The sequence below is a fragment of the Bradyrhizobium sp. Pha-3 genome (genome assembly GCF_042258325.1).
GTDB classification, from domain to species: domain Bacteria; phylum Pseudomonadota; class Alphaproteobacteria; order Rhizobiales; family Xanthobacteraceae; genus Bradyrhizobium; species Bradyrhizobium elkanii.
Map to the genome: position 1 here is coordinate 8,142,651 of NZ_CP170151.1, position 115,343 is coordinate 8,257,993.

The 115,343-nt window shown below is 60.8% G+C and carries 94 protein-coding genes and 14 pseudogenes; 41 read left to right on the forward strand and 67 right to left on the reverse strand.

The window, feature by feature from the left end:
* Positions 1–93 precede the first annotated feature (93 nt).
* Positions 94–360, reverse strand: a complete 267-nt coding sequence (locus tag ACE10X_RS38945; protein WP_075969178.1) for a DUF3892 domain-containing protein — start codon at positions 358–360, stop codon at positions 94–96.
* Between the two features lie 1,027 nt (positions 361–1,387).
* Between ACE10X_RS38945 and ACE10X_RS38950 the strand changes: the two genes are divergently transcribed.
* Positions 1,388–1,600 (forward strand): hypothetical protein, encoded by a 213-nt coding sequence (locus ACE10X_RS38950; RefSeq protein WP_125459376.1) that lies wholly within the window; start codon positions 1,388–1,390, stop codon positions 1,598–1,600.
* A gap of 488 nt (positions 1,601–2,088) precedes the next feature.
* Here ACE10X_RS38950 and ACE10X_RS38955 read toward each other — a convergent pair.
* A pseudogene (locus ACE10X_RS38955) lies at positions 2,089–2,279 on the reverse strand (IS6 family transposase); the annotation flags it as partial.
* 78 nt (positions 2,280–2,357) lie between these two features.
* Here ACE10X_RS38955 and ACE10X_RS38960 point away from each other — a divergent pair.
* From ACE10X_RS38960 to ACE10X_RS38970, 3 genes are read left to right on the forward strand one after another with little or no spacing between them, the layout of a single operon-like run.
* Entirely contained in the window at positions 2,358–2,759 is a 402-nt protein-coding gene (locus ACE10X_RS38960; RefSeq protein WP_038380667.1) for a transposase, read from the forward strand.
* Positions 2,756–3,103, forward strand: coding sequence for an IS66 family insertion sequence element accessory protein TnpB (gene tnpB, locus ACE10X_RS38965; protein ID WP_018272694.1), 348 nt, complete (start codon positions 2,756–2,758; stop codon positions 3,101–3,103). The genes ACE10X_RS38960 and tnpB overlap by 4 nt, the downstream gene beginning before the upstream one ends.
* A 46-nt stretch (positions 3,104–3,149) precedes the next feature.
* Positions 3,150–4,802 carry an IS66 family transposase gene (locus ACE10X_RS38970; RefSeq protein ID WP_038380666.1) on the forward strand — a complete coding sequence of 551 codons (1,653 nt, stop codon included), beginning with the start codon at positions 3,150–3,152 and terminating at the stop codon, positions 4,800–4,802.
* Between the two features lie 79 nt (positions 4,803–4,881).
* Here ACE10X_RS38970 and ACE10X_RS38975 read toward each other — a convergent pair.
* Positions 4,882–5,336 (reverse strand): annotated as a pseudogene (locus ACE10X_RS38975) (IS6 family transposase); the annotation flags it as partial.
* Between the two features lie 247 nt (positions 5,337–5,583).
* Here ACE10X_RS38975 and ACE10X_RS38980 point away from each other — a divergent pair.
* The 5 genes and pseudogenes from ACE10X_RS38980 (at position 5,584) to ACE10X_RS39000 (ending at position 10,284) form a co-directional block, all read left to right on the forward strand.
* Positions 5,584–5,988, forward strand: a complete 405-nt coding sequence (locus ACE10X_RS38980) for a VOC family protein (protein ID WP_075969173.1) — start codon at positions 5,584–5,586, stop codon at positions 5,986–5,988.
* A 657-nt stretch (positions 5,989–6,645) separates the two neighbouring features.
* Positions 6,646–8,336, forward strand: a pseudogene (locus ACE10X_RS38985) (di-heme-cytochrome C peroxidase).
* A gap of 441 nt (positions 8,337–8,777) precedes the next feature.
* Entirely contained in the window at positions 8,778–9,197 is a 420-nt protein-coding gene (locus ACE10X_RS38990) for a globin domain-containing protein (protein WP_016845800.1), read from the forward strand.
* Between the two features lie 340 nt (positions 9,198–9,537).
* A complete protein-coding gene (locus ACE10X_RS38995; protein WP_016845801.1) occupies positions 9,538–9,837 on the forward strand; it encodes a thioesterase II family protein in 300 nt (99 codons plus the stop codon).
* 12 nt (positions 9,838–9,849) lie between these two features.
* Positions 9,850–10,284 carry a 4'-phosphopantetheinyl transferase superfamily protein gene (locus ACE10X_RS39000; protein ID WP_026191840.1) on the forward strand — a complete coding sequence of 145 codons (435 nt, stop codon included), beginning with the start codon at positions 9,850–9,852 and terminating at the stop codon, positions 10,282–10,284.
* A 689-nt stretch (positions 10,285–10,973) separates the two neighbouring features.
* Here the strand turns inward: ACE10X_RS39000 and istB (ACE10X_RS39005) are convergent.
* The 3 genes and pseudogenes from istB (ACE10X_RS39005) to ACE10X_RS39015 all read right to left on the reverse strand — a co-directional run.
* On the reverse strand, positions 10,974–11,741 hold the full coding sequence (gene istB / locus ACE10X_RS39005) for an IS21-like element IS1631 family helper ATPase IstB (protein WP_209946072.1): 768 nt from the start codon (positions 11,739–11,741) through the stop codon (positions 10,974–10,976).
* Positions 11,719–13,452 (reverse strand): IS21 family transposase, encoded by a 1,734-nt coding sequence (gene istA, locus ACE10X_RS39010; RefSeq protein ID WP_209946074.1) that lies wholly within the window; start codon positions 13,450–13,452, stop codon positions 11,719–11,721. Before istA (ACE10X_RS39010) ends, istB (ACE10X_RS39005) begins: the two co-directional genes overlap by 23 nt.
* A gap of 312 nt (positions 13,453–13,764) precedes the next feature.
* Positions 13,765–14,193 (reverse strand): annotated as a pseudogene (locus ACE10X_RS39015) (ISL3 family transposase); the annotation flags it as partial.
* Positions 14,194–15,075: 882 nt separating this feature from the next.
* Here ACE10X_RS39015 and ACE10X_RS39020 point away from each other — a divergent pair.
* Complete coding sequence (locus ACE10X_RS39020; RefSeq protein ID WP_026191841.1) at positions 15,076–16,341, forward strand: IS256 family transposase; 1,266 nt, start codon at positions 15,076–15,078, stop codon at positions 16,339–16,341.
* 108 nt (positions 16,342–16,449) lie between these two features.
* Here the strand turns inward: ACE10X_RS39020 and ACE10X_RS39025 are convergent, their stop codons facing one another.
* The 5 genes from ACE10X_RS39025 to ACE10X_RS39045 form a co-directional block, all read right to left on the reverse strand.
* On the reverse strand, positions 16,450–16,725 hold the full coding sequence (locus ACE10X_RS39025) for a hypothetical protein (RefSeq protein WP_125459452.1): 276 nt from the start codon (positions 16,723–16,725) through the stop codon (positions 16,450–16,452).
* Positions 16,726–17,357: 632 nt separating this feature from the next.
* Positions 17,358–17,609: a hypothetical protein gene (locus ACE10X_RS39030; RefSeq protein WP_210291285.1), complete on the reverse strand. Its 252-nt coding sequence runs from the start codon at positions 17,607–17,609 to the stop codon at positions 17,358–17,360.
* A 303-nt stretch (positions 17,610–17,912) separates the two neighbouring features.
* Positions 17,913–18,770, reverse strand: coding sequence for an IS21-like element helper ATPase IstB (gene istB, locus ACE10X_RS39035; RefSeq protein WP_016844265.1), 858 nt, complete (start codon positions 18,768–18,770; stop codon positions 17,913–17,915).
* Complete coding sequence (gene istA / locus ACE10X_RS39040; protein ID WP_016844266.1) at positions 18,767–20,029, reverse strand: IS21 family transposase; 1,263 nt, start codon at positions 20,027–20,029, stop codon at positions 18,767–18,769. Before istA (ACE10X_RS39040) ends, istB (ACE10X_RS39035) begins: the two co-directional genes overlap by 4 nt.
* A 267-nt stretch (positions 20,030–20,296) precedes the next feature.
* Complete coding sequence (locus tag ACE10X_RS39045; RefSeq protein WP_179077337.1) at positions 20,297–20,506, reverse strand: hypothetical protein; 210 nt, start codon at positions 20,504–20,506, stop codon at positions 20,297–20,299.
* A 124-nt stretch (positions 20,507–20,630) separates the two neighbouring features.
* On the opposite strand from ACE10X_RS39045, the pseudogene ACE10X_RS39050 reads away from it, so the two are divergent.
* Both ACE10X_RS39050 and ACE10X_RS39055 read left to right on the forward strand, forming a co-directional pair.
* A pseudogene (locus tag ACE10X_RS39050) lies at positions 20,631–21,630 on the forward strand (tyrosine-type recombinase/integrase).
* 112 nt (positions 21,631–21,742) lie between these two features.
* Positions 21,743–21,886 (forward strand): annotated as a pseudogene (locus ACE10X_RS39055) (transposase domain-containing protein); the annotation flags it as partial.
* 617 nt (positions 21,887–22,503) lie between these two features.
* On the opposite strand, the gene ACE10X_RS39060 reads toward ACE10X_RS39055, so the two are convergent.
* The 11 genes and pseudogenes from ACE10X_RS39060 to ACE10X_RS39110 all read right to left on the reverse strand — a co-directional run bounded on the left by ACE10X_RS39060 (position 22,504) and on the right by ACE10X_RS39110 (position 36,997).
* Entirely contained in the window at positions 22,504–23,589 is a 1,086-nt protein-coding gene (locus ACE10X_RS39060) for a cache domain-containing protein (protein WP_375763674.1), read from the reverse strand.
* Between the two features lie 10 nt (positions 23,590–23,599).
* On the reverse strand, positions 23,600–25,570 hold the full coding sequence (locus ACE10X_RS39065) for a glycosyltransferase (protein ID WP_018268869.1): 1,971 nt from the start codon (positions 25,568–25,570) through the stop codon (positions 23,600–23,602).
* Entirely contained in the window at positions 25,570–25,977 is a 408-nt protein-coding gene (locus ACE10X_RS39070) for an HlyD family efflux transporter periplasmic adaptor subunit (protein ID WP_077231163.1), read from the reverse strand. The genes ACE10X_RS39065 and ACE10X_RS39070 overlap by 1 nt, the downstream gene beginning before the upstream one ends.
* The gene (locus tag ACE10X_RS39075; protein WP_026191845.1) at positions 25,890–26,783 is read right to left on the reverse strand and encodes a hypothetical protein; all 894 of its coding nucleotides are present in this window, start codon (positions 26,781–26,783) and stop codon (positions 25,890–25,892) included. The genes ACE10X_RS39070 and ACE10X_RS39075 overlap by 88 nt, the downstream gene beginning before the upstream one ends.
* Before the next feature lie 1,136 nt (positions 26,784–27,919).
* Positions 27,920–29,512, reverse strand: a complete 1,593-nt coding sequence (locus ACE10X_RS39080) for a bifunctional diguanylate cyclase/phosphodiesterase (protein ID WP_016841552.1) — start codon at positions 29,510–29,512, stop codon at positions 27,920–27,922.
* 656 nt (positions 29,513–30,168) lie between these two features.
* Positions 30,169–31,572, reverse strand: a complete 1,404-nt coding sequence (locus ACE10X_RS39085; protein WP_018268870.1) for a GGDEF domain-containing protein — start codon at positions 31,570–31,572, stop codon at positions 30,169–30,171.
* Positions 31,573–31,866: 294 nt separating this feature from the next.
* Entirely contained in the window at positions 31,867–32,190 is a 324-nt protein-coding gene (locus ACE10X_RS39090) for a hypothetical protein (RefSeq protein ID WP_018268871.1), read from the reverse strand.
* A gap of 696 nt (positions 32,191–32,886) precedes the next feature.
* Complete coding sequence (locus ACE10X_RS39095) at positions 32,887–33,198, reverse strand: helix-turn-helix domain-containing protein (RefSeq protein WP_038374098.1); 312 nt, start codon at positions 33,196–33,198, stop codon at positions 32,887–32,889.
* Between the two features lie 21 nt (positions 33,199–33,219).
* A pseudogene (locus ACE10X_RS39100) lies at positions 33,220–34,579 on the reverse strand (IS701 family transposase); the annotation flags it as partial.
* 374 nt (positions 34,580–34,953) lie between these two features.
* Positions 34,954–36,130 (reverse strand): annotated as a pseudogene (locus ACE10X_RS39105) (IS91 family transposase).
* A gap of 6 nt (positions 36,131–36,136) precedes the next feature.
* Positions 36,137–36,997, reverse strand: a complete 861-nt coding sequence (locus tag ACE10X_RS39110) for a site-specific integrase (RefSeq protein WP_026191847.1) — start codon at positions 36,995–36,997, stop codon at positions 36,137–36,139.
* 1,080 nt (positions 36,998–38,077) lie between these two features.
* Between ACE10X_RS39110 and ACE10X_RS39115 the strand changes: the two genes are divergently transcribed.
* Positions 38,078–38,989, forward strand: a complete 912-nt coding sequence (locus tag ACE10X_RS39115) for a LysR family transcriptional regulator (protein ID WP_085970796.1) — start codon at positions 38,078–38,080, stop codon at positions 38,987–38,989.
* Here the strand turns inward: ACE10X_RS39115 and ACE10X_RS39120 are convergent.
* Genes ACE10X_RS39120 through trbB form a run of 11 tightly spaced genes read right to left on the reverse strand, consistent with a single transcriptional unit; the run spans position 38,953 to position 48,667 of the window.
* Complete coding sequence (locus ACE10X_RS39120) at positions 38,953–39,210, reverse strand: DUF2274 domain-containing protein (protein ID WP_016843881.1); 258 nt, start codon at positions 39,208–39,210, stop codon at positions 38,953–38,955. The genes ACE10X_RS39115 and ACE10X_RS39120 overlap by 37 nt on opposite strands.
* A complete protein-coding gene (locus tag ACE10X_RS39125) occupies positions 39,207–40,409 on the reverse strand; it encodes a TrbI/VirB10 family protein (protein WP_018268875.1) in 1,203 nt (400 codons plus the stop codon). Before ACE10X_RS39125 ends, ACE10X_RS39120 begins: the two co-directional genes overlap by 4 nt.
* Entirely contained in the window at positions 40,400–41,476 is a 1,077-nt protein-coding gene (gene trbG, locus ACE10X_RS39130; RefSeq protein WP_026191849.1) for a P-type conjugative transfer protein TrbG, read from the reverse strand. Before trbG ends, ACE10X_RS39125 begins: the two co-directional genes overlap by 10 nt.
* A complete protein-coding gene (gene trbF, locus ACE10X_RS39135) occupies positions 41,473–42,162 on the reverse strand; it encodes a conjugal transfer protein TrbF (RefSeq protein ID WP_026191850.1) in 690 nt (229 codons plus the stop codon). Before trbF ends, trbG begins: the two co-directional genes overlap by 4 nt.
* 3 nt (positions 42,163–42,165) lie before the next feature.
* Positions 42,166–43,527 carry a P-type conjugative transfer protein TrbL gene (gene trbL, locus ACE10X_RS39140; RefSeq protein ID WP_018268877.1) on the reverse strand — a complete coding sequence of 454 codons (1,362 nt, stop codon included), beginning with the start codon at positions 43,525–43,527 and terminating at the stop codon, positions 42,166–42,168.
* A complete protein-coding gene (trbK-alt, locus tag ACE10X_RS39145) occupies positions 43,524–43,844 on the reverse strand; it encodes a putative entry exclusion protein TrbK-alt (protein WP_018268878.1) in 321 nt (106 codons plus the stop codon). The genes trbL and trbK-alt overlap by 4 nt, the downstream gene beginning before the upstream one ends.
* Before the next feature lie 10 nt (positions 43,845–43,854).
* Entirely contained in the window at positions 43,855–44,613 is a 759-nt protein-coding gene (gene trbJ / locus ACE10X_RS39150) for a P-type conjugative transfer protein TrbJ (protein WP_016841933.1), read from the reverse strand.
* The gene (trbE, locus tag ACE10X_RS39155) at positions 44,610–47,048 is read right to left on the reverse strand and encodes a conjugal transfer protein TrbE (RefSeq protein WP_018268879.1); all 2,439 of its coding nucleotides are present in this window, start codon (positions 47,046–47,048) and stop codon (positions 44,610–44,612) included. Before trbE ends, trbJ begins: the two co-directional genes overlap by 4 nt.
* A gap of 7 nt (positions 47,049–47,055) precedes the next feature.
* The gene (locus tag ACE10X_RS39160; protein ID WP_018268880.1) at positions 47,056–47,331 is read right to left on the reverse strand and encodes a VirB3 family type IV secretion system protein; all 276 of its coding nucleotides are present in this window, start codon (positions 47,329–47,331) and stop codon (positions 47,056–47,058) included.
* A complete protein-coding gene (locus tag ACE10X_RS39165; protein ID WP_026191851.1) occupies positions 47,331–47,672 on the reverse strand; it encodes a TrbC/VirB2 family protein in 342 nt (113 codons plus the stop codon). Before ACE10X_RS39165 ends, ACE10X_RS39160 begins: the two co-directional genes overlap by 1 nt.
* A complete protein-coding gene (gene trbB, locus ACE10X_RS39170; protein WP_018268882.1) occupies positions 47,669–48,667 on the reverse strand; it encodes a P-type conjugative transfer ATPase TrbB in 999 nt (332 codons plus the stop codon). The genes ACE10X_RS39165 and trbB overlap by 4 nt, the downstream gene beginning before the upstream one ends.
* A 336-nt stretch (positions 48,668–49,003) precedes the next feature.
* Here trbB and ACE10X_RS39175 point away from each other — a divergent pair, with 336 nt between their 5' ends.
* From ACE10X_RS39175 to ACE10X_RS39190, 4 genes are all read left to right on the forward strand, one after another.
* Positions 49,004–49,954, forward strand: a complete 951-nt coding sequence (locus ACE10X_RS39175; protein ID WP_018268883.1) for a hypothetical protein — start codon at positions 49,004–49,006, stop codon at positions 49,952–49,954.
* 629 nt (positions 49,955–50,583) lie between these two features.
* Complete coding sequence (locus tag ACE10X_RS39180; protein ID WP_038387925.1) at positions 50,584–51,675, forward strand: IS5 family transposase; 1,092 nt, start codon at positions 50,584–50,586, stop codon at positions 51,673–51,675.
* Entirely contained in the window at positions 51,675–52,019 is a 345-nt protein-coding gene (locus tag ACE10X_RS39185; protein WP_018268887.1) for a hypothetical protein, read from the forward strand. The genes ACE10X_RS39180 and ACE10X_RS39185 overlap by 1 nt, the downstream gene beginning before the upstream one ends.
* Positions 51,982–55,134 (forward strand): DEAD/DEAH box helicase, encoded by a 3,153-nt coding sequence (locus tag ACE10X_RS39190; RefSeq protein WP_018268888.1) that lies wholly within the window; start codon positions 51,982–51,984, stop codon positions 55,132–55,134. Before ACE10X_RS39185 ends, ACE10X_RS39190 begins: the two co-directional genes overlap by 38 nt.
* A 50-nt stretch (positions 55,135–55,184) precedes the next feature.
* Here ACE10X_RS39190 and ACE10X_RS39195 read toward each other — a convergent pair whose 3' ends face one another.
* The 15 genes from ACE10X_RS39195 to ACE10X_RS39265 form a co-directional block, all read right to left on the reverse strand.
* Complete coding sequence (locus ACE10X_RS39195) at positions 55,185–55,649, reverse strand: hypothetical protein (protein WP_018268889.1); 465 nt, start codon at positions 55,647–55,649, stop codon at positions 55,185–55,187.
* Between the two features lie 7 nt (positions 55,650–55,656).
* Positions 55,657–57,639 carry a conjugal transfer protein TraG gene (locus tag ACE10X_RS39200; RefSeq protein WP_018268890.1) on the reverse strand — a complete coding sequence of 661 codons (1,983 nt, stop codon included), beginning with the start codon at positions 57,637–57,639 and terminating at the stop codon, positions 55,657–55,659.
* 41 nt (positions 57,640–57,680) lie between these two features.
* Positions 57,681–59,420 (reverse strand): VirD2 family relaxase/mobilization nuclease, encoded by a 1,740-nt coding sequence (locus tag ACE10X_RS39205; protein WP_018268891.1) that lies wholly within the window; start codon positions 59,418–59,420, stop codon positions 57,681–57,683.
* A 551-nt stretch (positions 59,421–59,971) separates the two neighbouring features.
* The gene (locus tag ACE10X_RS39210) at positions 59,972–61,060 is read right to left on the reverse strand and encodes an IS110 family transposase (RefSeq protein WP_018268892.1); all 1,089 of its coding nucleotides are present in this window, start codon (positions 61,058–61,060) and stop codon (positions 59,972–59,974) included.
* Positions 61,061–61,364: 304 nt separating this feature from the next.
* Positions 61,365–62,285 carry a lytic transglycosylase domain-containing protein gene (locus tag ACE10X_RS39215; protein ID WP_018268894.1) on the reverse strand — a complete coding sequence of 307 codons (921 nt, stop codon included), beginning with the start codon at positions 62,283–62,285 and terminating at the stop codon, positions 61,365–61,367.
* Positions 62,286–62,289: 4 nt separating this feature from the next.
* Entirely contained in the window at positions 62,290–62,625 is a 336-nt protein-coding gene (locus ACE10X_RS39220; protein WP_018268895.1) for a DUF736 domain-containing protein, read from the reverse strand.
* 34 nt (positions 62,626–62,659) lie between these two features.
* Positions 62,660–63,205, reverse strand: coding sequence for a S26 family signal peptidase (locus ACE10X_RS39225; protein ID WP_018268896.1), 546 nt, complete (start codon positions 63,203–63,205; stop codon positions 62,660–62,662).
* The gene (locus tag ACE10X_RS39230) at positions 63,202–63,720 is read right to left on the reverse strand and encodes a DUF2840 domain-containing protein (RefSeq protein WP_018268897.1); all 519 of its coding nucleotides are present in this window, start codon (positions 63,718–63,720) and stop codon (positions 63,202–63,204) included. Before ACE10X_RS39230 ends, ACE10X_RS39225 begins: the two co-directional genes overlap by 4 nt.
* Positions 63,717–63,974, reverse strand: coding sequence for a hypothetical protein (locus ACE10X_RS39235; protein WP_018268898.1), 258 nt, complete (start codon positions 63,972–63,974; stop codon positions 63,717–63,719). The genes ACE10X_RS39230 and ACE10X_RS39235 overlap by 4 nt, the downstream gene beginning before the upstream one ends.
* Entirely contained in the window at positions 63,971–64,609 is a 639-nt protein-coding gene (gene parA / locus ACE10X_RS39240) for a ParA family partition ATPase (protein WP_016841296.1), read from the reverse strand. The genes ACE10X_RS39235 and parA overlap by 4 nt, the downstream gene beginning before the upstream one ends.
* On the reverse strand, positions 64,606–65,721 hold the full coding sequence (locus ACE10X_RS39245) for a replication initiator protein A (RefSeq protein WP_026191855.1): 1,116 nt from the start codon (positions 65,719–65,721) through the stop codon (positions 64,606–64,608). Before ACE10X_RS39245 ends, parA begins: the two co-directional genes overlap by 4 nt.
* A gap of 12 nt (positions 65,722–65,733) precedes the next feature.
* A complete protein-coding gene (locus ACE10X_RS39250) occupies positions 65,734–65,985 on the reverse strand; it encodes an AlpA family transcriptional regulator (RefSeq protein ID WP_016841292.1) in 252 nt (83 codons plus the stop codon).
* Between the two features lie 204 nt (positions 65,986–66,189).
* Positions 66,190–66,705 carry a DUF2285 domain-containing protein gene (locus ACE10X_RS39255; RefSeq protein WP_018268900.1) on the reverse strand — a complete coding sequence of 172 codons (516 nt, stop codon included), beginning with the start codon at positions 66,703–66,705 and terminating at the stop codon, positions 66,190–66,192.
* A 61-nt stretch (positions 66,706–66,766) separates the two neighbouring features.
* Positions 66,767–66,976 carry a transcriptional regulator domain-containing protein gene (locus ACE10X_RS39260; protein ID WP_016841290.1) on the reverse strand — a complete coding sequence of 70 codons (210 nt, stop codon included), beginning with the start codon at positions 66,974–66,976 and terminating at the stop codon, positions 66,767–66,769.
* A 138-nt stretch (positions 66,977–67,114) separates the two neighbouring features.
* Positions 67,115–67,378 (reverse strand): DNA -binding domain-containing protein, encoded by a 264-nt coding sequence (locus ACE10X_RS39265; RefSeq protein ID WP_026191856.1) that lies wholly within the window; start codon positions 67,376–67,378, stop codon positions 67,115–67,117.
* A 240-nt stretch (positions 67,379–67,618) separates the two neighbouring features.
* Between ACE10X_RS39265 and ACE10X_RS39270 the strand changes: the two genes are divergently transcribed.
* On the forward strand, positions 67,619–67,852 hold the full coding sequence (locus ACE10X_RS39270) for a helix-turn-helix domain-containing protein (protein WP_016841288.1): 234 nt from the start codon (positions 67,619–67,621) through the stop codon (positions 67,850–67,852).
* A gap of 164 nt (positions 67,853–68,016) precedes the next feature.
* A complete protein-coding gene (locus ACE10X_RS39275; protein ID WP_016841287.1) occupies positions 68,017–68,433 on the forward strand; it encodes a hypothetical protein in 417 nt (138 codons plus the stop codon).
* A gap of 120 nt (positions 68,434–68,553) precedes the next feature.
* On the opposite strand, the gene ACE10X_RS39280 is transcribed toward ACE10X_RS39275, so the two are convergent.
* Positions 68,554–68,880, reverse strand: coding sequence for a DUF736 domain-containing protein (locus tag ACE10X_RS39280; RefSeq protein WP_018268901.1), 327 nt, complete (start codon positions 68,878–68,880; stop codon positions 68,554–68,556).
* Between the two features lie 594 nt (positions 68,881–69,474).
* A complete protein-coding gene (locus ACE10X_RS39285; protein ID WP_162136685.1) occupies positions 69,475–69,612 on the reverse strand; it encodes a hypothetical protein in 138 nt (45 codons plus the stop codon).
* A 594-nt stretch (positions 69,613–70,206) separates the two neighbouring features.
* Here ACE10X_RS39285 and ACE10X_RS39290 point away from each other — a divergent pair.
* Positions 70,207–70,485, forward strand: a complete 279-nt coding sequence (locus ACE10X_RS39290; RefSeq protein WP_026191857.1) for an HU family DNA-binding protein — start codon at positions 70,207–70,209, stop codon at positions 70,483–70,485.
* Positions 70,486–70,760: 275 nt separating this feature from the next.
* Here the strand turns inward: ACE10X_RS39290 and ACE10X_RS39295 are convergent, their stop codons facing one another.
* Positions 70,761–71,201, reverse strand: a complete 441-nt coding sequence (locus tag ACE10X_RS39295; protein ID WP_018268904.1) for a hypothetical protein — start codon at positions 71,199–71,201, stop codon at positions 70,761–70,763.
* Between the two features lie 146 nt (positions 71,202–71,347).
* The gene (locus tag ACE10X_RS39300; protein ID WP_018268905.1) at positions 71,348–71,515 is read right to left on the reverse strand and encodes a hypothetical protein; all 168 of its coding nucleotides are present in this window, start codon (positions 71,513–71,515) and stop codon (positions 71,348–71,350) included.
* 312 nt (positions 71,516–71,827) lie between these two features.
* On the opposite strand from ACE10X_RS39300, the gene ACE10X_RS39305 reads away from it, so the two are divergent.
* Positions 71,828–72,037: a hypothetical protein gene (locus ACE10X_RS39305; protein WP_016839907.1), complete on the forward strand. Its 210-nt coding sequence runs from the start codon at positions 71,828–71,830 to the stop codon at positions 72,035–72,037.
* A gap of 73 nt (positions 72,038–72,110) precedes the next feature.
* On the opposite strand, the gene ACE10X_RS39310 is transcribed toward ACE10X_RS39305, so the two are convergent.
* From ACE10X_RS39310 to ACE10X_RS39360, 11 genes and pseudogenes are all read right to left on the reverse strand, one after another.
* Positions 72,111–73,040, reverse strand: a complete 930-nt coding sequence (locus tag ACE10X_RS39310; protein WP_018268906.1) for a DUF2493 domain-containing protein — start codon at positions 73,038–73,040, stop codon at positions 72,111–72,113.
* A 331-nt stretch (positions 73,041–73,371) separates the two neighbouring features.
* Positions 73,372–74,440, reverse strand: a pseudogene (locus tag ACE10X_RS39315) (toprim domain-containing protein).
* The gene (locus ACE10X_RS39320; protein ID WP_375763675.1) at positions 74,440–78,765 is read right to left on the reverse strand and encodes a strawberry notch-like NTP hydrolase domain-containing protein; all 4,326 of its coding nucleotides are present in this window, start codon (positions 78,763–78,765) and stop codon (positions 74,440–74,442) included. Before ACE10X_RS39320 ends, ACE10X_RS39315 begins: the two are co-directional and overlap by 1 nt.
* Positions 78,766–79,040: 275 nt before the next feature.
* Positions 79,041–79,454: a hypothetical protein gene (locus ACE10X_RS39325; protein ID WP_038388857.1), complete on the reverse strand. Its 414-nt coding sequence runs from the start codon at positions 79,452–79,454 to the stop codon at positions 79,041–79,043.
* Between the two features lie 98 nt (positions 79,455–79,552).
* Positions 79,553–81,697, reverse strand: a complete 2,145-nt coding sequence (locus ACE10X_RS39330) for a ParB/RepB/Spo0J family partition protein (RefSeq protein ID WP_375763676.1) — start codon at positions 81,695–81,697, stop codon at positions 79,553–79,555.
* Between the two features lie 338 nt (positions 81,698–82,035).
* Positions 82,036–82,929 (reverse strand): ArdC family protein, encoded by an 894-nt coding sequence (locus tag ACE10X_RS39335; RefSeq protein ID WP_018268912.1) that lies wholly within the window; start codon positions 82,927–82,929, stop codon positions 82,036–82,038.
* Between the two features lie 124 nt (positions 82,930–83,053).
* A pseudogene (locus ACE10X_RS39340) lies at positions 83,054–83,524 on the reverse strand (DUF932 domain-containing protein); the annotation flags it as partial.
* A gap of 212 nt (positions 83,525–83,736) precedes the next feature.
* Positions 83,737–84,592 (reverse strand): annotated as a pseudogene (locus tag ACE10X_RS39345) (IS3 family transposase); the annotation flags it as partial.
* Between the two features lie 9 nt (positions 84,593–84,601).
* Positions 84,602–85,972: an IS110 family transposase gene (locus ACE10X_RS39350; protein ID WP_026191859.1), complete on the reverse strand. Its 1,371-nt coding sequence runs from the start codon at positions 85,970–85,972 to the stop codon at positions 84,602–84,604.
* 212 nt (positions 85,973–86,184) lie between these two features.
* Positions 86,185–86,493 (reverse strand): annotated as a pseudogene (locus ACE10X_RS39355) (transposase); the annotation flags it as partial.
* Positions 86,494–87,092: 599 nt separating this feature from the next.
* Positions 87,093–87,340: pseudogene (locus tag ACE10X_RS39360) on the reverse strand (DUF2285 domain-containing protein).
* An 867-nt stretch (positions 87,341–88,207) separates the two neighbouring features.
* Here ACE10X_RS39360 and ACE10X_RS39365 point away from each other — a divergent pair.
* The 3 genes from ACE10X_RS39365 (at position 88,208) to ACE10X_RS39375 (ending at position 91,319) form a co-directional block, all read left to right on the forward strand.
* Positions 88,208–89,131 (forward strand): acyltransferase, encoded by a 924-nt coding sequence (locus ACE10X_RS39365; protein ID WP_244436111.1) that lies wholly within the window; start codon positions 88,208–88,210, stop codon positions 89,129–89,131.
* Between the two features lie 1,468 nt (positions 89,132–90,599).
* Positions 90,600–91,019 (forward strand): hypothetical protein, encoded by a 420-nt coding sequence (locus ACE10X_RS39370; protein WP_016843634.1) that lies wholly within the window; start codon positions 90,600–90,602, stop codon positions 91,017–91,019.
* Between the two features lie 48 nt (positions 91,020–91,067).
* Entirely contained in the window at positions 91,068–91,319 is a 252-nt protein-coding gene (locus tag ACE10X_RS39375; RefSeq protein ID WP_018268916.1) for a hypothetical protein, read from the forward strand.
* 719 nt (positions 91,320–92,038) lie between these two features.
* Here ACE10X_RS39375 and ACE10X_RS39380 read toward each other — a convergent pair.
* A complete protein-coding gene (locus ACE10X_RS39380; RefSeq protein ID WP_075969191.1) occupies positions 92,039–92,317 on the reverse strand; it encodes a DNA -binding domain-containing protein in 279 nt (92 codons plus the stop codon).
* A gap of 772 nt (positions 92,318–93,089) precedes the next feature.
* Between ACE10X_RS39380 and ACE10X_RS39385 the strand changes: the two genes are divergently transcribed.
* The 4 genes and pseudogenes from ACE10X_RS39385 to ACE10X_RS39400 form a co-directional block, all read left to right on the forward strand.
* Positions 93,090–93,410: a transposase gene (locus tag ACE10X_RS39385; protein ID WP_375763677.1), complete on the forward strand. Its 321-nt coding sequence runs from the start codon at positions 93,090–93,092 to the stop codon at positions 93,408–93,410.
* Entirely contained in the window at positions 93,407–93,907 is a 501-nt protein-coding gene (locus ACE10X_RS39390; protein WP_375763678.1) for an IS3 family transposase, read from the forward strand. The genes ACE10X_RS39385 and ACE10X_RS39390 overlap by 4 nt, the downstream gene beginning before the upstream one ends.
* Positions 93,908–94,472: 565 nt before the next feature.
* Positions 94,473–96,002, forward strand: coding sequence for a group II intron reverse transcriptase/maturase (ltrA, locus tag ACE10X_RS39395; RefSeq protein ID WP_369525562.1), 1,530 nt, complete (start codon positions 94,473–94,475; stop codon positions 96,000–96,002).
* A 55-nt stretch (positions 96,003–96,057) separates the two neighbouring features.
* Positions 96,058–96,525 (forward strand): annotated as a pseudogene (locus tag ACE10X_RS39400) (IS3 family transposase); the annotation flags it as partial.
* Positions 96,526–96,738: 213 nt separating this feature from the next.
* Here ACE10X_RS39400 and ACE10X_RS39405 read toward each other — a convergent pair.
* Complete coding sequence (locus ACE10X_RS39405; protein ID WP_244436089.1) at positions 96,739–96,963, reverse strand: hypothetical protein; 225 nt, start codon at positions 96,961–96,963, stop codon at positions 96,739–96,741.
* A 471-nt stretch (positions 96,964–97,434) separates the two neighbouring features.
* On the opposite strand from ACE10X_RS39405, the gene ACE10X_RS39410 reads away from it, so the two are divergent.
* The gene (locus ACE10X_RS39410; RefSeq protein WP_174771034.1) at positions 97,435–97,737 is read left to right on the forward strand and encodes a hypothetical protein; all 303 of its coding nucleotides are present in this window, start codon (positions 97,435–97,437) and stop codon (positions 97,735–97,737) included.
* Between the two features lie 121 nt (positions 97,738–97,858).
* Here the strand turns inward: ACE10X_RS39410 and ACE10X_RS39415 are convergent, their stop codons facing one another.
* Positions 97,859–98,293: a hypothetical protein gene (locus ACE10X_RS39415; protein ID WP_016841303.1), complete on the reverse strand. Its 435-nt coding sequence runs from the start codon at positions 98,291–98,293 to the stop codon at positions 97,859–97,861.
* 1,024 nt (positions 98,294–99,317) lie between these two features.
* Here ACE10X_RS39415 and ACE10X_RS39420 point away from each other — a divergent pair.
* Positions 99,318–99,902 carry an NYN domain-containing protein gene (locus ACE10X_RS39420; protein WP_018268919.1) on the forward strand — a complete coding sequence of 195 codons (585 nt, stop codon included), beginning with the start codon at positions 99,318–99,320 and terminating at the stop codon, positions 99,900–99,902.
* Positions 99,903–99,905: 3 nt separating this feature from the next.
* Positions 99,906–100,544, forward strand: a complete 639-nt coding sequence (locus ACE10X_RS39425) for a hypothetical protein (RefSeq protein WP_016841305.1) — start codon at positions 99,906–99,908, stop codon at positions 100,542–100,544.
* 531 nt (positions 100,545–101,075) lie between these two features.
* On the opposite strand, the gene ACE10X_RS39430 is transcribed toward ACE10X_RS39425, so the two are convergent.
* On the reverse strand, positions 101,076–101,360 hold the full coding sequence (locus ACE10X_RS39430) for a DNA -binding domain-containing protein (protein ID WP_016841307.1): 285 nt from the start codon (positions 101,358–101,360) through the stop codon (positions 101,076–101,078).
* A 319-nt stretch (positions 101,361–101,679) separates the two neighbouring features.
* Between ACE10X_RS39430 and ACE10X_RS39435 the strand changes: the two genes are divergently transcribed.
* The 10 genes from ACE10X_RS39435 to ACE10X_RS39480 all read left to right on the forward strand — a co-directional run bounded on the left by ACE10X_RS39435 (position 101,680) and on the right by ACE10X_RS39480 (position 114,944).
* A complete protein-coding gene (locus tag ACE10X_RS39435) occupies positions 101,680–102,840 on the forward strand; it encodes a glycosyltransferase (RefSeq protein ID WP_244436090.1) in 1,161 nt (386 codons plus the stop codon).
* The gene (locus ACE10X_RS39440; RefSeq protein ID WP_075968806.1) at positions 102,815–103,816 is read left to right on the forward strand and encodes a GDP-mannose 4,6-dehydratase; all 1,002 of its coding nucleotides are present in this window, start codon (positions 102,815–102,817) and stop codon (positions 103,814–103,816) included. Before ACE10X_RS39435 ends, ACE10X_RS39440 begins: the two co-directional genes overlap by 26 nt.
* Before the next feature lie 14 nt (positions 103,817–103,830).
* Positions 103,831–104,553, forward strand: a complete 723-nt coding sequence (locus tag ACE10X_RS39445; RefSeq protein ID WP_018268921.1) for a sugar phosphate nucleotidyltransferase — start codon at positions 103,831–103,833, stop codon at positions 104,551–104,553.
* A 47-nt stretch (positions 104,554–104,600) separates the two neighbouring features.
* A complete protein-coding gene (locus tag ACE10X_RS39450; protein WP_244436093.1) occupies positions 104,601–105,479 on the forward strand; it encodes an NAD-dependent epimerase/dehydratase family protein in 879 nt (292 codons plus the stop codon).
* Positions 105,476–106,327: a glycosyltransferase family 2 protein gene (locus ACE10X_RS39455; protein WP_018268922.1), complete on the forward strand. Its 852-nt coding sequence runs from the start codon at positions 105,476–105,478 to the stop codon at positions 106,325–106,327. The genes ACE10X_RS39450 and ACE10X_RS39455 overlap by 4 nt, the downstream gene beginning before the upstream one ends.
* Position 106,328: 1 nt before the next feature.
* Positions 106,329–107,291, forward strand: a complete 963-nt coding sequence (locus ACE10X_RS39460; protein ID WP_244436091.1) for an ABC transporter permease — start codon at positions 106,329–106,331, stop codon at positions 107,289–107,291.
* Between the two features lie 157 nt (positions 107,292–107,448).
* Positions 107,449–108,075 (forward strand): ABC transporter ATP-binding protein, encoded by a 627-nt coding sequence (locus tag ACE10X_RS39465; RefSeq protein ID WP_016841314.1) that lies wholly within the window; start codon positions 107,449–107,451, stop codon positions 108,073–108,075.
* Between the two features lie 132 nt (positions 108,076–108,207).
* Entirely contained in the window at positions 108,208–112,143 is a 3,936-nt protein-coding gene (locus ACE10X_RS39470; protein WP_026191862.1) for a glycosyltransferase, read from the forward strand.
* Positions 112,144–112,317: 174 nt separating this feature from the next.
* On the forward strand, positions 112,318–113,538 hold the full coding sequence (locus ACE10X_RS39475; RefSeq protein WP_244436086.1) for an O-antigen ligase: 1,221 nt from the start codon (positions 112,318–112,320) through the stop codon (positions 113,536–113,538).
* 1,103 nt (positions 113,539–114,641) lie between these two features.
* Entirely contained in the window at positions 114,642–114,944 is a 303-nt protein-coding gene (locus ACE10X_RS39480) for a helix-turn-helix domain-containing protein (protein ID WP_026191863.1), read from the forward strand.
* Positions 114,945–115,343: the final 399 nt, after the last annotated feature.

Here is a 115,343-nt window from a genome sequence, read left to right on the forward strand (position 1 = left end):
TGCAGCCTGCTTAAACCCTAACACTGATGAGCCAGAGCCTCCCTTCTCGAAAAGCCTGATCAGTCTCAAATCATCTGACGACGGACAAGCCGGTCACGAGCAATCCGGAAGGCTCAGAAGATTGTCGGGAAGAAAATGATCATTCTCGGTCTTTAGGTACTCGCGGCCATCGTGTTTTTTGACGATCACCTTGACTGTCTTACCCTGCTCAGTGACATCATAAGCGCTTTTGTCGCGTTTGACGTTTGCAATGGCTGTTTCTTCCGAATCTCGCCATGCTGAACCACCGACTGCTTGAATACGCCGATGGCGGTCTTGATGGTTAGGCAGCTTGGTAATGCAGGTGATACGGCGAGTCATGGCTCACTCCTTATTTCGTGGCGCCAAGGCTTTGACCGTTAGCAGAACGGACTCACTATCCGATTGCTTGGAAGCCTTCAGAGCCCCGCCTCACGGGTTGAAAATTTGAATAACGTCGTCAGTACGGGCGGGTTGCATTCACCCGGGTTTCCTCTGCTCGCTGTCTGTATCTGCATCGTTGGTTATGCCAGCGCGGATACACCAACTGGCCAGCCTTACCGCACGACGTGCGTCATTATTATCCAGACCAGCAGGACGGCGCTTAAGACCGCAATGCCAATACCGATGCGAGCCGCGGTTGAATAAGAACGGAAGCGTGGTTGTTTGAACATGCGACTTCTTCTCTTGTCCCTTGACGCGAGCGCGTACCGCTGATGTGCCCCAACTCCGTGGCGCGAGTTCTTTCTTTAGGCATGCGAGCTTGGCGAACCGGTTCCACCGCGCTTTGGCTTTCTCGCGATTTCTCTCGCAGCTCGCCCGGCTTCCCGCAGTTCGGCGCGGCGCTTCGCCTGCAAGCTCGCGAACTCTTACGCGACAAGGTCTCGTCTGAGAATGCTGACCCGTTTGTTCAGCGCTCGGCGCAACGCATTGCCCTCACACGTCGTCATCCTGCCAGCAGACCGCTCGGCCACACAATCCATCATGACCCGTTGAATCTGGACTAGTGTCATACTTTCGATCTGGGCAATGCGTTTCTTAACTTTGGCGCGCAAGTTGGCAGTCTTTTTAGACATCGTCAGATCCTGATGCTCCACCGAGTCCAGCCCGAAAGGCTAACGACGTTTGACGGTACAGCATCAACATTGGATCGGCTCCTACCTACTCTGGGGGGCGGCCGGATCAAGTCAACGGGACAGCCAAGGGCTCTATCGCGCCGAGCAGGACGACGCGACGGCTCACGCCATTCAAGGCTACCGACCTCCAAGAGATGAATCGGCGCATCAGGTAACGGTGCCGGCAGTAGCGGATCATCTTCCGATCCGCGGTCACGATTGAACAGGCCCGCCGCAAGGATTTCGAGGAAGCATTGAAGATCCTCGAAGGCGGCTTTGTGTCAATTAGCAGTGGGCGCGTAAGCTTCATTAATCCGTCGATCCGCGACTATCTGACAAACTATCTCGATGATACGGCTCTGCGAGCCTTGTTCGCGGAAGCTGCCCAGAAGGCCGACTGGACAAAGGCGGTCTGGAATCAGGACAACGGATCGCAGCGAAATCAATCGAGCAGAAGAAGACTTTAGGAATCGCATTTTGGCCGATCGCGCAGCGATTCCTGCAACTTCCCGTCATGAAGCGCGATCCGACTGAACCCAATCGCTCCCGGTTCTACGATTCTTCCTTGTCCAATCGGCTTTCGCTCTTAATGGAATGGTATGTCGTGACCGACGATGCCGCATTTTCCGATGCTGCGGTATTGCTGGTGGAGCGACGGCGCGAACCTAGTGAGGTTGGTTCGGGACTTGCCCCCCTGCGGGAAGGTTAATAGGCATTCGCACCGATCAAGGTACTGCACAGCGACGATGGCTGGCTGTATGGATATAACATCTACTTTGATGAAGGGCCTGATCTCGAAATCCTTAAACGGATCGATGGACTGATAGATGGCCGCTGGATTCGGATTGGCGCCTAACGGCTCCGAAACTGAAGCGCCGCCAAATTCGAGATTGGCGCGCTGTCATCCGACTCAAGAGAGTCAAGCGAACTGAATACTCATAGCGGCATCGTCAACTTAATCGACCACCGAGCCGAAGGAGGCGATTCCCAAAGGTCGAGAGTCGGCGGTAGCGCTTGTCATGGAGGTCTCGCGACAAGTCGCAAAGGCTCGCTTACGCGAGGCACGACGGAAGTCGGCGGCGAGGCTCCGGGATAGGGGATGTGGAGAAGGTTCGCAACCTGATCATGAACTGACAGAAACCGTTCGTATCCCTCCGTTGAGGGCCGCCTTGTTTGACGGACGCGAGCGCTGCAGGTCCTAGGGGTAATCCTAGGAGAAGCGCTATGACGATTTCGCGGGCAGAGGTGATCACATCGGTCGAGCGGCGGCGTCGGTGGTCGCAGGATGAGAAGGAACGGCTAGTTGCAGCATCGCTCGAGCCCGGAGCCACCGTTTCGGAGGTGGCTCGCATGGCCGGCCTTCATGTGAGCCAGCTGTTCAGGTGGCGCAAAGAGCTTTGCAAGCACGGTGAAACGAGTGTAGCGCCGTTAGTGCCGGTCGAGATTGGGCCGTCTGTGCCGCCGCGGGATGTGGCCGAAGCGCCATTGACGACGGCGCCGGCGCGTCGACGGAGGAGCCAGGGCATCATCGAGATTGATCTCGGTAGCGGACACCGAATCCGGGTCGATGGTGACGTTGATGGAGACGCGCTGCGACGAGTTCTCGATGCCCTGGTGCGCCGATGATTCCGGTTCCGAGCGGCGTGCGAGTGTGGCTCGCGACAGGCTACACGGATATGCGCAGAGGCTTTCCGTCGTTGGCACTTCAAGTGCAGGAGGTGCTGCGCAAAGACCCGCTCAGCGGTCATCTGTTCGTCTTCCGCGGTCGGCGCAGCGATCTTGTGAAAGTGATCTGGCACGATGGCCAGGGAGCATGCCTGTTTACCAAAAGACTCGAGAGAGGAAAGTTCATCTGGCCATCGGTTGCCGGTGAATCGGTAACGATCTCTCCGGCGCAGTTGAGCTATCTGTTGTCCGGGATCGATTGGCGCAACCCTCAAGAAACCCAGCGTCCGACGCGGGTCGGATAGCCGTTTTACAGTTTGAATCTTCTGCTTGATCTGATTCAATGGCTTCATGACATCGAAGCCGGACGATCTTCCATCGGACCTTGCGAGTGCCCTGGCGGCGCTGCAGGCCGAGCGTGAGGCGCGGTTGCGAGCTGAGGCGGTGGCTGCCAGCGCGCAGGCGGAGCTGTCGGACAACGAGGCGCTGGTCGCGCATCTCGAGCTGCGGATCGAGAAGCTCAAACGCGAACTGTACGGGCAGCGCTCCGAGCGCACGGCGCGGCTGCTCGAGCAGTTGGAACTGGAGCTCGAAGACCTCGTCACCACGGCGAGCGAGGATGAGCTTGCGGCGCAGGCCGCAGCGGCGAAGACTCAGAACGTCCGCCCCTTCACGCGCAAGCGGCCGGTGCGCAAGCCCTGGCCGGACGACATCGAACACGAGCGCGTCGTCATTGACGCTCCGACGAGCTGCGCCTGCTGCGGCGGATCGCGGCTGGCGAAGATCGGCGAGGATGTGACCAAGACGCTGGAGGAGATCCCGCGTCGCTTCAAGGTCATCGAGACAGTGCGCGAGAAGTTCACCTGCCGCGATTGCGAGAAGATCAGCCAGCCGCCTGCGCCGTTCCATGCCACGCCGCGCGGCTTCATCGGCCCACAATTGCTGGCGACGATCCTGTTCGACAAGTTCGGCATGCATATCCCGCTCAACCGCCAGAGTGCGCGCTTCAAGGCCGAGAGGATTGATTTGCCGCTGTCGACGCTGGCCGACCAGGTCGGCCACGGGACCTTCGCCGTCATGCCGCTCTTCCACTTGATCGAACGCCATGTGCTCGCTGCCGAGCGCCTTCATGGCGATGACACCACCATCCGTATCCTGGCGAAGGGCAAGTGCACGACCGGGCGGATCTGGACTTATGTGCGGGATGACCGGCCCTTTGCCGGGCCTGCGCCGCCGGCGGCGGTCTATTACGCCTCGAGCGACCGACGAGGCGAGCATCCCCAGAAGCATCTGGCCGCCTTCGCCGGTATCCTGCAAGCCGATTGCTACAACGGCTTCGAGCCGCTGTTCGACCCGCAAAAGAAGGTGCTGCCGATTACGCCGGCGTTTTGCTTCGCCCATGCGCGGCGGGGCTTCTTCGAGCTGGCTGACATCGAGAAGAATGCCCGGGAAGGCAAGAGAGGTAAACCGGTCTCTCCGATCGCGCTGGAGGCGGTCAGGCGCCTGGATGTGTTGTTCGAGATCGAGCGCGCCATTAACGGCTGCGGCGCCGAAGAGCGGCACGCCGTGCGCCAGGAAAAGAGCAAGCCGCTCCTCGGGGACATGCACGCCTGGTTGTTGCGTGAGCGCGAAACCCTCTCTCGCTCGTCCGAGGTCCTGAAGCCGATGAATTACATGCTCAGGCGCTGGGACAACTTCGCCCGCTTCCTCGACGATGGCAGGATCTGCTTGACCAACAATTGCGCTGAGCGCGCATTGAGAGGCATCGCCCTGGGAAGGCGCAACTGGACCTTCGCCGGCAGCCAGCGTGGTGCCGACCGTGCCGCTATCATGCTGACGATGATCACGACCTGTCGTCTCAACGACGTCGATCCCAAGGCCTGGCTCGCCGACGTCCTCGCCCGTATCGCCGATCTTCCCGCTTCGCGTCTGCACGAACTGCTACCCTGGGAATGGAAGCTCCTGCGCCAAGGCGACAAGCCTGCCGATCAGCAGGCCGCCTGATCTTCACGCAACACAATCATAGAGCTCGCCGTGCCCGCGCGCATGCATCAATCAGGCGGTCTTCGTCGTATGCGTACAACCGTTCAGCCTGATGGGACGATTTGAAACGCGTCATGATCCGCTCGCGCCGCCTCGTCGGCTGATGAAAATGTTGAGAGCTTTGTACTGGCGATGTTCGAAGCCAATCTTCGCCTTCGCAGCACCGTACGAACGGCATTTGTCCGTGATCATCACGCGCGGCGGCATGCCGGCGGATTTCAAGAGCTTCTTCATGAACCGCTGTGCAGTGCGCGAATCTCTTCGGCGCTGGATCAAGACGTCGAGAACGAAGCCATTCTGGTCGACAGCGCGCCAGAGCCAATGTTATTCGCCCGCGATCGAGATAACGACTTCGTCCAGATACCATTTGTCACCGCGAGCGGGAGCGCGCTGGCCGATCCGATCGGAGAACGGCTTGCCGAATTCCGTCCCCACTGGCGCACGGCTTCATAAGGTCACGCCAACGCCGTGCGCCGCCAGCATTTCCTCGACCATGCGCAAGCTTAAGGGAAACCGGAAATACTACCAAACGGCATAGCTGATCACTTCCGACGGGAAGCGATGGCGGTGATAAGGAGGATCCTTGGCAGTCCGCACGTCGCTCGTATACCCCCTGCGCCGCTCCAATTCGTTGAACTTGACGGCACCCTCGGCCCCTACCAGGACGAGGAGGCGACAGCATGCTTTGCGTGTAGCACAAATTCTTGCAATCTGCGAGCTGCCACAGCACAGGGAGCAAATAATGGCACTGAAAGATGTTATTGGCGAATATGCTTTTGTATCCAAAGTAGATGTATCAGACTTGGATGCCAGCGTGGCGTTCTATGGAAAGAAGCTCGGCTTAATTCCAGACGAAAAGTACCACACGTCGACATGGCGGCAATTCCGTGTGCTTCCACGTGTTGCCATCGGACTGAATGTGCACCCTACCGGAGTCGGAACAGGCGGTGCCGTGGCAACGCTTGTCGTCGATGACATCGAGCAGGCAAGTAACCGATTGCAGAAGCAGGGCGTGGAGGTCAGTAAAATAGATGATGTGGGAGACGGCGTTCGGCTTGCCTTCTTCAAGGATCCCGACGGCAACTCCCTCGGTCTTCGTCAAAACTCTCCGCAGCATCCCAAGGCAGCTGCCGTAGGCGGCGCGTAGTCCACCAGCCACCGGCTTGCGCCTCATGCGAGCCGGTGGCTGCTGACCCGCTGGCGGGTTGCCCCTTCGGAAAGTTGGGTGAACCCGGCCCGCCGCCGGCTCACTTACCCTTGCGCTTCGGCACTTCACAGAGGGCCGCCGAGATAACTTGCTGTTAAATGGTTGCGCTGCCAGCCACTGCCGGCACGACACAGCGTCCGCCTCCACAAGCGACGAATGTGACTCCACCATTCGGTGGGAGACGCACGTCGCCCGGCAAAGTGATCGCCAATACCTACCCAGACCTCCAAAGGGACCGCCAGTCTCTACAGACAAATTGGCATCCGTCTGATTCGCCACGGCATGCGGTTCTTCGACTAGTGGGCTTACCGCTACACCGCTAGCCGGTGCCTTCTTCTAAGATTTGGTAGGTTGCACTTAGTTGGACAGCGGCCTCTAATGATCGATGATCAAGCGACCTGCAAGCCGAAAGGCGAGCCGAAGTTTGCCGGAAATGGCGCGGAATTTCGGCGCACGCCTCTTCTTGCAATTTTGACGATGGAAGCGGTAGGCCACACGATGCTCCAGACTCTCTTTATAATTGCCTTGACGTTTGTCGTCACGACAAGATCAAGTGCTCAAGGGACCGACGCCAATCCCATATATGTTGACCAAGGTATGGATTGGACCGCGGCAGCAAGAGCGGACTTCTACTCGCGCGATCAGGGCTCGCGTTTGATTGCGTTGTCTTGGATGCAGGCCCTGAAGCAAAAGAATGGACAGCCATTCCTCGTGGATGGTTTGTCACGGTACGGTTATCTACCGAATCCTGCAAACGCGGCCAACCTTCCCGTCGGTTTTCACGCTTCTGGCCCTCAAGACTTCCAGGTCGTTGGAATGACCTGCTCGGCATGTCACACGCGCCAGATCGAAGTTGACGGCAAGGTGTATCGGGTGGATGGCGGTCCGGGGCTTGTAGACTTCTACGCACTGCTTGGCGATCTGGACAAGGCAGTCGGCGATGTGATTGCCAGCGACAGCTCGTTCGCTCCCTTTGCTGCAGCTGTCCTGCGGTCCACAACGCCGGATGCGGCCGATGTTGCGGACCTTCGTCGACAGGTAGATGGGTGGTACTTGCGGTTTCACACGCTCATGGTACGCGCGCTGCCCAAGAGCGGCTGGGGAGTTGGCCGTCTCGATGCTGTAGGAATGATCTTCAACCGCATATCCGGCCTGGACATCGGTCCGCCACCCGACTTCATGATCCCGGAAAATATGAAAAACGCGGACGCTCCCGTGAGATACCCATTCCTTTGGAATTCGCCGCGGCAAGACAAGACGCAATGGCCTGGATTCGCAAAAAATGGAAATGACATCTTGGGGCTGGCTCGGAACGTTGGCGAGGTTCTGGGGGTATTCGCTACGTTCGAGCCGAAGCGTCAGGGCGCGATTATCAATTTCCTCGACAATAATTCAACCAATTTCGACGGCTTGAGCGAGCTTGAAAACTTGGTGAGCGGATCGGCCCTCCGAAATGGCCCTGGAAGATTGACGCTGCTTTGGCCACCCGGGGCAAAGTAATTTTCGAAAGGGATTCCGCTGAAGGGGGATGTAGCGGGTGTCACGGGATTGAAGACGGAGAGCAACGCGTTCCATTCATCAAAACGTGGAGAACTCCGGTCCAGAACGTTGGTACCGATACACGAGAATACGATGTCCTCACCTGGAAGGCGAAAACGGGCGTGCTGAAAGGAGCGTTCATTCCGTTCGCGACCGCCCCGCTCAAGGAGAACGATGAGATTTTTAACATTCTTGCGACCTCGGTCATCGGTTCGATAGCGGAACACCTGTTGGCCGGCGGCGCCCCTTCAACCAATGCCCGGGTGGCAGCGGCGCCAGAGCCGGGATCGTCGGACACACCGGAGTCTCTGGGTCTGGTGCGACTACCACCAACGCTGCAGGATTTGCTAACGGCTTTTGATACTGCCAGCACCTCGGAAGCAATCAAAACTAAGCGGCAGGGAGCAGAACGAGCGTTTCGCAGCCGGCTCCCTCCATGGGGCTCCTACGAGGCTCGAGTTCTGCAGGGCATTTGGGCCGCCGCACCATATCTTCATAACGGCTCGGTTCCTACGCTGGCGGAATTGCTCAAGCCATCAGGGCAGCGCTTATCGCAATTTAGCGTTGGACGGAAATACGACATTGAAAACGTTGGTCTTGCTGCCACCCAGGAGCCCCTGAGCGAAACTCTATCCCTCACGGATTGCAGTAATATCAACTCCGGGAATAGCCGATGCGGCCACGAGTATGGGACCAGTTTAAGCGACCCAGAAAAAAGGGCGTTGCTTGAATACCTCAAGACACTGTGACCCGCTCCGGCGCTCCCTCTTTGAGCGGCTTCCTACATGCTGTCGGTCACAGCATGCTTGTTTGAGCAACATGCTTGTTTGAGCAAACGGCATCGGTTTACCGAGCTCTCGCACAGACATCTGATCCAGCGCAACCGCTCCAGGAAGCACAAGTGACGGCTTACAAATTCTCGCCCATCTTACATATGCGTCGCTTCTGCATAAGAATAGAGATTACGCATGCTCCCAATTTCGATACGACATCGCATAGAATGCGTTCGCTGTGGTTCTGGATTAGTCACCCTCGAGTGGCATGAACGCGTGAATGCGAATGAAGTTCAGAATCATTGGCATTGCTGGAACTGCAAACACCAGTTTGTCTCCATCATCACTTCTGACGAGAGGGTGCCTTTAGTCGATGAGATCACAAAACCATTCTTTACGAGCCTGCTCGTCTGATCAATGACGCCCGAGCAGGTCGACCTTATAAGGACATCATTTGACGCGATGTGGCCGATTCGTCGCGACCTCGCTGACCTGTGCTACAACAGGTTCGTCGAACTAGCTCCTGATGCAAGGAGCTTGTTCGGCGGCGATGCTGAGAAGCAGCGAATGAAGATGCTGGATATGATCATCGCTCTGGTCGCTTCGCTCGACGAAAGACCGATGTTCCAATCGCTGATCACGCTTTCCGGTCACAAGCACGCCAGACTTGGCGTTCAGCCATCGCACTTTGTCGCAATGGGCGAGGCGCTGATGTGGAGCTTTGAGCGCAAATTCGGCGCTTTTTTCACCCCCGAGTTGAGGGATTCCTGGCGAGCACTTTACGCCACCGCCCAGAACGAGATGCTGCGCGCGGCTGGCCGACCGAGTTCATTCTGACAGCGGCGGACAGGGGCCAGTTTGTGAAAGATTACGTCGGACACAAATAAGACGTGCGCGACGGTACCATACTCAACGCCACATTTAGTCTTACTGCGTCACAAGGGTGGTCTGTGGATTGGACGAACTCAACAGCGGTCGGGCGAGCCGCCGTCGCATCGTCGCGATCGACTTTGGAATGTGACGTTGGATCCAGTGGCAAATCCGCGGGGTCTGCAATCTGTGGGAACGCGAGTGAACGGAATCGGCCGGGCGCGCCGAGGGAGTGCGACGCGGCTGACCGACCCCGACTTCATCGCCCGGATTGGTCATTACGACACTACGACGGATACCCGAGGCGGTGATCAATGACCCGGAGATGATGAGCGCGTTGATCAAGCCGATGCGGGCGGACGTCGAGATCTTGGAGACCTATCGTCCCGAAGCTCCCGTGCGCCTTGCCTGCCCGACGACGCTGCTGGGCGGCGAGGACGATCCCGTCGTGCGCCCGGACCTTCTCGAGCGATGGGCAAGCCACGTGCACGCATTCGTGCCCGTGCTGCTTCCCGGCGGCCACTTCTACTTTCGCAAGTCTTTGCCGGTGTTAATCGACCTCGTGGTGTCGACGCTCAGGCCGGTGCTGCGCGCGATGCCTCGCTAACGATAGCACGCGATGTGGCCCACCGCCCGACCTACCGATGTCGCGCCTGCGCTCGGGCGCGGCGACGTGCACCTGTGGCTGGTCGAGCTGGATGGTGCCTGCGACACCGGCCGGCTGCTGCCGGTGCTTTCCGATGCGGAGCGCATGGTCGCGGCCGGCCACCGGGCGGATGAACGCCGCCGGCGCTACATCGTCGCGCATGCCGCCTTGCGGCAGGTGCTGCAGGCCTGCGTCCACATCAGCGCCGCCGATCTGGTCTTCGCCACCAGCCGCTTCGGCAAGCCGCGCGCCGTCCTACCGCGCGTTGCCGCCGATCCACTTCAGCCTGTCGCATGGCGGACGCCGATGCCTGATAGGCATCGCGCGCGGTGGGGACGTAGGAGTCGACATCGAGCCGATCGATCGCCGAGGCGACATCAGTTCCATGGCGATCGCGGTGCTCAGTGAATCGGAACACGCGCGTTGGGGGGCGCTGTCGCCTGCGCGCAACGCTCATCGCTGTTGCGAACGTGCTGAAGGCCTCCGGCATCGGCCTGTCCATCAGCCCTCGCCGTTGCGAGATCGAGTGGCCGCACACCCAAGTCCCTCGAACGGCCAGGCGATGCCGGAATGGACCCTCGAAGAGTTGGAACCCGATTCCACCTTTGTGGGTGCATGGGCCGCGCAGGCGCCATTGCCTGCGCGGCACTCCATGCGGTTTTCAACCAGGCATTGGAAGAAAGCGCATAACAGTCGCTGGGACCACCAAGGCGATTGGTCCGGCAAGGCGACGACAAGGACTTGAGCAGCAGCATCGAAGCCTCTGACGTTCGATGCGATAACCTGCCGGCAGGCAACGTCCAGGTGGGCTCGGCGTGGTCAGCCGTTCGCAAAGGTACGCATCCTTTGTCCACGCAGCGGCCAAGAAGGAGACGTTTCCGTCGGCCTGAAACTACCGCCAACGACATTTGGGTTTCGCTGCCATGCGCTGACCACAAACTGTAAATTGAGCAGGCCTCTCGTTCCGGGCGAGTATGGCATCGATTTTCATTTGGCTCATGGAAGAGGAACACTTTCCACACCCCGCGGGTCACTTCAAATTCCTCCGGGTGAGGTCAGTCAAATTCCTCCACCCGCGAGGCAGGACATGGTGATTGTTAGTTTGACATTGTCTCCCGGGCAAGGGCTTCAGCGGCCTCTTTGAGCCGATAGCTGCGTCCGTCGAACTCAAGCAGATGGCAATGATGCATCAGGCGATCGAGGATCGTCGTGCTCATGGTGTTGTCCCCCAGGTATGTCCCCCAGTCTTGCACGACGCGATTGGAGGTGACGATGACGCTGCGGCGCAGTTTGTAGCGCTGATGGATCAGGGTCTGCAGCAATGCGCCGGCGTCGTCAGGGATGGCGCGTGCGAGGAACAGATCGTCCAGCACGAGGAGATCGCAGTCGATGATGGTTCGCAGCCGGACCTCGCGTTGTGCCGGGGAGTTCATGGCGTAGCGGTGGAAGAAGTCGTCGGTCTCAAGATACTGGATCTTGTGGCTTTGCAGGATTGCCTGATAGGCAATCGCCTTGGCGATGTAGGACTTCCCGGTGCCAGGTTTGCCGACAAGCAGCGCGTTCTCGCCAGCGGCAATGAACGCCAGGGTGTGGAGCTGGAAGCAGGTTTGGCGCGGCAATTTGGGATTGAAGGACCAGTCGAACTCGGCGAGCGTCAGCTTTTCGTCGAGCCCGGATTGCTGGTAGCGGCGCTCGATGAGGCGGGACTGACGACGGTCGAGTTCGTCCTGCAGGATCAGGGAGAAGGTCTCGAGGAATGGCTGGTTGGCGCCCTGCGCCTGCAGCACGCGCGTCTGCAGCGTGTCGCGGACGCCCGACAGGCGCAGCTGTCGCAGGCAACGCTCAATTTCCGGCATGGTCATCATGTGGCTGGGTCTCCAGTTTGAGGTGAGAAGATGCAGCGGGAGCGCTCGTGGCGCCGGAGCTGGCCGGGGTTGCGCAGGCGACACGAGCGTGGCTGTCGTGAGCCTCGGCCTGCCGGCCATTGTCGCCGGCATCGTGCCGCACGGCACGGCTGAAGAGATCGCCGTATTCGGCCGGGGCACGGATCAGCGGATGATCCTGGGTGAGCGGCGATGCCGGTTGTGGCGTCGCTCCAACCTGCTCGATCGCCTGTTCGAACAACCGCTCGACGGTCGCACGCACGTGCTTGTAGCGGTAGATGCGGTTGTCGATGGCGTGCGCGCAGGCTTGCTCGACCAGCCGCGCCGGATACTTCCGGCTCAGCCCGACAATGCCCCACATCGCGCGCTGTCCGGGACGTCCCTCGGTGTCGAACACCTGCTGGCACAACGCCTTGGTCTGCGGCCCGATGCGCTCGGCGCTCGCCAGCAACACGGCGGTTTGCCGCGACGGATTGAACGGCCGTTCGTTGGTTGGCAGGACGACAGAACCGGGGTGCGTCATCCTGGAATGAACACGCAGCAGCGCACGGGTGTGGCGATCACGGATCTCGATCATGGAGGCGTAGATCCGCACAACGACCTGGCTGCCGATGGGCGCGGGTCGCGCGGCGTAATAGCTGTTGTCGACGCGTACGGTGGTGTCGTCGCAGACGGTCCGAACGACCTCGGTGAAGATGCGGAGGGGCGCGACAGGCAGCGGCCGCAGGTGCGGCTTCTCCTCCTGGAACATGGCCTCGACCTGACGGCGCGTGCTGCCGTGGATGCGCCTGGAAGCCCAGTTCTCCTCCCAATGCCGCAAGAACTCGTTCTGCGCTTCCAGTGTCTCGAAGCGCCGTCCAGCCAGCGCGGTGCCCTGGGTATGTTGAATCGCATTCTCGACGCATCCTTTCCGATTGGGGTCGGCCACCCGCGCGGGATCGGCGACCACGGCGTAATGAGCCAGCATCGCGCTGTAAATCGGGTTGAGCTCGGGCTCGTACAGATCGGGCTTGAGGACACCTTCCTTCAGATTGTCGAGCACGACATATCTGACAACGCCGCCAAAATACCGGAACGCTTCTTCGTGAAGCTGCGCCCAGACTTGCTGGCTGGATTGCCAGACCACTCGCCGGAAGCTGCGCCGCGAGTAGCGCAGCGTCATCACGAACAGGCGGGGGCGGCGGTACCGGCCGCTCCTGGGATCGATCGTCAGAGCGCCCTCGCCATAGTCGACTTGAGCCTCCTCGCCGGGGAGGAACTCAAGTCGATCAAACTGCTCGGGATCGCTGTGGCGCAACGTGCGGACAAACCGCTTGACGCTCTGGTAGCTGGACGGAAAGCCAAATTGATCGACCAGGTCCTGGTAAATCGCCTGCGCATTCCGCTTCAGGCGGACCTGTCCTTCGATCCACGTCCGATGCGGTTCGCAGGCCGAGCGGGCCAGGCTGCTGCTGACCGTCGCTTCCGATGCCCCAAAAGCCGGTGGTCGGGGTGGAGGAATTTGGCCGTCCTCGCTCACCGGGCCGGTGGTCACTTCCCCGGGGGAATTTGCCTCCGCACCAGCCCGCAGCGCCCGGTAACGCCGGATCGTCTTGCGATCGACCCCCGTCAACCTGTGGATCTCGCGCTGGCTGGCGTTGCGATCGAGTAGCGTAAATACCGTGCTTTGCAGGTGTGGCTTCAAGACGTTCAACTCCCCGGTCCCTTGCTGGCTAGACTAAAGGGACCGAAAATAAACGTCCTGCCTGACCGCTACCGCTGTTCAGCGGCGCTGACGGCGATCATCAGGTGGGGGAGTTTCAAGTGACCATACCCGGGGGATTTTGACCGACCCACGGGGCACAGAAAGACGGTTCTCTTGGTCAGATTTAAGGTTTGCCAGACCACCCTTGCCGTTCTTACGACGACAACGGGTCCTCGTGTAGCCCTCTTTAGAGGCAGGGCTCCATAAAGTGTCATCCGGCTTGCAATATTGGCTCTTACGCAGGTTTGGTGCAGCGTCGACTAGGCGGCGCCAAAGTTCAGTCCCGTTTCGACAGCCGGTCGCACACTGATCATCGAGCCATGGCAAATTCAAGTCCAACGAACTTTGCCGGGTCCGAAAGACATCGTTGCGGTCGCCGCGGACTACCTGCCGTACGAGCTTCCTGCTATGGCCGGTCTGGCGTACCAGCTACTCGATAGGTATGCCATTCTTCGACAGAGTCAGGATGGCTGCATTAGTCTCCTCGCGGCGCAGATAGCCCTCATACTGGAGGCGCTCGGCGGCTGTGAGCAGCTTGGGATCGATCGTCGTCGCGCCGATGACGGCGCGCATCTGACGCATCGATTTTCGGACGGCATCAAGGAAGGCTCGGCCGGCGTTCTCCATTAGATGCCAACGATCCGCGACCCGTACCGCATACGGCAAGGCCTTTGCTGCGGCTTCGCCATAGGCGACGAACGCGCGAAAGGATCGCCGGCCGCGCCTCTACGCTGATCCGCTTCTTGTTCATCACTCTCGATCGCCTCCTCTTGAGGTTGTGAGCCGAGCGCAATTCTCGGCTCGTGTGGAAGAGGTTCATCGAGAAACTGCTCAATCACCTCTTGGGCAGTTTCGCCCCAACGTCGCGAGAATCTACCAGCGCCACACGTTATCTGGAAGAGATGTACTCCCGTTGCAGCGTGGGAGCTGTAGGTTGGCAGGTTTCAGCGACAGTGCTGGGACATGGCAGTGAAAAAGCGTGGTGGCGAAGTGGGTCACAGAAACTCACCTAGCGCCTTGTGCCCTGCCGCACACCTGATCCGACGCCTCCCACAGCGCCGTCATCGTGTCCTTGACCGTTCGCGCCATATCTACGCTTGCGCTCTTGCGGTGTCTCGACCTTGCCCGGCCCAACTGTCCCGCGTGGCCGAAGCGCACGTACCGTATGCTTGGGATGCCACCCCGTAACGGCGCACAGCTCGTCCAGGCTCCGTCCCTTCTCGAGCCGCCCGCTCGACCGATAGCGCTCGGCCAGCGCTGATGTGATCTCGCGCTTTGCGCGCACGCTGATCTTCCCTGCCATAAGGACCAGTGGGCTGAGTATCAAGTGATGGCAGTGCTATTCCCAGAGGAAGCCCGAGATCAATTCTTTGCCCTGAATGCAGCCGGGAAAATCACGCTTGACGAGATTTCATCCCGTCTTGTTCTTCCCAAGGATAAGATCGCATTCGTTATGACTACGGCGTGGCCTAAGCGAGCTATGCGGGAAAGTGGGTGATGACGGGTTGAGAGAGGCGGCGTATCGAGGCGGGTGTCGAGCCTGCCAGAACCTCTCGAGGAGAGCGATACGCCATGAACGAGACTACCAACATCCTGCCCTTTCGTCAGCCGTCTGCGGTTGACGATCCACTGACAGAAATTCTGCGGAACGGAGCCCGTGAGTTGCTCGCCCGGGCCGTCGAGATCGAACTGCAGGCATTTCTGGAGACGACGGCGGAGCTGAAGCTGCCGGATGGCCGTGCCAGGGTGGTGCGGCACGGCTTTGGCCCTGCGCGTAAGATTGCCACGGGGATCGGCGCGATCGAGGTCGCCCGGCCCAAGGTCAGAGACCGCGGTGCGGCCGGAGCTGATCGGATCCGCTTCACCTCGGCGATCCTGCCGCTGTGGGCGCGGCGGACGAAGAGCCTGGATGCCCTGCTGCCGATCCTCTATTTGCGCGGCATCTCGACCGGCGATTTCCAGGAAGCGCTTTCGGCGCTGCTCGGCAAGGATGCACCGAACCTGTCGCCATCGGTGATCTCGGGCCTGAAGGCGCAATGGCAGGGCGAGTACGAGCGCTGGCAGAACCGCGATCTGTCGGCCCGGCGCTATGTCTACGTCTGGGCCGACGGCGTCTTCCTGCAGGCCCGGATGGAGGACCACAGCGAATGCATGCTGGTTTTGATCGGCGCGACGCCCGAGGGCAAGAAGGAGTTGATCGGCTTCCAGGTCGGCGTGCGCGAGAGCGCCCAGAGCTGGCGCGAGCTTCTGATCGACATTCGTCGGCGCGGACTGCAGGTCGCGCCAGAACTGGCGGTCGGCGACGGCGCACTCGGCTTCTGGAAGGCGCTGGACGAAGTCTTCCCCGGCACGCGGCGGCAGCGCTGCTGGCAGCACAAGACCGTCAACGTGCTCAACAAGGTTCCGAGCTCCGTGCAGAGCGGCATGAAGAAGGCTTTGCAGGACATCTGCATGGCGCCGAGCCGAGCTGCCGCGGAGCTTGCACTCGAAGCCTTCGCCGAGAAATACGGTGCAAAATATGCGCGCGCAGTTGATTGCCTGGCCAAGGATCGCGACGATCTGCTGGCGTTCTATGACTTCCCTGCGGAGCATTGGATCCACTTGCGAACCACCAATCCAATCGAAAGCGTGTTCGCCACGGTGCGGCACCGGACGGTTCGGACCAAAGGATCGCTGTCGCCGCAGACCGCGAAGCTGATGGTGTTCAAGCTCATCGATGCTGCGTCCAAAACCTGGCGCCGATTGAAAGGAACAAATCAGTTGCCCAAGATCATCGCTGGTGTCAGATTCGCCGACGGCATCGAGGTCATTCCGACCCAGCAAAGCCACGCCGCCTGATCGGCTCCGTCACCCAGATTCAGGCATAGCTCGGCCTAAGCTGCTGGACCTACTCAAGAGCATTGACTAAATGCCGCCAGCAAAGAGGCTGATCCTGGCGGTTGCCCGCTAATTTGTGTCGCGCGGTCGGACAGGGCGCCAAGTGCGCGACATCAGCGGATCATTTCGATCATCGTGTATGGCCACAAGCTCGCCAGTCTTTAGGCCAAGGCCCTTCAAATGCGCTTCGCGGAGTTCGGAATTCACGATCGTTGCTTCACCGCCGCTGGCCGCCAATGAAGCTTTCACAGCTTCCGCCTGATTAGCCATTGCGACGGCATAGGTCACATATCGAACCTTGCCGTCTTTGACTACGCCGACCGAAATCATCCATCCTGCTGCCATCTCAGTTTCTGGCCTATGAAAAGAGCTTCTGTTTTCGAGGCGGCGGCCCAGTCGCCATAAGCTCCGCAATCGCGGCCAGTACAGCGCCGGTTTCGATCTTTCCCTCCGACCATCCCCTGAGCGCTGCTATAGCGTTCTTCAAAGCCTCTTCACGTGTCATGCCATGATCTCCACGGCTACGAAAAAGACGTGCGGGCGGGAACCACCCGCACGAAGTTTGCTACGCCAAGCTTGACTGTCTGGGGTTGCGTGAGGATAGAACAGCCAAACCGTAAGCCTCTCAGCAACTCGCGTGCCAGATGGTCACTATGCAATGCAGAGATAAGCGGTGAGTAATCGACACAGCACAGCGGGGCTAGGGGCCGAAACGACGAAAAAGCGTGCGGGCGGCTGCTGACGGCCACCGCCCGCACGCCGTCGCGCCGCGAACAGGCTTGGCCCTCACGAGGATCATTCATAAGCGAACCAAGCCGTACCTGGCTCAGCAACCCACGTGCCAGACGGTCACATTGCGCAGAGAAGCAGACGGGGCACTTTCATACCTTGTGCAGACTGACTGCTCGCGCGAGCGGCGGCTTCCGGATCCCAACGTCATGAACCGGACACGGCTGAATGAGATCAGACGTGCCGCATTAGTGACGACGAGGGCGCGAGATGATCGGGCCGATCGCGTCCTCGTGTACAATGACAAGCTCGCCGGGCTTCACGCCAAGTCTTAGTAACTGCTCCTCTTCGATCGGGCAGTTGAGCATTGCGGCCTTTGCGCCGCAGTCTGCTAAGGTCATCCTCATCGCTTCCGCCGGATCGGCGACGGCAACCACGTAAGTTATATGCCTGAAAGCTTCGTCGTCGTCGACTTCTTCCTTGAAGACAGCGACTGTCACTATCCAACCATCCATTTTGTTGCGCTCCCTGGCGTCAACTATGGCTGCCGAGCCCTGCAAATCCGGAGCCGCCAAACACCCGTGAGACGGGGCTGAACGCGAAGGTCGGCGGCGCCCGTAGCATTCCGGGAACTCTTTCTCCGCGCCGCTCGCTGGGCTATCCGAGGCGATGGGCCTGGAGCGTGATGACGTCGACCTCGACGCCGGCGTGCTGACGGTCCGGCTGTCAACGGGCGGCGAACTTTCCGTGAGAATGGGCTTCCAAATTTCCCTAGGTGACGGCGACGACTTTGGTTTCGGGGATCAGCCGGCATCGGGATCGTCATTGGCCTTTCCAGGCGGGCGGCCGCGGCGCTTGGGCTGCGGCGGGTTTGCGAGTGGGCGCGAGCGGACGTTTTCCGGCACCAGAGCGGCGTGCTGCCGGAGCCGATAACTCGATCCCTCGATTTGGATGACAACGGCGTGGTGAAGCAGGCGATCAAGCAATGCCGTGGCAACGACAGGATCGCCAAAAACTTCGCCCCATTCGGCGAATCCGCGGTTCGAAGTCAAGATCATCGCGCCTTTCTCATAGCGCGCATTGACCAACTGGAAGAACAGGTTGCCGCCGCCGGGCACGACTGGAAGGTAACCAATTTCGTCGACGACAAGGAGGGAGGCGCGGGCAAGGAACCGTAGGCGCTCACGCAAAGAGCCTTCGCGCTCGGCTTTTGCAAGGGTGGTGACGATATCGGCGAGCGTGGCGAACGCGACGCTCTTTCCAGCCTTCACGGCCTCGACCGCGAGCGCGGTCGCGAGATGGCTCTTGCCGGTGCCGGGTGGCCCAAGCAGATGGACCACCTCTGCGCGGTCGATGAACTTCAATTCGGCAAGAGCCAGGATACGATTGCGATCGAGGGACGGCTGGAATGCGAAGTCGAAGCCGGCGAGCGTTTTGACGGTGGTCAGGCGCGACATTCTCAGCGCGGTGCTGACACGGCGATTGTCGCGCAGCGTTAGCTCCTCGATCAGCAGCTGATCAAGCGCTTCGATCCATGTGACCTCACCCTGCTCGACGCGGCGGAGCGTCGTGTCCAGTATTTCCAGGGCGCGCGGCATCTTGAGTGCGACCAGGCTTTTCTTGACGCTGTCGATCGCTGCCGGCTGCGTGTGGATGGTCATGGCCGGCCTCCCGATTGGGCGAGCCGTTTGCCGACAGTTTGGTAAAACTCCAACGACCGTCGTGGGATGTGATCGCCGGTCCGACCGACGAGGGCTTCGGAGGCGCCAGGTCGCGACCTGGACCGATTGACCACCTGGCGATGCTCGGGTGCGACACGGGTTCGTCGGCGGCCTTCCAAAACAGGATGGACGGCGACGATTTGGCCTTGATCGAGAATGCGGATTACATCGGGCAATTGCTGCACCTCGACAATGCGGCGGGTACGGTCGGGGACGCTGTAATAGTTGCCGCCGATCGACACGAGCCCGTCGTGGCTGACACGCCGTTCGAGCTTGAGCAACGCGTCGAACGGCCCTGCCGGCAACATCTGCAGCTCGGGCCTCTCGGCGGCAAACGCCTCAGCGACGACTTTCTGCGTGGTGCCGTGCACGCGCGCGTTGGCGACAGTCGCGAGCCAGTCGTCGAGTTGAGCGTTGAGATCGTCGAGATTGCGGAAGCTGCGCGCAAGGAAGAAGTCCTGCCGGATGTAGCTGAACGGACGCTCGACCTTGCCCTTGGTCTTCGCGCGATACGGTCGGCAGGCCCTCGGATGGAAGCCGTAATGTTGTGCAAGCGCCAGGAGCGACCGATTATAGACGATGTGACCATCGCGATCCTCGCCTGTGACGGCCGTCTTCATACGATCGTAAAGGATCTCGATCGGGACGCCGCCGATCGCCGCAAAAGCCTGCATGTGGCAGCGCAGCAGCGTTTGTAGGTCCTGATGCATGACGAAGCGGGCGAAGATAAAGCGCGAATGGCCGAGCACCATCGAGAACAGCCAAATGATCCGCGTCACGCCGGGCTCGTCGGTAAAGATGCTCACGAAGCGAGCAAAATCCACCTGCGCCTGCTTCCCGGCAGGCGTCTCAAATCGCACTTCAAAGGGTTTAGGTACGTGGTCAGGACGGATCGCAGCCGCGAAGCGTTTCACGGCCGTATAGGCGCCAGTGTAGCCGTGCTCCCGAAGCTCGCGTGTTAAGCGGACGGCACTCAAGTCCGGGAACGCGGCGATACGTTCACGCAGATAATCGAGATAGGGCGCCAGCTTGCTCGGCCGGCCAGCCTGCCGCGGGCCATAGGCGGGTGGCTCGAGGCCACGCGCAATGTATTTGCGGATCGTTTTCGGGTCGCGTCCCGTGCGCCGGGCGATCGCGCTGATCGACAAGCCCTGACGATGAAGGTCCAAAATCACAATGAGATCTCCAAGCTGGATCATCCGTTCCGCCCCCGAATCGCTTCGGCGACAGGATCGGATGCGGAAAGCCTGAAAGGGCCGCAGCGCTCCGGTATGTGGGGCCTGCGCGCCGCGGCCCCTTCAGGCTGGGATGCCAGCTAGGGAATTTTCGATGCCCACATTTGGGGAGTATTCACCGCCCAGTGACACCGGCTGACCAAGTTCGGCAAGTCGCGGCTCGTGCCATTGCATCCGACGACGCGAACCGCGTTGCGCGACTACGCTCACCGGCCCGACGCGATGCTCGGATCACGCTGCGGCTCGACCTTCTTCGTTGCCGAACAGGGAGGCCGCTTGCTGCACCAGTACGTTCATCGCGTCTTCTGGCGATTGTCCCGAGAGGTCGGGCTGCGGCGCCCAGGTGATCGTACCGGGCCACGCGTGCACGACTTCCGTCATCGCCTCGCCATCCAGACGCTGTTCGACTGGTATCGCGAAGGCAAGGACGTCGAGCAGCAACTCCCAGTGCTCTCCACTTACCTCGGCCACGCCTGCGTGCGTGACCTACTGGTATCTCTCGGCCTGCCACCGAGTTGATGGAAGAAGCGGCGCGGCGTCTCGATCGGCGGTGGGAGGTGACGCCATGAAGCCTGCCTGCAATGTCGCCACGTTGATCGAGCGCTTCTTCACCGAGCGCCTCATGCGCCAGCGCAATGTTAGCGCCAACACGATCGCCTCCTACAGGGACACGTTCCGGCTGCTGTTCTTGTTCGCACAGGTGCAGCTGCGGAAGCCCCCATCGGCCTTGGCGCTCACCGATTTGGACGCAACGTTCATCGGCGCGTTCCTAACCGATCTCGAGGTAAAGCGCGGCGCCAGCGCGAAGACGCGTAACCTGCGTCTGACCGCCATCGTGGCGCTTGCTCGGTATGGCGAGCACGCGCTGGATCAGCGCACTGTGTGCCGGCTCGTCGAAGGACACGAACCTGAAGAAGGATCGGAACCTCGGGTCTGGCGCACACGTACGATGCGTCGGTAAAGGGCGGAAGGAGTCGACCGGATAAGCGACAGCTGCACTTCCTAACGCGCCCCGAGATCGAGGCGGTTCTCGCAGCGCCCGATCGAACGACGTGGCTTGGCCGCCGTGATCACACCTTGCTGCTGGTCGCGGCCCAGACGGGCTTACGCCTCTCCGAGCTGACTAGCCTTGACCGGGATGCTGTCCCACGTTGGGGAACAACGCTGTTGCTCCTTTCCACGGTTCCTTGAGCCATGCCTGGAGCGCACGCCGAGCGAGTGTGGTCAGCGGAGTGCGCATGGGGGGCCGGCTCAGTGCCGACAGCGTCCAGTCCCTGCTGGGAAAGGATGTTCGTGTCGCTCACAAGAGTTGCCCGTCTTTGAAGCCAAGAGCGTGTCACCGCACGTGCTGAGGCACAGCGCTGCGATGCTGCAAGCCGGCGTCGACTGCTCCGTGATCGCGCTGTGGCTCGGTCATGAATCGGTCGAGACGACGCAGACATACCTGCACGCCAACCTCGCCCTCAAGGAAGCTGCCCTGGCGAAGCTCAAGGCCGTACGAGCGCGGCAAGCGAACTCGCTTCCAGCCGAACGACCGCCTACTCGCCTTCCTCGAGACGCTCTGAACGATCAGACTACGCCGAATGGAATGGGGCTGCCTGCACTCGATCGACGGTGCCAGCGCGACAACGGCGTGCCATACTAAATCCGTTTGGCATAGTTCGGCGGGCGGGATAAACAGCCAAGATGAACGACGTTGATCCGCAAGCCTGGCTCGCTGACGTGCTGGCCAAGCTTCCAGATCACCCCGTCAGCAGAGTCGCAGACCTGCTCCCGTGGAATTGGAAGGAGACCCAACAGTCCAAAGCTGCTGCTGCCTGAGCGCCGCGGCAGACCGGTGCGCCTACCCAGGGTGCTGGCCGGATGCATACGACGGCCTCGCTGTTTGCTAACGGTTGATCCGCGATGCGCACTACAGTGATCTCGAGCACGAACCTGCGTGGTCTTCGTCCCTTTCTCGGGTTAAGCAGATTTGGTTTTGAGTAAACGGCCCCGGAAGAACCTGTCGTCCTTGCCATTGCTCGACAAGAGAATCAGATAGGAATACGTCATCGATTCGGAATGTGATCGAATACCGCGGCCATGCTGTTCTACCAGACGCGCCGTGCCTCACCATCCAGGACGTAGAGGGGGCGGTGTTGCTTATCGAGCGTGAAGCGCTACCGGGACGTACCGGCCCTCCGCCGGAACCGGCAGACCCGTTCTTCCCGCCGAATTGCCAGCGGATCTGATGCGGAATATCCCTCAGCATTTGTTCTGCGGCCCTGGAGACTTCTCTTGCATCTTCGCTCCCGGTGGCTGCGACGAACCAGATATCCTCCCTCGTCAACCTCAATTTGCCTCAGATGTTTCGGCGCTGACCAGACACGACACTTCCGCGCAACTTCATGCCCGGTGTGATCATCGTTCAGCTAGTCATCTCCAGTCGGTGCTTGGATTCAATTGCGACCAGAGTGGCCCATCAGCTTCGACTGGATACGAGCTAGCGCGTCACTGAGCCTCGCCGCTTCGTTAAAGCGTGTCTCCGAATATGGCGGGCGGGCGGATGGATCGTGCAAGAGGGCCTCCGCCGTATTCGAGAGCCGGCGGAGCGGCGTCCTCAGCCACTGCGCCGCACAAAAGAGTAGTGCTAGTGTGGCAATGGCACAAACACCGAAACTACTCCAAAATGATCGGATTAAATTACGGGTGGTCGCAAGCGCCTCGTCGGTACTCTGCCGAACCAGAAGAGACCAACCGAAGCTTGGAAGGTTTGCGAAGCCGACCGTCGGAACGATTACTGCGAAGTAGTCCCTGCCGTCAGGCCAGCGCTCGCGTAGAGACGCGGTCGTCACGCGACTAGCCGCAAGCGCGGAGCCGATGTTGAGCGGCTTGTTGATGAGATCGGGCGGGCCAAACAGGACGGTTCGATCACCCGAAAGCAGCAGCACGTCAATGCCGGGCACTTGTAACGAGTCCATGCCTTCTGCGACCCATTTCCAGTCAAGGTGCGCGCCGATGACCCCGGCAACGGAGCCGGCGTGGCGCAACGGTGCTGCCAGGTCGATAAAGCGATAGGGCTCACGAGATGCAGGCAACTGGGCGGCCAGCAGTTGAGCGGCATGCACATCGATAGCCGCCGGCGAGACAAGGCCCCGCTTAAACCAGGGTCGCTGTGCAACGCTTACTCCTTCGAGCATGCCGTCTTTAGCCGCGAGAATGGTCCCTTCGAGATCCGCGACGCCGAGCCAAGTGTAGCGTCGATCAAGGCGGCTCAAGAAGTCGATGTGTTCTCGCGCACTCTTAAGATCTGCCGGGTCAATGAGCTCAGCGGACCGAGCTACATCCATCCAAACTCCATAGAGCCGGCGGGCCAACAGCGCGGAACTCATTTCGCCGCGAATCCTTAGCGCGTCGAATTGCAGCTGCTCTCCCCGTTGCTGTAGCAAGGCCGTGTAGATCGTTGCGGTCACCACGGCAGGCACCAATATGAGCAAGGCGCCTCCACAGAACACCAAGGAGAGTAAGCTCGGTCTTTTCGGCATCTCACGCTCCTCAACTCGTTAGAGCTCGCGCCAACTCGCGGATCATTTGCAAGATGTTCCCTCGATCGGCCCCTGGCATGGCCGATTCGGTATGAAGCTTCTTGATAATTTTCGCCCTTTGCTCAGGAGTTGGAGAGAACTTGATTCGATAGCCATCACGAGTAGTCGCAGCAACATGCGCGTCTACTCCGCCAATCCCGGGCAGGTCGAGCTTCCCTTCTGCTCCGGCGGAAAGCCCGGATGGACCGCTGATTCGAGCGCCCCCTCGGCCCAGATTGAGAAGCCATCCGCGGTGTTTCTCACCTTGGATCACCAACGTGATGGGCTCTGGGATCTGCCGCTGAGGTCGATCGTATCGCGGTCGTTCGATGCACACCACGACTGCCACGAACAGCACCAGTATGTTGTAAAGTGTCCAGAACATCACGATAGCCGTGCCGTCGCCCGCTGTTGGGGACGTATTGAAGACGAAATCGGAGTTCAACGGCACGATCAGGCCGCCGATCGTCAGTGCGAGCAGGAGTAGAAACGGTCGCATCAACGCCCATTGGACAACGACCTTGGCACGGTCGCCGCCTTTGGCCGTCACCGAGAATTTATGCGATCCGCTGGTCAGAAGCCCGAGAGCAGCTGCCCGGCTGATGGGCCAGGCCGCGATCAGTTGAGCCGTATCGTTGAGAAGCGGGACAAACAACCCTTTTGAAAGCCAGTTCAGGGACACCAGAACCATTAGGTAATAGGGTACATAATAACTGATAATTTCCACCAGCGACGCGTTCACGATGGTGATACCGAACCACCAGTACAACAGGGGGCAAATCAAGCTGGCAAGCCTGAAGGGAAAGGTGCTGAGCCAGTAGAGCAATGAATCGAGGATACCGATTCGATGCATCAGCCCAAGGCCTCGCATGCCAAAGGGGCTGTATGAGCCGCGAACGATCTGCATCAGGCCAAGGCACCACCGTCCACGCTGTGTAATATACTCTTTCAATCCTTCGGGAGCCAAACCTTCAGTCAATGGCTCGTTAAGGTACGCAGTTTGCCAGCCGTTCTCCGCAAGCTTAAGGGTGAGCAGGAAATCTTCGGTTACGCTTTGTGTTGGAATCCAGCCAATCTGCTCGACGGCCCGGACCCGCATTACGGATGATGTCCCACAGCAGATGGCAATCCCCCAAGCGTCCCGCGCTGGCTCGACGTTGTCAAAGAAATGACGTTGTTCATCCGGATATGCGGTGCTTATTCCCAGGTTATGTTGGATCGGATCAGGATTGAAGAAGTGCTGCGGGGTTTGCACGAGCGCGACGTCTGGCTCGTGAAACAACGCTAGTGTCCGCTCGATGAAGTCCGCATGGGGAACGAAATCTGCGTCAAGTACAGCGACAAAGACCGGGGGGGCTGGATCGCGGGCGCGCACGCGAAGTGCGTGGTTGATGTTCCCCGCTTTAGCGTGCTCCTTATCCGAGCGTGCGAGATATCCGATTTCGTACAGCTCGCAAAGTTGCCTCACCCAATTCCTGGCGCCGTCGTCGAGAATAAAAATCCGAAGCCGTGGATAGCGGATTTCGGTCGCGCCAATGATCGTGCGCTCGAGCACTTCCGACGGCTCGTTGTAAGTCGTGATGAAAACATCGACGCGCGGCGCTTCTCCAGGCAGCCACCATTCGGAGTACTGGTTTGCTTCTGCCGACCGCTCTTTCACCCGCGACAGTATGAAAAACGCGATGGTAGAGGAAAGCATCGTCAGAGCTTCGAGTATGGCGAATCCCCAACTGAACAGCGCGTCCGCAGTCCAGTCGAGCGGTGCCAGTGTTTCGGTGAAGCGCCAAGCCATATAACGCCAAGACAGTACGGTAGCCGTCCCCAGGAGAAGAGCGCGCCAATACCACTTCATCGGATTAAGCAACGGAAAGACGGTAAGGCGAAGCCCAACTATGAAGGCGGCGCCTGCGAAGGCAGCAACGAGTGGCGACAGCAGAAGCATCAGAGTCCGTACCGCGTCATAAAGCGACGGAATTGTGCGATTGGGCCGGCTGTGAAGATAACGCGTCCAGTACGTCCAATCGCGCAGCTGAGATCTGCCTCTCCTGCAAGGTCTGGAACAGTCACGGTGACATCAAAGCGCTGGAGATGTTGTGCACTTGGACCCACAGCAAGATTGGTGTAAAGCGAGGCCGCACCGGATCCGCCAAGGCGAGTTATGGTTCCATTGAAAACACGGTCATCGCGAAACAACCGAAATTGCACGGCCGTTCCCACCGAGAGACCGTCGTAGAGAGATTCGCTGACGCCCGCAGTGACGATCAGTGTACTGCAGTCGACGATCTTGATGAGATCCTGGCCGCGCCGCGCGTATGCGCGTATTGGCCATCGTCTATTAGTATGTCCCAGACTAGGCCAACGACGCTGGCATTAAGAGTAGCGAAGCTCAAGCTATTGACACGAAGACGCTCGGCATCGATTTGCCCGTCGAGCAGTACAATACGTGCCTTCACCTGCTCCTTGTCGACATTCAGCTCGGCCAGCCGCTGCTCGAGCTCGCGGATACGTTGGGCCGAGGAGGGAGCGTCGTTATAGGACTCCCCGATGAAGACGCCGTCGCGAGCGGACGTAAGTTCCGTCTCTAAATAATTCACTCGCTGCTGCGCACTCTCCAGTTCTTGCTGCGCGACGTCGTAAGTTGCGCGAGCGCGATCCAAATTCGCCACCGTCTGTACACCACGCGTGCTTAGCTCATTTGCCCGCTTGAATTCTGCGTCCGCTTGACGAAGGCGCGCGGCCGCAGCGTCTTGAGCTGCTTTCGTTTCGGCAATTCGAGCCTCAATCTGCCGAACCCTGCCGCGCTGGTAATCAGTTGATTGAACATCGAAGCGAGACCGGGATGCGGACAAGGCCTCTCGCTGGCCAACGAGACGGTTGAGCTCGATCTGCTGGTTCGTGCGATCGCGATCAAGCTCAAGAAGCCTCGCGGTATCGAAGCGTTGGTCGTTCAATTCTGCTATAAGCTCGCCGGGACTAATGCGCGCGCCGATGCTCTTTACGGCAAGCGTCACTTTTCCTTCGATCGGGGCCCGAACGATGTAGAGTCGAGCATTGAGTGTAGCATCCGCCGATGTTCCGGCGAAGTGCTCGCCGATAATAACGTACAATCCAACTGCCAACAGGGCCAAGCCGACGATTGCACGTACGAGCCTCATAAGAACACTCCAACTTCATTTATGATGGGAAGGTCGCGCAGCGTATTCCCCATCCGGGATAAGCAGATACTGAGCCTACGGTCGAATTGTTCTCCCCTAAGCGACCCTCCGCCCTGCTTTGGATTGCCAAGTCTGATGCCGCTCGGATGCGAGTGTTAGCGGCTCAGGCGTTCATTGATCAGACTAACAGGCTGGTAAAGAATAGCTTTGTGATCTCAGCGATAGGAGGATCCGTATCGTCAGAAGTGACAATGGTCATAAATTCGTGCCTGCAATTCCAGCAGCGCCAGAGATCTTGGACCTCCCGCGCACCAATGCGTTCATGCCACTCGCGGTGGACCAACGCAGAGCCACATTGAGGACAGTTTTTGTGACGTGCTATTGAGACCGACTCCATGTGGCAGCCCGTGTCGTTGTGCCAAACGGCATTGCCGAAGAAGCATTATTGTGGCCGCCGCTTCGTGGGCGGCTGCGGTGGACGGACTTCTCTGTTCAAACCCTGTGCCAACTGCGACAGCTTGATCAGTAAAGGATATTTTTCAAGGAAGTGTACCAGACCGACTGCATGTCAGAAATCGGACAATCTATGTTACGTTCTAACGCAAGGTCGCAAATCAGGCTAAGTCTCGTTTTGGAAGCCTTGGGTGAATCGTTCGGCGTTGAGTAATGCGGGCTGGGAGGTGTCGCTGATCATAAACGGCCTGATCAGAACGTCTCCACCAGACCGGACAACCGGATGCTCGTGGAAGTGCGCTTTGGATCGTGTGCGCTCGGCACTCCCTGGCGCAATCAGGAGTCGTTAGGAGACCAGAACGGTCAGCTCCGGCGTTTCAGTCGGAGAGGCATTAGGGGCGTTGGTGACGGATCTTTGAGACGATATCCGGACTTCTGATATCTGATCGCCGTTCGCGGATGCCCCTATGCGTTGACGTTGGAGCAGGTGCAAAACGGTGTGCACGACAGGCCGCTACCAGTGATCGAGTCAATGTGATTTCTTAAGAGCCCACGCCCTGTCTAAGTGAATGCGCCTTCCGTGAGCAACAATGCAATTGCCGGCAACGCGTCAAATGCAGTGCGGCAGATCTACACGGCTCATTCTAACGCCTCCCGAGCACGCTTGAACTCAGCGCGTCGACTCACGCATGTAGGTTTCTTGCTCCATCTTCAGTAACCGGTCCGCGGCGGGCTTGGCGATCAAGCAGCGCGGGGATACCGGCGGCTTGAACGGGACCACTGAACAAGTAGCCTTGTCCTTCTGTGCAACCATTGGCCACCAGATAGACGAGTTGGCCTTCGTCTTCGACTCCCTCGGCCGTGGTCGTCAAACCAAACCCTTTAGCAAGGCCGAGTATAGCACGAACGATCACCCGGCTGTCGGTGCTCTCGTCGAGATGCGACACGAAGCTGCGATCGATCTTGATCTTGTCAAGACGAAACGAAAGCAGCTGGCTAAGCGTAGCATAACCCGTTCCAAAATCATCGAGCGCGATGCGGACGCCGGCTCGACGAAGTTCGTCAATCACGGTCTTCGCAGCCCCGTTTCGTTCCACGAACGCGCTCTCGGTAATTTCAATCTCCAGGCGGCATGGACTAAAGCCGGTTTGCTCAAGGATTGATATAATGCGCCCTCCAAGCGCGGAATCCCGCAATTGAACAGGCGAAATGTTGAAGGCAAGCGAGAACGTCTTCGGCCACGCAGTGGCATCAAGACACGCGCGGCGAAAAACCTGATCTCCAAGAGCGTCGATGAGGCCAGTTTCTTCTGCAATTGGAATAAACACGTCGGGCGGGACATGCCCTAATGTCCTGTTTTCCCAACGCGCCAACGCCTCGAACCCGACGATGCGATTACTTTCGAGTGAAACCACCGGCTGGTAGTGGGGCTCGATAATATCCGCCGCGATAGCGCTCCGAAGCTCACGCTCAATATTGATGCGCCGCTCGACATGTATGTCCATGTCCGGTTCGAAAAAGCGAACACGCGACCTGCCGTCGCTCTGCGCGCGATAAAGCGCGCGTTCTGCGCGCCTGACCAATTCGTGGGGGTTGACGCCATCAAGCGGAGCGATGGCGATGCCAATGCCAAGACTAAGCTCGGCTGCGCCAGTCTCAATCGCGAAAGTATCGGCGGCGGACGCCACCATACGGCGCGCCAGGTTGGCGGGATCTTCGAGGGAGCTAATGCTGGGCAGGACGATCCCGAATTCGTCGCCTCCGATCCTCGCCAGGAGGCCATCCTTGCGCAAGATGTCGATAAGCCTTGTGGCAAGTTCGCAGAGTGCCTTGTCCACCGCTTCATGGCCGTGCGTATCCTTGATCCGCTTTAAGCCGTCGAGGCCGAGCATCAGAACAGCGACTTGATGCGTGTCGGTGGCGAGGCCAGCGCACAGATCAAGTTTCTCATCAAACAGGCGGCGGTTCGGCAAGCCAGTCAATGGATCGTGTCGCGCCAAATCGCGGACGTCCCCTTCTGCAATCGTTCGTGCGTCAATTCCGCGGGCGAGTTCTCGGTAGCGCCGAACACTAAAGATTGATAGTGCAATGCTCAGCAAGAACGCGACGAACACAATGAATATAATGTCGTCGAGTACCGAATCCACATAGCGCCGTCCCAGCTGCGCCAAACGGGGGCCAAGCCCATAGAGATGCGCTAAGAGTGAAGCGAGAACGACGCCGCCGAAAAGAGCAATGAAGTCTCTCGTGGCAGAACGGCTCCAATCGAAGTGCAATATTGGCAATCGTGGAGTTGAAATTCTCATCTCAGTCGAAATTTCGCAACGTAGAGTGATCCAGTGAGGTTGGTGCCCGCAGCGCGGTTGTTAACTGAGAACCAGATGTTGCGCCGATTGCCGAACTTCAGTTGCGGCTTCGGAAGCTGCAATGAGCCATCGGGTAGCGATAGTTGCCGGGCAGAAGTTGTGTTCGAGCGACCTGCAAGTTCGCACATCGTTAGCGCGGCCGAAGCAACGAGTTACATCTGCCACTTGAACACCCTGGAGCGCGAGCCGCTAGTTCACGTGGGATAGCAATCGGCGCTAGGTTCCTGTCAGTTGTGCTCCCTGATCCCGACATTCTGCCGAGTGCCTGGCCAGCGGATCGGTAATCGCGGCGCGCGCCAAGGGCCGGCCGCCTTGGCGAGGTGCGGCGGCTGCTGCCAGTTGAGCGCTCGACGGAACAATGGTTGTCAAGCGCTGTTGTAGCAAGCAACGACATGACAGCTCCCGGCAGCAACCTATTGTGGTGCGAATCTACCTGCAAATGTTGCAATGGATGGACCATGACCGAATAATTGTTAGTGGAGTTGCGGCTTTGACTCGGAGAATGATAGCGAGAACGGGCGTCGGGGCCCAGAGCACCAGAGACGAAGTGAGCGATGAAGGATAACCTAGGCGACAACCACGCGGTTGCGACCTTCAAATTTTGCACGATAGAGTCGCTGGTCGGCGACGTTCAAGAACCCGTCGAGCGTGTCTCCATCGCGCCCGAACTCCGACACTCCAACACTGATGGTGACGCCGACCGACGGTTCGGCTCCGACGTCGAATGCGGTGCGTTCGATGGCCGACCGAAGGCGCTCGGCGACCGCGCAAGCCGCGTCGAGCGTCGCCCCCGGCAGCAGTACCATGAATTCTTCACCGCCGACGCGCGCGACAGAGTCGTAAGGCCGGATTGCCTCCAGGCACTTTCGCACGAATACGCGCAGGACCTCATCGCCGACGCTGTGACCACGCGAGTCGTTGATATCCTTGAAATGGTCGAGATCGAGCGATAGCAGAGCCAATGGAGCACCGGTCCGTTTGGCACGCGCGATCTCTGCGCCGATATGCTCGATGAAGTGGCGCCGATTCCCGGCACCGGTTAGTGGGTCGGTGGCGGCGAGCCGCTCCAACCTTTGATTGCTCATTTGCACTTGCTGGAGTGCTTTTTGAGTGTCAGCCATCGATTTGGCCAGGCGGGCGGTCATTTCTTCCTGGCTATAGATGGTCGCGAACGATTGCGTTGTTCGGAAAGCTCGGACGACGCCATAACTGAGCAGAAAAAAGCCGCCAGCAAAGATCGCGTGAGCCAGCCACCACATATGATTCCACGGCGCGGCCAAAATGAATGCGAGCGACGATAACGCAAACCATGTGACAGAAACGCCGAAAACAAGCATCAGCGGTGAGTGAATCCGTCGCATGAGCAAGGCCGCGACGTTCAGCGCGCTGAATAGCAATGCGCCGCCCTCCATGGACAGGCGGACCACCGGATGCCCAGCATAGCGTGAATAGGCGACAAGTGCGACAGCTAGGTCCACCGTAAGGAACAGGCCAATCCACATGAGCCACGCGCGCGTGTCCGAGCGCTTCTCAAGCTCGTCTGACGGCTGGTTGTAGCTGAGTAGCCCTACGAAGAGCAAAATCGACATCGCCAGACGCGACGCCGGCCCATAGAGCAGAAACAGCCAAATATTGCGATGTGCCATCCCGGTGAAGGCGCCGTGCAGCGAATAGATCAGCACGAAGGCCAGAAAGCCAAGGGTCAACCACCGCAACAACGGCTCGCCTGAAGACCGATAGCAACGCCACGTCACATATGTGACGAACAGCCCCTCGAGGGTGGCGACGGCGATGGCGAATTCGTGGAACAGGTGGTCTTCAAACTTCAGCGCGGGATCCTGCTGGAAATAAAGGTAAGCGATGAACTGAGTGGGCAGCAGGGCGAAGCCGATAATGAGAAGGCTCGTATACGCCTGTGTGATCAGCCGCAGCGCGTTGGGCGGCTCGTGCAACATAAGATTGGTACTCATATGCTATACCGTCATTCCATGATGATCCCGCGCGGTCCTTTCATGAACTCGCGGGCCTTTCTTCAGAGCACCTGGGGTCCTGTTGGACAACCAAAGTGAAGGCATCATGGTTCGTCTCCGGCGAAGTCATCCAACACCCCGGCACGGGTGATCACCGCTGCACGGGCGCCGAAGTCACAAGAGTCGCCTTTCCGTCCATCGGCTGCACTCATCCGAGCAGGGCGGCGACGCCGCCAGGATCGGCTCCAGGAGCGGCCAAGTCCGCCACCGCGGGACCGTCGGTGCCGTGGCGGGTTATATGTTCGAGCCCACCACGTTCAGCCCACCCGCTCCGCTAAAGGTAAGGGTATCGTGCGTGTTCAGGACAGTATCCCAGCTGCTGCCCCGAGTCGTCACGATCTGCGACCCGTTCGAAAACGCGCCATCGGAAGATGAGGAAATCACGAGCCCGTTGAGGAAGGGATTCTGCGCACTGCCGTACTCAATCGTCTGCTTGCCACCCACCGGTAGCGCCGTTGCGACGATCTGTCCGGACTGGTTCGGCTCTGAGCCAACGCGCGTGATGAGCAACACCGTAAGTGTCAGGCCGCTTTGATTGATGAGTTTCTTGTATGCCATCTGTGACCTCCGTTACCTGCCGCGTGTCCCCGCGCAAAATGCGGGACAGAGGTTCCGCTATATACATAAGCTGGCTGAGCTAGGCCCCTGCCAGATCTTGTAGGCGGCCAATATTTGGAACCTGTCAGATAGTTTTCATCATGTAGAAAATGCGGTGCCGCTTCGGTGTAAGCACCTAACTGCCCACTGTTGCGGGATAGGCAACATCCCCGCTTGCTCGACACTGGCCAAACTGGTCGCTCTGGAATGCGGTATAGTAGTCGACACAGACACCATCGGCACGCCTTTGTCGTGGCGTCAAAGATGGCGCCATAGGACGAGAAGTAACCGCCGAAGATCGTGTCCCAGTAGGCGAGACATGCTGGATCCATTCGCCGGTATCAGGGATTCCGTATTGCCGCCCGCATCTCCATCTTCATAGCTTAGTAGCCCCCACTGGGCCGACAATCTCTTCAGCTTCACCACCACGCGGGATTCGTCGTTCCGCTTCCGCAGCGGCGAATTCGCCATGATCGGGTTCAAGGTCGACGAGGAGCCGCTGCTGCGTGCCTGTAGCCTCGCCAGCGTAGCTGGCTCACCAGTGATATCGAGGGTTGCCGGTTCAAGGCCGCGAGTTGATAGCCTACGCGGGCGTGCATCGGCTGGTGCGAAAGCCGGCGCCCGATCTGTTCGGGCTCCAAGCTTCTCGCCGAGGCCTCATTCGAAATTCTGTGGCGTCGGACCGTTGCGTTTGTTCTTTTGGACACGCGGCTTGCCGAGACGCGCTGACTTACGGCGTTTAGGCGAGGTCTTGCAAGACACCGCATGTTTGGACGGCCGAGCAAAGAATTCGGACAAATGAACGCCCAGCGTTTCGGCGATGCGATCGAGGAGATCAATTGTCGGATTTTTCGATTGCCGCTCAAGACTGGCCATGTAAGAGCGGTCAATCCCGGCTTGGTAAGCCAATCTCTCTTGGGAAATACCGCGTTTCGCCCGAATCCGACGCACATTCCAAGCCACTAGCACTACTTTGGCAGAATGTGTTTGCGCCACTGTTTTTCGGGGATTTGCTTTCGGCAATATGGGCACTGCTGAGGCGGCGGCCGAAGGATGAGATCAACGATGGCGTGACGTACGGCGGGCATGGTTGGCTGAGGCGGAGGCCCGTTGATTCTTTTTTTTCCGCCCCGCGTATGCGAGGCGGCGATGTTGCAGAAAGGCGTAGGCAATCATTGTCATCAGGGCGTGGCGATGAAGACCTTGCCATGATCGCCCTTCGAAGTGATCAAGTCCAAGCTCCTCCTTCAACTGCTGATGCGCCTGCTCACAAATCCACCGTGCCTTGATGGTGGCGGCCAGCGTGCGCAGATCCGTCGCCGCTGGAAGATTGGCGAGATAGTATTTCTTCTCCCCGGAGGCACGTTGCTCGCCAATGAGCCAAGCTTCGTCACCTGGTAGATGCTGCTGGCCTTTATCCCATATCCGCTGCGCAGGGCCGTCGGCGGTCCGGACACGGAGAGCAGCAAATCGGGCTTTGAGCCGACCTTTCGTCCCGCTACGCCAACTCACGGTTTTCCATTTGGCGCTGGCCAGCATTTGTTCTGCCGCAATCGATAAGATATCGGGCACGTAGTGCTTTCGTGGTTTGCCACGGACTTTGGTGATCGGCCAAATGAGCTTCACATCGACCGGATACACTTTCTGGTGACGAGGGATACCGACCGCCCAGGCCAACCCGCGCTCTGTTAGCCCTTGTCGAAACGGTGCGCTGAGGCCGTATCCTGCATCCGCCGGCACACATCCAAAGCGCAGGTTGGCTGCCATCGCGCGGTCAATCTCGGCCAAAGCAATCTCCGGCTTGGACCGTGGCGTTCGGTGTTCGACTGGCACGCGAGCGCGCTTCAAACGAGACAAGTCGCTCGTCCAACTGTCAGGCAGAAAGAGACGTAACGCGACCATCACTGGCACTTCGCCGCGCGCAAGCGTTAAAGACACCAGCGTCTGGCAATTTGCCGTTTTACCGAGAGCCGACGCGTATTGAGCCGCAACACCGACCGAGCGCTCACCCTTCTTCGGCAGTGAGGTGTCATCGATAACCAACACCGCATCCCTGCCGCCGACAAGTCGGTCTGCCTGGTTGAGCAGCTCTGTCTCCAGCGGCGTCGCGTCCCAGACACCGTCCGCAATGAAATGGTGCAACTGGTCGTAGTTGCTCGTGGCAAGGCGTTCCGCCATCGGCTGAACGCTCTTGCGATCGCCAGGACCGATCAATCCCGCAACATACAGGACACATCCGCTGTCGGGTCTTATGACCCAGCCGGTCCAAGAACGGCATTAGCCAGCGTTCGAGTTCGTCTTCCCATCCCGCCATGGTCAGCCCTCCAAGAGCCGACCACCCATGAATCATTGAAAAATCGATTCGGGAATCTTGAGGGTTCTGTGAGGTCGCGTAGCAGGCGCGAGCCGCGTACGCGGTGGCGCGTGCGACCTCATAGAAGCCGGATTGAACGAAGCCGCGGAGTTGTGGGCGCTATGGGGATAGTGCAGCCGGAGCAACTGCGGAGAAGGCGCGCCTGTGGCGGCCGTGCGTCGGCGAGTGATTGATCGGACGTGAGCGGCGCCATTGCTCGGTCCGAGAGCACGATGCCGCGAGCGATTTGCTGTGCTGGGATGCGCGGCCGCATGACTGACGGGGTGAGTGGTGACGAGCGCGGCCACGGCGACATCGGACGTTGCCACCGCGAAGGTGATCACGGAAGGGGTGGATGATGCAGGCGCTGGTCATGACGTGTCACAACGAAACGGATGGTCGCGCGCGCAGGCTTGCGGGACGACGTCGATGCGCCGCATGGTGCCGCCGCAATGCGGGCGGACCGGGATCTCGCATTTGACGAGGGGATCGCCGCCGGCTTCTTGATCAGCCGGAGCGTTGCGGACGTCAAGGAGTTGACGGCAGAGGACGATTTTATCGTTGCGTCCGCCATTGGCGAGAAAGCCATAGTGGCGGATGCGGTGAAAGCCGTCCGGCAGGGTGTGCAGGAGAAAGCGACGCATGAACTCATCGGCATCAAGCGTCATCACTTTGGCCTTGCGATTCTGCCGATAGTCCTTCCAGGAAAAGCTCACCTTCCCATCGGCGAGTGAGATCAGCCGGCTGTTGGCGATGGCGACGCGATGCGTATAGCGGCCGAGATAAGCCAGCACCTGTTCGGGCCCACCGAATGGCGGCTTGGCGTAGACGACCCAGTCGGTCCGACGGAGCTGATCGAGCCGCTGGGTAAACGCGGCGGGATCGGCGAGACGGGCGAGATCACCAAAAAAGCCCAACTGGCCAGCCACGAAGGCAGCTTGCAGCTCTTGCAGAAACAGGCGGCGGAACAGTTGAGAGAGGACGCGCACCGGCAGGAAGAAGCCGGGCCGGCAAGCGACCCAGCGGATGCCGTCGGGCGAAGGTCCACCACCAGGCACGACACAGTGGAGATGCGGATGGTGTTGCAGGGTCTGGCCCCAGGTATGGAGGACGGCGGTCACGCCGAGCTGGGCGCCGAGGTGCTTGGGGTCGGCCGCGATGGTGGTGAGCGTCTCGGTAGCGCAGCGGAACAGGATGGCATAGATGACGGCCTTGTTCTGGAAGGCGATCTCCGCGGCGGAGGCCGGCATGGTGAAGACGACGTGGAAATACGGCACGGGAAGGAGCTCGGCTTGCCGCTCGGCAAGCCATTGCGCGCGCGCCGCGCCCTGGCACTTCGGACAGTGCCGATTGCGACAGGAGTTGTAGGCGATCCGTGTGGCGCCGCAGTCGTCGCACTGCTCGACGTGGCCGCCGAGCACTGCCGCATGCCGTGATCGCGCCCATGACGCGCCGCTCGACGCGGCCCAAATGCTCGGCACGGGCTTGCCGAAACGCTTCGCCGTAGCGGCGGAAGATATCCGCCACCTCCAGAATCGGAGCCATCAGGTCCGCTCAGCCGGGCGGCACGACCTCCAGGCGGAGCCAGTCAAGTGGACTTGGCGTATTGCTGATGGTCTTTGTGGCGACTTGGGTATAGCGCGCCGTGCTGGCCAGACTGGCATGGCCGAGCAGCACCTGGATGATGCGCACGTCGGCCCCGTTCTCCAGGAGATGGGTCGCGAATGTGTGCCGCAGCGTATGCACGGTCACCGACTTGCTCAAGCCGGCCGCAGCACAGGCTGAACGGCAGGCGGCGTGCAGCACGTTCGGGACGAGCGGACGCTCGTCGTCGCGGCCGGGAAATAGCCATCGTTTTGGCCGAGTGAGCCGCCAATACGTCCGCAGAATCCTCAAAAGCTGCGGCGAGAGCATAACGTAACGGTCCTTGCCGCCCTTGCCGTGCTCGACCCGGATCAACATCCGTTGGCTATCAATGTCGACAACCTTCAAGAGGACCACTTCCGATACGCGCAAGCCTGCGGCATAGACGGTGGTCAACGCGGTACGGCTCTTGAGGCTTGGGATTGCTTCCAGGAAGCGTACGACCTCGTCGGCGCTCAGCACGACCGGTAGTTTGCGCGGTTTACGCGCATAGGCGATGCGCTCCGGAACGGTGTCATGACCAAGCGTCACACCGTAGAAGAACCGCAGTGCGCAGACGATCTGGTTCAGTGCCGGCCAGGACATCCCCGTCGCAACCAGATGTACCTGGAAGGCACGGATATCCTCGAGGTCGAGCCGGTCGGGAGAACGACCGAAATATCGGCTCAACTTCGCTACGGCGTTGAGGTAGGATTGCTGCGTCGCCGGTGACAGATTGCGGACCGTCATGTCCTCGATCATGCGGCGGCGAAGTGGGCTGATCTCAGCCATCGGAAAACCTCCTGTCTAAAGGGTTGGGCTTCGAAAACCCGCAATCCTCTCAGACAGGAGGCAATCCTTGCCATGCCTCCCTACATGCCGCGCCAGCGGCTTCGTTCAATCCTATAAAACGCGGCAAAATCAAATAATCTGCCAAAGTAGTGCTAGCGCACGAGTTTTCATGTGCCAAGCATGCCATTCGCTCTGACCGTCAAACCACTGACTATAACGCTACTATTAGCAGGGTGCAGACTCATTAATAAATGCTGAGGCGGTAGGGCTACTTTGCCGATCCAGTCAGGAGCAATCACGTTCGAAGGTCCCATGCGATGGCTCCCCCGCATCTCAGAAGGAGCGCTCGATGAGGCTGAGGCGATAACCGTGGCCTCCCGTGACCGGCGGTTCCGCTGCAACCTTGTTCGCAACCTCGGCGGCGCATCCAAGCGCAACCACCAACTAATGTGATGGACCGATCTGATTTGGCGATGGATTGTCGTGAGGCCGAGTCGTCATCTAATCAAATAGATTGTATTTTGGTGGCATAATTCCAGCAAACGGCCCAGCCGTCTTGCTCAAGCAGAACTTCGTCTGAACCCGCCCGTAACGCTCGCCGAGGCGATTGCACTCCGATGGCAAGAGCCAGCGTCGGCGCGCCACTCAGTGAACGAGTTGTCGAATGCGCCAAGCTCGGTTCGATCATTGGTCGGAGAAACGAGATCACCGAATCCTTTGAAAAGGAGGCAACCGAGGGCAGATAGCTAAACCTTCTCGCAATTACTTACCGAAGCTCCTGACCTTTTCGCGGTTGAGTTCGTCGAATGGACGCGCTTTAGCCCCTTAGCTGGCGGGCAGCTACATGCGGTTCAATCTGAAGTCGACAGCGATTTTTTTGGTCGGGGCGGAAGCCTACGTTGGCTCTTTTACACGCCATTGCGGTCGGTCGCCAGAACCTCCAATGCCTTCACGAAGGCGCTCAATGGCTGCGTCAGGGCTAGCGCGAAGAAGGCGCTGAAGCAGCGCAAACAAATGGAGTGAACCATTCAAAAAAAAGTTTGGTCACCGGCAATTCGCCATAGGGCTCCGACCACGCCAGTGGAATTAAGAGATCTACGCTGGGCAATCGCCGCATCTCACCACAGAAGCCTCCGCCAAGCGGCAGAAACGCTCAGAATCAAGCAGTCGACTCTTAGTCGTCGCCTGCGCAATCTCGAATACAAGTTGGGCGGCGCTCTCTTCGAGCGCACTTACGCCGGCACGCGACCGACCCTTGAAGGGCAAGAATTCCTCGATGCCGCCCAGCGCATCGTGGATGAAACGGAAGCGATCGCCGCTCGCCTCAAGACTCATTGGCGAGGCGAGAGCGGCCGATTGACCATCGGCGTCCACGCCTCACTCTCAGCCGGCAATCTCCGGGCCACCCTCCTCGACCACCGGCACCGCTTCCCCGATGCTGATACGCATCTGGTAGACGGATCGAGAGACCATCTGATCTCCGATCTAGCCAGTTCCGCCATTGACGTCGCCTTTGTGGCCGAACCCAATTCAAGCTGGAGCGACGGGTGCTTGTCGCTCTGGAGCGAACGTGTCGTCGTCGCCCTCCCCAAGGGCCATCCGCTGGCAAGGCGTGATGTGGTTCACTGGGGCGAACTGAGGGAGGAAGCGCTTCTGTTGTCACAGCATGGCCCGGCACCGGAATTGCTCAAGCTTCTCGTCAGCAAATTGGGTGGGTCCGATCCGTGTTGGCTGCTTCACCATGATGTGGCGCTCGACCGGCTTCTCACTTTGGTGGGCGCGGGCTGGGGTGTCCTGCTGACTTTGGAAGGCGCGACCGGCGCGGCCTATCAGGGAGTGACCTTCCGCGAGGTCCATGATGCGGAGGGTCCGACGCGGCTGAGCTTCCGCGCTTATTGGCGGCAAGACAACTGCAATCCGTCACTGCGTCCGTTCCTCGCCCTACTTCGGGAACGCTATCCAGACCTCTCGGCTGATCCAGAGACGACCTGAGCCGCATTTCGGCGAGCTTTTGCAAAGGCGCGGTCGGTTGCCATGAAACGCTCGATCATGGGCGCGATCAATTTGGCGGGCTCGGTCGGTGTGGTCGTGCCTCCGCTACGCGTCAGAATCTCGGCGTAGCTTTTGAGATCCCTGAAGACCGCCGCCGGCAGCTCGATCGTGAGCTTCACCGGCTTGTCGTCTTCAAGCGGCCCAAGCTTGAGCTTCGTCATGGCGTCCCTCCCTTTCCGTACGGAGCCAGCACCAGGTCTCGCGTAACGATGACCCGCACCGGGAAACCTGGCCGGATGGTCAGCGTCGGCTGGATGTTGAGCTGGCGCTGCACGATCTGCTGACCCGTCTGGCTGATGCTGTTGGACGCGCCACTACGGATTGCTTGAACGAGGTTGTTCTCGTTCTGGCTCGTGCCCGCCTCCGCTCCAACGCTGAGCATGGTCGAGAGGACGGCGGCTTTGAACAGCATGCCCCAATGGTTGTCGACCTCATCCTCAAGCCCGGCATAACCACCGGTGTCGGCGCCGGGCTGGCGCTCGAGCACGATCGAGTTGCCGTCCGGCATGATGATGCGGGTCCAGATTAAGAGGATACGGGACTGGCCGAAGGCGACGGAACTGTCGTATTGGCCGATCAGCTTCGCACCCTGGGGAACCAGAAGATATTTGCCGGAAGGGCTGTCATAGACAGCCTCGGTCACCTGGGCGGTGACTTGGCCAGGCAGATCGGAACGAATGCCCGTGATGAGCGCAGCCGGGATCACTGTGCCGGCCTGCACGATGTAGGGAGAGGCCTTGGCTTCGAGCCGATCTGGACTGACCGTGCGCTTGTCCGTCGCAGCGTTGAGGAAGGCCGTCTTGCGGTCCTGCATGTTCTGGGCGGATCCTGCATCGACAGGTGGTGTCGCGGCCGGAGTCGGCGTGGCGCCAGTGGAGGCATTCGGGATTGGTTGGCCCACGCTCTGCGGTTGCTGAGCAGTTTGGGCAAAGAGGCGGCTAACTCGCGCCGCCTCGATTTCCTGGACCCCGTGCTGCGTCTCGGGATCAGACGTCGCCGCTATGGTGTTCGGTGCGGCGCCTGCGTTGAGGATCGGCTTGCCGAGATCGCCAGGCAGCGGCGGCCCGAGCGGCGGCGCTTGACGCGGCAGGCCAGTATAGTCCTTCGGCAACTCGGCCAGCCCCTCGGCCGAAGGTCGGTTCTGGGTGCTGAGCAGTTCTTGGCCGCTCTGCAGCTTATTGCCGGTCTGGAGGGCATAGCCGAGCGCGCCCGCGACTGCCAGGGCAGACACAGCGCCGAGGCCGATAAGGACCTTGCGCGAGAGCCGTGTGACACGGGGCCGCTCGCCTCGGAGCCGAAGGTCCGGCGGCGCGACAGACGGAGTATCGCCTTGATGTTCGTCTTCCCTGCCTATCGCCATGAGCGCGGCCTTCCGTCGGTGCGGACGATACGCACGCGCCGCTCGCTGTCCTTGTCACCAAGACGCAATTCGGCGGCGGCGAACAGGCGGTCGACGATGTAGTAGTTGCGGTTGACCCGGTAGTTCACCAGTTCGGAGCCGCCGGCCGGGCCAATGACGAACAGTGGCGGCATCTCACCCTGGACAATCCCGCTGGGAAATTCGATATAGACCTTGTTGCCGTCGTCAAAAGCGCGCAGCGGACGCCAGGCCGGATCATCGCCCTCGATCGAATAGCGGAAATTGATCGAAGCGAGATCGACGCCGGCCGCAATGGGGGCCGCGGTTTCGGCCGCCGCATTCTGCCGCCGAAGAGCAATGAGTTGGTCCTCAGGATATTGCCAGGAGACCGAGGCCATATAGGTCTTCTCCGTCGAGCGGAGCTCGAGGAGATAGGTCCGTCGGTCGGTGTTGATCACGAGATTGGTGACCAATTCCGGCCGCGTCGGCTTGACAAGGATGTGGATCTTCTTGGTCGCGCCCGCCCCACTCTCGGTATCGCCTATGATCCACCGCACAGTGTCACCCGCGGCAACCGGTCCGGAGCCGACGAGTTGCTCGCCGTCCTGCAACGCGACGTCCGTGATCTGACCGGGCGCGGTATAGACCTGGTAGAGAGCTCCCCCCGAGAAGGGATAGACCTGTACGGCATTGATGAAGCCATTGCGGACCGGCTGCACCCGTGCCGCAGCGTTAGCCTGTTTGACGCGAACCTTCGGATCGGCGGCTTCGGGGACGCGCTTGCCGGCGGCGAGCGGTTTCAACTGCCCGGGCAGCGGCAGCGGTTTCGGCAATTCCACGATCTTGACGGGCGGCGGCGGATCGACGGTGAGCGTCGCCGGCTCTGCGCTATCGTAGTTGATGTCTGGCGGGATGAAATTGTGTGCGCAGCCGCCAAGCGCCGATGCAACCATCAGCAAAGCCGCAAAGGCGGGTTTACGGGGAGACGTATCGCCGACTTTCCGGTTTTGGTGAACGATAAGCTGCGAAGCCGGACCGCCGGCTCTTGAGAAAATCGGCGGGGTCATTGTCCCAGCTCCTTTGACCAGTTGATGGCGTTGACGTAGATGCCGAGTGGATTCTTGCGCAGCCGATCGGCGTCGGTGGGCGGCTGAATTGCGATCGTGAGGATCGCGGTCCAACGTGTGGTGCCGGCGAGCGCCCCATCCTGAAAGCGGTGTTCGACCCAGGCGACGCGAAAACTGTCGGGCGAGGCGCGGATGACGCTGGAGACGTCGATAGCGACCTGCTGCTTGCCGAGATTGGCGAAGGGGTCATTGGCGCGGGCGTAGTCGTTCAGCGCCACCGAGCCCGCCGTGGTCGTGAAATCATAAGCCTGCAGCCAGTTGTGCCTCACGATGATCGGGTCGGCCGGAAGCGAGCGGACGATCTGGATGAAGTGGGCGAGATACCAGGCAATCTGCGGGTCGTTCGGCCTGTAATCAGCGACGGCGGGCGCCACGGCTTGCGCCTCGCCGAGCTTGTCGACCTGCACCACCCAGGGAACGACGGTGCCGTGCGTGGATTGCCAGACGAGCCCGCCAGCGAGGCCGCACGACAGGATCAGCGAACCGAAGGCCATCAGCCGCCAGTTCCTGGCCTGCACGCGGGCGGAGCCGATGCGTTCGTCCCAAACTTGCGCCGCGCGCTGGTAGGGGGTTTCGGGTTCGGGTGTACGGCCGAAGCGGACCGACGATCGCCGGAAGACTGACACTTTTTATTCTCCTCCCGAGAGGTCGACGGCGTGACCGCCGCCATGGCTGTCGCCGGATTTGAGGGCTTGCGCGGCCGTCTGCGCGCCGTGAATGACGACCTGATTACGCTTGACGCGCTGGGCCCAGGCGGGCGGACCGCTCTCGTTCGCTGCTTGAGATGCGGTTCCATCGTTTGCGGCGGCGCCGCTCCCGATGGTCCCCATCGTCGAGGAGCCACCGGTGTTGGCGACGCCGGCACGGGCGCCAGAGCTAAAACTTTCCGTCATTGCCCCCGTTGCTCGCGCAGCGGCGCGTCTGACGGGAGCTGCCGCGTGACTTGCCGCCGCACGGCCCACGCCGCCGAGACCGGACGCGACGCCGCCAGCGCCGGACCCACCGGCCGATGCAAGGCTGTAGGCGGAGGACGCACCGCCCGCCATCGCCGCACCACCACGCGCGGCGGCCGCAGCACCGGAGCCAGCTGCCATCGTTCCCCTTCCGGCCAAACCGAGCGCCGCGCCGCCGACCATTGCGGTACCGGCGACGGCAAGGCCGGTGCCGACGGCAGCGCCCGCGCCAAGCTGCGGCGCGCCGGAAACAAGACCGGTGGCGATGCCGGGACCGAAGATGCCGAGGCCGAGCATGGCGAGTGCCGCCAGCACGACAGAGAGCGCCTGCTCGATGGTCGGCTGGCCGCCGGCATAGGCTGTGGCGAATTGGGAGAAGAGCCCGGTGCCGATGCCGACGATGACGGCGAGCACCATGACCTTCACACCGGAGGCAACGACGTTGCCCAGCACCTTCTCCGCAAGGAAGGCGGTCTTGTTGAAGAGCGCGAACGGAATGAGGATGAAACCAGCGAGCGTCGTCAGCTTGAACTCGATCAGCGTGACGAAGAGCTGCACCGCCAGAATGAAGAAGGCGATCAGCACCAAGAGCCAGGACACCATCAGAACGGCAATCTGGACGAAGTTCGCAAAGAAGCTGGTGAAGCCCATCATCTGGCTTGCTGCGTCAAGCAACGGCTGTCCGGCATCGAGACCGACCTGCGCCAGCTTGCCGGGCCGCAAAAAGTCCGCCGTCGAGATCGAGGAGCCGCCGGCCTTCAGGCCGAGACCCGCGAAGCTATTGAAGATGATGCCTGAGAGTTTGGTGAAGTTGGTGATGATGAAGGCGAAGAAGCCGATGTAGAGGGTCTTCTTCACCAGCCGCTGAAGGATGTCTTCGTCTGCGCCCCAGGCCCAGAACAGGCCGGCCAGCGTGATGTCGATGACGATCAACGTCGACGACAGATAGGTGACCTCGCCCTTGATCAGGCCGAAACCCGAATCGATGTAGGTCGTGAAGGTGTTGAGGAAGGTGTCGATGACGCCGACATTGTTCACGGCTTCTCTCCCTGTGGATCACTCGTCATCGGCGGCGTGGCCGGCGCGGCCTGCGGCAGAAGTGGCCGCGCCGGCCCGCCGAAGAAGCGCGCGCGGTTCTCCTTCCAAACCGCCTGGCAGTGCGGATCTTCGGCATCCTGCGGTCCGAGCGCGCCGCAACGGCGCAACTCGGCCGAGAGATCATCGGGAGCGGAGACAGAGGGGGCGTCGGATATGGGCTGCTCCGCCGGACGCCGATGAATGACGTGCAGCGCGGCAAGGAAAATGGCGAACACGATGATCATCGCGCCTGCGCGAAGAATATCCGAGCGCTCCATGATCGGTACCTCAGTTGCCGCTGAACATGGTGACGTTGCCGGGCTGATAGCCGCTGCGTGTCGAGAAGATCTTGTATTGCTGCTGGCCCTGCGACTCGGTCGCCGTCACGCGCGCCTGCTCCAACGCATCCGCCCGTCCCTTCGCGGCGAGCACCGCGACGAGATCGGATAGCTGCTGGGAATGCAGGGCCAGAAGCTGATTGCCGACCTGAGCGGCTTGCAGGGCGCCACTTGCCGACTGGCTCGCGGTGACCAGCGAGCTCATTGCGCTGGAGTTGGTCGAGATATTGCCGACGACGCCGGCCTGCACCTTCAGCGAGTCCTCGAAAGCGCCCACCGAGTTCTGCCAGCGACTTTGGGCCGTGGCAAACATTGTCGCATTGGAGCCCATTCCCGCCGCCGTGCCGTACGTGCTGGAGTACGCCGTCTGGATGCGCTCGACGTTGAAGGCGATGTTCTGGGCCTGACTCAGCAGTGACTGAGTCCGTGCGACCTGTGCCTGAAGCTGGGTCAGCGTCGACAACGGCAGGTTGGCGAGGTTCTTTCCCTGGTTCACCAGGCTCTGGGCCTGATTGGTCAGCATCTGGATCTGATTGTTGATCTGCTGCAGCTCGCGCGCCGCGGTCAGCACATTCTGGCTAAAGTTGGTGGGGTCGTAGACGATCCACTGCGCAGAGGCCGGCGCCGTCAAAGGCGGCGAGATCGACAAGGCAAGCGAGAGAGCGGTCGCAGCGGTCAAGCTTGCGCGCCGCGTCTGATGAGCGATCATGATTGCACCTCCAGATTTATCAGGTCAGGGATGAGATCGGCGGCCCAGAGCAACTCGTGATCAGCGAGCCAAGCGGGCGTGAAGTCGTCGTGGCCGTGCTCGGCGAGCAGCCGTTCGATGGCGGCATGGTCGGCCTTGGAGGACGCGGCGCAGAAGGCCAGCGCGACCGGCCCGAGGCCGAGCTCAAAGAGCCGATTGCCGCGGCGAGACTGGCAGTAGTAGTCGCGCTTCGGCGTCGCCCGCGCGATGATCTCGATCTGGCGGTCGTTCAAACCGAACCGCTGGTAGATGGCGGTGATCTGCGGTTCGATCGCGCGCTCATTCGGCAGGAAGATGCGCGTCGGGCAGCTCTCGACGATTGCGGGTGCGATGTTGCTGCCGTCGATGTCGGAGAGCGATTGGGTCGCGAACACGACGGAGGCATTCTTCTTCCGCAGCGTCTTCAGCCATTCCCTGAGCTGTTGCGCGAAGGCCGGATCGTCGAGGACGAGCCACCCCTCGTCGATGATGAGGAGGGTTGGCCGGCCGTCGAGCCGTCCCTCGATGCGATGGAAGAGGTAGGTGAGGACGGCAGGCGCAGCTCCAGCGCCAATCAAGCCCTCGGTCTCGAACGCCTGCACCGACGCAAAACCAAATTGCTCGGCTTCCGCGTCGAGCAGGCGGCCGGAGGAGCCGCCGACGCAATAAGGTTGCAGTGCCTGCTTGAGCGCGGTCGATTGCAATAGAACCGTCAGGCCGGTAATCGTGCGCTCCTCGACCGGCGAGGATGCCAGTGACGTCAACGCCGACCAGACGTGCTCCTTCACGGTCGGATCAATGGTGACGCCCTCCTTGGCGAGGATCGCGGTCACCCATTCGGCCGCCCAGGCGCGCTCCGCCGCATCGCCGATGCGTGCGAGCGGTTGAAGAGAGACGGAATCGTCAGCGCTGTTCGACAGGCTTCCGCCGAGGTCGTGCCAGTCGCCGCCCATGGCAAGCGCCGCCGTGCGGATCGAGCCGCCGAAATCGAAGGCGAAGATCTGGCTCTTCCGGTAGCGCCGGAACTGGATCGCCATCAGCGCCAGCAGCACGGACTTGCCGGCCCCGGTCGGCCCGACGATCAGGGTGTGGCCGACGTCGCCGACGTGCAACGAGAAGCGGAAAGGCGTCGAGCCCTCGGTCTTGCCAAAGAACAGCGGAGAGCTGCGGAAATGCTCGTCGCGGTCCGGCCCGGCCCAGACCGCCGAAAGCGGTATCATGTGAGCCAGGTTCAATGTCGAGAGCGGCGGCTGGCGGACGTTGGCGTAGGCGTGCCCGGGCAGTGAGCCGAGCCAGGCTTCGAGCGCGTTCACCCCTTCCGGCATGCAGGTGAAGTCGCGCCCCTGAATCACCTTCTCGACGAGGCGCAGCTTCTCGGCGGCGAGACCTCCGTCCTCATCCCAGACGGTGACGGTCGCGGTGATGTAGGCCTGACCGACATCGTCGGTACCCAGTTCCTGCAAGGCGAGATCGGCATCGGCGGCCTTGTTCGCCGCATCGCTATCGACCAGGGTCGAGGCCTCGTTGGTCATCACCTCCTTGACGATGGCGGCGATCGACTTGCGCTTGGCAAACCACTGTCGGCGGATTTTGGTCAACAGCTTCACCGCCTCGGTCTTGTCGAGGAGGATGGCACGGGTCGACCAGCGGTAGGGAAAGGCAAGCCGGTTCAGCTCGTCGAGGATCCCGGGATGCGTCGCGGTCGGAAAGCCGACCACGGTGAGCGTGCGAAGGTGGTGGCTCCCCAGACGCGGCTCGAGGCCGCCTGCGAGCGGCTCGTCCGCGAGCAGCGCGTCGAGATGCATCGGCGTTTCGGGGACGCGCACGGGCTGTTGCCGGGTGGAGATGGTCGAATGCAGGTAGGTCAGCGTCTCGCCGTCACCGAGCCACGCCACCTCGGGCATGAACCCTTCGACCAGTTGCAGGACGCGGTTGGTCCGATCGACGAAGCCGCGCAGCAACTCGCGTGGATCGACGCCGCTCTGCGCACGGCCCTCATAGAGCCAGTTCTCGATGCGCGAGGCGTCCTCGGCCGGCGGCAGCCAGACGAAGGTCAGGAAATAGCGGCTCTCGAAATGCGCACCGGCCTCCTCGAAAGCGTCCCGCCGCTCCAGGTCGACCAGCGCTGATGCGGCGTCTGGAAAAGTGTTGTGCGGATAAGTCTGGGCGGCGATGCGCTGGGCTTCGACGAAGATCGCCCAGCCTGAGCCGAGACGCCGCAACGCGTTGTTGAGGCGGGCGGTCACGCCGACGAGCTCGGCCGGCGTCGCGCTGTCGAGATCCGGACCGCGGAAGCGCGCCGTGCGCTGGAACGCGCCGTCCTTGTTGAGGACGACGCCCTTCTCGACCAAAGCGGCCCAGGGCAGGAAGTCGGCAAGACTGTGGGGTCGGTTGCGGTATTCGGCGAGGTTCAGCATGCAAGCCTCACACGCGGAGATAGGATGGATAGCGGAGGTGACGTCGAACGACGTCCACGAATTGCGGGTCGCGCGTGGCCGCCCAGACCGCAGCGGCATGCCCCACGGCCCAAATCAGCGCTCCGGGAATCCAGAGGTGGAGGCCGAGTGCAATTGCCGCCGCCAACGTGCCGTTGGCGATCGCAACCGTGCGGGGCGCGCCGCCCATCAGGATCGGATCGGTGAGCGCGCGATGGACCGGCGCGAAGAAGCCCGGCACTTCCGGATCGACGATCGCAGCCATCACACCAACGCTCCGCCGGAGAAGCTGAAGAAGGTCAGGAAAAAGCTCGACGCGGCGAAGGCGATCGACAGGCCGAAGACGATCTGGATCAGCCGGCGGAAGCCGCCGGACGTATCGCCGAAGGCGAGCGTCAGGCCGGTCACGGTGATGATGATGACCGACATGATCTTGGCGACCGGGCCCTGCACCGACTCCAGGATCTGGTTGAGCGGCGTCTCCCACGGCATCGAGGAACCGGAGGCGTAGGCCGCAGGGGCTAAAGCGATGGAGATGAAGACAATTGCCGCTAGGTCGGCGAAGCGGCGACGAACACGACGGATCGCGGGAGGGCACTGAATCATGACGGGTCTCCGGGAAGTGAGGATTGGCCGCCCGCCCCGGCCGACTGGACGCGGTAATCGCCGGTGGCGGGATCGAGGCCGGCGACGAGAGCGAGTTCGGCGAGGCGGCGTTCGCTGCCGCGGCCGCGCAGTACCGCGACGAGATCGATGGTCTCGGCGATCAGCGCCTTGGGAACGGTGAGGACGGCCTCCTGGATGAGCTGCTCGAGGCGACGAAGCGCGCCCAGCGCCGTGCCGGCGTGAATCGTTCCGATCCCACCGGGGTGGCCGGTGCCCCAGGCTTTGAGGAGCTCCAAGGCTTCGCTGCCCCGTACCTCGCCGACCGGAATCCGGTCTGGGCGTAGGCGGAGGGAGGACCGAACCAGATCGGACAGCGACGCGACGCCATCCTTGGTGCGCAGCGCGACCAGATTCGGAGCGCGGCATTGCAGTTCACGCGTATCCTCGATGAGAACCACGCGATCGGTGGTGCCGGCGATCTCGGCCAGCAGCGCGTTTGTCAGGGTGGTCTTGCCGGTCGAGGTGCCGCCGGCGACCAGGATGTTCTTGCGGGCGGCGACCGCTTCGCGCAACAGGCCCGCTTGGCCGGCCGTCATGATGCCGGCCGCCGCGTAGTCGTCCAGGGTGAAAACAGCGACGGCGGGCTTGCGGATCGCAAAGGCCGGCGCCGCAACGACGGGCGGAAGAAGCCCCTCGAACCTCTCCCCCGTCTCGGGAAGCTCGGCCGAGACGCGCGGCTTCTCGGCATGCACCTCAGCGCCGACATGATGCGCGACCAGGCGCACGATCCGCTCGCCGTCGGCGGCAGACATCGTTCGTCCGCTATCCTCCAGCCCGCCGGACAGCCGGTCGATCCAGAGCCGGCCGTCGGGGTTGAGCATGACCTCGACGATCGAGGGGTCTTCGAGGAAGGTGGCGATCGCGGGACCCAGCGCGGTGCGCAGCATGCGCGCGCCACGCGAGAACGCTTCCGAATGGAGTGAAGTGCCCGCCACGATCGTCCCCCGTCGAGCGCCAATCGCGGCAAGCGATTAGCAACGGGGATGGATAGAAAAGGCAGGAACTGTCGCAGTTCAACAAGTATTCAGCCGTCGTAGCGATCGGGCGTAGAGCAGAGAAAAAATACTTGCTGCATAGAAGGCGATATCCTAACCGGGATGCGGGGCCAGGTTGCTACTGACTACTTTTTCGGAATTGCAATGGACGACGGTCATACTGCACGTGTAGGCCCGGTTTTGGTCGTTGCGACCGCCAAAGGCCTAGTTTCATCGAACGATAACAGGGTATATTCCCGGCGAGCGACAATTTTTGGTTGAGGCGTTTTATCAACGATGCACACCTGTCCGCCCCCGAGCGAGGCGCTCGACGAATGGCTCGAATCTTTCGACAGCGTGCGGGGGCGTTTCGGCCACCTTCTCCTCGAGCAAAAATCCGACACCGACAACGACCTGATCGCCGGGCTAAGGCCGTACTTCGAGTCGGCTCACACAGACGCGCGGGAATACTTCCACGCTCAGATCGGGATCAACCTTCACCCGGACGCTGGCGCTCCCGGCGAGGAGGCTTGCTATCCGAACTGCCTCCCCCTGAAGGCGCTTCGCGGTCTTTTCGGGGAGGTGATGGCGGGAATGCTCACGGAAGCTTTTCGCGATTCGTTTGTCGGCGGTCACGCTTGGCGCGTGCCGATCTACCTGTTTCGGTATCACGCTGATGTTGAGGCCTATTTATTCTCACTGGCTCGAGACGGGCGGCGGTGGCGCGAGGTGTTTGGCCGATTCGGGAGCGACTTCATCGGAGTCGTTCTGGATGATGATGGTCGGGTATCGAGGTTTATCGCTGGAGAGGCCAAATGGCGCCGCCTGCTCACCGATGGTGTCTTCAATGAGCTGATGCTCGGTGAGCTTATCACCGACCCGGACACTGGAGAGCGCACACGTTCGGGGAAAGGTGTGTGGTTTGAAATAAATCGGGACACACCGGTGCCGCATGGCTTGCGCCAACTGCAGAGGCTTTTAGAACAGCGAGATTCGGAGGGCTATGCGGCGGCGATCTTGTCGCTCGATGAGGCGCTGATCCTCGATCACCCACGGCCGCTGCCTCGCACGAACCTCATTCTGATCGCGGGTAACGGCGCGCAACGGAGAGAGGAAGGAGACGTGCTGATCGGCTGGGAGGAACTGCCGAACGAGTACACCGCTCCTCATGACCTACAGGTCGTTGAGCTCATCCTGAGCGACGGAGAATTGCTCATCGATGGCCTGTATTCTTCGCTCTGGACGTAGGCTGAGCTATGCCAGAATTTGATGCTGAACGGCTCGACCTGGCCAACAATCTCCGCCGCCAACTGGCCGTGGAAAATGAACTCTCGCGCCTACAGGCTCGAGCGTATGTTCGCTGTCTGCAGGCGACATGGCAAGTGCCTACAATTCAATGGACGGACCAGGAATCCGCCAGTCAGCTGCAGGACGCAAGGCGTCTCCTTCATGCAGCACATATATTTCAGCAAGTCGATGGGCCGGCGTCGCCAGGCGCTATCGCCTGCTTTCGCCGCACAGGCGAAATCCTTGAGTGGCTGACGCGAGCAGCGGATAGCATCCGCGCCGTTGTTCCGATCGAGATACTTGCTGCTGCCGCCTACCAACTTGGCGGCCTCCCAGCAATGGCGTCCGGTCTTTTGGGGCAGGTTGATAGCGAGCACGATGGGGTCGCTCTGTACGCTGCCTTCTTGCGTGCGGATTTTGAACAACGTGCTGGAGCGGGCGGCCGAGTTTTGGGCATCCCACCGCGATCTGACGAGTCCAGACGCCTCCGAAAAATTGGCTAGACCCGACCTAGCAGGCTGTTGAAAAAGGTGCTCGCCGCCGACCAGCGACCGTGATTCATTGGCTCCGACGAGATTCGGAGATGGGGCGTGCGCGGCGGCGACAATCGAATGGGCGAGCTGTTCAGCTACGTCGATCTGGAGGCGCGGGTGCGGCGTGACCATCCGCTGCGAGCGATCCGGACGATCGTGAACGAGGCGCTGTCGACGCTGGAGCGCGAGTTTGCCGCGCTCTATTCGCCGATTGGGCGGCCGTCGATCCCGCCGGAGAAGCTGCTGCGGGCGATGCTGTTGCAAGCGTTTTATTCGATCCGCTCGGAGCGGCTCTTGATGGAGCGGCTGGAATACGACCTGCTGTTCCGCTGGTTCGTCGGAATTGGCGTCGACGACGCAGCCTGGGACCATTCGGTGTTCTCGAAGAATCGCGACCGGTTGCTGGAAGGCGACATCGCGGCCAAGTTCCTGGCGGCGGTGCTGGCGCAGCCCAAGGTGAAGAAGCTGCTGTCGAGCGATCACTTCTCGGTCGATGGCACGCTGATCGAGGCCTGGGCCTCGATGAAGAGCGTGAAGCCGAAGGATGGCTCTGGCGAGCCGCCGGCGCCAGGCGGCGGGCGCAATGCCGAAGCGGACTTCCATGGCCAGAAACGCTCAAACGACACCCATGCTTCGACCACCGATCCGGATGCCAGGCTCTACCGCAAGGGCAAAGGCAAGGAGACGAAGCTGTGCTTCATCGGGCATGGGCTGATGGAGAACCGCCACGGCCTGCTGGTCGACGCCTGCCTGACGCGGGCCGACGGGCATGCCGAACGGGTGGCCGCGCTGCACATGATCGAACCGCGTGCCGACCGGCCGACAGCGATCACGCTTGGCGCCGACAAAGCCTACGACGCCGAAGACTTCGTCAACGAGCTGCGCTCGATGAACGTGACGCCGCATGTTGCGCAGAACACCAGCGGCCGCAGCTCTGCGATCGACGGGCGAACGACCCGGCACGGCGGCTATGCCGTCAGCCAGCGCATCCGCAAGCGCATCGAGGAGGCATTCGGCTGGATCAAGACGGTCGCCGGGCAAGAGAAGACCCGCTTCCGTGGCCGTGAACGCGTCGGATGGGCCTTTACCTTCGCTGCCGCCGCCTACAATCTGGTGCGGCTGCCCAAGCTGATCGCGGAGGCCGGCTGATGGCCAAGGTGCCCGGCTTCGCCAAGGCCTTTGCTGGCCGCTGGCGCATCGTCGAAATGGACAACTGGGACGGCGACTTCCTCGACCTCGTCGACGAGGCGCATCTCACCTTCAAGGGCAAGTCCGACGGTGAAATTGCCTTCGGTGCGCTAAACGGCTTCCTCGATGTCCGCTACGGCGCGCGAGACGGTTCGGCCTGCGCGGAGTTCTCATGGGAAGGGCACGATGAGAATGACCCCGCCTGCGGTCGCGGATGGGCTATGATCGGCACGGCGGGCAGGCTCGTCGGTCACTTCTACATACACAATGGCGACGATTCAGCCTTCGTTTGCGAACGCGGCTGAGTTCTTCAACAGCCTGCTAGACGCGTTCGACGATGATGACCGAGTAACTTGGCTCTTCACCGTCGAGCTCGTGCGCTGCCTCGGGCTCCTGGCTGACAGTCTACGACGTGGGGATGATGAGCGCGGCGGCCGCGCGATGGAGAAGCTCAACGCCCTTGATGGAATGGCCGCGCGTGTTTTCAGCGACGACGCCTCGCTCCTCGTAGGACTGCTGAAGCAGGTAGCGGATGGCTTCAGACGCGCAAGCATCTATCGTCCCCTCAATGCGCTATCGGACCTCAATCCCGACCGACGTTCGAAGCTCCTGGCCTACGCTCGGGGACAATTCAGCCGGGGGCGCGGTATTCTCTGGACCTCGCAATTGCAGGGGCTGGAGCGCCTGTTGAGGGACAGTTCCTTTGCTCTTTGTACACCAACTGGATCTGGCAAAACGCTGGTCGCCAACATGGCGTTGGTCAAAGAGTTGCTGCTACGGGGGCACAAGGACGTCGCCCCCTTGGCAATCTATCTCGTGCCCTCGCGCGCCCTAGCTGGTGAAGTGGAGGCTAAGCTTCGAGGTGAGCTCGGCGATGAGATGATCGTCACCGGACTCTATGGCGGCGCGGACTGGGGCATCACGGATTATTGGCTGAGCGGTGAACAACCGACCGTGCTCATCGTGACGGTAGAAAAGGCGGATGCGCTGATGCGCTACCTTGGTCCCCTTTTGCTTGGGCGCTTGCGGCTTGTGGTCATTGACGAAGCACACCAGGTGGTTCCGGAGGGTGGGGAGAACACCAGGATCAGTTTTTCGGAGCACCGCAATCGCTCGCTCCGGCTCGAAAGCTTCATATCGCGCGTTCTCGCAAGGCGGCCGGACGTCGTGCGAATCGCGCTCACTGCGGTGGCGGGAGGCGCATCCCTGCCTGTAGCACGTTGGGTCGAGGGGCGGCCCGACGCTGAAGCCGTAGGAGTGCGTTATCGAAGCACTCGACAGGTTATCGGCGTTTTGGAAACAACACCGAACCGCCCGTGCCGGATCCTTCTCGATATCATGAACGGGCGACCGCTGTATCTGCGTGGCGAGGAGCAGCCCGTGTATCTCCGGCTTCGAATCGAACAAATGCCGCAATTGCCAGCGGGCATGCGGAATAGTCTCAATCGCTTCAATAGTCTAACCGTACTTTGGACGGCTCTTCACTTGGTCGAGGAAGATCAACGCATTCTTATCTCCGTAGCGCAGGAACCAGAACAGACGATGCGCTGGTTCAAGGAAGCTCTCGAACTGCCGACATGGGCGACAGCGCCTGGCTTCTCGGCGCCTGACGGGGAACTGCGCGGGCGCTACGACGAAGCACGGGCTGCTTGTATCGACTATTGCGGCGTCGACTCCTTCGAGCTCGCGCTCCTTGATCGGGGCATTGCGACGAGCCACGGCCAAATGCCGCAACGGCTTCGGCGCCTGATGACCGAAATGATCGAGGGGAGAATTTGCCCGATAACGGTCGCAACCGCGACATTGACAGAGGGAGTTAACCTTCCGTTCGACTTAATTCTTCTTTCGTCGCTGAAGCGGCGCTCTTGGGACGCAGAGAACGAGCAACAGATAATAACGCCACTTTCCACTGCGGAATTCCGCAATCTCGCAGGCCGGGCTGGACGGCCCGGAGCCGCCCGAGGGATCGAGGGTATGACGCTTATAGCGCTCCCAACCACGATCTCCACGACGGCAGACAGTTTCGTCGGGGTTCAGCGCAGGCAACGTCGTGATCTCGTGACAGACTATGAACAGCTCCGAACGGCGTTGCTGATCGAGGAACGCGATGCTGATGCGGTCGAGAGTCCGTTGGCCATGCTCCTGACCGCAATCCGCGATCGTGCAATCAGCGTTCTTGGGCTGCCGCCTAACCGATTTCTGGACTGGCTCGATCAGGTCCTTCCGCCGAATATCAGTCCCGAGGCTGGTGAGGGAGCGAGCGGACTTCGCGCTCGCCTAGCAGATAGTCTTGATGAACTTGACGGCGTGCTGCTCGCGGCGCTGGAGGAGGTCGCACGTGCAGACGAAGTGAGCATGACGGGCGCCGAAGCCGAAGCTCAGCTCATCGAACTATGGCGGCGAACGTTCACCGCGGTTGCTGCCGCCCAAGAAGAATGGATGGAGCAAGCGTTTATACGGCGTGGCCGCGCGGTGGTGGAAACCGTCTACCCGGACGCGGACGAACGTCGGCGTCTCTATCAATATGGCTTCTCTCCGATCGTTGGCCGTCGCTTCGAGGGGGTTGCTCCTCAAATCCGAGTTTTGATGGCAGCAGCACACAGCTACGGGGTTGATGATGCTAGCACCCGGCTGCGCGTATTCGAACAAATCGGGATGCTTCTCTCTAATGATCGCGGGTTCGGATTTCGGGTGCGCGCCACGGTCGGCGATCAGGCGCTGCTCGCAAACTGGCGGGACGTGCTGGCATGGTGGATGCAAGTAGCGGACGCCGCTGGACCTGATGCGGATCAGCTTCGGAGCTGGCAGCGCTTCGTTGCCGACAACCTCGAATTCAAGTTGGGTGTCGCCATAGGAGCGGTCGTCGCGCAGGCCTGGTCGGCAGGCGCGGGCGACCCCTACGCGGTACCGTCGCTTTCAGAGTGGCGCGTTACCACGGGTTTACCGTGGTTTGGCTTTTGGGCTCGCGAACTGCTGCGATGGGGCACACACGATCCGTTCGTCGCCTATGTGCTTGCACAAGGGCTAGCTCACACACGAGAGCGCGCTGCCGAACGTCGTGAAGAGTTCGAAACTTGGTTGCACGCAAACCACGTGGATATCGAGCCCGACGACTACATCGATCCGCAGCTTTTTCTCGAGTGGCAGAACAGCTTGCCCAGGCGAGAGCACGCCGCCGTACCATTTGCTCCGGAGACGGTCGAATTGACTGGAACCAATGGCGCGCGGCCACGATACAACGTGATACCTGTTCCCCACGGTGCCCGCGTTAGTTGGCTTGACCCCGCTGGCTTTGAGCTCGCAACGTCGAAGGATATTGCCGGCGCTTATGACAATAGTTCCATTCGGAACGACTACGAGCTTCGCGCCACGCAGCGCGGCGCCTCCGTGAACAGAACTTTTCGCGCAGGCGCTCAATAATCCGCTGAGACGAATGGGGCCGGAGCGGGGCTGGCGACTATTGCGGCTCCCTAATTACCTTCGGACCCCGCTGGTTCTGGGCGGGAATAAGACTGAACGCTATCCACGTCATCCGGGATCTCCTGCCTCAGCTGTGGCCCGTGGCTTAGTCGCCGGCCCAGCGCCGCGACGAAGTTATCATAACGCGCTCCGGCCTGTGCCCTCGCGGCCTTGGCGGCTGGTTCGGGGAGCGGCGGTGTCGTCGTGAGCCAGAAGCGGATGAAGAGAGCGATGGTCTCGACTGAAATCCCGACATCCCGCTCAAGCCGCGCGATCCGACGATCGATTTGGTCGAGGCGCTTGGCGGTGGCGGCCTCCCGCCGCTCGTCGGCGTCAGGCGACAGAAAAGACGCAATGGCGGCTTCGGCGATGAGCGACATCGGCTGCTCGCGCCGAGCGGCATAAGCCGACAGCGTCTTCATGACGTCCGGATCCAGATAGACCGACATCTGGGCTTTCTTCTTCGGCGCGGTCATGCCTGCCTCACAATCCAAGATCGTCGCCAGGATCGAGCGATGCCTGGCGCGCGACGCCCTGCATCATGTCGTTCATGCGCCTGATCCGCGGGGCATCTTCCTCGAGCTCGTCGGCAAAGTCTGGCGCGAACTCGTTGTCCAGCGGTTCCTTTTTCTCCACAGTGTCGCGGTCCAGCTCCGGCTGCTGCCGGCGGTCGGCGGTCTTCGGATCCTCTGCATCGTTCGCGTCGTCGGTCGACGTCGCAGGAGCCGTGGGGCGCGGCGGGAGTGGCCGTGAACTCCAATCGTCCGGCCGGTTGTCACGGGGGTTGGTCGGCGTCGGCGGCGCCATGATGCGCTCCTGGAAGCGTCCGTCCTCGTAATAGCGCGCCTTCTTCGCCCGAATCGGATGGAGACCCGACATCATGACGATCTCATCGGAGGGTGGCAGCTGCATCATCTCGCCGGGCGTCAGCAGCGGGCGGGCGGTCTCCGACCGCGACACCATCAGATGACCCAGCCAAGGCGCGAGCCGGCTGCCGGCATAGTTCTTCATCGCCTTCATCTCGGTCGCCGTGCCGAGTGCGTCGCTCACCCGCTTCGCGGTCCGCTCGTCGTTGGTCGCAAAGCTGACCCGGACGTGGCAGTTGTCGAGGATCGAGTTGTTGGGTCCGTAGGCTTTCTCGATCTGGTTCAGCGACTGGGCGATCAGGAAGCTCTTGATCCCGTAACCCGCCATGAAGGCTAGCGCGGACTCGAAGAAGTCGAGCCGGCCGAGCGCCGGGAATTCGTCAAGCATCAGGAGGAGCCGGCGCCGTCCAGCCTTGGCGAGGAGTTCCTCGGTCAAGCGGCGGCCGATCTGGTTGAGGATCAGGCGGATCAGCGGCTTGGTGCGGTTGATGTCCGACGGCGGCACCACGAGGTACAGCGTGGTCGGCCCGTCACCACCGACGATGTCGGTGATCCGCCAATCGCAGCGCCGTGTGACCTCCGCCACCACAGGATCTCGGTAGAGCCCCAGAAACGACATGGCGGTACTCAAGACGCCGGAGCGCTCGTTGCCGGATTTGTTCAGCAACTCGCGCGCAGCGGACGCGACCACTGGATGGACGCCGGCCTCGCCGAGATGCGCCGTCCGCATCATCGCGGTAAGCGTCGACTCGATCGGCCGCTTCGGATCGGACAGGAGGGCTGCGACGCCGGCGAGCGTCTTGTCCGGCTCGGCATAGAGGACGTGGAGAATCGCGCCAACCAGGAGCGCGTGACTGGTTTTCTCCCAGTGGTTCCGCTTCTCGAGGCTACCCTCCGGGTCGACCAAGATGTCGGCGATGTTCTGGACGTCGCGCACCTCCCACTCGCCACGGCGGACCTCCAACAGCGGATTGTACGCCGACGACTTCACGTTGGTCGGATCGAACAGAAGGACGCGGCCGTGCCGTGCGCGGAAGCCGGCGGTGAGCTGCCAGTTCTCCCCTTTGATGTCGTGGACGATCGCCGAGCCCGGCCAAGTCAGCAGCGAAGGGATGACGAGGCCGACGCCCTTGCCGCTCCGGGTTGGCGCAAAGCACAGGACATGCTCTGGTCCATCATGGCGAAGATAGGTCTGCTCCAACCGGCCGAGCACGACGCCGTCGGGCCCGAGTAATCCGGCCTGCTCGATCTCCTTTGCCTCGGCCCACCGCGCCGAACCATAGGTCTCGGCATTCTTCGCTTCGCGGGCGCGCCAGACCGACATGCCAATCGCGACCGCCGCGGCGATGATGCCGCCGGACGCGGCGATGTAGCCGCCCTCGATAAAGATTGAGGGTGCGTAGGCGTCGTAGGCATACCACCACCAGAAAAAGGCGGGTGGGAGATAGAACGGAAAATGGAGCAGCTCGAACCAGGGCTGCCCGAGCTGCGGCTGGAAGCCGAGCCGCCAGGCCGTCCACTCCGTCGCGGTCCAGATCGTCAGCAGGACGATCGCGAACACCGTGATGACCTGCCCCCAGAGAATCTTGGTCGCGGACATGACGGCCGTCCTTTCCTGACGTCGATGATTGGAGGGATCGTTCACAGGCCGAGCCCCCGGTTGCGCCCAAAACCCCAATCGATGCCGCCGTCGGCGCGGGCGACACCGGAGACATGCCGGCCGAGCTGCTTTTCGAGTGAGGGCGTCCAGGGCACGAGCTGGAAGCCGAGACCGTCGTCGATCATGGCAAAGCGGCCAGAGGCGAGCGCGAAGCGCTGCCGATAAGCACCGGCGACATGTTCGCCAGCAGCCGACGGGTTGAACGGCTGGCCGGTCTCGGCGGCGAGCTGCTTGCCGAGATCCTCTAACTCCCGACGGCGCAGCGTGCCGATCAGGTTCTTCGCAAATACCAGTCCGTGCGCTTGGCGCCCGGCGAGCCCCTGCTCGACGAGCTGCTCGGCGCGCCGTTGCAGGGCGCCGCGGACCTCGGCCCCGAAGCCGACCTGGCCGAGCGCCACAGGGTCGCGTGCGACGGCCTGGTGGTCGAGCCATGTCGCGCCGTTCGCCGTCACCTGCGCTTCGATCGAGAGGTCGGAACGGACGGCGAGCGCCACGCGACGCTGCCCTCTCGCGTCATCGAATTTGCGCAGCTCGACGATCGAGCCCGGTGCGCAGTCGCCGGCGGCGTCGAGATCGGGCAGCCTGATGTGGTGGCTGCGGCCGTCTACGCCATCGACCACGGCATAAGCGGTCCCCTTGAGTTCGTCGTCGAGACCGCGATCGACGAGGCGCCCGATGATGGGGACGTCGAGGCTTTCGCCCGCCAGCACGTAGCTCGCGGTCCCGCGCTCGATGCCGCGTTCGGTCAGGCTGCGGTGGATGCGTTTGATGATGTCGCCGCGTTCGCCGAGCTCGCGCAACGTCGTCTCGGCGGCCTCGTCCATGACCCATTGGCCTGGCCCGAGTTGATGCGCGAGGCCTAGGCTTTCCAAGCGTCGCATCCGGCCGACCTTCAACACATGGAACTGATCAGGTTGCTGCATCGGATTGGGCGCAAGGTCGACGACGCCATGCCGGCCTGCGTCGCGAACAAGCTGGCGGTCGAGCTGTGTCCAGCGTTCGGCTTCGACCTGGCGCTCAAGGGAGCGTTGGATGTCGAGGTCGGAGCGCAGCCCGAGTTCCTGTGTGACCAGATCTTGGGCGCGAGCGCGCATTCCTTCCTTGATGTAGTCGCGGGAGATGACGAGCTCCTGGCCGTCTTCGCCGACGCCGCGCACGATGATGTGGACGTGCGGGTGCTGGGTGTTCCAGTGATCGACGCCCAGCCAGTCGAGCTTGGTGCCAAGATCCTTCTCCATCTGGCCGACCAGCTCGCGAGCGAAGCCCTTGAGGTCGGCCATGTCAGGCGCGTCCTCGGGCGAGACGATGAACCGGAAATGGTGACGGTCATGCTGACAGCGCTCAGCAAAGGCCTTGGGATCGGCATCCTCGGTGTCCGGACCGAACAGATTGGCCTTCTCCCCGTCCCGGGTAACGCCCTCGCGCCGGAGATATCCGAGGTGCGCGGCGAGCGGCGCCGATCTCGCCCGATGCCGAACAACGCGGGCCTTGATCGTCACCAGACGCGAGCGTCCGGTGAGCAGACGGTTTGCCTGCACGCTGGCGACCCGACCTCGGCCGAAGCGCGAATGACGATGGTTGGCGAGCTGGCCCGTCCGCGAAATGCCGCCGCCGGCGCGCTGAGCGGCGGCAAGCGCCTGGGCGATAAATGGCTTGGCCCGCTGGCTCCGCGAGGAGCGGATGCGGCCAGGCCGAGGCTGAAAGTCGTTCTCTTCAGCCATCGGCAGCCTCGGCAATGTGCGAAAAGCAGAATCCCGGCAATGAGTTGATGGTAAGGCACACATTGCGCGTCGACGCCACACATTGCCGGGTCGGCAAAAAAGGAAAGCAACAACAACCGACCGACCGAGCCGCACATTGCGGCCTTTTATCTCGCCCTCTTAATCGGTCGTCTAAGTTGCTCGCTGTCACCCATTCTCGCTTCCTTTCTTTCTTGCGACAAGGCCCTCTGCGCCACGCCTGAACGCGATGCGCCACCACAACCGCGAGTCCCGGTGCGCCGTGCACTCTTCCGCGCTCGTCGACGGCGCAAAATCGCTGCAACAAGGCAGCGCGGATGCCGTCGCGGCGCACTTTTCCATCGGCATGACGGAGCCACATCACAGGCACTCCGGCGTGGTCCAGCTTGCACGTCAGGTGCGTGGCCACAGGCAAGATAGCGTGCGTTCCGTCGTCGTTGATCTGCACCAGGTCTCTTCCGCTTGTGGCGGAGCTCCGTGTTCAAATTGGCTACACTGCTCGGGTCATTGATCTGCCATCGGCTCGCCTCTGGTCATGCATGGGCTCCGAGCAGCTTGCGCTCCTTGGTGGCGGTACGTGCGTCGACGTCCGCCTGCGATGCGTCGGGATCGCCGCAATAAAATGTGCCGTCGACCCACATCGCATGCATGATCACGGCGAGCTTGCGCGCCACCGCCACCACGGCCTTGCGGTGCGAGGCGCGCCTGGCGATCGCCATGCCCCAGGTCTTGACCTTGTCCTTTTTCTTGTAGCGGGTCAGCAGCGCACTCGCCGCTTCATAGAGCGCGCGGCGCACATCGCCGTCGCCCGCCTTGCTGATCCGGCCCTGCACGTCGATCGAGGAGCCGGACTGCCAGCGCCGCGAGGTCAGGCCAAAATACGCCGCCACGTCGCGCGAGCGCTTGAAGCGCGAGGGATCGTCGACCGCGGTCATGAAGCTCAGCGCCGCGATCGGGCCGACGCCGGGAATCTGCATGAAGCGCCGGCACAGCGCATGGCCGGCGACCAGCTTGACCACCAGGTCGTGCAGCCGGCAGTACTGCTTCCACAGCGCCGCGCGCGCGGTCAGCATGGCGTCGATCAGCTCGGTGACCAGCGCATCTCCTGCCACCGCCTCGCGCACCGCTTGCGCAAAGCCGCCGCGCCCGACCCGGTTCAGCCGAATGCCGAACACCTTCAGCGAGTGCCGGATCGCGTTCTCCAGATCCAGAAACTTGCGCTTCAGATTGCGCCGGTGCGTCAGCAGCAGCCGCAGCCGGTAGCAGGCCGCGCTCTTGATATGGGCGCGCCGGAACCAGCCGGTGCGCATGATGTGGGCGATCCCGAGCGCGTCCGCCCGGTCGGTCTTGTTGCGCTGCGCCTTCAGCGCCGCGCGTACGTGCAGGGTCTCCAGGCAGACCGCCGGCAGGCCGAGCTGCAGCAGCTCCGGATGCAGCCAGGGCGACAGCGAGCCCGCCTCGTGGCCGAGCCGCCGCAAACCGCCGAGATACGGCGCAAGCGCCGCCTTGATCGCGTCCGGATCGGTCACCACCGCCGCCTCCAGCATCACCTTGCCCTTGTCGTCCACCACGCACACGGCCGTCTCGTCCATGCCGACATCCAGGCCACAGAAGTATTTCATCACACGCCTCCCGCGTTGCTGAGGCGGTGCACTGTGCGCGTCATTCATCGCGCAGACCACTTGCGCTGCGGCCGCAACTCCCGGCGCAGACCGATTACGGGCGGCCCTCGTTCGGTCGTTACCTGGTCGTCCCCCTCGCCTGCTCTTTGCTTTTCGCCGGTCAGCGCTGAAACACGCCTGAGCCCGAATTCGTATCGAAGCGCGGCGGAAAACCGCCGGGATACAGCAACGGTCCAGATGTTCGCAGCACGGATGCTTGCAAGCGTACGCCGATCTGGATTTTCATGTTGGCAATGCGGTGAAGTCATTGCGATCGTCCCGGTGTCGAGAGCGCGACGAACAGGCCTTCCGACAGCGGAGCGATGGCCGAGAGATCGTGCACTGGAACTGCAGCCGGCCTGTCGTGCGCTGGTCGATCGAATGTTGCTGGCGCGGAAGAGGACGGCCCGTCAGCGCGGCCGAAAAACAGCGGCGCCCGCGTCCAGGATGAACGAGAAGAGGCCGGGAGGAGGAGAGGCTCTGGCGTCCTCTCCGCATCGACAAAAGGGACGATGGCTGCGACATAGGCTTTGGTCTCCGCCGGCAGCGGACGATGTCTATCGCGAAACTCCTCGTAGCGGCCGGGACCTGCATTGTAGGCCGCGAGAAAACCCGGTGAGCCGTAGCGGTCGTGCAGTTCGCGAAGGAAGGCTGCACCAGCAAAGATGTTGTCACGGGGATCGAAGGGATCTCGTCCCAGACCGTACCGTGCGCGCATGTCCGCCCAGGTCTTGGGCATAAGTTGCATCAGACCAAGTGCGCCTTTCGGTGAGACGGCACGCCGATCGCCGTTGCTCTCGATGCGCATAACGGCGCGAATCCATGCAGTCGGAATGCCAAAGCGCAGCGCGGCTTCTGCCACATAAGTGACATAGCGGTCGCTCGCAGGTTGACCGCGCGCCGGCGCTCTCTCTGCGGACACTGCCGGCATCGTGCCGCCAATCATCAGCAGAACGGCTAGCAGGAACATGGCAAAGCCCGCCGCGTCTCCGCCATGACGCGAGCAAACCGTCATGCTCTCGTCCGTCAAGGGTATGCGCGGCGGGCCGCCCCGCCCTCGACCGCTGGTCTGCGCGGAGGCCAACTGACGTTCGAGCGGGACGACGGGGAGCGACGGCTTTCCTCCGAACAAAGAGGTGGACCGTTGATGCGCCTGGTTGCCGGTACGCGCGACAGGATCCTGCATGCGATCAGTCCCGTTCGGCGCGCTGGGGCAGACGATTCCAGTTCAGCGTCCAGGCCGATTTGTCGTCGCCCGACTGGAAGAGATTGGCGCGGATGGGCCGCGGAAGCGTCGGGTCGTCGATGATGAGCGAAACGTAATCGCCCGCCTTCTCTCCGGTGCGCTTCCAGCCCGCGCCGATCTCCGGGCCGTCGGCATCGCCGAGGCGGATGCGGTAGTCCGGCGCATTCTCGGTATCCAAGGATTCGGCTGGAGTGAGGATGAGAATCCGCTCGAAGAAAAGCGTTTGAATGCGCCCGGTGAAGCCGGACTTGTCGCGGGTGAACTGACCTATTTGCGACATGGGAATCCTCCTTGGTTGCTGGTTTGGAAGCGGGTCAATCGGTGGCGGCGCGCCAGACGAAGCGGCCGTCGCCGGCCTCGTCGGTCCAAAGCGGGATCGCGCGCGCCACGATTGAGGTGTCGGGGAGCGAGCCGAAATAGCGTCCGTCCAGGCTGTCCGGGACAGTCGGGTTCATGAGGAAGACCTCGCCCGGCTTGAGGGTGTGGCAACCGCTCCAACGCGGCAGCGGACGGCCCAGATGGTCCCTATCGTGGGCCGCGCCGACATCGACATGATCGACCGTGACGGCGTGGTCGGACCGGCACACGGTCTGCCCGGGCAGCGCCATCACGTGCTTCAGTATTGGCACACCGTTCGGAAGAAAGCCGCGATCAGCGAGGAAGCTCGCGATCGGCTCGGGTAGCCGCACCACGACCAGCTCCATGGCGTGCAACTCCCCAACCGGATGCAGCGCGTAAAACCCTGTCGGCGTGCTCGCGGTGGCGTTCCAGATCAGCTGCGGCGCGGGGTGAACGAACGTCAGGCTGCCGACGACCAGCGCCGCCATGTACGTCAACGTGAGATAGCCGAAGCGAGTCATGGCGTGACGCTCCGGCGCTTGAGCCATCCGACATGCTGCTCGCGCGTGTAGGCGCGCGGCTCATGACCGGCCGTGAGGCGGTTGTGGAGATGTCGCCAGTATTCCGGCGCGACGTCGGCCGGATCGATGTTGAGCGCCTCGATGGCGTCGACCGCTAGTAGCACACGTTCGACTTTCGGCCAGCTGTCGACACGCAGCAGGATCTCGCCGCCGGGCCGCACGAAGGGCAGCGTCTGATAGGGCTTACCGACCTCAATGGCACGCACGATATCCATGCGCGAGATGACAGTGCCGTAGTCGTTCGACGCCCAGCGCACGAAACCGAAGATGCTGCCGGGTGCAAAACTTGATATGCTGCGGCGGCGGTCGAGGATCTTCTCTTCAGTGCGCCGGCCGAAGCGCAGCCAATGCTCGATTCTCTTCTCGATCCAGGTTAGTTCGACTTGAGTGAGCGCAACGCCGCGCCGATGCGAGGGCGACACAGCACGCGGCGGCAAGGCCTCATTGTCGTTCATGACAGCTCTCCGGTATGTGAATGGGGAAATTCTCGCGCCAGCAATTCGCGCAGCATGTCGGCGACAGTGACGCCGCGCTGGAACGCAGCGACCTTGACGCGGCCGCGCAGCGTCGGCGTGACATCGATTGTCAGCCGCGCGGTGAAGGCCGCGGCATCATCCATGCGACGCGGCGGCGTGTCGCTGGCCTTGATCCAGCGCTCCACATCGCCAGGTCGCGACGCAAAACCGCGCTTGGTGGAGCGCTCTCTCATGGTGCGATCCTCGCGACCTCAGCGGCGAACGCGGCGATCTCGCGGGCGGCAGCGCTCTCTTCGGCAAGCTCGAAGACCAGTCGGCCAGACTGCGCGGCATCCGCGAAGACGACGCGTTGGCCAATGGTGCTGACGAGCACCGGCGGATCGTGATCGGCAAGCGCCTCGGTTGCTTCGCGGGCAATGACCGTGCGTGCGTCGCAACGGTTGAGCACAAAGCGCGCGGCAAGCTGTGGACGATAGATGCGGGCCTCGCGCAGCAGAGACAACATCTCCGCCGAGGCCCAGCCGTCGAGCGGCGACGGCTGCACCGGAATCAGCACGAGATCTGCTGCCAGGAGCGCCGAGCGCATCAAACCGGCAACGCGCGGTGGTCCGTCAATGACGACATGATCGGCGGTGCGCGCGATCTTCGGCACCTCGCGATGGAGCGTGTCACGCGCGAGGCTAACGACGCCGAACAGCCGTGAGACGTTCTCCCGCGCCCGCTGCTTCGACCAGTCCAATGCCGAGCTCTGCGGATCGGCATCGATCAGGGTCACACGCTTGCCGCGCAGCCCCCATTCACCGGCGAGGTGAAGAGCGAGCGTTGTCCTGCCGACACCGCCCTTCTGGTTGAGCACGGCGACAATCATCGCCTGCCTCCCGTCTTGCGGTCGAGAAGCGGCAGAGATGGTTGGCTTAGGTGCTTAGTGGGCCGCTCAGCGTCGGCCTCGGCGTTGTCCGCAAGACGCGCGGGCCCACTACAACGGTTAGATTCTACGTTAGATTCTATGTTAAGGTCCGGAATCACGGTTTCCGGCCAAAGCGTTAGTTGCGGTTCACGCGGGCGAAGTCCCGATAGGGCTGCGTGCGGAATCCCGATACTGTTTGCGTGCGAAGTCCCGAGTGCTTCCACAGCACTGTCCACAGGGGATGTGGATAATTTTGATGGCACAATGCGGAGCAGTTCGCTGCGCGCCTCGCGTTCGATGTGCAACTGGTAGCCGGGAAGCGGCTGGCGTACCGCGATGCGCCGGATCTGCAGCGCGAAATCCGAGACTCGCACCAGGCTGCCGGATTTCCTGTGGAGGTGTGCGATCTCGAACAACCATCCTTTTGGCTGGCGGCCGGCGTGCTTGCGCGCGACGCGGTAAAGCCAACGCTCGATCCCGCCGGTCAGGCTGAAGTAGGCCGGATCAATCGTGAGAACGAGTGAACGATCGATGACGCCGCGATAGAACCAGTCGGGGAGAACAAGTTCCATGCCTTCCACGCGACCGTCGCGCTGTGCACATTCCTCCCATTCGTTGATCCAGGAGAATTGGTGGCGCCGCCAATGCTCGCCCTGGCGGATGGTGGTGCGGATAACCGTCGCCTGCAGGCGGGCCAGCGCGCCCTTCAGGAGCTTGTAGTCGCGGGCCCCGGTCCGCCGACCGACTGCGGTCAGAAGTTGGTAAGGGGTGAAGCGCAGGAAACGCGAGGTCTTCAGACCGAGGTTCTCAGCCTCGACAATCTGGCTGGCTGCCCAAATCAGCACGTCGGCGTCCCAGATCGTCGCCATGCCGTGCTCGGAAACCGCATAAACCTCGACGCGGATGTCGCCGGCCTCATAAAGGATCGGCCTCGTCCGCTTGGCCTTGGCGAGTGAAAAGAACGGTCGCTCCATCAGATTGCGCTGATCGCGCGGGCTGGCGTCGCCGGTGGCGACAACGAACGGATCGAGCTTGCTTCGCTCGCTGGGAGTGATGAGGCGGCGCGACGACATGGCGAGCATTCCTTAACGATGCGCGTGGCCGGCGGCGCGGGCCTCGACGTAGCGAGGATCCGACGTAGAGCTGCAGGCGGCCTGATCGGCCCAGGCTTCGAGATCGCCGATGGCGTAGACAACGCGACCGCCGAGCTTGCGGAAGGTCGGGCCATTGCCATGGCAGCGATACTTCTCAAGCGTGCGCGGCGAGATGCCGAGGAGGCGCGCGGCCTCGGGGGTGCGCACGTAGCGGGTGGAGAGTTGCGCGGGCCTGTCGAGCATAGGAGATCTCCGTCTTGCCTCGAAGCGCCGCGGCCAAGTCGCGGCATGTCGGGGCCAAGGTGGCGGAGAGTTCAGGCGTTGGGGGTGGACGAAAATTTACCTGAGTGAATGTCCCCCCATAGCCGCAGTAAAGCGAACCGCGGCGCTGCATGCGGCGCGGGTTGCGTCATCACGGCGGATGGCCTGAAGGGATCGACGGGCAGGTCAGAGGCCTTGTAGGAATTTCAGATAGCCCCCTTCGACCAAGGCCCTCGAGTCGTAAATGAGCCGGTTCGCCTTACGGCGGGCATGCGAATCCTTCCACTCGACCGAACGACGCTGGGCGTGGTCGGAGGCGAGCACCTTCGCTGCCACGTCGCGCGGACCGCCGCCTAGGTCGAGGACGTCGAAGGTGTGAAGGAGCTGGATCAATCGCCGTTTCTGAAAGGACGTCAGCCGCAGGGCCGCTGGTAGAAGGCCGATACTCTGACCGCCAAGCAGGCGGACGAAGTGTAACGCGACGTCGAGCCGGAGCTCCGCCATGCTGTCGATCGGCAGAAGCACGGCGGGACGTCGTGTGCCCTGCTCGTCACGCAACCGAACATGAAGCTCACCCGATCCGTCCGCAATTATCAACTCGCGACCGTCAGGGTCCGTGCGCTCGAGGAGCGACTGCCCAAAAGCTTTGCGGTCGATGGAACGAAGAGCATCGAAGCCCGGCGGCGCGGGCTCCAGGATCAAAGTTCCAGGTGACGCCTCAGGCAGCCAAATGGTTGGTTCTTTCCCAACGGGAGCGGCGGGATCATGGGCGAAACCGCAACCTCCATCGACGTGCGAAAGTCGCACGGGCGGTCTCGGCATCAACGCCGTCACGCGCGATCTGGCGCTGCGTGTGGGCGAAGTCGCGGCGATAGTCAGCATTGCGGCGTAGGAATTCGAGGGCGAAGCCGGGGCGCTCAAGACGATTCAGGCGTTCGATGGTCTCCGGCGAGCGCCAGTACTCGGTGGGCATGGTGTTTCCTCTCGTTTCTTGTTCTGTCGTCCCGAACGAGGGACACGCCACGATCCGGAAAGACCGTCCAGTAAACTAGACCCAAAGGTTGCATCGCGCGTGATCGCAATTTGCGTAATACAGAGCACGAGAGCCTGCTCATTGCATCCGCGGTTCCAACAGATACCGATAACCTGCCTCCGTCATCCATCTGGCGCGAGCGAGGTGGCTGTCATGGACTCTTTTGGAGCGATCGGGTTCTCGAGCAGGGTCCAGACCGAAGATCATCTGGACGACTTCACGCCAGTCGGCCCCCTCTTCTTCAGCCATTAGCAACCGAAGATAAATTGCAAGATGTTGCTCGTCATAGGCGTTGACGCGGTCGGTCAACGGCGGCTGATCCTGGAATGCGATCTCGTCCATTGCAATGATCCCCCTTCCGGTCGAAGCGATGCGTTCCATAGTTCCATGTACTGCGAAACTGTCTCAGAATGCGAAATAATCAGAAGACTTTTTGTCGCGCCGCGATGCATGGGGCGCATCACGGCGCTCCCCGAAAGCGGCAAACCAGGCCCAACCCAGAAGAAATGAATAACACGGCGCTGCACGAATCGGAACGATCATTCCTGGAACGATCGTTCCGATGCACGTTCCCTGATCGCCATGGATCTCAAGGAGGTCATGGCGATCAATTTGCGTCGGATACGCCATGTGAAGAAGATGACGCAGGAAGAGTTGGCCGATAGCGCCGGACTGAGTGTCCGTTACATCGGTGCAATTGAACGCGCCGATGTATCGGCCAGCGTGACGGTACTCGGCCGAATCGCTGAAGCGCTAGGCGTCGAAGCAACCGATCTGATCAAACGAACGGCAGTTCATCCTCATCGGGCTCGCTGACAGAGTGTATTTGTGCTGCACCGTCGCACTGACACGTTGAGAACCAACTCCGCGTTGCGTCACGCACAAGTGGATGGGCAGCTCCGGGCAAATCTGCTCTGCTTGCAAAGGCACCTGCTAGCCAAAGGAACTAGAGGGCATGATTAGACGGATGGAGAGCCACTATGACCTTATACGAGCACTTGCCAGCCGACATCCGCGAAGTCGTGGACGCTTACGTCGCGGACCTCAGGTCCCAACCTTGGCGAATTCGCTTCCTCTTGCTGATTGATCTCCTTCAAGAGAAATTGGAGACCGGGGCCGCCGCTACGCAGTGGCGTCCGCTTCAAGAATGGACCGGCATAGTGACGGCAATGTTGGAACACTTGCCGCCTGACAGTTCGGTCGTCGAATGCCTAGGGCTGATGAGCATCAGCTTCAACGACCAATGGCGCGCTCAAGCGCTCGGCCAGATCGAGCGGGATCCCACGGTGCTGGATCGTTTGGTTGCAGTTTGTCCTGACTGGGAAGACATCGTCGAAACCGTTTTGGAAGCTCATCAAAAACGGCCGATTAAGGCGGGACAGGTCCGCGGTCGCTGATCGGTCTTTGCTCCGCCGTCCACGCCTGCTCCGTCGCCACGGACGGAGGCTCTGCGCGGCCAGCTCTTGAGCAAGGCGATGCCCCGCCCGGGCCAGCCGGGCGAGGCATCTTGGGTCGGATCAGTCGCCGTTGCGACGGCTGGGGCGGGACCAGATCAGGCTGAAGCCCTCACCTTCCTCGTCGGCGAAGAGGTTGGCGAAGATCGGAGCGGTGAAGCTCGGATCGTCGAGCTTGAGACCCAGATAATCGCGGCCCTCGTTGGAGCGCTTCGACCAGGCGGCCCCGATCTCCACACGGCCGACATAGATCCGGTGGCTGGGGGCGTTGTCGCCCGAGCGGCTGGTCTCGGGGACGATCCGGACGTTCCTGGCCTGGAGCGAGAGGGTGACGATTTCGCCGTTGAACTCGTTGTTGCCGGACTTCTTGAAGGTGCCGATGGTCGCCATGGTAGTTCTCCTTGATCTCTGTTTTCCGAGCCCGCACCTTGCGGCCTCGATGGTGATCGACAGGCCGGAGGCGATCGACGGCGCACCCCGCAGGGGCTCGACAGCAAAGGAGGAACTTTCTTGTCTTGCGCGAGGAATGACGGCGCAGCCGGCAGGGGAAGAAAGTTGTGACGCCGCTGTTGCGCCATAGGCGATCGAGGCTTCTTAGCCGGCCTTCGGCCAGATCCATCCATCGAAGAGGCCGTTTGGTGCGCTCGATCCGAACAGAGCTGACATCAAGGAGAATTTGGCGATAGCGAGTCCCACCGAGAAGCCGGCCCAATGAATTCAGTCGTGATTGGCTCTTTGTGCTGACAGGCGCAGATTTCCGCTTCCACGATCACTGCCTCGGCCACACGCTCCGCTCACGAGAGTCGCCGGCCGTACCTGTGATCCGCCGCTATTTGGTCGATCACTCACAACGATCGCCATCGTATCTGCCTCTCTGCGATGATCGGTCAAGCCTCGACGCTTAGGCCGCTCTCAATCCGGCTTCAAAGACAAGGACCGCGAGCACTCTGGGTGCCTGATCCAGTCCAGCCTTCCGGTGTGACGCTAGCAGGTTCCCGGCAAGATCAGCCCTGTTGGTTCGGGCGCGGTCATGCCGGTGAAGCGGATGAACGCCGTGGTGCTGACGGCAATCGCACAGACGGCAGCAGATATTGTGTACCAGGTCGGTGAAGGCATCGCCATCTGGACAATTCCATACGTGACGCCGTACCGGCGTCGGTGGCGGGCCCGACGCAACCTCACGAATGCCCTTTGTGACGTGGATATCTTATACCGGAGCAGGGTGGCGCGCGGATGGAACAGTGTGTGATCGTCGATTGATTGGCGCGATATTCAAGAGCGACGGCGGCGAAGGTCACATTTTCTTCAAGAACCACATACAATCTGTCGCCTGATCGTCGCGGCCGGATGTACGCCGTGGCATCACGGGGCCCCGGCTTTCATGCCGGGGTTTTTCGTTTTCAGCGAGTTCGAAAGTCTGCCACTGCAAGGCATTTTGGATTGGTTGAACTCGCCGATATTAAGCGCGCGCTACAAAAGAACCGCGCTAATTGTGACGAGCTCGCTCCGGCCATCACCCAGAAGAATGCAGCCAATCGCCGGCTTGCGCGCCAGACCCCGTCGCGAAAGCTGCCGACCTAAGCTGAATCTATGGGATAATTCGCGCAAGCGGCCAGGCCGCGTCTTGACGTGGCTGCGATGCGCGCTCCTCTATGCGGAGAGCGCCGAGGCTGCATGCAGCCGATTGCAACCGACATCCCCGAGGAACGCCACACCATGACCACTTCCGCTGAAATCGCCGACGAGATCGCCAAGGCGTACAATCTGCCAAAGGCGCAAGCCAAGGCCATCGTGGACGGTGTCTTCAAGTCTATCGCCGATGCAGCGGCGAGCGACGCTGAAACCAATGTGCCGGGCTTCGGCAAGTTCAAGGTGAAGCACACCCCGGAGCGCGAAGGCCGCAATCCATCGACTGGCGCGGCGATCAAGATCGCGGCGGCGAGGAAACTGACGTTCGCGCCGGCCAAGGCCCTCAAGGATGCGCTGAACGGCTAAAGGCAGGGGCGCAAGGCCGGGCCCCTTGTTGGCCCCCTTGTCCGAGGGTTCTCGATGCGGACCAGCCGTGCCTTGAGGAAGGCGAGCGTGCGGATCGGACCGGTCAACTCGTTGTTGCCGGCCTTCCGGAAGGTGTTGATGGTCGCCACAGTGTCTTCCTTGATCTCTGTTTCCGCGCTCGCACCATCAGCGCTAAGCCGCGCTTAGCGCAGGCTCGATGATGAAGGCTTGGTGCCAGCCTGGATGCCTGGACGGGCCCCATCGTCGTGCCGATATCAGCCACGCGCCAAGCGCTGCTTGGCTGGTCCGCCTGCGGCCATTCCGGTGAGGCGGACGAAGGCCGTGATGCTGACGGCAATGGCCCCGACGACCCCGAAAATCGTCTGCCAGGCGGGTGAAGGCATCGCAATCTGGGCGATTCCGTGCGCCGCGCTGTAACCGGCGAAGGTAGCGGGCGCAACATAGAGGAGGATGATCAGGAGCCGGAGCCAGGTGCATGTCACGAAGGCGAGCGCGAGTTGGCCGATGCCGAAGGTTGCGCCGCCCGCTACGAGAGCCACCGCGATGCCGCCGAGCACGCCAGCCCCCGTATGGAAGGCCCACATGCCGATCGTCACGCCAGCGAAGAAGGGCAATGCGCAGACGGCAAGCGTGAAGAGCAGCCAGCCGAAGAAGCCGATAGCGAGGATAACGAGCAGTGGTCCGAAGATGGTCATGGTGGTGGGCTCCGTGCGATAAAGGCCTGACGGTCGCGCCTTCCACCACCACCTCGGCGCGAGAATGAGTATAGCTGCAGACAGGCGCCAGCGGGAGCGATAATCCCGCTGGCCTTGCGCAGTCCAACTCGCGTAGCGATGCACCTTCATGGTTGGAAGGGATCGAATTCGTGAACGATGGCGGCGGGATCGCCATCGTACTCACCGGACGGCATGACGCCGTAGGCGCCTGTGCCAGACTGGAAGACGACGACACAGACCATGAGAGTGGTGGCGAGATTCCAGCCGTTGGCGAATGCGAGGGCTTGAGACATTGATCCGGCTCCTGTGCTGAGGCGGGGACCATCCCCGCGCGACAGGCGCCCGATGTGTCGGGCCGAGGGCCGCAATCACCGCGCAGACGAAGACGGAGCGGCGGCACGCTCACGCGTAAGCCGACCCCTTGTGGGTTGATGGCGTCAGGCCTCTCGGTCCGACCAAGGATCAGCGCCGATAGACGCGGGGTGGCGCCCGCCGGCAGGAGACGTGTCTCGCAACCTGCTGCATCGGCGCATATCGTTGCCTTCATCAGCCGTTGGCTGATCGGTTAAAGTGCATTGCGACTTGGCATGATGGAGAGAGGCGCCATGGCGGAATTCACGGAGCGCGACCTGCATCTGGTGAAGAAGGCGCTCGCCATTGCAGTGCTGGCGATCGAGCGGCAGCCGGGGCCGCTTCAATCGGTGTCTGACCAGAGCGACATGAAGGCCCTGCTCGACGATCTGATCGAGAACGATGCGGAGTTGGCGCACTATGCCCGTGTGGCGCGGATCGCCGTAACGGGTGAGCCGGACTGAAAAGCGGCGTTGCGGAAAGCCGGCCATCCGGCTTTCCGGTTTCATGTATCACGCATAGAAGCGAGAGCGGCGCCTATGCGCCGCCGAACCTCCAGACCGGGATGCCGAGCTTCTTTGCCTTGTCGGCAAGGTTGTCCTGAATTCCCGTGCCCGGGAAATGCATCACCCCGATCGGCAGCTCGTTGAGGATCGCATCGTTGCGTTTGAACGGAGCGGCCTTGGCATGCTTGGTCCAGTCGGGCCTGAAGGCGATCTGCGGAACCTTGCGGTTGTCGGCCCACTTGGCGGCGATCAACTCGGCGCCCTTGGGCGATCCGCCGTGCAGCAGCACCATGTCCGCATGCTTGGCGTGCACCTGGTCCAGTTTGGCCCAGATCAACCGGTGATCGTTGAAGTCGAGACCGCCGGTCAGCGCGACTTTCGGTCCGGGCGGCATGAGCACCTGATTGTCGGCACGCTTCCTCGCGGCCAGGAAGTCGCGGCTGTCGATCATCGCGGAGGTTAGATTGCGGTGGTTGACCTTCGAGCCGTTTCGCGGCCGCCAGCTTGAGCGGGTGTGGCGTTCGAACCCATCGGCGGCCTGGTCGCGCATCAGCTCGAAGGCGTTGCGTCTCTCGATCAGCGTCTGCCCCTCCGCTGTCAGTCGTTCCAGCTCGACGGATTTGATCTCGCTGCCATCCTGCTCCCGCTGCGACCGCTGCTGCGCCAGCTCGTTGTCGTCGAGCTCGCGCTCGATCCTGTCGATGGCACGATGGAAGACGTTCACTGTCGACCAGAGCAGGTCTCCGAGGTCGGGCTCAAGACGGGTATCGGACAGCGCCACCACGAGGGCATCGAAGATGTCGGCGATGCTGCCGGCGAGGACTCGCGCCTCTGGGAGCTGCCGGGGATCGGGCTCATCGTGGAAGGGACGGTAGCCATAGAGCTGGAGTTCCTGGAGGACCTGGTCGGTCGGGGATGAGCCGTGGTGCGGCTCGAAATCGTCGTTGTGGTCGGTGGTCATTGCGGCTTTCCCTCGTCGGATCGACCGCGCCCATCGCGGCCTTCATGGCGACGAAAGCGGCGGGCGGAACGGACTTGCACCCGCAGCGCGAGCTGTGGGCGGGAGCGGTAGCGGAGGACCGAAGGGGGCCGACTATTTTGCCTCGCGATGTAAAGGCGGCTCTGCCGCCGACGGAAAATAGTCGGCCCACGAGGTTGCCGGTCCGAGCCGCTTGCCGCCCGATCGCCCTCTCAGAAGGCCGTGGGTGCGGTCCTCTCCGGCGTTGAGGGGAAGCAGGACCACCGGCCTCGCGATAACGGAGCGGCTGCGTCGCACCTCATCCCCGTTCCGGCTATGCCGCCAGCTCAATAAAGCGGCGCGATGTCCTGCGCCGCGATCTGCACGCGGCTCGCGGCCCGAAGGGCGTCAATTCCGAGCAGGCGAAGATCCTCGTTGAAGTCGCCTAGCCGTGGCGAGAGCACGATTACCTCGATCCCGGCCTCCTGCCCCCGATTGATCAAGGTCGCCATGGCGCCGTCACCGGCAGGATCGTCGTCCCGGGCGATGTAGAGCCGGCGCAGCGTTTCCGGGAAAAGGATGGCTGAGAGATGCGCCGCCGAGAGGGCTGCGACCATCGGCATGGTCGGCAAGACGCATCGGAGCGACAGCATCGTCTCGATGCCCTCGCCGGCCGCCATGACTTCACCAGCTACGCCAAATCGAACGGCGTGACCAAGCAGGTCGCCCATCGCCCGTTTCGGCGCGTCGATCGGCGCCTTGCCGAGCGTCGTCTCGTTGAAGCCTCCGGGGTCAAGCCAGGTGCGATGCGCGCCGGTCAGGTGGCCGCAGAGATCGGTGACGGCGGCGATCATCGCCGGCCAGGTCTCGGTCGCGCTGTGGTCGTCGGGCCTGTAGTAGCAACGCGGGTGAAAGCGCAGACCTCCGGTTTCGTGCAAAGCCGTAATGCCGCGATTGCGGAGATACGCTTCTACGAGTGTGCCTGCGATCGACCGCGACACGCCGAAGAGCCGCCGCGACGCCTCTGGCGATCCGAGGGGCGCGGGCGATTTTCTCGACCGGAGGCGATTTGGCTCTGGCTCCGGTTCTGGACGCGGCAGACTTAGAAAGCGTCGTGCCTCATTGGCGACGTCGCGAAAGTGAGTGAAACCGCAGCTCTCGCGGATCACGTCGAGGAGATCGCCAAATTCGGCCGAGGCGGCATCTCGCCAATGGCCGGCGGCGCCGGGTCCGGATTCCGGCCCGCTGAGCCGGACGAACATCGACCTGCCGGGCGTATTGCGGACGTCGCCCACTGTCCAGTAGCGGCCCTTCCGCCTTCCGTTGGACAGGTAATGGCGGCACACCGCCTCGGCGTCACGCGCGAGACGGCGGGCCAGTTCGGAGGCGGCGTCGCCGGTCATCAGGCGGCCTCCCGCTCGCCAATGCGCTTGAGCGGATAGTGGTCGAGCACCTTCGCCAACACCGCGACGCCGGTCGCATCTGATGGCACGAACATACGCAGCTTCCACGAGATGATCTCGCTGAAGAGGCCGTAGGCGCGGAGCCGATCGCGCATCGCATCGGTGAAGCCCGACAGCTCGATGCGATGGACGCTCATCACGCGGACACGACGGAGCTGCAGGTCCTCGGCGAGGTCGAGCACGGTGCGCCCCTCCATCAGCGCCGAGAACGCTTCGTGTGGCGTCAAGTTGCTGGCGCCGGTCGCGCAAGCGTTCGCCGCCCAGGCTGGCGGGACCCTGCGACCGATGATGCGCTCGCCCTCGTCGGTCTGGAGCCGATAGATCCGGGTCGACTCGTTCGGCAGTCGCTTCCAGATCGGCAACAGCAAACCAGAGACGATGTGGAGGGTGTTCTCAGCAAACCCGGGGACGTCGACGACTTCGCCGTTCCAGGCTGCGGCGAACGTCTCGCGATCCGCAGGCTGCCAGTGGCTCTCGTCCATCATCTTTATCGAAGCGTGATGGTGCTCCATGGGGCGGATCAGCCGCACGCGGCGTTCGATCTCGCCGTCATCGAGCATGAAGCTTGGCGCCGGAATCTGCACGGCGGCACGCCCCGAGCGCTCGTTGACCAGCAGCACCGCCCGAGGATCGGCGAGATAATCGAGCGCTTGATCAAGCGTCATGGGATGATTGCGCCGGCGTTCGGTGATCGTGAGCAGCCGGGTTTCGGCGCCGGTGACGGGGTGCGTGTAGATCGGATGCCGGTCGGTGACGACGAAGCTTTCTGCCTGCAATGTCTCCAGCCCAACATCATAGACGCCGCGGGCGATAGCGCCCTCGACCTTGGCGTTCAGCAACTGTTCGAAGGCCGTGAACAGCAAGCCTTGCAGGTCGATGGTGAGCGCGAGCAGCCGGTTCAGGAACGTCGTGATCGGTGGCAGCTCGTCCTTGATGCCGTTCGCATCCATGAGCTTCAAGCCTGTGGCGTCCTCGAAGGTCTGGAGCGAACAGCCTTCGACCTTGCCGCGCACGAGCAGCAGATAGAGCTGGCGCAGCGCGTCTCGGGCGTAGTGGCTCTCAAGATTGTCCTCGGGCCGGAATAGACCCTGGCCGCCGGTCTGGCGCTGGCCGCGCGTGATGGCACCCAGCGTGTCGAGCCGGCGCGCAATGGTCGAAAGGAAGCGCTTCTCCGCCTTGACGTCGGTCGCAATGGGGCGGAACAGCGGCGGCTGCGCCTGGTTGGTGCGGTTCGTTCGACCAAGCCCCTGGATCGCGGCATCGGCCTTCCAGCCCGGCTCGAGCAAATAATGGACACGAAGCCGGCGATTGCGCGCCGAGAGCTCGGCGTGGTAGCTGCGACCCGTGCCGCCGGCTTCCGAGAAGACGAGGATGCGCTTGAAGTCATCCATGAAGGCGGCGGTCTCTGCGAGATTGGCGGAGGCGGCACGGTTCTCGACGGCAAGGCGGTCACCCCTACGCACCACGCGCCGCGAACGGCCGGTCACTTCCGCCACGAGGTCCGTCCCGAACCGCTGCACGATCTGGTCGAGCGCGCCGGGAACGGGCGGAAGCGAAGCGAGCCGCTCGATCAGCTCATTGCGGCGGGCGACGGCCTCGCGGCTCTCGACCGGTTGGCCGTCGCGGAAGACGGGCCGGGACGAAAGATTGCCTTCGGCGTCGGTGAAGGGCTCATAGAGCTGCACTGGGAAGGAGTGAGCGAGGTAATCCAGCACGTACTCGCGCGGCGTGATGTCCACGCGCACGTCGTTCCATTCCTCAGGTGGGATCTCGGCGAGCCGCCGCTCCATCAGCGCCTCGCCGGTCGAGACGATCTGAATGACGGCGGCATGGCCCTCGGCCAAATTCCGTTCAATCGAGCGGACCAGGGTCGGCGTCTTCATGCTGGTGAGCAGATGGCCGAAGAAGCGCTGCTTTGCCGATTCGAAGGCCGAGCGCGCGGCCGACTTCGCCTGACGGTTGAGCGTGCCGGTTTCGCCCGTGATGTTGGCGGCCTGCATTGCCGCGTCCAGGTGATTGTGGATGACGCTGAAGGCACCGGCGTAGGCGTCGTAGATGCGCCGCTGCTCGTCGGTGAGCTGGTGCTCGACCAGCTCATATTCGACACCGTCATAGGAGAGCGAGCGTGCAGTATAGAGACCGAGCGAGCGAAGATCGCGGGAGAGCACCTCCATCGCCGCGACGCCGCCCTCCTCGATCGCCTCGACGAACTCGGCGCGCGTGGCGAACGGAAAATCCTCGCCGCTCCACAGGCCGAGCCGCTGGGCGTAGGCGAGATTGTGGACCGTGGTGGCGCCGGTCGCCGAGACATAGACGACGCGGGCATTGGGCAGCGCATGCTGCAGGCGCAAGCCGGCACGCCCCTGTTGCGAGGGCGCGACATCGCCCCGCTCGCCCTTGCCGCCACCGGCATTCTGCATGGCATGGCTCTCGTCGAAAATGATGACGCCGTCGAAGTCGGAGCCCAACCATTGAACGATCTGCCGGACGCGCGAAAGCTTCTCGCCGCGGTCGTCGGACCGCAGCGTAGCGTAGGTTAAAAAAAGGACACCCTCGGCCAACCGGATCTCGCGCCCTTGAGGGAAGCGAGAGAGCGGCGTGACCAGCAGACGCTCCATGCCGAGCGCCGACCAGTCGCGCTGCGCGTCCTCGAGCAGCTTGTCGGACTTCGAGATCCAGACCGCCTTGCGCCGGCCGTGCAGCCAGTTGTCGAGAATGATGCCGGCGGCCTGGCGACCCTTGCCGGCGCCGGTCCCGTCGCCGAGCATGAAGCCTCGACGGAAGCGGACGGCGTTCGGTGCGTCGTCGCGCCCGGCCGTGACGAGGTCGAAGGTCTCGTCAACAGTCCAGGTGCCGGCGAGGTGGGTATCATGCGCCTCGCCAGCATAGATGACCGTCTCGAGCTGGGCGTCGGACAGGAGGCCTTCGCTGACAAGGGCAGCAGGCAGGCGCGGCCGATAGCTCGGCTTCGGCGGCGCGACCGAGGCCATCGCGGCCGACTGCACCAGCTTGGTCGGGTGCGGCTGCGCACCGGGGATCCGGATCGATTGGAGCCGGTATTCCTCGTAGATGGCGTCGCTGAGACGCGCGCCCTCGGGCGGCGTCCAATCGGTCGTCTCATAAACGATTTCAACCGCTTCGGGATCGGCAACCGGGGCCTTGACCGACTGTGCAGCGGCCCGCCCCAGATAACTGCGCACAGTGCGAGGCGCTGTCGACGCTGACATGGGACGCGCGCTGGTTGACGCCACGCTCAGGCGAGGTGGAACGTATTCGCCGATGCAGCGGAGCAGCGTCGCGACGTCGGGCGCCATTCCCGGCGACGCCGGGAACGCGTTCGGGTCATCGGCAGGCACCTTGTCAATGACGGTGAGGCGCGTCTCGATCGTGGTGCCGTGCCTAGCGTAGACCGCACCGGCGATCGCAGCTGTGAACACCACGCGGCCGCGCTCCTGCAATCGGGCGAAGGCGTCGCACCAGGCTGAGGCTTCGGGTGAGAAGTTGGCGCCGGTGATTGTGACCAGCCGGCCGCCATCGGCGAGACGCGCCAGCGCCGAGGCGATATGACGGTACGCCGTGTCGGCCATGCGGCCGGAAACGTTCGCCATCGCCGAGAACGGCGGGTTCATCAACACGACGCTTGGGACCACCGCGGGATCGAGGTGATCGTCGATCTGGGCCGCGTCGAAGCGCGTGACGGAACTGGCCGGAAAGAGGGAAGAGAGCAACGTAGCCCGGCTCTCGGCCAGTTCGTTCAGCACGAGCCCGCTGCCGGCAATGTCGGCGAGGATGGCAAGCAGCCCGGTGCCTGCGGACGGCTCCAGCACGCGATCCGCCGCCGTGATGGCAGCCGCGGTGAGCGCTGCCAGGCCGAGCGGGATCGGCGTCGAGTATTGCTGAAAAGTCTCGCTCTCGGCAGAGCGGCGCGTGTGGGTCGGCAGAAGCCCCGCGATCTTGTCCAAAGCGGAAAGTCGTGAAGCCGTAGAGTTCGCTTTGCGGAAAAGCGCCTTTCCATATTTGCGCAGGAACAGAACGGTGGTGACCTCGCAAGCGTCATAGGCCATCTTCCAGTCCCAGGCGCCCGTCGCATCGGATGCGCCGAAAGCCACTTCCATCGCGGCGCGCAGGATTGCGGCGTCGATGCGTTGGCCGCGATCGAGATGCGGGATGAGCCGTTCAGCCGCAGCGATGATTGCGCTCTCGGAAGCGCGAACAGGCGGGATCGGCGCGAGCTGGTCGGCCGCGATCGGGGAAAGGTCAGTCATGGAGGAAGCCTTCAGGAGAGCGGGAACGGGCGAGCCGATCGGCGCTCTCTCTGACCGCACCGGCTCAAACCCGTCCCGGGCCGTCCTCTCCCTCTCAGCATCACGGCCGTGCCCGACATGAGAAACGGCGCCCCACCGGATGGCGGCGCGCCGCGCACAGAGCGTTCCTCAGTATCCGAATTGCCGAGACGGCGACCCCCGACGGTCGGCGGCGGCGGTGACCGCTTCCGCGAGGTAGCTCGCCTCGCCTTCGACGATAGTGACGATGTATTTCGTCACGACGCAGCTCCCTCGATCGGATCATTTTCGCCCGCGAGAATGGCCTCGGCCTTCACGATGGCGGCGTCCGCCCGCCGGCGCCAAAGCTCGACATCCACTGTGCCTGGTTCCGGCGGGTGGGTGAGTATCTTGAGCAGACCGAGCAGCACCTCGAAATGGCCGGCCTTGCGCTGGACCTGCTCGCCGAAACGTGAGGGAAACGGCAGGCGCGGGCCGCTATAGGCGGCGTCGCGGCCTTCCCAGGCACCGGTAACATAGGTCTCGCCGGACGATTCAACGTCCGACTTGTCGTCGTCCCAGCTCTCGTCGGCGATCGCAAGATCGCAGGCCTGGTCGAGCGTTTCGGCTTCGTAGGTTCGCTGCCGATAGATCGGCAAATGATAGGTCGTCTCGATGGTGAAGAGGGGCACGAGAGCCTCCAGAATGCAAAAGCACGGCTCGCGCCAGGCTTTGGGGTGAATGGCAGTGAAAAAACGCGGGATGACCGAAGCCATCCCGCGTGGTCGAGCTATTCGGCCGCGATCATGGGCGGCTCGTCCGCTTCATCGGCCGGAGTTTCCTCGTCGTCGCCGGCGAGGAATTCCGGCAGCATCGCGCCATCGCCCCCGTCCTCCGCGGCATCGACGGTCGCCACCTGGTCGGTGCCGGTCATTCGCAGTGGCTCGGGCAACCAGCCGGTGTCGGCCAGGAGGCGTTCGGCCTCCTTGGCCATGTCACCCTTCTTCAGATGCTCGATGAGCTGGGCGGCCTGCTCGCCGGCGCCTTCGCGCACCGCCTCCAGGATGCGGCGCTTCGGAACCCGGCCGAGATAATTCTCGACGGTCGGGCGCCACCCGGATTCCACCATGTCGAGATCGACGGCCCTCGCGATGCGATCGGCCTCGGTGATCCGCTGCTCGACGATGTGCGGCGTGGCGCCGCCACCGTAGCGGTCGCCCTTCTCGTAGAGCGCGTTGACGCCGAAGGAGGCGCAGTGCGCAAGGAGCGCCGCCTGCTCGTCGCCCGTCAGGCCGTTGAGCCAGTCCCAGAGATCGGCTTTGTCTTTGGGCAGACGCTCCTCCCACGTCCTGTGGCGCGCGTCGATCGCCTTGGCCGCCGGCGTGTCGTTCAGCCCTTGCGCCTGAACCGGGAAGCTGGCGCTACGCACTGAGACCTCCATCGCCGTTCCGTAGGAGGAATAGCGGGAGAAGACGTCGAGGCAGAATTTGTGCAGCACGGCCCGGAAGGCGACTGAAGGCGTGCTCGCCAACTTGTCGCGCAGCACTAAAGTCCGCTCCGCTGTGAGCTCGGTGAGCAGGCGGTCCGGTAGCGGCTTCACCGCATCATCATCGTCATCCTCGGCCTCCGCATGCTGCCCGCCGACGATGATGACGGCGCGCTGGATAGCCGGTGCCAATGGTTCGGCGCCGTCCAGGGCTGCGGCGGCGGGTTCGCCATCGCTGTTCTGCTCTGGCTCGGCCACGGGCAGCTCGTCCTCAGGCCGGACGTAACCGCGATCAACCAAGAGCGTGCCTTCGGCGTCGATGCCGACGAACACACCCGCGCGGGCGATGTCGGCCGGCTGATAGACGATGGGTCGGTCGTCGAAGGCGGCGAGAGCCGTCTCAATTTCGCCAAGACGCTGGTCGACCTCGTCGGGCAGCTCGTCCGCGCCGTCATGCTCGGCCTCGAGCCTGGCAAATTCGGCCTTGAGCGCCTCGATGGTCGTCTGCTCTTCGGGGGTGAGACCGGTGGATACGCCATCCAGCTCGCGCAAACCACGCGTATGGCCGTAGGGGAAGTCGATCGCGACCTCGATCCACTTCCAACCTTCAGCGGCGATCGTTTCCGCTTCCGCCTTCAACTTCTCGGTGACCAGACGGTCGAGCAGAGCGACGTCCTCGAGCCAGCCGCCGTCGTCGGACTGGAACAGGTCGCGCAGCACCATGCCCCCGGCCGCCTCGTAGGTGTCGAGGCCGACAAACACGGCTCGCCGGTCGGACGCGCGCACGGTCTTCTCCGTCAACATGCGGCGAATCTGATAGGGCTCCTTGTGCCAAGAGCCGGAGATAGCCTGCCAAACCTGCTCCTGACGGCCGTGATCGGCGGTGACGGTGAAGGCCATCAACTGCTCGAGCGACATGCCGTCCTCGGCATAGACGTTGAGCAGCGCGGGCGAAACCGAGGCGAGGCGCAGGCGCTGCTTCACGACGTTGACTGACGTGAAGAAGGCAGCCGCGATGTCCTCCTCGGACTGCCCCTTCTCGCGCAAAGCGTGGAAGGCACGAAACTGGTCGAGCGGATGCAGCGGCGCACGCTGGATGTTCTCGGCGAGCGAATCGTCCTCGGCGAGAACGTCGGTCGCCGGATCGCGCACGACGCAAGGTACCGACGCGGTCTTGGCCAGGCGCTTCTGCTTCACCAGCAGCTGCAGTGCCCGATAGCGACGTCCTCCGGCCGGGATCTCGAACATGCCGGTCTCGGCGCCTTCGGCGTCGAGGACCGGCCGGACGTTGAGGCTCTGGAGCAAGGTACGGCGGGCGATGTCCTCGGCCAGCTCCTCGATGGAGACGCCGGCCTTCTCACGCCGTACGTTTGACTGGCTAAGCACCAGCTTGTTGAAGGGAATGTCGCGCGAGGACGACAGGGTGATCTTCCGAACGGCAGTAGCCATGGGTGATACTCCGCGACGGCCCGACCCAAAGGCTCTCTCTGGGCCTCCAAGCCGTCACGAAGCGCAGCGCCGCCCTCTTCCTCTCAAGGCAGCGCCGCAACCCGACGATCAGAAAAAGCGGAATGGCACGAAGCCGGAGACACGCCGTTGCGCATCTCCGGCTTTCCGGGTTTCAGGCTGCGCGGTCGAACAGCTTCTTCGCGCGGACTTCCAGCTGGAGAACGTGATCGCCCAGCATCTTCAGGTCCGCGCCCTGCTACAACGTGCCAGCGACAAGAGGAAAATGAGAGTGGTATGCATCCGTCTCGTCGGGGACTGCGGATGAAGTCTGACGCTCCTCAGCAGATACGGGGCTGCTGCGCGTGCATCCAGTCGGCGGCCTGCTGCGCCTTGCCGGCGGCAGTAAAGATAGCCCGAGGATCGTCCTTCAACACTTCGATCCACGACGCAATATACGCTGCGTGATCGGGACGCGGATAATGGGCTATGCCCAAATCAGCAAGGACAAGCCCGCTGAGAATCTCCACGCAACATTCCTCGGCGGCATAGGCAGCCGAGCCGAACCGATCCGACAGATCGCGGTCAAGCCGGTGCTTTGCCCCTGAGGCATGGCCGTCCTCATGCAGCCAGACAGCATAGAATGAAGCGGCATCGCGGAAGGACGCGAAGTCCGGCATGAATACCGTGTCCGATGACGGGAGATAGTAAGCCTCGGATCCGCCGAATACAGTCTTGATCCCGAGGTTGGCGATGAAAGCTTCCGCATGCGCCAGGCGCTCGCTCTCTGGAAGGACGTTCGTCGGAGGGCGCTCGTATCCGTCCACCTGAGCGACGTTGAACACCGAGAATGCTCGAGCAAACATCCGCCGGTGGCCGCCATTATCACCGTCATCGTCGTCAGCCGGCTCGGATGGAGCGACCTGCTTCCATAGCACAACAGTGGTAGCGCGTTCGCCCTTGCGCACCTGCGCGCCAGCGTGCCGCCATTGCCGATAGGTGCCCCACAGGCCATCGCTGTAATGGCTGGCCGTGGCTGCGACCCAGAGCGCCACCGTGTTTACGCCCCGGTAGCGCTTGCCCGAAGCGACGTTGGTTGGGCGGGCAACACTCGTCCCGTTGTGGAACCACGGCGCACGCCACTCGCCTGCACCTAGCTCGATTGCCGCGATGATCTCGGCGGTGATGCGCGTGTAAACATCGGCACGGGCTCCGGACTGCATCCTGGAAGACATCGTGATAGCTCCTTGGGAGCGACGCGAGCGCACGGGATCGCCACCGCTTGCGGGCGGCGTCAGGCTCAACGTCGACGGGAAGGGATCAGTGAAAAGCTGGAGAGTCAGCTTGACAGTTTAGATAACGGCCATATTTGGGGCCCGTAGCGGCGCGAAGCTCGACGCGACCATCCTCTATCTCGAGCGTCTTGAGCTGCTCGGCTCGATGAGAGTTGAGGCCGAACTGCAGGTTGATGCCAGCGAGCGGGCGCCGGAAGCTGACGGAGGTAAGCCGCCGGGGCTTCGGCCAAGCTGACAAGTTGGCCGAAACTCCAGTGAGTCGGCGCGCCGGAGCCGGATAGCAGCAGAGCGAGGCGCTCGGCATCGTCGCGGCGGCCTCAACCCGGATCGCAGCGCTCTCGAGCGTTCGGGTCCGGCTTCGCTCGGTCCGTCTACGCACCGTGGCATAGAGGTCCCACAAGGATAGATAGCGCTCGTCCGCTGGCCGCGAGAACCATTCCGACGATACTCGGCGGACGCGCTCGCCGCGGGTCGCGTCCATCTTGTAGCCGCCGACATGGTCGCGGGCAGCGCTCAGAACTTCGACTTGGGTCATGGGTCATCTCCACGACAGGCGCCGGAGGCCTCTCCTCCGTTCTTCAACCCGTCACGGCGAAGCCCGTCCGCCCTCTCACTCTAAAGGGGGGGCGAGGAGCGAGCCGGCCAGTTTGTAGCATAAGCTTGCATGGTGCGAATGAGAGTGCAGTCTAACGGAATCCAGCAGCGGCCCAATGGTCATCTGATCTTCCCCCAAAAAAATGGACAGGGTTAAGCTGCTTTTAGCTCCATCTCGATCGGGCTGATATAGCCGATGGCGGAGTGACGACGCGTTCGATTGTAGAAGCCTTCGATGAAGGCGAAGATGTCGCGCTGGGCTTCGGCGCGGGTCTGGTACTGGCGATGATGAACGAGCTCGGTCTTGAGCGTGTGAAAGAAGCTCTCCATCGGAGCATTGTCATAGCAGTCGCCCTTGCGGCTCATCGACGCCCTGAGGCCGGCGGATTGCATCAGCTTGCGGTAATCCGCCGAGGCATATTGGGCGCCGCGATCGGAATGGTGGATCAGGCCGGCACTTGGCCGCTGCGCCGAGATCGCCATCCGCAAGGCCGCCAAGGGCAGGTCGGCGCGCAAATGATCCGCCATCGCCCATGACGGCGGCCAGATAGAGCCAGCCCTGATCGGTCTCGATGTAGGTGATATCGGCGAGCCAGATCTGGTTCGGAGCAGTGGCGATGAAGTTGCGGTCGAGCAAATTCGGGGCGATCGGCAGGTCGTGGCGGCTGTCGGTGGTCCGCACCCGGCGTGGCCGCGCCATGATGGCCCTGATGCCGTGACGCCGCATCAACCGCTCGATGCGACCACGGCTCGCCCCGCGGCCCTGCGCCTTCAACTCGACATGGATACGCGGGCTGCCATAACGCCCGCGGGTGTCGCGGTGGACCCGCCTGATGTCGTCGACGAGGTCACGATTGGCGGCAGATCGTCGGCTCTCCGGGCGCGAGCGCCAGGCATAATAGCCGGCCGGCGAGACGCCGAGCACGTCGCACAGGAGTGTCACCGGATAATCGGCGCGGCGATCTTCGATGAAGCGGAATCTCATGTCCGTGTTCCAGCAAAGATCGCGATCGACTTCCTAAGAAACAGCCGGATCGGGGTCGCCCGAAATTGCCTGTAACACGAAGCCCAGAGATTTGGCTCGGCGCTGAAGGTTAGCGAGGACACGGCCGCGATACTTCTGCTCATAGTGATCCGCGCCGGGGTCTCTGTAGTGCATACCGTGCCGGAGGGTGTTGTAGAATAAAACTGCGATCTTGCGGGCGGTCGCTGTCACCGCCTTTGACTTACCCGCACGTGAGGATAGTCGGCGATAGAATGCACCGAGCGCCGTATCGCTCCGCCCGACGGTTGTTGCTGCCAACCGCAACAGTGCGGCTGCGCGACTGGACGATCTCCGTGTGCGCGAGGACAACACCTTGCCGCCAGAGATTTTGTTGCCTGGTGCAAGGCACAGCCAGGAGGTGAAGTGCTTGGCGCTCGGCCATGCTCGCAGATCGGTGCCACACTCACCGACGAGCTTCAATGCCAGTGATGGACCCAACCCATGGATCTCAGTCAGATCGACGCCGAGCACGCCGTACAGCGCGGTCCTGACATCGAAGGTAGGCGCGTTGACCTGTTTGGTCTTGATGCGTGGCTTGGATAGCTTTCCGGTCGGCTTCGCGCCTTTATTGTTCAGTGCCGCGATCAGGACCTCGAGCTTGCGGTCGCAGTCCAGCATCTTCGCTTGGTAGACGTCGTAGAGTTCCAGCGACTGGGTCAGCGCGAAGACATGTTCGTGCCGGTCGTTGCCCACCAGTGCCGCGCGGATCGTCGCGATGGATGAATGGCATCGCACGTCCCGATAGGTTGCCAAGACGTCAGGATTCCGCTCGCCTGCAACAATCGCTCGGATAATCCGCATGCCGGTTGCGCCCGTGATATCCGTGACCACATGATGGAGCTGCAGATTCATCTCCATCAGGGCCTTCTGCATATGCTGGATATGGGCGGCGGCATATTCCACCAGCCGCTCCCGTTGGCGCAGATACGCGCGCAGGGTTGCGATCTCGGCATCAGGTCGGAAGCTGCCGCGTAACAGGCCATAGGAGTGAAGCTGGCGCAACCACGCGGCATCGCTGACATCGGTCTTGCGCCCGGGCACGTTCTTGGCGTACCGCGCATTGACCAGAATCACTTCAAACCCGCGCTGCTCCAGGATCTCGTAGACCGGGATCCAATAGACTCCGGTGGATTCCATCGCGACACTCGTCACGCCGCACGTTTTGAACCAGTCCGCCAGCTCATGCAGGTCTCGCGTGAATGTGCCGAAAGAGCGCACAGGCACGTCAGTGCAAGCGGGGTTCACCGCAGCCATGTGCATCTTTGATCCGACGTCGATAGCGGCGGCCCCGACGTTGACCGGCCTAAGTTCTGGGCGGTCGCCGACCGTCCTCTTCTTGGGCATTGCAATACTCCATTCAATGATGAGCAGGAGGGTTTGGGCTATGCCAATCGTCATCTTCCTAATCGGGATCGTCGCCAGGGCGACGTCACCACTCTCAAGTTCGCATGCACCCATGGACCATGTTTTTTAACGGGGATTGTGCCTCCAATAATCGAACGGCCGCTACCCTCCCAGCCGCCGAGGATAGCACAAGGCTGTTTCTACGCCGCGCAGGCGCGCCACTGTGCTGGACAGTTTTTTAAAATATCGCGCTCCATGCGCAGCCGCTCGTTCTCTCGCTGCAAACGCGCGATCTCTGCCGCGTGGTCCGCCGACGGCAGCGTCGCCTGCGTTGGGGGGCGCCGCGTCGCCGCCGTCGGCTCCAGCCGGGCCCCTCGCTGCTCAACCCACCGCCGCAGCACGGAATCGCGCAGGCCAAGCTCCTTGGCCACAGATCCGATCGAGCGCCCGCTCGACGCTACGAGGTCAACCGCTTGCCGCTTGTAGTCGTCCGTAAACGACCGACGTTGACGTCCTTCCATCCGACACCTCCTGGCTCTTCGAGCCTACTACAGGTGTCCATCAATTCGGAGGAGGTTCAATCGCTATGAGCGATATCGGGATCGGAGCGAAGCGGAGATAACGACCTCAGGCGAGAAAGGAGATTGCTCGTACATTGCGTACTGAGCTGGTAAGCACGGCCGTGCCTGAAGCATCGGAAACGACAAATGCTGCGCATTGTTTGGTTGCTATGCGACGACGCTTGCCTGGCCCGAGAAGCGACGGCTCAGCGCACAACGCGTGTTTAAGCTCAGGTGAGAGGTACTGTGGCTTGCAGCCGACGGTGTCGGCGTGCGTTCAATGTATTGAACGAGCCGGCGGCCGAAGGTCGGTGCCAGCAGAACCTGCCAAGGTGGTCCCGCCGCGGATAGCTCGCTTCTTCGTATCCGACAAGCTATGCGCGCAAGCATCTCCATGCGAGATGGGGCCTGAGCGCGTGTCCTCGCGACACGCGACCTAGCAAGCGTCGTAGGCGAGAAAGGACAATGTCGCCGCCAAGCAAGTAAGATTAGCGTGAACGGAGGCGTGAGAGGCGACGAAATCGATGCGGTGGTCGCGCATGCTCGTGTGGCAATTTTGCTCAGTTAGAGGCAGGCCAGCCACGTTCGAGCGGCAGTCTGTGTTCGCTATTGCTCATCCATTTCGCCCGCGCGAAATGAGTTTTGTAGGCTCGACGGGCGCTCCGGCTCGCGTTCGGGATCAATGCGCAACACGACCTTTGCGACTTCTCTCTAGCCGGCGTCTTCTGCATCTGCGTCCAGGAGGCGCATATAGGTGACGGCATGTTCATGGTCGTAGAGCGTCAGGATCGAAATCCGTCGGCGCCATATCGGCGATATCCGGATCGAGCGGCGGCTTTTGTGGCGCCCCCCAACACGTTGATTCGTTCAATAAGAATGCTTTGCTGGTCCGAGCGTTCGGGAAAGCAGGTGCCGGGGTCAAGGTCTTATTTACGCTACCGTGTGATGCTCCCAGCGCACCGTCTGATATCAGTCGAGGCGGTGTGCTCTCGCACACGCCCGGGTCTCTATGCAAAGTCGCTCCGAGGCTCGAGTTTTCACGCGCAATCGGTTAGGTGGGGCGGCCTTGCTTTCGCAGGCGACGAATTGACGAAGGGCAAAGGCCCGCCGACTGTTATCTATCTAGCTGGACGCGCAGAGGCTCCAGCTCAGGGACACGGCGCGCGAAGATCTCTTGTACTAAACGTTCCAATCTGAAGCGGAGACGACACACTCAGATGAGAAGCGCGTTCGGTTCGCTCCTAACGTACCATGTTCCTCGGAGCTTTCGTGTCGGGATCATTAAGGGTGGGTGGCAGCACTCGCATGGACGTGAGGCGCCCCTTGCCACTGATCCTCCCGTGCACCGCCTTCCTTTCCGGCCACGTGACCTCGCTCATGGCGCGATCGTCGTGGCGTGGGTCACGCGGGGCTCCATATCCGCTTTAGACGGCAACAGTTGCGCGACGGGCGAATGGTTCGCTTGACAAAACGGCAGTGCTCTAGCAGGGATCGTATTTTCAAGGACTTCTACCGTGAACATTCCGTCTTTGACCGGCGCGCGGTTTTTTGCCGCCGCGGCAATTGTTCTGACCCATTCGCAAGTCGCGCCACTTTTCCCGGAAGGTAGTTTCTGGCCATTCGATCTGGCAGGGCGGTCACGTTCTTTTTCGCGCTTTCGGGCTTTGTCCTATCGATCAACGCAAGAGGGGCTTCACTCGGTCAATTCCTAACCGCACGTTTCGCCCGCATCTGGCCAGCTCACGTTGCCGCTATTTGTTTTCTGTTTTTGATCTTCTGGCCATACAGCTATCAAGTGGCCACTACCCCTGCAGAGTTTCGCAACTTGTGGCTGAATCTTGCCCTTGTGCATGCCTGGATCCCCGAAAGGGCCGTTTACTGGTCATACAATGCCCCATCCTGGTCAGTTTCGGCAGAGATTTTCTTCTACGCGACCTTTCCTGGCGTGCTGTGGTTGATGCGTCGAAGTGTACTTCACACATTGCTTGCTGCCTTGGCGATCCCGGTCGGCTTTCAATTATTGCTGGGCAAGCTCGAACCCGGCATCGATAGTCACTGGCTTGGTCATTATAACCCGCTGGTCAATCTTCCGATCTTCGCACTCGGTGTCGCTGCGGGCGAATGGTTCAAGCGCGACGCGACAAGCAAGGTCAAGGGAACATCATTCCAAGTCGGCGCCTTGGCTCTAACGCTTGCCGCGAATGCGTTTTTCACCATTACTGATTTTTCTTTCCTGCCCCCTGCCCTTGCCTATTCTATCAAGACTGGCGGCGCGGCCCCTTTCTATCTCGCTATGATCCTGTCGCTCGCGCGCTATGACGGAGCCATCAGCCGCGCGCTTTCCCACCGGACACTTATTTTCCTCGGAGAGATCAGCTATTCGCTCTATCTGTTTCACCAGCTTGTCATTCGCTGGTACACAGTGAATTTCGAAGCGTTCTCTCCCATCCCGCTGTGGCTGCAATACGTTGGCATCTGGGTAGCTTCACTTACCATTGCGGCGACCAGTTACGTGCTCATCGAACAATTCTTTCGTCGCGCAATAATTGCGCTCGGATCAGATATCCGCGGGTTTTGTAAACGCTTGCAAAGTGCATAAATCTATAGACTAGGCAGCGCAACATTGCCGAGGCCTCCGGCAGTGATTGCGCTGATGATCGCGGTCCAAGGAAGGCAACACTTCAGCGAAGATCGGTCGCAGCGAGTTCTTTGGGGATGCTCGCTTGGCTGAAGAAGTGCAGACGAATCTCATAAAATCGACAGAAGCTTCCGCAACCTCAAAGGTTGGAGCGCCATCCAAGGCCTCGCCGAGTCTCCAGATTCGGTTTGGCACAAGAACGCATCGGCCTCGCGCCAAACGAAGGCAAGCTCACCAGCAAATTACCTTCACTGCGCGTGGTACGAAGCGTACGGTTATGATGCGGTTTAAGCACTCCTACAAAGCGCGCGCACGATTTTGTCCGCCTCGTACAAAGTTTGCCTCCCCCGGAGGATGGGGCATTCTGGCACTAAGCCACAAGTTAAATAACATGTGATTGTTCTCTGCGCAGTGCGCTACTTGACTACGGATGATCTCCCATTCCGTGTCGCTACGCATCATCTCCCATTTGAGATATGAAAAGCGTGTCACGGGACCGAGGACTAGAATTCGGATTGTTTGACAGTTCGTCTTCATGACCGGCGCGGACACTCTGCACGAAATGGACAGACATCTGACAGTGCGAGCAAAATAGCGGTTGCGCAAATGAGACCTTGACCGAGCACCCGCTCCGCCCCACGCTCGAAACCAGTCATTGACCCGATCTACGTCATGGGGGTAAGCCATGACCGAGCATAGTCAACCAACCCTAGGACGGCGTGATCGTCTCTGCGAAGCCGCTCGCAAAGAACTTACTGAATGGGAGCGGCGAGAGAACGAATTCCAAAAAGCGGATCGCAAAGAACGGGCGACAGAACTTCAGCTTCCTCTCGATAAGATCATAGTCCTCTAGCGGCTCGCCACAGTGATTATGGGTGGCATCTCGGCGCGTGCCGCAGCGACGATCATCAACACCAAAGGACGTACAGGCCGCGCCGATGGGATTTAAGCGCAAAGAAAGTTGGGAACGCACGTTTAGACTGCGAAGCAGCTACGGCAGCTTCAGAGGGGGCGCTTACGGTGCTTTTTTGGTTCTGGGGTGGCGTCGGAATGCTATTTAACGCGGGCACGCTGTTCGGGCTGACCGGCAATATTGGCGTCGGAACGTCCGCATACTTGATCGCAACGTGTCTCGCCTGGATCGGCGGCATGATGTTGTTCGGCGTTGGCCGCCCTACTCGCTCACACGGACTTCGATGATGAGCGACCGATCGAAGATGACTATGGCGACGTTCGAATTACACGGTAGATATTTCTCCGCAGTAGTCGATGGCGTTCGGTTTGGGTGAATTCCTGGGAGTTATCGGCAGCGACGGCGTCCGGATTCTAGAGGCCCTTTCGGAGAAACTTCCGAAGAGATAAACTGTCGGATCGCACATACGAGTGCTGCCATCGGCTTCATACAAGGCGCATCCCACGAGAGGAGCAAATGACTGAAAACGCCAACAGGTCAGTGATTGATGAGCACATGGCACTCGTTGCCCGCGCAATTGCAAAATTTGTGTCTACCGGCCTATCCGTACACAACATCGATAGTCGCGGAGCAGAGCAGTTTCTTGGCGCACCGGTCAGTCAGGAAGACTTCATAGCCGTGCTTCGTTGGATGCTGAAGGAAAACCTGATCCATAGCGACAGTGTTAACGAAGCCGGACGCGGGGCGGTCTTGATCATTGCGCGAGCTCAACTCAGCGCAAAGGGATTCGCTGTTGTGCGGCAGAAGTTGTCCACCGGAGACACCATCGAGAGCCGAATTCAGAACGCCGACGTTGGTGGCAGGGATTGGAGCACCATCGGCGATCTGATCGGTGGAATTGCTGGCGGCTTCTACAAGTCGCTCGGGTCAATCTAGAACCTCAGGACGACGGTGTCCCGGTGAACGTTAGGGCAGGAAAACGCAATGCACAAAAAAGCCGATGCGGAACGAATGATCCGGCATCTCGCCTTGGAGTGGATGGGCGAGACAGGCTATGAGCAGAAACAAGGTCACTATCCGAGCTTCAGCGCCTTTACGACGTGGCTCGAACGCAAGCACTACAGCCACTATTTGAAGTTTCGGTCGCGTGTCAGCCCTCGATTTGAGGCCGAGGGTTGGTTCGAAAGTGAAATCAGAGATTATTGGCGGTCCCGTAGGTTTCCGTTGACGGGTTAAAGTCCCTAAGCGGATTCAAGCAGGGCGTCCACGACCAGCGCCTCCTGAGCCCCGGATTGGGGGCTACCACCCCTCTAACAACAGCCGCCACCACGCGCACTGGCACATTTACGAACGCGGTAGACACGAAGGCCCGGGAACGACAATTCGCATCTATTATCCATCCTTCCGACTCGCTCAGTTGGCCAATCGAATCACAACTCCGAGTCTGAATTCGCGACACAAGTAACGTTCCTATGGGTGTTCCATCCATCGGCCATCAAGTCTCGGCGCGCCTCGTCGTAAGGCCCAATCATCGTGTCGGCATTCACCCTCTAGTGCCCAGGTTTTTAACGTCGAGAAGGCGATTTCGGCTACGGATTGAACGGCCCTTCGAAGACAAGCCTGCCTACACCTTCATACTTCGTGATGTGCGATAGCACGATGGCGCGCTCATCACGGCAGGGGATCGCGTTGCATCAAATGCAATGCTTTCACAGTTTGATGTATTCAACGGCAGTCAGCTTTCGTTCGCCGCGCTAGGCGCTGGGGCGCGGCGAGGCCTTAAGGGTGGACGTGCATACGTCGCGCGTTGGATTCGCGCAGATCTGCGCAGGAGCGTTTCTCATTCTCGGCCTCGGTTTGCTAGGACACGTGCTGCCACACTTTCCCTGATCGTTGAAGGAAATCAGCCGGACCGCGCTCACGGAGCCCGGCTTATGACGAGCGCAAACGAAGCACTAACCCAACGCACCGCCGCGGAGCAGCTGTCGATATCCATAATCTGCCATCCACTTTGCCCGGGCAAGATGACTATCAAAAGCGCGACGCGCCCGGTCCCATTCGCGGGCAGGGTCAACGTGAAGAACAACGCGCGCAACTTCCCGCCAATCCGCCCCCTCAGCATCGGCGTCAAGCAGCCGCCAGTATGTAGCCAAATGCTCCTCGTCATAGACGGTCAGGTTCGCACCCGATGGCGCAATGTCATCGACGGTCAGATCGAGTAGCGGTTCCAGCACTGAAAATTCTCCCATGCAGCTTTAGCGCCAACGATGTCGATCGTCGTGATGGCGAGAGTATCCGTCAAGCGTTTCGATCAACCGGAACAGCATGGCCATTCGTACGAAACGCGCCAATTTGAAGCCGGAAGGGCACACTCGGGCGAGAAGCGAGATAATTCGTTCGTCGCGTACCGTGCTGGTGAGAGCGAAGCCCTCTATGTTGCCATTGTATCAGCGCGCGTAGGGCACACCTCAATTCGGGCAGGACTAATCGGGCGAGATCGCATAGGCCATGATGGAAGAGCGGAGAACGCACTAATTTTCAAAATGTCCCCGTTGCGGGAACAGCGGCTCTGACGATGCTATTCATAAATGCCCGAACTGCGGAACAGTTTTTTTTGCGAAGAATGCGGAAAGTCGCGGCTCAGAGACGTGTGCCCGCACTGTGACGATGTCTTCGCGCCAGAAGTCGGGCAAATAAGATAGAGCGCGATTCTGCAACTGCCCCCTTTTTTCTTCCGCTGATCGAGCCGAAACGCGAATGCGCCATCGCGGCCACGAGGATGGCGACCAGCCTAGGCTTGTTTCTCAACAGTGAAGGCCGCAGAACTTGGGCGTTGGGACGCGATTCCGCTAAGTGCGCCCCGCGCCATTGATCAAGCAGCTTGACCTCAACATCAAGGGCGCAGCTAGCACCTAGACAAGCGGCCCTGCTGTGCAGAGAGCACGACTGAACCTCCTCCGAATTGATGGACACCTGTAGTAGGCTCGAAGAGCCAGGAGGTGTCGGATGGAAGGACGTCAACGTCGGTCGTTTACGGACGACTACAAGCGGCAAGCGGTTGACCTCGTAGCGTCGAGCGGGCGCTCGATCGGATCTGTGGCCAAGGAGCTTGGCCTGCGCGATTCCGTGCTGCGGCGGTGGGTGGAGCAGCGAGGGGCCCGGCTGGAGCCGACGGCGGCGACGCGGCGCCCCACAACGCAGGCGACGCTGCCGTCGGCGGACCACGCGGCAGAGATCGCGCGTTTGCAGCGAGAGAACGAGCGGCTGCGCATGGAGCGCGATATTTTAAAAAAGTCGATCGCGATCTTTGCTGGAACACGGACATGAGATTCCGCTTCATCGAAGATCGCCGCGCCGATTATCCGGTGACGCTCCTGTGCGACGTGCTCGGCGTCTCGCCGGCCGGCTATTATGCCTGGCGCTCGCGCCCGGAGAGCCGACGATCTGCCGCCAATCGTAACCTCGTCGACGACATCAGGCGGGTCCACCGCGACACCCGCGGGCGTTATGGCAGCCCGCGTATCCATGTCGAGTTGAAGGCGCAGGGCCGCGGGGCGAGCCGTGGTCGCATCGAGCGGTTGATGCGGCGTCACGGCATCAGGGCCATCATGGCGCGGCCACGCCGGGTGCGGACCACCGACAGCCGCCACGACCTGCCGATCGCCCCGAATTTGCTCGACCGCAACTTCATCGCCACTGCTCCGAACCAGATCTGGCTCGCCGATATCACCTACAGTGCGCCTCGCCCCACAGTTGGGGAAGCGTATGACTGGAATGCAAAAGAGAAAGGAGGACTGAAAAAAGTGACTTGTTCCCTGCTGTGAGGGGACATGAGCCCAAGCGGCGGTGACCTGTCGTCAACTGGCAGGGTGACGTAGCCCGCAGGTAAAGGGGATTGAGGCGAAGCCGTTAAGCCGAGATGGTCCCCGAGGCTGAAGTATTGGAAGGTTGAGAAACACGAACCGGTTCACCCGCATCTGAGGGCTGAAATGTCGCCTCCGCCTACACGGCTTAATAGGTGGAATGCTGATGATGTCGCCGGACAGATATGACGGCCGGCATCCGAACGCGAGCCCAGATGTAAGGACGCTCGCGAGGGGTCATGGGGAGAACGCAGCCAGACCATGGCATCGGCATCGACTTGCGGAAAGCAAGGGAAAAGACTGCGACCGGCAGCCTCACCAATACAACGACGTCCAGCATATGAACGAGGGAAGGCATGATGGAATGCCCACGATGCTTAGCGTCGCAAGGGAGTTGACCCTGATGTCCACCATGCTGGCGGAGTTTCCGTAGTAGTCCGCGGTAGGGAAAGCCTGCCACATGGCGAAGGGGAACAGTTCGAACTGCTTGGAGTGCAAACTACCTGACCGAATGAGGTGAAGACCTTTGATAATCAGTGAAATGCAGCACAAGATCGCGACATGGGCCGAGAGCGATCCGAACCGAAGGTTCGATCGCTTCCTTCGGCTGATTGCCAACCGGGAATGGCTTGCCGAGGCCGCTCGGATTGTTCTGGCGTCAAGTGGCGCACGAACACCGGGCATTGACGGAATAGATAAGCAACGATTGCAGGTCAGATTGGATCAGCATCTGGATGACCTGCGGAAAAGCCTGCTGGACGAGAGTTATCGCCCCCAGCCGGTGAAGCGAATCTATATCCCGAAAACCAATGGCAAGCTACGCCCACTGGGTATTCCGACTCTGACGGATCGCATCGTCCAACGAGCCATGCTCATGGCCATGGAGCCAATCTGGGAAAGCGACTTCCATCGCCTATCCTATGGCTTCCGGCCTGAACGGAGCGTGCACCATGCCGTCCGCACCGTGAAGATACAGCTCCAGGATGGAGCCGACATGACGAGGGGCCGCTGGATCATCGAAGGTGATCTGGCAAGCTACTTCGACACGGTCCATCACCGGCTGCTTATCAAATGTGTGCGGCGACGAGTGCAGGATGGGCGGTTTGTTGATCTTCTCTGGCGGTTCCTGAAGGCAGGTCACATTGACCGTGACCTGTTTACAGCCTCCAGCGAGGGTGTTCCGCAAGGTGGCGTGCTGTCACCGCTCTTGTCCAACATCATGCTCCATGAGTTTGATGCGTGGCTGGAGGCAAAATACCTGAGCGACAAGGCTCGCAAGGACCGCTGGGCATGGAACTTCGGCATCAAGCTGGGCCGCCCTATTACGGTTCGAGAGAACCGGCAATGGAAGCCGGCGGTTGCATATTGCCGATACGCTGACGACTTTGTCGTCATCGTAAAAGGGACCAAAGCTCAAGCAGAGGAAATCCGCGAAGAATGCCGCGCCTTTCTGGAAGGCAAGCTGAAATTGACGCTGAATATGGAGAAAACCCATATCACCCACGTCAATGACGGCTTCGTCTTTCTGGGGCATAGGATCATTCGCAAGCGAGGGTCGCACGGGCGCATGTCCGTCGTCACAACGATACCCAAGGAAAAGGCGAAGGGGTTTGTTCGCAGGCTCACTGAAGCCCTTTCCGGCAATCATAGTGTCAGCACGGTCGACATGATCGCTGGCCTGAACCGTCAACTGGCGGGATGGGCAGCGTTCTACAAGTTCACCGACTTCACCGCGTACGTATTCCGGCGCATCGACCATGTCGTATTCTGGAAAATGGCGCATTGGCTGGGGCACAAATACCGATCTCGCATCAAACCTTTGATGCGGAAATGGTACCGACCCCCGGAACCGGGCAAGGCGAAAACCTGGCTCGTGTTTGGTCGGCATGAACGCGGCGCGCCGCACGGAAAAGCACTTTACCGGCTTGTTTCAAGCCCGAAGGCGCAGTTCCGGTGGCGCAATCCGGAGGAAAATCCCTACATCTTCCGAAAAGAAACCCGCAGCACTGTCACCTCGCACTATCATGATGTTGCTATGGCCATGGGCCAAGCTTGAACAGAGAGCCGTATGCGCTGAAAGGTGCACGTACGGTTCGGGGAGGAGAAGCGCGCTCGCGCTTCTTACTCCACTCGAGACCGATCAGGGCTGGCTCTATCTGGCCGCCGTCATGGATCTGTATAGCCGTAGGATTGTCGGCTGGGCGATGGCGGAACATTTGCGCGCCGACCTGCCCTTGGCGGCCTTGCGGATGGCGATCTCGGCGCAGCGGCCAAGTGCCGGCCTGATCCACCATTCCGATCGCGGCGTTCAATATGCCTCGGCGGATTACCGCAAGCTGATGCAATCCGCCGGCCTCAGGGCGTCGATGAGCCGCAAGGGCGACTGCTATGACAATGCTCCGATGGAGAGCTTCTTTCACACGCTCAAGACCGAGCTCGTTCATCATCGCCAGTACCAGACCCGCGCCGAAGCCCAGCGCGACATCTTCGCCTTCATCGAAGGCTTCTACAATCGAACGCGTCGTCACTCCGCCATCGGCTATATCAGCCCGATCGAGATGGAGCTAAAAGTAGCTTAACCCTGTCCATTTTTTTGGGGGAAGATCACGACAGGGCCGCCGCCAAAGCAGCAGCACCGAGGGCAACGGCACTGCGAAGTCCAATTAGCCTGCAAGAAGTAAATATACGCGGAATCGACGGTTCTAAGGATTATCTGATAGCGCAAGCGTATTGGAGATGCATGGCAAGCCATGCTATCATCATCATCGAGCGCGCCGGGCGGCAGGCTTTGTTCAACTTGAATGCTTGCCGTCGCCTTCCATCAACATTCGCTCGATGCGAGTTGCTCGCTCTTTCGTCAGATTGACCGCCAAGCTGGTCCCAATCATTGCTGGCCCCTTACGTTGCCGATCGTAAACCATCCAGCCCGTTGCCCCCTGGCGTACCAAGAATCTTGATGGGGGAGACGCCTTGTCGCGCTCTCCCATATCCGATGCCGCCTTGTGTGGACGTTCCATTGTCGCCTCCCAAACCGCGCAACCCAGCTCTTTGTGCGCACCGGACTGATATTTTTCAGAGAAGACCCTGTCCCGTTGAGCCAGATGGATCTACGTACGATCTGTACCGTATTTGCTTGAACAGATGCTGCAGGATCTCATGGCGATCATACAAGTCGCGTTCGCGCTCTATTGGGAAGCGTCCGTCCTCAGAGTGTGCAACGGAGAGAGCAATAATCAAGCATACCAGTACGAACAGCGCTCTCACTTCGATTTCCTTGGCTAAAGCGCAAGGTGCGCTATAAAGGCGCTCAACACCTTAGGGCGCAGCTATGTTCGATGCAATTACGGAAGGCATTAGAAGGTGGCTGATTGGTACGGTTCGCTTCGGCGATAAAGCACGCGACGAGGGCGGAAGATCGGGCACTCGCGATACAGTGGCTTAGCGAATCACGCGCTTTCGTCGCAAGTGATCTGCGTCCCGTTGAGAAGTTGAAAAAGCTGACCTCGCTGGTCAACTCCCGGACAGCAATCGTGGCTATCGCGAAGAGTGTTTCAGAGGCTGTTTCAAACTATCGAAGCTCGGATCTGCCGTTGCCGATGAAGATCGCTCTCCCCGCAACGTTAGCTGCTATTCCCTTGGTCGGGGAACACGCTGCCGGCATCGCTGCGTTTGGCGGCGCTCTCGGCGTTCCCGTGCTGCTGCTGATCTTTCTCCGAGCGGCGGGCATCACCCCCAGCCGGTCAAGGAGATCGTCCTCGTTTTCAATCCACGGACCAATATCGGCTCGCTGACTCCAGTTTTTCGTTAGTCAATACCGACTTCACGGCATCACCCAGTATCGGCTCCCGCATGCCGGGCAGTTGCTTTGAGCAGCACTTCGTTCCCGCACGCAATCGGGGGGCGGTTTAAATGTTACTGCATCAGAAATCTATAAGCGACAATCAGGGCCACCATGCTGGCGAGAATCAGCATTGCCGAAAGGGATCTTCGGAGTATCGGCCACGTCGATTGGCGCGCAGCCGATAGACGGGGCCGGGACTTAGGCCCGCTTTGGAGCCGCACGGCTTTGCCCTCTGTGGTTGGTTTACGAGCCTTTGGTTCTGGGGCCGCGCCCACGCCTCCCATCTCGCTGTAATAAGCGCTGTAGACCTCACGAACGGCCAGGGCCGTGGACTCGACCTCGCTCATCGTCTCGAGGCGGGTTCGATAGTTAACCAGAAAACTCTGTGCGTTTGTCGGAAGGTCATCGAAACCACCGAGCTTGGCGATCATGAGCCAAGTGGCAAAATCCGCCTCGGCTTTCGTGCGAGCTTTCTTGGCGACACTGCTGTTGGAGCCGGAGGACATGGTGGTCCTATTCGTTCGCCCGCTCAAATTCGCTGACGTTCATGTCGATCGTTGGACAGCATGCTCTAGTTTGCCGGTTGACGTCAGGTACCCCGCTCAGCGGTCTGGCGTGGCGCGCTAGGATTTGCCTTTGCAGCCGAAGCCACCTAGCGAGCCCTGGACCACAATAAGGGGGCACCGGCATCGGCGCTGCGCTCTACGTGGGGGCGATAGGCTCCCGCGTGTTCTTCGTTGGCAGTGGCTTGGGGCCGCGCTCGTTCGTTCGCGCTGGTGGGGCGCATTCCTTGACGTGATCCGAGAGCGCAGCAGCCGCCAAGTGCTCCCAGTACTCGGCCTCTGCGAGCAGCTTCCAACTTCTGTCAGGATGATGTGCGGCACTCTGTCGACATAGCGACGCCATCGCTCGCAAGCGACTTACGGCTTCCATTGTCCATCCTCCCGTCGTTTTCTCCACTTTATTTTTTGTTTTTGCGTCGGAGTCATCATGATTATGGCTCTGAACTAATTCTTCTGCGGCAGCGAATGACGGGCTCCAAATTGCTTTCAGTTCGGGTTCGCATAGGCCCTAAAATGAACGCATAGCTCGCCGCCCGAAAATCAAATAGAACATTCACTCTTGGCCTTCGGCTCGCGCGTCTTTGTCCTGAAACAGGAAGGGCATCGATATTCGCGATGTAGGTCCGGCCGACCGCCAAGAGCGCTCGCCCGGATAGCTGGGGCCGCGACATCCTGAGAGTGCCTGAGGCAATCAAACTTCAAGCTAATTACGTTGGCGCGCGCATCGTCATGGAAGCTGCCAACCGCGCGGATGATCCCGACCACACCGACATTAGGAACGTTAATGGGGCGACGCGGAGACAAGACACTCAGGCGAGAAACGAGATCGGCTCATTCGTCCGATGCGTACTGTGTTCGTTAGAGCGCAGCCCACAGAACCAAGGTATGCATGCCCGAATCACGGCAGACAGCATTGGCTGCCGCTCTGAAGCATCGGAGACCACAGATGAAGAGCGCGAATTGAGCCATGTCACCGTGCGGCAAGATCGCGCTCTTTATCGATGGTCCCAACCTCCAGGCAACCGCGAAGGCGCTCGGCTTCGACATCGACTACAACCGCCTGCCCGAGCTATTTCAGAGCCGCGGCGCGCTGTTGCGGGCGTTCTATTACACGCCGATTGTCGAGGATCAGGAATATTCAGCGGTTCGGCCGCTCCTCGATTGGCTTGACTACAACGGCTACGCGGTTGTGACTAAGCTGACCAAAGAATTTGCAGAGGCCTGCGGTCGCCGCAAGGCGAAGGGCAGTATGGACATCAAGCTCGCAGTCGATGTCATGGAGCTCGCTGAGCACGTCGACCAGATCATCCTGTTCTCCGGCGACGGCAACTTCCGTTGCTTGGTCGAAGCCGTGCAGCGTCGTGGCGTCCGCGTGACTGTCGTTTCCAGCTTTGCAATCCAGCCGGCCATGATCGCCGACGAACTTCGGCGCCAGGCGGACGAATTTATTGACCTAGCGCAGTTGAAGCTGAAGGTGGGGCGCGATCCGTCTGAACGGCTCGGCCCCTCGTCAGGTGCTATCAGGTACCGCGATTCAGCCATCGCGGAATAACGCATGGCGGTAATTTCGTGCAACCTGACGGCGGCGCAGACAGTGCGCCGCTTAGTGCTCAATTCGTATCTCGTCCGTCTTTTGCTGATATGGGTGGTCAGTGCGCCTCAGGCGGAGAGCAGGGCCGATGACGGTAAATTGCCGTCAGTCGTGCCAGATGTCAGGGTCGAATGCTCGTTGAAGCGGAAGGCTGGCGAACTGTTCGAGACTGAAGCATTCGTCGCGCGGGAGCACTTCAAGGAAGACATTACGCCAACTGCCCGAGTCAGGATCTCATGGCTTGGCGCGACCTTCACGCGCCGGTACGCAATCAAAGTCGAAACCGAGGGCGATCCATCTCTGCACACTTACATTTTGAGGAGTCCCTCAAATGCGGTCGACATCAGCGAAGAACTAGGTGCTCGCGATGAGACCAAGCTCGCGAATGTGTGGTGCCTCTTGAGGCTGCAGGCCAATGGAGAAAGCGGGGCACTGCAGACCAATTCCACTCCCAACATATTTTTTGTTCGTGACGGTATGGGCGACCTCGGTGTGGTTGACCTGCTATGGGGTGGAGCCGGCTGGGAAATTGGAGCAAGTCCGATCGGAAGCCAACGGACATTGCCACTCGGCACTCGTGTCTTCTCTCACGGCGCGGATTAACGAATGTATCGAATTGACTGGGCTTGGTGCCGGTGTGGCGGGCTGAGCCTATGTCGAGCGTTCGGCTTGTTCCCTAGACGTATTGTCGTGGTTTAACGGGACATGCTGGATAAATTCGCGATCCTCAGATGAAGCTAAATCAGCGTATGGAGAGGTTTAGCCACATCGCTACCGTGCCGGTTCTAGCCTGCTGCTGGATGCCGCGCTGGACCAGCGCTCAGATTGCCGTAGTTCGCTCCCGAGCCGCATCAGGCTGGACTGCAGCCAGATCATTTCCTGCTTCTCGCACCTGCTGCGCCGAAACATTGTCTCCGCATACGTGCGCATGCGGAATCGATAGAGGAGTCGGGAATGACTGGTCATATCTCGCTCCATGCTGGTTTCACTATGAGATCCGCTTAATTGCATCATTATCTCCCACAGAAACGAATATTTTAATGCAATCTGGTCCAGCTGGCGTCTAAATCCAGCGCTAGAGCGCCTTTCTTTCGTGAATTTCATCACACGCGGGCGCTCGTGTGACAGTTCTGCTCAGTTTGATGCCGGCCAGCCATGCTTGAGCAGCAGTTTGTATCCGCAATTGCTCATCCACCTCGCCCGTGCGAGATGCGATTCGTACGCTTGCCTGGCGCGGATCGGCTCGCGCTCATGATCGATGTCGAGGACGATTTCGGCGACTTCGCGCCAGTCGGCACCTTCAGCATCGGCATCCAGCATGCGCAGATATGTAATCGCATATTCTTTGTCGTATGGCGTCACGATATCATCCACCGGCGTAGAATCGGCGACATGGGGCTTAAGCGGCATCTCGCGCATAGGCTCTCCGTGGATTTACTCGCTGCTTTTCACACGCCATTTGGGCCGATTGATGATTTCCTCTGCGGTGGCCAACGGTACGAACCGCGCGGTTGTGATGTAATTTGAGCACTCCTGCGGGGTGCACGCACGCATTGGATCGTTTCGTACAAAGTTTTACCCCCAGGTAGCGAACGCATTCTGTCACTAGTCTACTGGTTGAGCACACTTTAGATTGTTTCCTTTCGTCATTGTTACTTTTTGTTGCAGTGACAAATCGGTTTGGTTGGTGGGGTTTGGTATGGTGGATGTTGGGCGAGCCGGGGCTCGGCCTCGGATCTTGTACATCGTACCGGAAGACGAGACGTTCACGACCCACTTCCTTGAGCCGGCCCGCGCGGCGCGAGCGGCGGGATTTGATGTCATGGTCGCTACTTTTGTGCGGCACCAGCGGGATGCGATCGAACGAGAAGACTTCCGTCTACTGGAGATGCCGACGGAGCGCGCCTCTTTGTCGCTTGTTTCTCTACTTCGTTCGATCCTGCGTCTTCGCACAATTCTGGCTGAGGAACGGCCGGACCTCGTCCATGCGCTTTCCATAAGATCTATCGTGCTGTTGGGCTTATCGGGCCCGGTTGGACGGAAGTATCCTCTCCTCGCCTCGTTCACAGGCCTTGGGCAGCTGTGGGGACGCGCTGGATGGGCTGCCGAAATGGCCCGAGGTTTCGTTCGCCTGCAAGCCTGCTGGCTCTCGCGAGGGCGAACCGCACTCGTCTCATTTGAGAATGAAGATGATCGCCGCGAGTTTCCGCATCCGGCGGATTCCGTGATTTTCGGTGGATGGGGTATCGAGATTGGCTCCCGTCGCTCGACCAAAAGATCGGGTGACGGACCCGTCCGAGTCGCATTTCTGGGACGGATGCTCAGGTCGAAGGGTCTCGCGACCGTAGTAGAGGCCGTATCGCTCGCTCGGGCGCAGGAGCCGCAAATCGAGTTGGAGCTCTGGGGGACGCCAGACCCGGGAAATCCGACCAGCTATACAGTCGACGAGCTCAACCAACTCACCACGATCGACGGCGTCGCCTGGATGGGGAAGGCTCCCGACATCGCGACAGTCTGGGAGCGCACCGACATTGCGATCCTTTTGTCGGAGAGTGAAGGAATGCCGAGAGCGCTCATGGAGGCCGCTGGCTACGGCATACCGATGATCGCAACGAATGTCCCTGGCTGCCGCTCAGTCGTTCGGGACGGGGTTGATGGTTTTCTCGTGCCGCTCAACGATCCCGTGGCTGCCGCCGAGGCTATTGTGCGTCTCGCGCGCGACCCGGCCTCTCGGAACCATATGGGCCGAATGGCTCGCCAGCAGTTTGATGAACGATTCTCAAGAGACGCCGTCGTTCCGAAGATCCTCGAAATCTATTCACGCCTCATCACAAATCGTGAGAACGCAACTCTAGTTCAACTGCCGTGCGATCATGGATCTCAACCAATTCTATCATAAACGAAAAGTCCTCGTTACGGGCGCCGCCGGCTTCATAGGAAGCCATCTCACAGAAGCCCTCGCGCGAGCCGGCGCTGATGTGACGGCTATGATCCGGTACAGTTCTTCTCCAGCTTGGGGAAGTCTTGAGCATCTGTCGCCGGATCTGAAGAATTCAATCAACGTGGTCGCTGGAAACATCGAAGACCCTGAGTTCGTCACTCAGACGGTACGCGACCAGGAGATTGTCTTTCATCTGGCCGCTTTGATCGCGATTCCGTATTCATACGTCGCGCCACGAAGCTACGTGCGAACAAATATCGAAGGCACTCTGAACGTCGTGGAAGCTGCGCGGCAGCTCGGCGTTTCGCGCGTCGTGCACACCTCGACTTCCGAGGTTTACGGGACCGCAATCACCGAGACGATTGACGAAGCTCATCCGCTCCAGGGGCAATCACCGTATTCCGCGTCCAAGATTGGCGCCGACAAGATCGCGGAGAGCTACTCCCGCTCCTTCTCGACGCCCGCCGTGACCGTCCGCCCCTTCAACACGTTCGGCCCACGGCAATCGGCCCGCGCTTTCATTCCGACGATCATCTCCCAAGCCCTGACGCGCGACGTCATTGAGCTCGGCGCTCTTGATACATTGCGCGACATGACCTTCGTGGGGGATACGGTTTCCGGATTTCTCGCGGCAGGCGCGACGCCCGGGATCGAGGGCGAAACAATCAACCTCGGTACCGGCCAGACGTTCCCCGTTAGCCACTTTGCCGAGCGAATACTATCCCTGATGAACGTGAGAAAGCAAATTGTGCAAGATCCAAAGCGCATTCGCCCCGCAATGAGCGAAGTCCTTCGGCTTGTCTCAAACAATGGCAAAGCCCAGCAGCTTTTGCAGTGGACGCCAGGCACCTCGATTGACGAGGGGCTGAAGCTCACGATCAATTTTGTCGAAGCCAATATCGGCTCATATCGCGCCAACCTTTACAACATTTAGCGAACACTCGTCATATGACCAAAGCCCTGATTATGGCGGGCGGCAAAGGTACCCGCCTGAAGCCGTTCACCGCATCTTTTCCGAAGCCGCTTGTGCCGCTCGGAGATTTGCCCGTACTCGAGCTATTGCTCCGTCAATTGAAAGCCGCCGGCGTTCAAGAGGTGGTGCTTTCTGTCAATCACTTGCATCACCTGATCCGCGCATTCTGCGAGGATGGCTCCAAGTTTGGGTTGAAGATCGACTATGTACTGGAAGACGAGCCGTTGGGGACCGCCGGATCGTTAGCCTATGCGCTCGACAAGCTCAGCGACGATTTTATCGTCGCCAACGGGGACCTGCTCACGAACTTCAACATAGCTAAAATGGTGCAGGAGCATCGCACGCAGCCAACAGCCGCTTCGATTGCCGTGTTCAAACGAAGCACGAAGATCGAATTCGGCCTGGTTGAGGTTGACGGCAACATGCGGCTTACGGGCTATCGTGAAAAGCCCACCTACTCTCATTTGGTCAGCATGGGGCTGTATGTCCTCAACCGCGGTTCGGTTGCCCCCCATCTGGTGCCCGGCAAGTACCTCGACATGCCACACCTGATGCAAATTTTGATCGAAGCCGGTAAATCCGTCCTCTGCCGATCGCAGGATTGCCTATGGCTCGATATTGGCAGGCCGGAGGACTACGCAACGGCGCAGCAGCTGTTTGAAGAGAAGCGGGAACTGTTTTTGCAGAGTGAGCGATGACAGTCGCACTGGTCACCGGAGCGAGCGGCTTCCTTGGCCGCTATGTCATGCGCGAGCTGACACGGCGGGGCGTGAAGGCCGTTGGATTGTGCAGATCGTCAGGCTCCGCCGACGACCTATCGATTCTACTTCCGAGGCCGCCCACGCGGCATGACTTGCGTGGCGTCTTGGATAGCGTGCGCCCTTCAATGATTCTTCATCTGGCTGGCCAGACCCACTCAGACCTGCCAGAGGATATCTATCAATCTAACGTCATCCTGGCGGTTCACCTTCTTGAGGCGGCACTGAGCGTCGACCAGCCGCCCACGGTCGTTCTGGCGGGAAGCGCTGCGGAATACGGCCGGCCCATACATAGGGATTGCATCGTTCGGGAAGCCGATCGCTGCGCACCTCTGAGCCTCTACGGCATTTCAAAGTTGACCCAAACCCATCACGGTCTCGCCGCGCATGCTCGTGGGTTGCCGGTTATCATGGCGAGGCTTTTCAATCCGATCGGCGCCGGAGCGCCCCGTTCAACGGCATTGGGAAGCTTCGCGAGCCAACTCGCGGCGACATCCCGCTCTGAGCAGACGTTGAGAACCGGCCCGCTAAATGCCGTGCGTGATTTTGTTGACGCCGCTGATGCAGCCCGCGCACTTGTCGACCTGGCTGAAACTCCCCGCGCTGTGGGGCAGATCATCAACGTTTGCACGGGGGTCGGCACCACCGTTCAGCATCTCGTCGACCGCCTCATGGAGATCGTAGACGCCCCGATCACTCACGAAGTTGAGGGAGAGCGACGCGGCACAAGCGACCTCGATATCATTATCGGCGATGCCAATCGTCTGAGCCAACTTGGCATCGCGGTTCCGCTTCCGGACGTCGATGCGATCTTGCGCCAGATGCTCGCTGCTGCACAGGCTGAAAATAGGCAGGTGTCGCCTTGAATACGGCCCCCCTCACCGTCATCATTCCCACTTACTGCGACGGCGATGCGCTGCGGCGCGCCTTGCGCTCCGTGGCGTGTCAGACGCTCCAACCACGCGAAGTAATCGTAGTGGACGACGCGAGCGGCGACGAGTCCACTGACAGGATTTGCAGTGAGTATGTCGCTCAACCGATCAAGTTGATCAAGCTTCCCCGAAACCGTGGTCCTGGTGCCGCTCGCAATACCGGCATCCTGGCAAGCTCGGAGCCTTTTCTGGCATTTCTCGACGCAGACGACGAGTGGCATCCAGAAAAGCTGCGAATTCAAATGGAGCTGATGCTGGCTCCGGGATCACCGCTCCTCAGCTCCCATCGCAAGGGTTTCGCCGGAACCGCGTGGTCATCCCTCAACGAGCCGATCAATGCACGATGCATTACGCGAGGCGCCATCCTGGTCGCCAACGTCGCGCCTATTTCAACAGTCGTTATTCGACGAGATGCTGTCAGGCACCATTTTCCTCAGACCTATGCGTGTGAAGACTATTGGTTCGTGGCCGCACACATTCTCTCCGGCATCCGATCCGTGAGAATGGACGAAACGCTCGCGCGAGCGGACAAGCCGGCGTTCGGCACCACGGGACTGAGCGGCCGATTACATGCCATGCAGCTGGGCGAAATGCGCACGCATTTCTCATTGTGGGGAACGGGCCTGATCAGCGCGTGGGAGTACGCTCCGCTCGTCGCTTGGACGCTCGCGAAGTACCTACGGCGACTCTCGATCGTCCAACTCCGCAGCGTTGCAGTCTATTTCACCGACCGGGAGAGTAACCGAATGGACGCCGCCTCGAATCGCGGTCTGGAGAGATAAGTTGCCCGTCAAACGCAATCGACTCGGTCGCATGCCCGTCTTCGGCACGAGTTCAATGCCGCTCGATCAGCCATCAACAAGAGGGGCAGGCAAGGACGCGCTCGGTATGACGAATAAGAGAATTGGCACGAGCGGCTCGCAGACACCGTCAAGCGGCTTAACCTCAAATGAACGGAAGTCTCGCGCATCGCTTGCCATCGCCGATATGGCGTCGGCTGCTCGCCAGCGGCGGCTCTGGCTCCGGCTTGGCTGGAATGACATCATGCAGAGATACCGCCGTTCGGTTCTCGGCCCCCTTTGGCTGACGGTCAGTATGGCCATTATGATCGTCTCTCTTGGGCTTCTCTACGCGCAGATCTTTCAAAGCCGAATCGACGATTTTCTCCCGTATTTGTGCGTCGGCTTCCTGGTTTGGGGCTATTTCTCCAGCTTCCTGACCGAAGCCGGCTTGTTGTTCGTTGGCTCCGAGACCTACATCAAGCAGATTAAATTGCCCTACGCGTTGTACGTATGCCGGGGGACCTGGAGCAAGGTCATCATCTTTGCCCATAACTTCGTCATTTACCTGGGCGTGATGGCTTATTTCCACAACTCGCCAGGCGCCAATGCGTTGCTGGCCGTACCAGGGTTCGTACTCCTCACGATCAACGGCGCTTTGGTAACATTGTTCATCGGGATGGCTTCAGCACGCTTTCGCGACATCCCACAGGTGATCGGCTCCCTCGTCCAAATCCTCTTCTTCATCACACCGATCATGTGGAAGTCCGATCAGCTTAAGGATCGCACGCTCATTGTGGACTGGAACCCGTTCTATCATCTGATCCAGATCGTGAGAGACCCTCTGTTAGGCGACATTCCGACAGCCGCCACTTACGTGGTGGTCATCACGATGACCCTGATCAATCTTGTCGTCGTCGGGCTGTTTTTTGGCCGATTCCGCGAACGCATCTCCTATTGGGTCTAGAATGTCCTCTTTGACGAACGCAACTATCGAACGATTGGCACTGGACAACGTCAGCGTCTCTTTTCCGATTTACAGTGGGGGATCGCGATCTCTGAAGAAGGGCCTTCTGTATCGAGGATCGCGAGGACGGATCGCGAGCGATGCGAATGACCGCCTGGTGGTAGAGGCCTTGCGGAACGTATCGCTAAGGTTCTCTGTCGGCGACCGCGTGGCACTCGTGGGCGCCAACGGAGCCGGCAAGACGACGTTGCTACGCGTTATGGCAGGAATCCATGAGCCAGCCTCGGGCGCGGTCCGCGTTTCGGGGCGAATATCGCCGATGTTCGACATTGGGCTTGGAATAGACCCGGAGCTGAGCGGGCTCGACAATATCAAGCTTCGCGGACTTCTGTTGGGCCTCGATCCTGACGAGATCGACCAACTGATTCCGGGGATCGGACAGTTCACTGAACTCGGCGACTACCTCGAATTGCCGGCACGCACTTACTCGTCCGGCATGCTGACGCGGCTCACATTTGCCGTAGCCACGTGCTTCGCCCCCGAGATCCTCCTAATGGACGAATGGATTCTCGCCGGTGACGCCGGCTTCCTCGCCAAAGCCGAACAACGCCTGAAATCCTTCGTAGAGAATGCCAGCGTTCTCGTCCTGGCCTCCCACAACGAGCAGATCTGCAGGACGTGGTGCGAGAAGGCCGTATGGCTGGACGGCGGGCGCGTTAGAGCGGCCGGCCAAATCGACGAGATCTTGTCGGCCTATCGCAGCGCCACACTCGATCCTCGCTAGCAACGGTCGGCACGAGATCAAGATCGTAAAACAGGGCACTGTTTGGTCAAAGGCTGCGGTGATTGCATGAACCTCCACGTCCCTTCAGCGGATTTCAGATGCAATGCTTGTCAGGGGCGAACGTTCACCCTGATGGCAACACGCACCGACGATGTCGCGGTTCTTCGATGCGACGAATGCGGGCTCGGCGTCATTGAAGCGATACCGGAGGACCTTGGATCGTTCTACGACGATGCATACTACGGTTCGCAGAAGGTCGATGGCGCTGTTGGCTACAATGACTACCAGTTAATGGCCGAGCATGGACTGTCGTGGGCGGCCGAACTGGTTTGCTGCCTTAAGGACGGCGGAAAAATTCTCGATATCGGCTGCGCCGACGGCAATCTTCTGAAGAGGCTCCCAAGCACCTTTGACCTTTATGGCATAGAGGTCAATGAGCGCATGATCGCACATGCGACGGAATCCAATATTAAGATATTGGGCCGAGACCTGCTAGATCCCGCCATTCCGGAAACGCATACGCATCAATTTGATTGCGTAACCGCCATCGCTGTATTCGAGCACCTACGCGACTTCCGTCGCGGAGTTCAAGCTGCGCTAAGCTTGCTCAAGCCGGATGGATTCTTGTTATTCGAAGTGCCCTACATCTCGGACACTCATCAAAACCGAGTTTGGTTCGAGAGCTCCTTGGAACATGTCTTCTATCCATCGGGGAGCTCGCTACGTCTCCTAATAGAAGGACTCGGATTTCACCTGGTAGGGGGCGAGATCTACATCCGCGACTTCGCCTCGAACTTTGTCGGGATCGTTTTCAGCGACGGTTCGCTCACGAACGACATCAAGGAGTTATTTGCCCGCATAACGGGGACTGAGGGTCGCATAACGGAGAGCAAGCTGCGCGCTGCACGGCAAAAGCTGATGCTGATCCACGCAGCGCAGAGTACGCCCGATCTGCTTGTGGGTCTGCCTGATCTATCGCAGTCGGCTCTTGACGTACCTCTGTTGACTCGAATTGAGCAGCTCTGGACCAGTGATCTGCGGCGATTGACCGCCGCGCGTACCGAATGCGCTGCGATCACGGCCAAGTACTCGGCGTTAGCGAACGAGAGCAAAGCCACGGCTGAGGCAATGGAAGCGCAGATAAGCGATCTTTCCGATCACCTCAGGGAGGAGGCCGCAAACTATGCGGTGCTGCTGCGCACGAGCGCTGCCAACTCGGATCTACTGAAAGAACGGATAGAACGGCTCTCCAACCAACTCAACCAGGAGGCTGCCAACCATGCTGCGCTAGCGCGTGAGAGCAACGCCCACTCTGAAGCGTTGCAGGCGCAAATAGAGGAGCTGTCCGAGCAGCTCAGGCGGGAGACCGAAAACTATGCGGCGCTAGCCCGCGAGAGCAAGGCTCACTCTGAGGTGCTGGACGCGCAAATTGAACAGGTCTCCGGTCGCCTCAAGCAAGAGACCGAGAGTTATGCAAAACTCGCGCTCCAGAGCGAGAAGAAGTCCAAGGGACTAGAAGCGCGCATAACATTTCTAACCGGCGAGCTCGATCAGGCAGCGGTCGCGTATTCCCAGTTGGAGCAGGATACAAAGTTGAAATTGCAGGAACTGGCCATCCATATCAATGCGCTCTCCAATCGGCTTGCGCACGCTACGGATAGCAATATCGCCATTACAGCCGATCGAGCACGCCTCTCCACTCACGTCTCACTCTTGGAGGCCCACTATGCCGACCGCGAACGAGCCGCTCAAGCTGAAACGATTTCAAGAGAGCTAGAAGTGGCAAATCTGAAGGAGAGCGTTAGAGCCCTGACCGATCAGGTATCGGCCCTGGGGTCCGAGATTGACCTCATTCTCCGCAGCACGATCTGGAGATCAACGTCTATATTGCGGCGGGCGGGGCATAGAGTTCCTCAGTTGGCTCGGATGACACGCCAAGCGCTCAAGCTGGTAAAATGGACCTTAAACTTTGAACTTCGACAAAGATTGCGCGAAACGATCGCCAATCGGCGAAGGCTGCGCGAAGAGGAGTTGGCCGCAGCTCAAATCCAGCTGCCAAGGCTGGCCTTCGACCAGCGAACGGGCTTTTGTGAGCCTGTCGAGCCGACAGCGGACGAAGCCGCAGCATGGCCGAGCGACCGACCGCTCGTCTCGGTCGTTATCGTATCATTCAACTACGGTCATTTCGTTGCCGAAGCAGTCGATTCGGTACTGGCGCAAACCTTTGACAATCTGGAAGTGATTGTTGTCGAGGGCGGCTCAACCGAACCGCTTTCCCGAGAGCAGACATTGGCCTTGACGCGGCCCAAGACAACAGTCGTTGTCCAGACGGAGCCTCATCAAGTAGGCGCGAATCGAAACTTCGGCATCAGCAAGGCCCGCGGAAAATACATCTGCTGCCTCGATGCCGATGATCTGCTCAAGCCGACATATATCGAAAAAGCGGTATTCCTGCTGGAGACCTATGGATACGACATTGTCTCGAGCGCCATGCAGCAATTCGGAAGCTCTGATGAGAAGGTCGGCATCCTTGGCGAGCCTGTGCTGGCTGACATGCTCGAAGGGAACCATGTTCTGACCTGCGCGGTTTTTCGCCGAAGCCTCTGGGAGAAGGCCGGCGGCTATCGCGACACCGACCGCGCCGTCACTGGACATGTCTATGAGGACTGGCTGTTTTGGACACAGCTCGCAGCGCTGGGCGCTCGCATCCATAACATGACAAACGATCACCTCTTCTTGTATCGGCGCCACGGCCCTAGCCTGAGCACCCAGACCGACCTTCACGGCATGCCAGTTCATCGCAAGTTGATCCGCCAGGCGCTGGGAGACCTCGTCACGCCCGCCGCGCTTCGCGCTTCGCGTCTTGCTGCAGCGGCAGATAGACGTCCGGAGAATGCCGCCACCAACTTTCTGGGACGCGCTTCGAAGGGTAGAGCAGCCCCAGTGATCCTGCTCGCGCTCCCGTTTACGCTCATAGGAGGAGCGGAGCGTTTGCTTAGCGGCATTGTCGCCCATCTCACCAAACAAGGATGGCGCGTAACGGTCATAACCTCAATCGAGGCTGGACGCGAACATGGGGATTCCACGAGTTGGTTCGAACAAGCGACCGCCGAAATCTTCCATTTGCCCCGGTTCCTTGCCGCGGATCGATGGCCAGATTTCGTAAACTACCTGATCGCCTCCCGCGAGATTGACGTTGTCTGGATCGCGGGGAGCGCCTTCATGTACAACCTGCTGCCCTCGATCCGAGCCGCATTCCCGAAGATCAAAGTGGCAGACTTGTTGTTCAATACGGTTGGTCACACCAAGAACAACAGGAAATACGCTCATCTTATCGATGTCAATTTCGTGGAGAACAAGGAGGTCCTGCAGTTCCTCTTCGATGCGGGAGAGTCGCAAGACCGCGTCCGACAGATCTCCAGCGGGATTGATCTGCACGATTATCTGCCGCGTCCTCGCGACGGTTCCGTCATCGAGTATTTGAATGCAACGCCGGACGAACTCATTGTCGGTTTTTCGGGCCGTTGGTCTGAGGAGAAAGACCCTCTGGCCTTCATCGAAATTGCCCGTAAGTCATCACATTTACCGATTTTGTTTGTGATGACCGGAGCCGGAGCGCTTCGGACAGAAATCGAGAGCGCAGTCGCGTCGGCAGGCCTTGGCAATCGTTTTCATCTTATCGGCGACGTTGAAGATGTCCGCCCCTGGGTCTCATCGTATGACGTGCTTGTCCTGCCTTCACGGCTCGACGGCAGACCGGTTGTCGTCCTGGAGGCGCTCGCACTGGGCGTTCCGGTCATTGTGTCTTCCGTAGGGGGCTTACCTGAACTCGTCCGTGACGGCGTGAACGGATTTCTTTGTCAGCCGCGCATGATAGATGAGTTTGTAGACAGGCTCACGAAGCTTGCTCTCGATCGGGAAGTTCTTCAACGAATGAAGGAGGCCGCTCGGCGCAGCGCCGAGCGGAATCTCGACGCGCGCAAGATGCTTTCAAGTTATGAGCAAGGACTAAAGGCTCTAATCCAATCAGCAAATCTACGCGAACAGAGCGCCTCACGCGCCGACTAGGTCGATTTTGAGGCGCGCTCACCTCAAGAGCCTCGGGCCGACATCAGGCCCATTGATTTCGCTTTCAGTCCCGCCCCGCCGCGGTATTCGGACATGATCGAGCTCACAACCACCAGATCAACGGTCTCCAAATCTTTCATAGTTGGCTCCTGGTTCGAACCACGAGCGCGATTTTTGTACGCCGATGTCCTCGCGGTTTTGTCCGCGGTGATGTTGCCGTGGTCGACGACCGGCTTCACGATCTTCCTGTTGCTGTGGTTGATCTCTTTGATCCCGCTAACCTCGTCGGCCGATTTCCGTCCATTCCTCCATCTCGTCACCCGGCCGTTTTGCTTGCTGCCGCTCACGATGGTCCTGATCGCGGTAGTCGGGACTCTTTGGGCCGATGTTTCCTGGCATGCAACGTTTATAGGCATCAAGCCTCTCGCCAAGTTGCTCGTACTCCCATTTTTGATCTACCATTTTCAGCGGTCGCCGCGCGGTAGCCGGATCTTCATCTCGTTCGTTCTATCTTGTGCGCTGCTGATGGGGCTGTCGTGGATTGTTCTGTTTAAGCCCGAACTGAAGCTGACGACCACTCTGAGCGCGGGAGTTCCTGTCAAGAACTATATCGATCAAAGTCAGGAGTTCGTACTATGCATGGTCGCGCTCGCGCCGTGGACTATTTCGTTCTGTCGGCAGGGCAACTACTGGGCTGCTGCGGCATGCACCGCACTGATGCTCGCCTTCTTCGCGAACATGGCGTTCGTCGTATCAGCGCGCGCAGCCATCGTCTATCTTCCGGTGCTGCTCATTGTCTTCGCATCAAGGTATCTCAACCGCCGCCAATCGATGCTGCTTTTTAGTGCCTGTGTTGTGGTTGCCGTCGCGGTCTGGTTCACGTCCGGCTATTTGCGCGCTCGCGTCGCGGATCTCTGGATCGAATATCAGTCCTCGAAGCAGAATATTGTCCGCTCGACTGGGCAGCGGCTCGAATATTGGGAAAAGTCGCTGAAATTCTTCGCTGAAGCCCCCATCTTCGGCAATGGGACCGGCTCCGCACAGGCATTGTTTGAGCGCGATGCCGTCGGTAAGACCGGGTTGGCCGCCCAAGTGACCAAGAACCCGCACAACCAGACCCTCAACGTTGCGGTTCAATGGGGCATCATCGGGATTGTTGCGCTCTATGCGATGTGGATCTCCCATCTCCTGCTATTTCGTGGAGGCGGGTTCGGGAGCTGGCTCGGACTACTTGTCGTAATCCAGAATATGACCAGCTCCCTTTTCAATTCGCATCTATTCGATTTTCATGAAGGATGGATGTATGTCCTGGGAGTAGGCGTCGCGGCCGGTGTGAGCATGCAAGAGAAACAACGGGCCACAACGTCTCGCCCTCCCTTCGTCAAGGTCGACTGAAGCCTCCTCCTGCTGCTCCCCGTGTTGCTCTACATGCTGACGCGTTCGACCACTCCGCGTCACCGCCGCGATCGCAACCTGTCCAACCGTTTGGGGAACGTACCCCCACGCCATAGAAGAACCCTCGGCTGAGTTTGGCCGCGGCCCTCGCAAGCGCGTGACGCACCTATTGTGAAGCCGCGTCTGGCTTTTGCAGATCCCGCCGGGCACCGCACACGGCCGTCCCGTCCAAAGACAATCGGCATCACAATTCTCGCCTTGGTTGCGCGCCAGCAGATTGTAATGATACGTAGAGTCTCTCAGCAGGCGAAGTCGTATTCGACCGCCGACACTGTCACGTGTCGAAACATTTGTAACTAGAAGGTCCCTCACGGGAGCCTTTTCCTTTTGTGATCCAATTGTCAATCCGAGAGACCCGCACAGATTGTGCCGAACAGCGCCAGCCCGCCAACCCGTGGTTATTACTGCTTGATACGTAGCGGATAAACGGTTGCGTGGCCCTCGGGGAAATCAGCACAGCTACGGGCTGCTGCTGATGTACGATTGGCCAGCACCGGAATGGCCAGGATCATTCTTGCGAGGACGGCGTGTGCGCAGCGCATCGCCCTCTGAAATGGCACCCGGAGAGCGTGAGCATAGTGACCCGAAGGGACACGCGGGTCCGAGTGCAACGACGAGACCGGCTTAGCAGCGGCACCCGGGAACGGGGCAGTGATAGCGGTCGCCGAAGGCGAGCCCCTTTTCCGAGTGCCCCCGGCGAGGAGCACATTATGCCTTGCGCGATGGGATCGTTACCCGCATGTGCCGAGACTCCGCTTCCGTAAGGGCCTCGGTAAGCGCAGCTCATAGAGCCCGGTTCGCGACAGCGGACGCGCCCAAGTCTGCAGTACGAAAATCGCATCTCGGCACGTGGCTTTCGCCAGAGATGAACAAACTGCACCCCGATCTTGTCCAGTTTGTCTCGCTCATCGAACGGAACGCCGTCAATCCTTGGGCTGCCGGGTCGGGCAAGCGATCTGCGGCGGCGGCCTACTTTGGCGAAGAACTAATAGTTGGATTATATCCAGTGGTTTGACGGCGCGGCCGAGGCCATGGTGTGGCACATGAAAACTCGCGCGCTAGTGGCCTGGAATGTGCGTCGGATTCGCATAGAGCAAGGTATCTCGCAAGAAAAATTGGCTTGCGAGGCTGGGATAGATCGCTCCTATATGAGCAGTCTTGAACGGCAGTCGAAAAACCCGACGATTGATCTTCTTGAGCGGATAGCCGACACGCTCGGCGTTCATTTGTCCGAGCTCTTTGTTCAGCCGCCCAAGGGGGCTCGGATTCCAACCTCGTCCAACGGTCGCAAACCGGCGCGCCCGCAGCGCAGCAAGAAACAGTTGCGGTCAGTGCAAGTCGGCTGATGCGGTAGCAGTCTTGTCAATGATAAGCTGTGTGGGTTGCTGCTGACCGAAGTGTTCGTCGTATCAGCGCCTCCACCCGTTCGTCGACGCCCATAATAGTCATCACGCTCTGGCTCACAGCCTGGCAGCCCAGAGCCAATCGCCTGGCCCGGTAGAGAAACCTTCCCGCCGTTGCTACATGGGATCGGGGTCAAGATCGGCGCGAAAATTGGACAGCGAAGCTGTTCGCGCTGCTTCTCACGCAGAAAGCCACCTTGGTCGGTTTGATCAAATTCCTCGATCAGAAGGGGATATGTAGTCAGAACCTGAAAGCCTCATCATCGAATTTCTTGAAGGAGGCGTCGTGGCGGCCACAAACGAGGCCGAAGGCGATGCGTTGCCCCCTTGTGGTCGTAGGTC

Excerpts from the sequence above, each read along its gene's own strand:
- ACE10X_RS39175 (WP_018268883.1), top strand. The coding sequence starts at position 49,004 with ATGCACACCTGTCCGCCCCCGAGCGAGGCGCTCGACGAATGGCTCGAA.
- ACE10X_RS39330 (WP_375763676.1), bottom strand. The coding sequence starts at position 81,697 with ATGGCTACTGCCGTTCGGAAGATCACCCTGTCGTCCTCGCGCGACATT.
- ACE10X_RS39075 (WP_026191845.1), bottom strand. The coding sequence starts at position 26,783 with ATGAGGCTCGTACGTGCAATCGTCGGCTTGGCCCTGTTGGCAGTTGGA.
- ACE10X_RS39390 (WP_375763678.1), top strand. The coding sequence starts at position 93,407 with ATGAGATTCCGCTTCATCGAAGATCGCCGCGCCGATTATCCGGTGACG.
- ACE10X_RS39210 (WP_018268892.1), bottom strand. The coding sequence starts at position 61,060 with ATGAAATACTTCTGTGGCCTGGATGTCGGCATGGACGAGACGGCCGTG.
- ACE10X_RS39225 (WP_018268896.1), bottom strand. The coding sequence starts at position 63,205 with ATGACTCGCTTCGGCTATCTCACGTTGACGTACATGGCGGCGCTGGTC.
- ACE10X_RS39265 (WP_026191856.1), bottom strand. The coding sequence starts at position 67,378 with ATGGACGAGATCGCATTCCAGGATCAGCCGCCGTTGACCGACCGCGTC.
- ACE10X_RS39025 (WP_125459452.1), bottom strand. The coding sequence starts at position 16,725 with ATGGCAGCAGGATGGATGATTTCGGTCGGCGTAGTCAAAGACGGCAAG.
- ACE10X_RS38945 (WP_075969178.1), bottom strand. The coding sequence starts at position 360 with ATGACTCGCCGTATCACCTGCATTACCAAGCTGCCTAACCATCAAGAC.
- ACE10X_RS39245 (WP_026191855.1), bottom strand. The coding sequence starts at position 65,721 with ATGTCGTCGCGCCGCCTCATCACTCCCAGCGAGCGAAGCAAGCTCGAT.
- ACE10X_RS39000 (WP_026191840.1), top strand. The coding sequence starts at position 9,850 with ATGTGGCCCACCGCCCGACCTACCGATGTCGCGCCTGCGCTCGGGCGC.
- ACE10X_RS39450 (WP_244436093.1), top strand. The coding sequence starts at position 104,601 with ATGCGCGAGCTGACACGGCGGGGCGTGAAGGCCGTTGGATTGTGCAGA.
- ACE10X_RS39065 (WP_018268869.1), bottom strand. The coding sequence starts at position 25,570 with ATGCTTCTGCTGTCGCCACTCGTTGCTGCCTTCGCAGGCGCCGCCTTC.
- ACE10X_RS39220 (WP_018268895.1), bottom strand. The coding sequence starts at position 62,625 with ATGTCGCAAATAGGTCAGTTCACCCGCGACAAGTCCGGCTTCACCGGG.
- ACE10X_RS39305 (WP_016839907.1), top strand. The coding sequence starts at position 71,828 with ATGGCGGAATTCACGGAGCGCGACCTGCATCTGGTGAAGAAGGCGCTC.
- ACE10X_RS39290 (WP_026191857.1), top strand. The coding sequence starts at position 70,207 with ATGACCACTTCCGCTGAAATCGCCGACGAGATCGCCAAGGCGTACAAT.
- ACE10X_RS39470 (WP_026191862.1), top strand. The coding sequence starts at position 108,208 with ATGGCAACACGCACCGACGATGTCGCGGTTCTTCGATGCGACGAATGC.
- ACE10X_RS38960 (WP_038380667.1), top strand. The coding sequence starts at position 2,358 with ATGACGATTTCGCGGGCAGAGGTGATCACATCGGTCGAGCGGCGGCGT.
- ACE10X_RS39090 (WP_018268871.1), bottom strand. The coding sequence starts at position 32,190 with ATGGCATACAAGAAACTCATCAATCAAAGCGGCCTGACACTTACGGTG.
- ACE10X_RS39405 (WP_244436089.1), bottom strand. The coding sequence starts at position 96,963 with ATGGAACGTCCACACAAGGCGGCATCGGATATGGGAGAGCGCGACAAG.
- ACE10X_RS39445 (WP_018268921.1), top strand. The coding sequence starts at position 103,831 with ATGACCAAAGCCCTGATTATGGCGGGCGGCAAAGGTACCCGCCTGAAG.
- trbJ (WP_016841933.1), bottom strand. The coding sequence starts at position 44,613 with ATGATCGCTCATCAGACGCGGCGCGCAAGCTTGACCGCTGCGACCGCT.
- istB (WP_016844265.1), bottom strand. The coding sequence starts at position 18,770 with ATGACCATCCACACGCAGCCGGCAGCGATCGACAGCGTCAAGAAAAGC.
- ACE10X_RS39165 (WP_026191851.1), bottom strand. The coding sequence starts at position 47,672 with ATGATTCAGTGCCCTCCCGCGATCCGTCGTGTTCGTCGCCGCTTCGCC.
- ACE10X_RS39375 (WP_018268916.1), top strand. The coding sequence starts at position 91,068 with ATGCACAAAAAAGCCGATGCGGAACGAATGATCCGGCATCTCGCCTTG.
- ACE10X_RS39425 (WP_016841305.1), top strand. The coding sequence starts at position 99,906 with ATGGCGGTAATTTCGTGCAACCTGACGGCGGCGCAGACAGTGCGCCGC.
- ACE10X_RS39350 (WP_026191859.1), bottom strand. The coding sequence starts at position 85,972 with ATGCCCAAGAAGAGGACGGTCGGCGACCGCCCAGAACTTAGGCCGGTC.
- ACE10X_RS39385 (WP_375763677.1), top strand. The coding sequence starts at position 93,090 with ATGGAAGGACGTCAACGTCGGTCGTTTACGGACGACTACAAGCGGCAA.
- ACE10X_RS39335 (WP_018268912.1), bottom strand. The coding sequence starts at position 82,929 with ATGTCTTCCAGGATGCAGTCCGGAGCCCGTGCCGATGTTTACACGCGC.
- ACE10X_RS39250 (WP_016841292.1), bottom strand. The coding sequence starts at position 65,985 with ATGCTCGACAGGCCCGCGCAACTCTCCACCCGCTACGTGCGCACCCCC.
- ACE10X_RS38990 (WP_016845800.1), top strand. The coding sequence starts at position 8,778 with ATGACGCCCGAGCAGGTCGACCTTATAAGGACATCATTTGACGCGATG.
- ACE10X_RS39190 (WP_018268888.1), top strand. The coding sequence starts at position 51,982 with ATGGCGACGATTCAGCCTTCGTTTGCGAACGCGGCTGAGTTCTTCAAC.
- ACE10X_RS39260 (WP_016841290.1), bottom strand. The coding sequence starts at position 66,976 with ATGCCCACCGAGTACTGGCGCTCGCCGGAGACCATCGAACGCCTGAAT.
- trbK-alt (WP_018268878.1), bottom strand. The coding sequence starts at position 43,844 with ATGGAGCGCTCGGATATTCTTCGCGCAGGCGCGATGATCATCGTGTTC.
- ACE10X_RS39440 (WP_075968806.1), top strand. The coding sequence starts at position 102,815 with ATGGATCTCAACCAATTCTATCATAAACGAAAAGTCCTCGTTACGGGC.
- trbG (WP_026191849.1), bottom strand. The coding sequence starts at position 41,476 with ATGACCCCGCCGATTTTCTCAAGAGCCGGCGGTCCGGCTTCGCAGCTT.
- ACE10X_RS39275 (WP_016841287.1), top strand. The coding sequence starts at position 68,017 with ATGACCTTATACGAGCACTTGCCAGCCGACATCCGCGAAGTCGTGGAC.
- trbE (WP_018268879.1), bottom strand. The coding sequence starts at position 47,048 with ATGCTGAACCTCGCCGAATACCGCAACCGACCCCACAGTCTTGCCGAC.
- ACE10X_RS39285 (WP_162136685.1), bottom strand. The coding sequence starts at position 69,612 with ATGGCGATGCCTTCACCGACCTGGTACACAATATCTGCTGCCGTCTGT.
- ACE10X_RS39370 (WP_016843634.1), top strand. The coding sequence starts at position 90,600 with ATGACTGAAAACGCCAACAGGTCAGTGATTGATGAGCACATGGCACTC.
- ACE10X_RS39110 (WP_026191847.1), bottom strand. The coding sequence starts at position 36,997 with ATGGCTGAGATCAGCCCACTTCGCCGCCGCATGATCGAGGACATGACG.
- ACE10X_RS39300 (WP_018268905.1), bottom strand. The coding sequence starts at position 71,515 with ATGTCTCAAGCCCTCGCATTCGCCAACGGCTGGAATCTCGCCACCACT.
- ACE10X_RS39295 (WP_018268904.1), bottom strand. The coding sequence starts at position 71,201 with ATGACCATCTTCGGACCACTGCTCGTTATCCTCGCTATCGGCTTCTTC.
- ACE10X_RS39215 (WP_018268894.1), bottom strand. The coding sequence starts at position 62,285 with ATGCAGGATCCTGTCGCGCGTACCGGCAACCAGGCGCATCAACGGTCC.
- ACE10X_RS39200 (WP_018268890.1), bottom strand. The coding sequence starts at position 57,639 with ATGTCCGCGACCAAGATTCTCTGGGGGCAGGTCATCACGGTGTTCGCG.
- ACE10X_RS39120 (WP_016843881.1), bottom strand. The coding sequence starts at position 39,210 with ATGACGAAGCTCAAGCTTGGGCCGCTTGAAGACGACAAGCCGGTGAAG.
- ACE10X_RS39415 (WP_016841303.1), bottom strand. The coding sequence starts at position 98,293 with ATGTCCTCCGGCTCCAACAGCAGTGTCGCCAAGAAAGCTCGCACGAAA.
- ACE10X_RS39195 (WP_018268889.1), bottom strand. The coding sequence starts at position 55,649 with ATGACCGCGCCGAAGAAGAAAGCCCAGATGTCGGTCTATCTGGATCCG.
- istB (WP_209946072.1), bottom strand. The coding sequence starts at position 11,741 with ATGATGACCATGCCGGAAATTGAGCGTTGCCTGCGACAGCTGCGCCTG.
- ACE10X_RS39060 (WP_375763674.1), bottom strand. The coding sequence starts at position 23,589 with ATGCCGAAAAGACCGAGCTTACTCTCCTTGGTGTTCTGTGGAGGCGCC.
- ACE10X_RS39420 (WP_018268919.1), top strand. The coding sequence starts at position 99,318 with ATGTCACCGTGCGGCAAGATCGCGCTCTTTATCGATGGTCCCAACCTC.
- ACE10X_RS39230 (WP_018268897.1), bottom strand. The coding sequence starts at position 63,720 with ATGAACGACAATGAGGCCTTGCCGCCGCGTGCTGTGTCGCCCTCGCAT.
- ACE10X_RS39310 (WP_018268906.1), bottom strand. The coding sequence starts at position 73,040 with ATGACCACCGACCACAACGACGATTTCGAGCCGCACCACGGCTCATCC.
- ACE10X_RS39160 (WP_018268880.1), bottom strand. The coding sequence starts at position 47,331 with ATGGCTGCGATCGTCGATCCGGAAGTGCCGGGCTTCTTCGCGCCGGTC.
- istA (WP_016844266.1), bottom strand. The coding sequence starts at position 20,029 with ATGATCCAGCTTGGAGATCTCATTGTGATTTTGGACCTTCATCGTCAG.
- ACE10X_RS38970 (WP_038380666.1), top strand. The coding sequence starts at position 3,150 with ATGACATCGAAGCCGGACGATCTTCCATCGGACCTTGCGAGTGCCCTG.
- ACE10X_RS39480 (WP_026191863.1), top strand. The coding sequence starts at position 114,642 with ATGAAAACTCGCGCGCTAGTGGCCTGGAATGTGCGTCGGATTCGCATA.
- ACE10X_RS39020 (WP_026191841.1), top strand. The coding sequence starts at position 15,076 with ATGAACGAGACTACCAACATCCTGCCCTTTCGTCAGCCGTCTGCGGTT.
- ACE10X_RS39125 (WP_018268875.1), bottom strand. The coding sequence starts at position 40,409 with ATGGCGATAGGCAGGGAAGACGAACATCAAGGCGATACTCCGTCTGTC.
- ACE10X_RS39085 (WP_018268870.1), bottom strand. The coding sequence starts at position 31,572 with ATGAGTACCAATCTTATGTTGCACGAGCCGCCCAACGCGCTGCGGCTG.
- ACE10X_RS39280 (WP_018268901.1), bottom strand. The coding sequence starts at position 68,880 with ATGGCGACCATCGGCACCTTCAAGAAGTCCGGCAACAACGAGTTCAAC.
- ACE10X_RS39430 (WP_016841307.1), bottom strand. The coding sequence starts at position 101,360 with ATGCGCGAGATGCCGCTTAAGCCCCATGTCGCCGATTCTACGCCGGTG.
- tnpB (WP_018272694.1), top strand. The coding sequence starts at position 2,756 with ATGATTCCGGTTCCGAGCGGCGTGCGAGTGTGGCTCGCGACAGGCTAC.
- ACE10X_RS39320 (WP_375763675.1), bottom strand. The coding sequence starts at position 78,765 with ATGACTGACCTTTCCCCGATCGCGGCCGACCAGCTCGCGCCGATCCCG.
- ACE10X_RS38980 (WP_075969173.1), top strand. The coding sequence starts at position 5,584 with ATGGCACTGAAAGATGTTATTGGCGAATATGCTTTTGTATCCAAAGTA.
- ACE10X_RS39185 (WP_018268887.1), top strand. The coding sequence starts at position 51,675 with ATGGCCAAGGTGCCCGGCTTCGCCAAGGCCTTTGCTGGCCGCTGGCGC.
- ACE10X_RS39235 (WP_018268898.1), bottom strand. The coding sequence starts at position 63,974 with ATGAGAGAGCGCTCCACCAAGCGCGGTTTTGCGTCGCGACCTGGCGAT.
- parA (WP_016841296.1), bottom strand. The coding sequence starts at position 64,609 with ATGATTGTCGCCGTGCTCAACCAGAAGGGCGGTGTCGGCAGGACAACG.
- ACE10X_RS39205 (WP_018268891.1), bottom strand. The coding sequence starts at position 59,420 with ATGGCTGAAGAGAACGACTTTCAGCCTCGGCCTGGCCGCATCCGCTCC.
- ACE10X_RS39270 (WP_016841288.1), top strand. The coding sequence starts at position 67,619 with ATGGATCTCAAGGAGGTCATGGCGATCAATTTGCGTCGGATACGCCAT.